We start from the raw sequence: 113,973 nt of genomic DNA on the forward strand, positions 1-113,973 counted from the left end.
GACTTCAAGACCTACATCTTCCCGCTGCTGTTCTTCAAGCGCATCTGCGACGTCTGGGACGAGGAGTACCAGGAGATCGTTGATGAGACCGGCGACGAGCAACTGGCCTGGTTCCCGGAATCGCACCGCTTCCAGATCCCGGAAGACTGCCACTGGAACGACGTTCGCACCAAGGCCAGCAATGTCGGGACGGCCCTTCAGCGCGCGATGCGCGAGATTGAGAAGGCCAACCCCGACACCCTTTACGGCGTGTTCGGCGATGCCCAGTGGTCGAACAAGGATCGGCTGTCTGATGCCTTGCTCAAGGACCTGATCGAGCACTTCTCCAAGCTGCCGTTTGGCAACAAGAACGTCAACTCGGATCTGCTTGGCGACGCCTATGAATACCTGATCAAGAAGTTCGCCGACGCCACCAACAAGAAGGCCGGCGAGTTCTACACCCCGCGCAGCGTCGTGCGGCTGATGATCGACATGCTCGATCCCAAAGAAGCCGAGACCATCTACGACCCGGCCTGCGGTACCGGCGGCATGTTGCTGGCCGCTGTGCAGCACGTGAAGGAACAGCATGGCGACGTGAAGCGGCTGTGGGGCAAGCTGTACGGACAAGAGAAGAACCTCACCACCTCATCCATCGCGCGGATGAACCTGTTCCTTCATGGCATCGAAGACTTCCAAGTGGTGCGCGGCGACACCCTGCGTAACCCGGCCTTCTTCGAGGTCGACCGACTGGCCACGTTCGACTGCGTGATCGCCAACCCCCCGTTCTCGCTGGAAAAGTGGGGCGAGGACCTGTGGCTGAACGATCCCTTCGGCCGCAACTTTGCTGGCCTGCCGCCCTCATCCAGCGGTGACTTTGCCTGGGTGCAGCACATGGTCAAGTCAATGGCTGACGTCAGCGGCCGGATGGCCGTGGTGCTGCCCCAGGGCGCCCTGTTCCGCAAAGGTGTGGAAGGCAGCATCCGCCAGAAACTGCTGGAGATGGATCTGGTCGAGGCCGTAATCGGGTTGGCGCCCAACCTGTTTTACGGCACCGGCCTGGCCGCGTGCATCCTGGTCTTGCGCAAGCGCAAACCGGTCAAGCACAAAAAAAAGGTGCTGATCGCCGATGCGTCACGCCTGTTCCGCCGGGGGCGCGCGCAAAACTATCTGGAACCCGAGCACGCCGCCGAGATCCTCGGCTGGTATCGCGGCTTTGCCGATGTGCAGGACGCGGTCCGCGTGGTCAGCCTCGACGAGATCAAAGTCGAGGACTGGACGCTGAACATCTCGCGCTATGTCCTGCCGCCATTGCAAGAAGACATCCCCCCGCTGCCGGTTGCCATCACGGCATTCAAGGACGCGCTCATCCGCTGCCGTGAAGCCGAAGAGCGGCTCGCGCAGGTCATTACTGAAGGGGGATGGCTGAAATGAGTCACCCAAGTAAACGCATCAGCCAACAAGAACTCGAAAGCTACCTGTGGGGTGCCGCCGTGCTGCTGCGCGGCCTCATCGACGCCGGCGACTACAAGCAGTTCATCTTCCCGCTGCTGTTCTACAAGCGCGTGTCGGATGTGTGGGAGGAGGAATACCAGGCGGCCCTGGCCAACTCGAAGGGCGACCTCTCCTACGCGCAGTTCGCGGAGAACCACCGCTTCCAGATTCCCCAAGGCGCTCACTGGAACGATGTTCGCCAGGCACCCAAGAACGTAGGCACCGCCATCCAGAAAGCCATGCGTGCTATCGAGACCGCCAACCCGGATCTGCTTGATGGCATCTTCGGCGATGCACCCTGGACCAACCGCGAGCGCCTGCCCGATGAAACGCTGAAAAACCTGATCGAGCACTTCTCGACGCAGACACTCTCGGTGGCCAACGTCCCCGAGGACGAGTTGGGCAACGCCTACGAGTACCTGATCAAGAAGTTCGCGGACGACTCAGGCCACACGGCGGCCGAGTTCTACACCAACCGCACCGTCGTCCACTTGATGACGCAACTTCTTGCACCTCAGGCGGGCGAGTCGATTTACGACCCCACGTGCGGTACCGGCGGCATGTTGATTTCAGCGCTGGACGAAGTGAAGCGCTCGGGCGGAGAGTACCGCACGCTCAAGCTCTACGGGCAGGAGCGCAACCTCATTACCTCATCCATCGCCCGCATGAATCTGTTCCTGCATGGCGTGGAGGACTTCGAGATCATCCGGGGTGACACCCTGGCTGAACCCAAGCACATCGAAGGCGACCGCCTGCGCCAGTTCGATGTGATCCTGGCCAACCCGCCGTACTCCATCAAGCAGTGGAATCGCGAGGCCTGGAGTAGTGACAAGTGGGGACGCAACTCGCTGGGTACGCCACCGCAGGGCCGCGCCGACTACGCCTTCCAACAGCACATCCTGACCAGCCTCACCACCAAGGGGCGTAGTGCCGTGCTCTGGCCCCACGGTGTGCTGTTCCGTAATGAAGAACAGGCCATGCGCGCCAAGATGGTCGAGCAGGACTGGGTCGAGGCCGTCATCGGCTTGGGCCCCAACCTGTTCTACAACTCTCCGATGGAGTCGTGCATCGTCATCTGCAACCGCAAGAAAGTCGCCGCTCGCAAGGGCAAGGTGATCTTCATCGACGCGGTGAGTGAGGTAACCCGCGAACGGGCGCAGAGCTTACTTAAGCCCGAGCACCAGCAGCGCATCCTGACCGCTTACAAAACGTTTGCCGATGTTCCCGGTTTCGCCAAGGTCGCCACCCTGGCCGAAATCGGCATCAATGCGGGCAACCTCTCGATCCCGCTGTACGTGAAGCGCATTGCCGCCGCCATCGCCACCGACAGCAATGGTGACGCGGTATCGCTGCGCTCAGCCTGGGATCAATGGCAAACCGATGGCCGTGCCTTCTGGCAACAGATGGACGCGCTGGTGGAAACGCTGGATGGAGTTATTACGGAGGACATCGAGCGTGTCTGATAACAAGAATTTGAAGCCAGGCTGGAAGGTCTGGCGCTTCGATCAGATGGCGACGAACGTCAATGTCCGTATCGACAACCCGTCCGAATCGGGCATGGAGCACTACGTTGGTCTCGAACACCTAGATGCCGACTCGCTGAAGATTCGTCGCTGGGGTACGCCGGACGACGTGGAAGCCACCAAGCTGATGTTCAAGAGGGGCGACATCATTTTTGGGCGCCGCAGGGCTTACCAGCGGAAGCTCGGTGTCGCTGAGTTCGACGGTATCTGCTCAGCACACGCGATGGTGCTGCGTGCCAAGCCCGAAGTCGTGCTGCCGGAGTTCCTGCCCTTCTTCATGCAGAGCGATCTGTTTATGAAGCGAGCAGTGGAAATATCTGTTGGCTCACTGTCGCCCACAATCAATTGGAAAACGATGGCCATTCAGGAGTTCGCGCTACCGCCAATTGATGAACAAGTAAGGCTTGTTGATCTGCTTCAAGCGATAGAGCGCACGACTGAGTCGCATCGGAAGATAGGCGGCTCCGCCGACAAGCTTGTTCGTTCATTGCTGTCCGACGTGCTGAATCGAGAATGGCCAGTTGTCGACCTTGGCTCAGTCGTTCAGGGGACCCAGTACGGCCTCTCAATCAACGCCGGATCGGACGGTCAATATCCGATGCTGCGAATGATGAATATCGAAGATGGGCTCTGCGTCGAAAATGACATCAAGTATGTAGACCTCAGCGAGAAAGACTTCGAAGCCTATCGGCTGGTCGACGGCGATGTGCTTTTCAACCGGACAAACAGCTATGAGCTGGTTGGCCGAACAGGGGTGTACGAGCTTGAGGGCGATCACGTCTTTGCTTCGTACCTTGTACGGATCAAGACTATCCCTGAAAAGCTGGAACCGAAGTTCCTCACGCTTTACCTGAACTCTGATTTCGGGCGTCGACAAGTTCTTGCATATGCAACGAAAGCGGTAAGTCAGGCGAACGTGAACGCCAGTAACTTACTCCGTGTTCGTCTGCCTTTGCCGCCCTTGGAGGTGCAGAAGCAGCTGCTGGAGGAGATTGCGTGCGCGAAGTCCGCGGAAAGAGCAGCGATGGTGCGCCGCTCTTCCGCAGAGGAGATGAAGAAGCAGTTGCTGGCAGAAATTGCGGGGGACGCAGAGTGAGCTCTTTCAACGAATCCAACACCGTCGAAGCCTACGTCCGCGATCTGCTCGCCGGCCCAGTCAAGGCTGTCCCGGCCAACACCGCCCAGGAACCTCAAGCCAGCTACGGTCCCAGCCCCAAAGGCATCGGCTGGCGCTACGCTGCTCCGTCTGAGGTGCCGCGCCAGATCCAGGAAGTGCTGGTCGAACCCTGGCTGCGCGATGCACTGATCCGCCTGAACCCCGAGATTGCCGCCCAGCCCGACCGCGCCGACGAGGTGCTCTACAAGCTGCGCGCCATCGTGCTGTCGGTGCGATCGGATGGCCTGATCCGCGCCAACGAGGAAATGACCGCCTGGATGCGCGGTGAGCGCTCGATGCCCTTCGGCCCCAACAACGAGCATGTGCCGGTGCGGCTGATCGACCTGGATGATCTGGCGCAGAACCAGTACATCGTCACCCAGCAGTTCATCTACCGCGCAGGCCCCACCGAGCGCCGCGCCGATCTGGTGTTGTTGGTCAACGGGCTGCCGCTGGTGCTGATCGAGGCCAAGACGCCAGTCAAGAAGTGCATCAGCTGGGTCGACGGGGCGGTGCAGGTGCACGACGACTACGAGAAGCTCGTACCGGAGCTGTTCGTCTGCAACGTGTTCTCGGTGGCGACCGAAGGCAAGGCTTACCACTACGGGTCCATCGGCCTGCCGGTCAAGGATTGGGGGCCGTGGCATCTGGATGGCAATGGCGAGGATGGTCAGCACCACCCGCTGAAGTCGCTCAAGCTGTCCGCTGAGAGCATGTTGCGCCCGCATGTGGTGCTGGACATTCTCGGCAGCTTCACCCTGTTCGCCACCAACAAGAAAAAGCAGCGCATCAAGGTCATCTGCCGCTACCAGCAGTTTGAAGCGGCCAACAAGATCGTCGAGCGCGTGCTGGCCGGTTACCCCAGGAAAGGGCTAATTTGGCACTTCCAGGGTTCGGGCAAGTCACTGCTGATGGTGTTTGCCGCGCAGAAGCTGCGCATGCATGCGGGCTTGAAGAACCCCACCGTGCTGATTGTGGTGGATCGGATCGATCTCGACAGCCAGATCACCGGAACCTTCACTGGGGCGGACATTCCCAATTTGGAAAAGGCGGATACCCGCGAGAAGCTGCAGCAGCTGCTGGCGCAGGATGTGCGCAAGATCATCATCACCACGATCTTTAAGTTTGGTGAGGCCGAGGGCGCGTTGAATGAGCGCAGCAACATCATTGCCCTGGTGGACGAAGCCCACCGCACGCAAGAAGGCGACCTGGGCCGCAAGATGCGCGAGGCCCTGCCCAACGCGTTTCTGTTCGGCCTGACCGGCACGCCGATCAACCGTGCCGACCGCAACACCTTCTACGCCTTTGGTGCCGACGAGGACGAGAAAGGCTACATGAGCCGGTACGGCTTCGAAGAGTCGATCCGCGACGGTGCCACGCTAAAACTGCACTTCGAACCGCGCTTAATCGACCTGCACATTGACAAGGCCGCCCTGGACGCCGCCTACAAAGACCTGACCGGCGGCCTGTCGGATCTGGACAAGGACAACCTCGCCAAGACCGCCGCCAAGATGGCCGTGCTGGTGAAGACGCCTGAGCGCATCCGCAAGATCTGCGAAGACATCGTCGAGCATTTCCAGACCAAGGTGGAGCCCAATGGTTTCAAGGGCCAGATCGTCACCTTCGACCGCGAGTCCTGCCTGCTGTTCAAGACCGAGCTGGACAAGCTGCTGCCGCCCGAGGCTACAGACATCGTGATGTCGGTGCAGGCGGCGGACAAGAAGGAACACCCGGAATACACCCAGTACGACCGCAGCCGAGATGAAGAAGAGCGACTGCTCGACCGCTTCCGCGATCCGGCCGACCCGCTGAAGCTGATCATCGTTACCTCCAAGTTGCTGACCGGTTTCGATGCGCCCATCCTGCAGGCAATGTATCTGGACAAGCCGCTGCGCGACCACACGCTGCTGCAGGCCATCTGCCGTGTAAACCGCACCTACTCGGAGCAGAAGACCCACGGCTTGATTGTTGATTACCTGGGTATCTTCGATGATGTGGCAGCAGCGCTGGAATTCGACGACCAGAGCGTCAAGCAGGTGGTCAGCAACATCCAGGAGCTGAAGGACAAGCTGCCCGAAGCCATGCAGAAGTGCCTGGCGTTCTTCGCCGGCTGCGACCGCAGCGTGCAGGGCTATGAGGGCCTGATCGCCGCGCAGCAGTGCCTGCCCAACAATGAGGTGCGGGACAACTTTGCTGCTGAGTACAGCGTGCTCAACAAGATCTGGGAGGCGCTGTCACCGGATACCGTTCTGGGCCCCTTCGAAAAGGACTACAAGTGGTTGTCGCAGGTGTACCAGTCGGTGCAGCCCTCCAGTGGCCACGGCAAGCTGATCTGGCACTCGCTGGGCGCCAAGACCATCGAGCTGATCCACCAGAACGTGCATGTGGACGCCGTGCGGGATGACCTCGACACCCTGGTGCTGGACGCTGATCTGCTGGAGGCCGTGCTGTCGAACCCCGACCCGAAGAAGGCCAAAGAGATCGAGATCAAGCTCAAGCGCCGGCTGCGCGGGCATGGCGGCAACCCCAAGTTCAAGAAACTGTCGGAGCGGCTTGATGCGCTGAAAGACCGGTTCGAGTCTGGCCAGATCAACAGCGTCGAATTTCTGAAGCAGCTACTGGAAATCGCCAAGGAGACGCTGCATGCCGAGAAGGAGGTCCCGCCTGAAGAGGACGAGGATCGCGGCAAGGCGGCGCTCACTGAACTATTCAACGAGGTCAAGACGGCCGAGACGCCCATCATGGTCGAACGCGTGGTCGCGGACATCGACGAAATTGTGCGACTGGTCCGTTTCCCGGGCTGGCAAGGCACGCAGGCCGGCGAGCGTGAGGTCAAGAAGGCCCTGCGCAAAGCCCTCTTCAAGTACAAGCTGCATGCGGATGAAGAATTGTTCGAGAAGGCCTACAGCTACATCCGGCAGTACTACTAACGGGCTTACGGGGTAGGCGTCGGGTAAGCGATTAGGAATATTCATCGGGGGTAGGGCAGGTCTGGTCTTGGCCAAGAGCGGACGCTAGGCCGTTAATTCCCAACCACTCTGAAGCCTGATGTTGGACTGTATCCGCGTGCCGTCAGGGAGGTAGGTATGGACGGTGGCAATCAGCCCTCCCTCTAATTCGAGCTTGGCGATCAGCAGCACTGCGAAGTTCGCGCCGACTTCCACGTCCTGGACGATCTGAAGCATTGACAGGTCATCTGTTCTACTTGGGTAAGGTGCAAATGATGGGTGCGAATGCCATTCGCCAAGATAATTGAACCGGGTGTAGTCATGTCCGGTCTGTTGGAAGAATGCGCGAAGCCGTACCATGGCGTCCTCGATTCTTCGCACGAATGAGGCGAATGCACCGCGACGATGCACGGTCATCTCCCGGACGATGAAGAGATTTGGTCCGACATGCTCGCCCATCAGGATTCCACCGACCTCGCGCCGGCCGGCTTTCCGGAGCGCCGCCAGCAGCAACTCGTGCTGCTCAGGCGGCAGGATCAGCGTCAGCACGCTTTTGTCCTTCGTACATCCTCAACAACGCTTCCACGACGGCATGCCTGTCTTCGCCAGTCCCGGCGTCCTCGCCGCGCTCCCAACCAAGGCCCTGCACGGCGACCGGGCGCGTGTCGAACGGTGCCTCGAAGATCCACTCGCGGCGCATGCCCAACAGGTACACCGAATAGGGAAACTCGCTTGAATCCTGGGACAACGCGGTATCGATGGCCAGCCGGGTCAGCGCGGTCGCTACGAAGCCGACGTCGCTGTCGTATGCGACCAACGGTTGTTCTTCGGTTCCGTCGTAGCCTGCCGTGTTCTTGAAAGGCGCGTCGGGAAGGGTCGCCAGGTAGGCGTGGTAGGCGTCGCGAACCGCCAACGGGTTCGGATCGCGTCCCGGGCGCGCCCGCGCGATCATCCCGCCGTAACCGCCGGCGAATATCTCGCCCCAACATAGCGGCGTTTCCTGCCGCGTCGCTAACGCTGCCAGCAGCAGGAAGACTTCCGGATTAGCGGTGGCATCGATCAGCAGGTCGCAGTTGGACAGATCCTTGAGCGCGGCTGCCGCGGTCACCGCTGACTCCTGACCGGCGAGACGAGTGGTTCGCGTATCCACCTGCACTCCAGCGGCAATCAGTGACAGTGCGTCACGCGCCGCTCGTGCCTTGTGCGTTCCCACGTAGGCCCAAGACAGCTCGTGGCGCACCATGTTGCCGGGCGCGAGGTAGTCGTCGTCCACCAACAGGAAGCGGCGGACACCGGATCGCGCCAATGAAACCGCGATCTTGCTGCCCATTGATCCGAGCCCGACGATGCCGACGCGGACATTGGACAGTCGTTGCGATTCCTCCGACAACCTGAAATCGGAAGGCGACGGCCACACGATCCTGTGCTCCAGCAACTCCGGCTGCTCGCCCGAGTCGATCAGGAACACCTGCAGCGACGACAACGCCGTGCCCAGCAGCACGATGGTTCTGGCCTTGTACTTGCCGGCCTCCTGCACCAGGACGTCGTCGGTGGCAAATCCCGCCTCTGCTAGCACTCGCACCAACGCCTCGGCGGATTCGACGGATTGGCGCTGGTCGAAGACTTCGCTATGAAAGATCCATCCATCGCCGGACAGAGAGAACAGCGGGAGCGATGTTGCGATACCTTCCGGAACGTCGGCCACGTCTTGCAGCACGTCCTGCGCGTCGGCGACTTTCGCCGCGAACATGACGACTGCACCCAGGTTGTACACGATCGCCGATTTCAGCCGGGTTCGGGACGGTAGCGGGAGCGCCGTCCACGTGGCCAGTAGCCCGGTGGTGGCCACGAAGCGCTGGCCCGCGCCGCGCATGTCCTGTCCCTCCGTCAGGCGGTGCGCCGAGGGCACCGTGTTCGGCAACTCGGGATGCTGTTCAGTGCTCAGCAGTTCGTGTGCGCTACGCACCATGTCTGCACCCGTCACGTCGGGATGCCAGTTGTCTGCCCGCCACTGCAGGCACAGCGGGCCGCCGGCCCCGTACTGGTGGCCGGACCATCGCTCGGATCTGTCTCGCGGACAGATGTAGGGCGGCGAGTCCGGAAACATGGCCGGATAGGTCATCCGCCCCGCAAAGACGCGGCCATGGATGGTCATGTCGAGATCGACCGCAATCGAGCCGTCATCGGACATGCGCCAGGCCGTGCTCAGCCAGCCGGCCTCGGCTTCGAGACGATCGAGTTCCGCACGCTCGCTCAGGAAGCGCGCGGGATCGTCCATGGCCCATTTCATCAGGCGAAGCCCGAGGACTTGTTCGGCACCACCGGGCGGCTGGGGAAAGTGAGGCCAGCGGCAGCGGCGGCGGCAGGCTGGAGCAGGGACTTGGCCGCAGCGGCGTCCTTGGCGATCTGGGCGCTGAAATAGTCCGTGTTGAACACCTTGTCCCAGGCGTCGCCCGCCTTCTTGCGCGTGCAGTCGTATTCGTCGAGAACTTTTAGTGTCTCCAGTGCCTCGCCCAGGCAATCGCGGAAGAAGATCACGCCCTCGTCGCCTTCCTCCGCGAGATTCTTGTCCGCATACACCGGATGGCCGATGCGCTGACTGAAAACCAGTTGCGCCTTGATCGCCTTCCAAGTGTCGCGCAGGGCGTCATCGTCCCGGCCGAGACGTGCCACGAAGTGGTCTACGACCAGTTTCGAAATGCAGATGCCGCTGCTGGTCTTTTTCTTCCAGGCAACGCGGCTGCGGGCCATCTTCTTGGTCAGCTTGGTGATCCGCCGCAGTTGGCTGGTATCGGACTGTCCCGCCTTCAGTTCCGAGCCGACCGCATCGTTGTACCAGCGCGTCACCTTGCGGGCATCCGACTTGACCCAGTCATCGCCGCTGGCCAGTTCGTACTCGACGACCTCGTTGCCCCAGAAATCCTTTGTGCAGATCGTGCGGTAGACGGGGATGTCGATGTGGTAGCCGTCCGGATACTGCTGGCGCACGCAATTGGTCTTGACCATCGCGTCGTAGGCCAACCGGTCGTCCTTCAGCGCGTTGCAGGCCCGGGTGCGGGCCTCGCGTGCGCCGAGGTAGTTGCCATTGGCGTCCTTCAGGTCTTCCTTGTCGAAATACACGCCATCGTCGATGTCGTAGTCGCAGGCATCATCCTGGACCATGGTGCGCATCGCATAGGAGCCCTGCGAGCTGAACTCCTTGGGCAAGGGATGGCCGGCCTTGGCCAACCCGTTCTTGAGGCGCGTGCGGCCGCTGTCGCGGCGGTTGCGCATCTCCGTCTGGTCGTCGTTCGAGAGATTCACCTCGTCCGCGTGATACCCCTTCATTTCTTTGTTGCAGTCAATGGTGGTCATGGGCTTGTGCCTCGGGCTGCTGGCGACTGGGATCGGACGCGCCCGCCAGTGCAGTGCGGAACGCGCTCATCCGATCGTCTGATTCAGTCGTCGCCCAGGCGAAATGGACGTCGGAGATGGCTTGCCGGGCGAGCGCGTTGAGTACCTTGGGACGCGCGTCGTCCATGTTTTCCAGATACCTGTGGAGCTCGCCGGACGGGCATTGCGCCGGCAGCCGGTAGGCGAAGCTGCCGTGCCCCCGCAGCTCCGCGATCTTCTGCGCGAGGTAGCCGTATGCGACCGCCTGTGCGTTTATGCTCGCGGCGATGGCCTTGAGGCCGCTGTCCCAACCCAGCGCCCCGCGGTGCAGTTTCTTGGCGCTCTTGAGTTCTTCGCCGCCCTGTACGGGAAGCGTGCCGAGCATGTACAGGTGGATCGGGCGATCGGCCTCGCCGCGCCGCTGAAGGATCTCGTGCGCTTCGATCATGCCCACCGCCCCCGGGTTGTTCGCCCACAAGCCACCGTCCACGTAGTCGACGGTGGCCTTGCCGCCACCGGGTTCGGTCAGGCGTGCGATCGATCGCAAGATGGGGGCAGCGCTGGTCGCCATGCAGGCGTCCACCAATAGCCGCTCGTTGTCGCGCCCGTTGAGACGGTCCATGTGCGGGGTCTTGAACACCACAGAGGCATGGCGGTTCAAATCCACCGTGGTGATCGCCAAGCCGATGCCGCGGCGCGCGTAGACCTGCCCCATGGTCTCGGTGCCGAAGGCATCGGTAAGCACGGCATGCAAGGCCCGGTCGCCGGCGGCAAGGCCGGAGAACAGGCCTCGGACGTATTTGCCCAGCTTCGGCACTGCCCGCAGCCGCTGCCGCGGGAAAATCTCCCTGCCATGAACTTGGTACAGCGCCAGCACCTTGCGGAGCGGGATGCCCGCTGCCAGGGCGCAGGCGACAATCCCGCCGGTACTGGTGCCCACCAGCAAGTCGAATGCCCGGCCCGGATCGATCTCTCCAGTACCTGAGACGCGGAGCCGCTGCGCGAATGTGTCGAGATACGTCGCCTGGTAAACGCCGCGCATCCCGCCGCCGTCCAGGCACAGGACTCGAAATGGCTCGGCAGTCCCCATATATGCACCCACGCTGGCTCTTTGACCACCAGATATGGGCCACGGCGCACGTTTTCAAGGGGTTCAGGATGGCGGACTTGCTGAAGGCCGCCAGCTAGATCCTGCACCGACTATGGCTGTATGGGCTGCTCCGGGTCGTAGTGGCCGGAGCGGAGGTCACTTCAGCAGGCGCGCTGCAGGATTTTCCTCGGCCGCGCCTACTTGAAAGTACCCAATCACGCTGGCCACTGAACGATGCTCGGTCATTGCCATCACCGCCGGCAGTGACACACCTTGCTTCCCGGCCTCGGTCACAAACCCCGATCGCAGGCTGTGTGCCCCAAAGTCCCCCTCCAAGCCCGCCAGGCGAGCCCGGCGCTTCACGATTTCGGCCACTGAGCCCGGGAGCAGGCCAGGGCCGACGCGATCTTTCCAGATCCGCCGGAAGATCGCCCCTTCGTGAATATCTGCCGCATCGAGCCAAGCCGCGAGCGCTTCGGCGCTGCGCCCCAGGATCGGTTTATCCGGCGTCGAATCCGCTTTTACCCCCGCCTGCTGGGTCTTCGAGTACTCCAGCCGGTAGATGTAGCCGTCCTCGCCGACCTTGCGCAGGTCGCGCATGTCCGCGGCGGCGATCTCGCTACGTCGCCGCCCGCCACTGGCAAACCCGAAGCAAAGCAGGGCACGGTCACGCAGGCCGTCCAGGCTGTCGTCGCAGGTGGCCAGCATGGCCTCCAGCTCGGTGCGGGTGATCGCGGTCTTTTTGGTGGGACGCTCGCCGCGTTTGACTGAGGCTCGACGGGCACGGCTCAACAGTGTTCTGACGCTGGGCAGTTCGCAGGGGTTCGCCAGCCGCTTGAGCTTATGTGCGGTCGAGAGCACCGCGACACGCTGAACTACGGTCGACAGCTTCAACGGCCCGACCTTGGCCTTGAGCCCGGCGGCCACCAAGGCCTGATCGAGTTCCGGCGGCAGCTCGCTAACTAGCCCGGTCTTGCCTTTGCGCTGGATGTGGTCGACCAGGAACTGGATCACCACGGCTTCGCTAACAGGCAGCGCCAATTCGACCCCGTAGCGGCCCTGGTGCCAGCCAGCCCAGTAGCGCAGGGCCGTCGCGTAGCTGCGGGTGGTGTTGGCGGCAGCGGCTTCGGCCAGCAGTTCACGAACCGCATTGGCGGCATTCTGGGCCAGTTGTTCTGGCAGGACCAGGCTGGTAGTCGTCGCAGCGCTGGCCGGAAGTGTGCTATTACGTTTCATACTATGTAATGGATGCTACGGAATAGGGCATCTACTAGCGATAATCATCACTTATCGTGAGTACGGAATCAACAGAGTAGGGCGGCCGCGTAGGAGGCGTTTCATGGCTCGAGGCATCACCGAAATCGACGTGCACACCGCCGCCGACGCGTTGGTCGCGGCTGGCGAACGCCCAACCGTCGAGAGGATCCGCGCACACCTCGGCACTGGCTCACCGAACACCGTGACGCGCTGGCTGGAGACCTGGTGGCAGGGACTCGGCCAGCGTCTGGACGGTCATCAGGCGCGCTTGGCCGTGCCAGAGGCCCCGGAAGCGGTCGCCCGGGCGGCGGGGCAGTGGTGGGGCCTCGCGCTGGAAGCGGCCAAAGCGAGTCTTGAGGAGAAGCTTTCGGTCGAGCGCGCGGCCCTCCAGGCCGACCGAGATGCCCTGCTGAAAGATCGCGAGGCGCTGGATGCCGAAGCGACAACACTGCGGAGCGAAAATGAAACTGCATCGACTGCGAAACGACTCGCCGAGGCGCAATCGACAGAACTTGCGAGGCTTGTCTCGCGTCTCGAGGCCCAGATTGAAGAAACTACCCTTCAGCGGGATGCCGCCATTGCGCGAGAGGCTGAGATCGTGGCTTCCCGGCAGGCGCTCGAACAACGGTTCCAGGCGCTTCAGACAAGCGCCGATGCGGAACGTGAGGGATTCCTACAACACATCCGCGCTGTCGAGGATCGGGCTAACGCTGAGGTCGATCGCACGCGCCAGGAAGTGAAGGAGCTGAAGATCCAGCAAATTGAACTGGTGAAGGCACACACTGCGGCCGACAAGGCCATGCAACTACTACTCGACCAGGCGAAAGCGGAATCCAAAGACGCCCAACAAGAACTGAGTCTTCAGCGCACGCGTACGGAGGCGGCGGAAAGTCGTCTTGGCCAGCTCCAGGAGGTGTCCGATGCTGTGGAGGCCGCTATACGTCGGGCGAGAGCGTCATCGGGATCCGCAGCTGGACGAAAGAAGACTTTCAGCCCATCACCAAAGAAACGATCTAAGATTGCCGGGAGTAAGTAGGGTATCGCCACATGACCCTTCAGCTTCCTCCAGACACACCCGCCTCAGCGGCACGGCGCCGTGCGATCTACGGCATTTGGCAGTCTGGGAAACCATTGCACGGAAGCAGCCAGACCTCGAATGGCTCTCTGGCGAGGATCAAATCTTGGCTGTTTGGGTTCACGAGGAAGCCAAACACCGGCACCCCGACTTCCAACGAAACAAATCCATCAGGCTGGCTAAAGGTGGAGTGGCTTTACGCGCGCCATGTACCGTTGGATGGTAGGTCGGCTGCGGAATGCTTTCAGGCGGAACCCACACGCATTGCGGCGCTCGCGAGGCAAGAATTCGCGCTAGATCACTTTGCGCAGCGACAGGATCAGGTACGGCAATATCTATGAGCAATCTCACGTCCGAAATGCGCCAACTGCTGCAGATCGTCCACGGCATGGTTAAAGCACAGGATCATGTGCCGCAGGATTTTGACGCGGAAGCATGGCTTTTCAGATGGGTTGAAAGACCTCAGCCTAGCCTTGGCGGCAAGACGCCTAAAGAGGTTCTCGGGACCTATGGTGGCCTGGAAGTGGTTCGCCGTCTTCTGGGTGCGGCTGCTAGTGGTGCCTATCAATAGAAGACGTAAGCGTCTATCGAAAATCACATGGATCAGGGGCGCAGCTGTTTGCGTTGCACCCGGATGCCCCATGAACGCGAGCGTTGGACTGTGGGGACAATTACGCACTTCATTGGGGGGTGTTTTCGCGGCTGCGGGCCTTGGTTGACCGCGTCCAACACCAGGACAATGAGGCGACCGCATGCGAGCAGAAGTCATTTGTCTGGCAAGCCTGAATCCCCTGAAGAACCGATCCAGGCACTCGCGTCAGCAAAGTTGTGACAATCGCGAGCGGCGCAGTGGAGTTGTGACAAGGCCGAGAACGGGCCGATAAATCACAGTTTTACCGAGCCCGGTTCCCGGTTGCCACGCCGTCATGGCGCCAATGAGCCTCATTCATAACTTCGCATAATGCATATTATGTAAAATACGGAATGGGCATGCATCGGTTACGCCCCATTTCGCGTATATAGCCGGTCCTCTTTGAAGCAGGCTCGATCCCCCGATGTCCACGGCCCTGGTGCTGTTCCGCCAAGACCTCCGCCTGAGCGACAACGCCGCGCTGACTGCCGCGTGCCTTGCCCATGAGCGCGTGCTGCCCGTCTACGTGCATGCGCCGGCCGAGTTGGCCCCCTGGGAACCCGGTGCGGCCAGTCGCTGGTGGTTGCATCATTCGATCGAGGCATTGCGCGGAGCTTTGGCGGCGCAAGGCGGTGACCTGCATGTGGGCGTCGGCGACACGCTCGGGCAGTTGCGCGCGCTGATCCGCGCCAGCGGCGCCACCGAGGTCCACTGGAACCGCCGCTACGAGCCCGCCGGGATTGCCGTTGACACCGCCCTGAAGGCGGCGCTGCGCGAGGACGGCATCACCGTGCACAGCCACGCCGGCGCGCTATGGAACGAGCCGTGGACGCTGGCCACCGATGCCGGCCAGCCGTATCGGGTGTTCACCCCGTTCTGGCGCAAGCTGCGCGCTGGCCTGCCTGATGCGGCACCGCTGCCATCGGCGAGCGCGCGGGAGTGGCTGCGACTGCCGGGCAGCCTGCCGACGGACGCTCTTGGCCTGTTGCCTGCGATCCGCTGGGACGCCGGCCTGCAGTCCAGCTGGACGCCGGGGGAAGCCGGTGCAAAGGAGCTGCTGGAGGTCTTCGCCGACGATGCCGTGTCGGATTATGCGAAAGGCCGCGACCTGCCGGCGCGCCACGGTACCTCGCGTCTCTCGCCGCACCTGCATTTCGGTGAAATCACCCCGGCGCAGATCCAGCGCGTGCTGCAGGACCGTGCCGCCTGCACAGACGCCCGTAAACGCCCCGACCTCGAACCCTATCTGCGCGAACTGGGGTGGCGCGAATTTGCCCACCACCTGCTCTATCACTTCCCGCACACCCCGGAAGCCAACTTCAACCCACACTTCGATACCTTCCCGTGGGCCGCTGCCGACGGCGCGCTGCTGGACCGCTGGCAGCGCGGCCGCACCGGCATTCCGCTGGTCGATGCCGGCATGCGCGAGCTGTGGCACACCGGCTGGATGCACAACCGCGTGCGCATGGTGGTGGCCAGCTTCCTGACCAAGAACCTGCGCCAGCACTGGCGGCATGGCGCGCACTGGTTCTGGGACACGCTGGTGGATGCCGACCTGGCCAGCAACACCTTGGGCTGGCAGTGGGTGGCCGGCTGCGGCGCCGATGCGGCGCCCTACTTCCGCGTGTTCAACCCGTACCTGCAGGCGGCGAAGTTCGACCCGGACGCCGCTTACCTCAAGCGCTGGCTGCCGGAGCTGGCGTCGCTGCCGGCGAAGGCACTGCACGAGGCATGGCGCCACCCGGCTGCGCTTGCCGCGAAGGGCTACCCTGCTCCGATGGTCGACCTCGGCGCCTCGCGCGATGCCGCGCTGGCGGCTTGGGGGGCGCTGACCGCCTGATCAGTCGGGATCCGCAGCCTCCACCCGGTTGCGGCCACCGCTCTTGGCGCGGTACATCGCCTCGTCCGCCCGCTGCAGCAGCGCGCCAGCGGTTTCCCCGGCTGCCAGCTGCGCGACCCCCAGCGACACCGTGACCGGACCGGCCGCCGGAATCCCGGCACGCGCCACGCCGGCGCGCAGGCGGCCGGCCAGCTCCATTGCCTGCGCGAGCGCGCATCCGGGCGCCAGCACCAGGAACTCCTCGCCGCCCCAGCGGATCGCCAGGTCATCGCCACGGATGCCCGCCTGCAGGACTCCGCCGACCGCGATCAGGGCATCGTCGCCCGCCTGATGACCGCGCGAATCGTTGATGTGCTTGAAATGATCCAGATCGGCCAGGATCACGCTGAAAGGCTTGCCTGCAGCCTGCGCATCGGCGATCAGTGCCTCAAGCATCCGCGTACCGGCCAGCCGGTTGTACAAGCCGGTCAGGGCGTCGCGGCTGGCGATTTCAAGCAGGTGGCGCTCGCGCTCGACCCGCTCGCTCACGTCCTTGCCGGTGCTGATGTAGTGGGTGATGCGCCTGGCACCATCGAGTACCGGCGAGATGCTCTGCTCGACATAGAACGGGCTGCCGTCCTTGCGACGGTAGGTGAACGTGGCGCGGAACGCCTTGCCTTCGCGCAGGGAGGTCCGCAGGTTGCGGTAGAACATCGGGTCGCGATGGGAGGGATACAGCATCCGCGCGGACTGACCCAGGATCTCGTCGGCGGCATAGCCGGTCAGGTGCCGGAATGCGTCGTTGACGAACACCACGCGGGTATCGCGGTCGGTGATCAGGATCGGGTCCAGCGATGCATGCAGGGCCTGCAGCAACAGCCGGCGCTCCTGCTCGCCGGCGATGCGCGCGGTGATGTCGTTCTGCACCGAGACGAAGTGCCGGACCGTGCCGTCTGCGTCGCGGACCGGGGCGATCGACCATTCCACCGTGTAGGCGCGGCCATCGGCCCTGTAGTTGACTGCGCTGGCCGAGAACGCCAGGCCCTGGCGCAGATGCTCCCGCAACGCAGCGAGCATCTTCCGGTCGGTGCGCGGGCCCTGCAGGATGCGCGGCGACTTCCCGACCAGCTCCTCCAGCCGGTAGCCGCTCATCCGGCAGAAAGCGGGGTTGGCGTGCACGATGAACGGCCCGCCTCCCGCAAGGTCGGCATCGGTGATGAGCACGGCGTTGGTGGCCTGCATGAAGGCCTGGCCGAACACGTTCGTCGGCTCGTATCCGGTCGCGGCGGCGCCTGTCATTCCGGCCATGGAATATCGCCGCCCGGCGTGACCGCCTCGAACAGCGGGCGGCCGAACCAGTAGCCCTGCATCAGCTCGATGCCGAGGTCGCGCAGGCAGCGCATCTCGTCTTCGGTTTCGATGCCCTCGGCGATCACCCGGATGCCCAGTTCCCGGCACATCGTGGACACCCCCGCGACGATCGCGCGGCGCGGTTTGTTGGCGTCGATCCCGCGCACCAGCGCCATGTCCAGCTTGACGATATCAGGCTGGAAGTCGGCCAGCAGGTTGAGCCCTGCGAAGCCGGCCCCGAAGTCGTCGATCGCGGTGAGGAAGCCGATGCGCTGGTATTCGCGCAGCACCTCCGACAGCCACATGCCGTCGTTGACCTGCTCGCCCTCCACCGTCTCGAAGATGATCCGGTCGATCGGGAAGCGGTGCGTACGCGCCGCCACCAGGGTGGAACGGATGCACAGCTCCGGGCGGTAGATGGCATTGGGCAGGAAATTGATCGACAGGAGGGACTGCATGCCCAGTCGCGAGGCGATCTCGATCGCCTTGCCGCGACAGGCCTGGTCGAACTGGTAGCGGTTGCCATCGGTGATCCGCGACAGCACCGTCGGCGCCGGCTCGCCGGCTGGCCCGCGCACCAGCGCCTCGTGGGCGAACACTTCGCGTGTCGCCACGTTGACGATCGGCTGGAACGCGTAGCTGAAGTCGAAGTCGAGGGGCGCCGCATCCCGGCACAGTCCGCAACCCTCGCGTAGTTCCTTTTCCTGCATGCGGCTTGCTCCCGTCGGGATGGTGGCTTCAAAGCATACCCGAGGGTGTATGCGGCCCTCTGCGGGCGCACGCACGTGATCAGCCCGATGCGCGGGCGGCGCGGGTGATGCCGGCGTTCTCGATCACCGCAGGTCGCCCGCGGTCGTCCAGGACCAGCCGCAACATGCACTCCCCGATGGCCCGCGTGCTGGTGAACACGCCCGCCAGGCAGCGCCCGGCCACGGCCAGTACCGGAGCAGCCAGCGCATACAGCCAGCGCCGCAGCCGATGCGGCGAGGCGATCCCGGACAGCGGCCGCACCACGCCGGGGCGGAGGCTGGTGTGGGCAAGACCCGAATGGGCCAGCGCCATCTCGGCTTCACCCTTGATCCGCAGCGGCATGAGCCGGCTGGCGGGATCCGCGCCCATGCCGGATATGTACGCGACGAAACCCCTCGGGTTGGCGGTGGCGTAGGCATCCACGACCCGCGCCAGCGTGGCCACGGTGGCCTCGCTGTAGGCGGCTTCGGTCATTCCCAGCGGCAGTGGCCCCGCGCAGTACAGGCAGGCGTCCAGGCCGGACAAGTCCAACGCCGCCAGCGCGGCGGCGGAAAACCCGGGCGCCCGCAGCACCCGCAGCTTCGGATGCGCAAAGGAGAATGGGCCCCGCACCAGCGCGGTGACCTCCGCGATATCGGAAGAGCCCAGCAGGACTTCCAGTACGCCCTGCCCCACCAGACCGGTCGCACCGACCAGCAGCACCTGTTTGCCCATCGCCCGGCTCCTCACCTGCGCCCCCGGCAACGCCGGGAACAGTAACGCACCGCATCCCAGTCGCGCGTCCATCTGCGCCGCCACTGGAACGACAGGCCGCAGGTTGCGCACGGCTTGCGTGGCAGTTCGTGCCTTCTTCGCATGCGCGGCATGGATGGCGACCTATTTGCCTGCCACCGCGCCGCGGCCACCATCGACCCCGAGCACCTGGCCGGTGATCCAGTCGGCCTGCGAAGACAGCAGGAACGCCGCCGTGGCGGCCGCATCCTCCGGCGTGCCCAGCCGGCCCATCGGATGCGCCTCCGCGATTGCCTCGCGCAGGCGCTGGCTGCCGAGGATGCGCTGCGCCAGGGGGGTGTCGGTCAGCGACAGCGCGATGGCATTGATGCGCACTGCGGGCGACAACACCGCCGCCAGCGAACGTACCAGCCCGTCCACGGCGGCTTTCGCCATGCCGATGGAGGTGTGCATGGGGAAGCCGCGCCCGGCCGCCACCGAAGAAAACAGCACGACCGCGGCGCGCTTGGGGGCTGCGCGCAGTGCCGGCAGCGCGGCCTGTACCGCCAGCGCCGCACCGGATGCATTCAGGCGGAAATCGCGATCGAAATCCGCGGCGCTCATGCGTTCGAACGGCTTCAGGTTGATGCTGCCGATGGCATACGCCAGGCCGGACAGCGCCGGCCCGGCGTCTTCTGCCACCTGGGCGAATGCGTCGGGCTGCAGCACGTCGACGGCGGTGAAGGTCGCACCCAGTTCGTCGGCCAAGGCTTGCAGGCGCGCCGCGTCGCGGGCAACCAGATGCAGGGCGCGACCCTCGCCGGCCAGCCGGCGGCACAATGCGCTGCCGATGCCGCCGGTGGCCCCGTACACCAAGTATTTCTCCGCCATCAGCTTCACCGGTCCCGCGTTCCGTAATGGGCTCCGATACGGACGCTGCCTGCGATCGGATGCACGCCGTGCAGGACGCCCTCCTGCATCCGGACGGCGCGGGCCTGCGTATAGGCGGCATCCCCTTCGATGTCGATCCTCCCATGCGCAGCCTCGCCACCTCCGCCCTGCCCCTGCTGCTGGCAACTTTGTTGAGCGGTTGCGCCGAAGCGGGCACGCCCATCCAGACCGTGCACAACGTTGACCTGCCGCGCTTCATGGGTCGCTGGTACGTGATCGGCATCATCCCGACCCATTTCGAGCGAGGCAGCCACAACCCGGTGGAAACCTACCGGCTCGATCGCAAGGGCAATGTCTGCACCTGGTACCGCTATCGCCCGGACCGCTTCGACGCCCCGGTGAAGCTGCTGAAATCCACTGGCCTGGTGGTGCCGGGCACCGGCAATGCCGAGTGGAAGGTGCGCTTCTTCGGGCTGTTCAAAGCGCAGTACAAGGTTGGCTGGCTGGCTCCGGACTACAACCAGGTACTGATCGTGCGCGACGCCCGCGACTACCTGTGGTACATGGCGCGCACGCCCACCGTGGCGGAAAGCGATTACCAAGCCATGCTGGCACGGGCCGGCACGCTGGGCTACGACGTAGGCCGCATCGAGCGCGTGCCGCAGCGCTGGCCCGAGACCGACGCCGGCCGCGACACCTTCGACGGGGACTGCGAATGAGGTTCCTGGTTCTCGCGCTGGCGCTGGCGATGCCGCTGGTCGGCTGGCTGTCGAACACCGGCCTGCTGGGGCCGACCAACGGCGAGATCTCCGACCGCTACCCCACGTTGATCGTCGCGGCCGGCTACGCCTTTGCCATCTGGGGGCCGATCTTCCTGCTCGACGTGGTGTTCGGCGTCGCCCAGGCCCGCGTGCGCGAGCCGGGCACGCGCCTGCTGCGCATCCGCGTGCTCACCGCGGTGGGCTTCGCGCTGACCTCGCTGTGGATGGTGGTGTTCACCCTGCAATGGTTCTGGCTGGCGCTGGCGATCATCTGGGGCAGCCTGTGGTGCCTGCTAGGCGCGGCGTGGCTGGCCTCGCAGACCCGGCATCATCGCCGCGGGCCGTGGTGGCAATGGCTGCCGCTGTCGCTGCACGCGGGCTGGGTTTCGCTGGCGGTGTTCCTCAACGTGGCGCAGGTGGTGGTTGCATTCCGGCTGCTGTCCGTCGAGCGGATGCTGCCGTGGACGCTGGTGCTGTTCGCGCTGGCCGGCGTGCTGTTGCTGGTCATGGTGGTGAAGCTGCGCGGCAATCCGTGGTACGCGCTGGCAGCCGTGTGGGGCCTGCTGGGCGTGCATGCCAAGCAGCAGGCGTCCGCGCTGCCGGGCGCCGACACGGCGGCCAGCGTGGCGATGGCGATGGCGGTGCTGGTGGCGCTGACCGCGCTCGCCGCAGGTGTCACGGGCTGGCGCACGCGCCGCACTCTACGCACGGGATGACCTGCCTGCGCCTAGTCCTGGGCGACCAGCTGGACCCTCGGCACCCCTGGTTCGACGCGGCGTCGCCGGATGTCCTGTACGTGCTGATGGAGGTGCGGCAGGAAACCGACTACGTGCTGCATCACGCGCAGAAGATCCTCGCCATCTTCGCCGCCATGCGCCGCTTCGCCGACCGGTTGCGCGCGGCGGGCCACCGCGTCGTCTACCTGCAGATCGACGATCCGGACAACCTGCCCTCGCTGACCGCCAACCTCGATCGGTTGATGGCGCAGCACGGCGCCACCGCGTTCGAGTACCAGGCGCCGGACGAATGGCGGCTGGATGAGCAGCTGCGCGACTACGCCGCGGACCTGGAAATCCCGGCGCGCTGCGTGGACAGCGCCCACTTCCTGACGGCGCGCGACGAAGTGGCGCGCTTCTTCGGCACGCGCAAGCGCTGGACCATGGAGCTGTTCTACCGGCACATGCGGCAGCAGCACGGCATCCTGCTGGAGCCGGACGGCGGTCCTCTGGGCGGGCGCTGGAACTTCGACGCCGAGAACCGAAAGCCCTGGCGCGGCGACCCGCCGGAACCGCCGGACCTGCGGCCGGTGCATGACCACCGCGCCCTGTGGGCGAGCATCGAAGCCGCCGGCGTCGCCAGCTTCGGTGACCCGTCGGCGGACGCCTTCCGCTGGCCGATCGGCCGCGAGGAAGCGCTGGGCCAGCTCGACGCCTTCGTCGAGCACGCGCTGCCGCACTTCGGCGACTACCAGGACGCGTTGAGCAGCCGCGCGGCGCGGCTGTTCCACTCGATGCTCTCGTTCGCGCTCAACGTGAAGATGCTGTCGCCGGCCGAGGTGATTGCCCGGGTGGAAGCCGAAGGCCGCGCCGGCCGCGCGCCGCTGGCGGCGGTGGAGGGCTACATCCGCCAGATTCTGGGCTGGCGCGAGTACGTGCGCGGCGTGTACTGGGCGGGCATGCCCGCCTACGAGGCCAGCAACGCCTTCGGGCACAACCGCCCGCTGCCGGAATGGTTCTGGACCGGGCGCACCCGGATGGCCTGCGTGCGCAGCGCGATTGGTCAGTCGTTGGCGCACGCGCACGCCCACCACATCCAGCGGTTGATGGTCATCGGCAACTTCGCGCTGCTGGCCGGGCTGGACCCGCAGGCGCTGCATCGCTGGTACCTCGGCATCTACATCGACGCCTTCGAATGGGTGGAACTGCCCAACACCGTGGGCATGAGCCAGTTCGCCGACGGCGGCCTGCTGGCGACCAAGCCCTACATCTCGTCGGCCGCCTACCTGTACCGCATGGGCGACCATTGTGGCCAGTGCCATTACCGCCGCGACGCCCACACCGGCCCGCGCGGCTGCCCATTCAACGCCCTCTACTGGGACTTCCTGGACCGCAACGGCGAGCGGCTGGCGGGCAACCCGCGGCTGGCGATGCCCTACCGGCAGCTGGCGCGCATGCCGGACGCGCGCCGCGAGGCGCTGGCGGAGCGTGCCATGCAGGTGTTGGCCGACCTAGACAGCCTCTGACCCCGCTGCATCCAAACCGGATCGCGCGGCGTAAGCACTGGCACGCGCTGCGCCCGGCAACGGCCCTGCGTCGCGTGCCCTCCCCCTGCCTTCGAGGCCGCCCCATGTCGCATCCCCTGCGGGAACCCGCCCCCATCCAGCGCCTCGCGTCGCTCACCGCATCGCAGCGCGTCCGCGAACGCCTGCGCAGCGCCGGCACCCGCTTCCACGCCAACGACAACATCGCCGACTACCTCGAGGACGGCGAGCTGGAGGCGATCGAAGGCGAGGTGGCCGCCAAGGCGCAGGAGATGCTGCGCGCGCTGGTCATCGACGTCGACAACGACCACAACACCCGCGACACCGGCCGCCGGCTGGCCAAGATGTTCGTGCGCGAACTGTTCGCCGGACGCTATCAGCACGCGCCCGCGGTCACCGAATTCCCCAACGCCGAGCGCCTGAACGAGCTGATGATCGTCGGCCCGCTGCGCGTGCGCAGCGCCTGCTCGCACCACCTGTGCCCGATCATGGGGCGGGTCTGGGTGGGCGTGCTGCCCGACGCCGACTCCAACCTGATCGGCCTGTCCAAGTACGCCCGCCTGATCGACTGGGTCATGAGCCGGCCGCAGATCCAGGAAGAGGCGGTGAGCCAGATCGCCGACCTGCTTGAGCAGCGGCTGAAGCCGGACGGAATCGCTGTGGTCATGGAAGCCGACCACTACTGTATGCACTGGCGAGGGGTGAAGGACGACGAGTCGAAGATGATCAACAGCGTGATGCGCGGCCGCTTCCTGGCCGACCCGTCGCTGCGCAAGGAATTCCTGTCGCTTCGCCACCGCGGCTGACCGGCGCCCACTTCGCCAAGACGGACGGCCCGCATCTCGCGATGCGGGCCGTTTCCTTTTGGGACAGGAGAGGCGTTCGGCGGTGGGCCGGGGTTACAGGCCCACCATCGGCTGCAGCTTGCGCGCCAGCCAGCCGCGGAATTGCAGCGGGCCGTCCAGCGCCGCCACGCAGATGCAGGGCACGCCCGGCGAGGTCACCGGCTGGTGCTCGATGTCGCTGTCCAGGTCGGCCATGTCGCCGGGGCCGAAATGGCCCAGTTCGTCGTCGTAGGCACCCTTGAGGATCTGGGTCAGCTCGCTGCCGCCATGGCTGTGCACCGGCATGCTCTTGCCCGGCGCGATCCTGAGCAGGATCAGGGTATCGCCGCTGCTCCGCGGCGCCCGGATCATGTGCACGCCCGGTGCCATCCAACGCCAGCGCAGCGCCTTCCAGCTCTTGCCGAAATACGGCTGCAGCGGGCGGGGCAGCGCGTCCAGCGAACGCGGGGCATTGGTGGTTTCGGACGGGTCATTTGCCGCCGCGGGCAGCGGCTGCTGCAAGCGGGCCAGCATGTCCTCGCGCAGGCGTGCGGCCTGCTGCGGCTCCGACGCCGCGGGTTGCTGCTGCGAGAGCAGCACGCCGCCGACACGCTCGGCCGCTGCCAGTTGCTGGCGGCAGTAGGCGCAGCCTTCCAGGTGGGTGTCGGCAACCGCCGCCATTTCCGGCGACAGCGCGCCGGCGGCATGGCTGACCAGGGTGGCCGGATCGAGGTGATGGCGCGGGGTCATGTGGCCTCCTGCACGCCCGACTGCAGGCGCAGGAAGGCACGGCGGATGGAGGATTTGACCGTGCCCAGCGGCATCCCGAGTTCATCGGCGATCTGCTGGTGGGACTTGGCTTCGAAATAGGACATGCGGATCAGGCGGGCTTGGGTCGCGGACAGGCGCTCGATGCGTTCGTTGAGGTCGGCGTGGGCGGCAAAGCTCTCCGCGGAGGAGAACGCGGGATTGTCGGTTTCCGCCTCGAACTCCAGCGGCTCCATGTCCACGGCGATCCACTGGTTCTCCCGGCGCAGCCGGTCGATGTGCAGGTTGCGGGCGATCCGGAACAGCCAGGTGGCCAGCGAGCTGCGGGCCGCGTCGTAGCTGTCGGCGCGTTGCCACAGCCGCAGCAGTGCTTCCTGCGCCAACTCCTCGGCAACTGCTTCGCGCGCGCCCAGGCCGCGCAGGTACAGCCGCACCCGCGGGGCGAAGTGGTCGTAGATCCGCATGAAGCAGGTCTGGTCGCGGCGGCGCGCGACCGCCTGCATCTGCCCGGACCAGTAGCCCGGGTCCCCGGGGCTTGCTTCGGCGATGGACATGGATCTGGCCGCCTCGAAGGGCGACAGGTTTCCGCGGTTGGGGTCGGAACGCATGGTAGGGCAAACACGGCCAGCTGGGACGGACACCAGCCTCTACGGTCGCCGCCGCCGATTGGATGCAGCGAAACCGGCAGGCCCGGCTGCATCCATTCCGCGTGCTGTCGCGTAAGGGCTGCTATCCGAAACGGAAGCCCGCGATGCCCCAGGACCCGGCACCCCTCCCCTCCCGAGCCGACAACGCCCCCGCGCGCGCGGCCCGGCGCAGCCTGCTGCAATGGTTCGACAGCGCCGCCGTGCCGGCTGCCGGCGGCGCCGACGCGGACCGGGTGGACTGGCTGCGGGTGCTGCCGTTCGTGTTGCTGCACCTGGGCTGCATCGGGGTGCTGTGGGTCGGTGTTTCGCCGATGGCGGTGCTGGTCGCCGCCCTGCTCTACGTCGTGCGGATGTTCGCCATCACCGGCTTCTACCACCGCTACTTCTCGCATCGCGCGTTCCGTACCTCGCGTCCGCTGCAGTTCGTGTTCGCACTGATCGGCGCCGCCAGCGTGCAGCGCGGGCCGCTGTGGTGGGCAGCACACCATCGCCACCACCACCGCCATTCCGATACTGCGGACGACCTGCATTCGCCCCGCCACGGGTTCTGGCGCAGCCACATGGGCTGGTTCCTGACCCGGCGTGCGTTCGCCACCGACCTCAGCCGGGTGCCGGACTTGGCGCGGTTCCCCGAACTGCGCTGGCTGGACCGCTATGACGTGGCGGTCCCAGCCGCGATGGCGGTGGGTCTGTATGCGCTGGGCGCACTGCTGGAGCGCTTCGCGCCGACGCTGGGCACCAGCGGGCTGCAGCTGCTGGTCTGGGGCTTCTTCGTGTCCACCGTGGTGCTGTTCCACGCGACGGTGACCATCAATTCGCTGTCGCACCGCTTCGGCCGCCGCCGCTTCCCGACCAGCGACGACAGCCGCAACAACCTGTGGCTGGCGCTGCTGACCTTCGGCGAGGGCTGGCACAACAACCACCACTTCTACTCCAGCAGTGCGCGGCAGGGATTCCGCTGGTGGGAGATCGACCTGACCTGGTACGGCCTGCGGCTGATGGCGCTGCTGGGGCTGGTGCGCGACCTCAAGCCGGTGCCCGAGTGGGTGCTGGCGAAGGCGGAGCGCTGAGATGCGCATCGCAGTCGTCGGTTCCGGCATCGCCGGCCTGGCCAGCGCCTGGCTGCTGTCGCAGGCGCACGAGGTGGTGCTGTTCGAGGCCAACGACTACCTCGGCGGGCACACCCACACCCACGCCGTCGAGCAGGCCGGGCGTTCGTATCAAGTGGATACCGGCTTCATCGTCCACAACCCGGCGCATTACCCGCTGCTGACCCGCCTGTTCGACACCTTGGGCGTGGCGACGCAGCCCACCACCATGAGTTTTTCGGTGCACAGTGCCCGCACCGGGCTGGAATACAACGCGACCACGCTGGATACGCTGTTCTGCCAGCGCCGCAACCTGCTGTCGCCGCGCTTCCTCGGCATGGTGCGCGACCTGTTCCGCTTCTACCGGCAGGCGCCGTCCCTGCTGGTGGGTGACGGCCCGGGCCCGGGCATCGGCGACTGGCTGGATGCCAATGGCTACGGCGCGGCCTTCCGCGACGACCATCTGGTGCCGATGGCCTCGGCGCTGTGGTCGTCGCCGCCGGAGCAGATCCTGCGGTTCCCGGCGCGCTACCTGGTGCAGTTCATGGCCAACCACCAGATGCTGCAGGTCAGCGGCCGCCCCGAGTGGCGGGTGGTGCGCGGCGGGTCTGCCAGCTATGTCGAAGCGCTGCGTGCGCGCTGGCAGGTGCAGGAACGCCTGCGCTGCCCCGTGCGCTCGGTAGTCCGCGATGGCCACGGCGTGGTGGTGGAGAGTGCAGCCTGCAGTGAACGCTTCGACCAGATCGTGCTGGCCTGCCACAGCGACCAGGCGCTGGCGCTGCTGGCCGACGCCAGCGTCAACGAACGCGACGTCCTCGGTGCGATCGCCTACCAGCCCAACGAGGTGGTGCTGCACACCGATGCCAGCCTGCTGCCGCGCAACCGCAAGGCGTGGGCGGCATGGAATGCCTTCCTGCCGGGCGACCCGGAGGCGCCCTGCACCGTCAGCTACTGCATGAACCTGCTGCAGGGCCTGCATTCGCCCGACCCGTTCGTGGTGACGCTGAACCGCAGCGAGGCTATCGCCCCGGACAAGGTGCTGCGCCGGCTGCGCTACCACCACCCGGTGTATGACGCGGCGTCGGTGGCGGCGCAGCAGCGAAAAGCCGCCATCCAGGGCCACAACCACACCTGGTTCGCCGGCGCTTACTGGGGCTGGGGCTTCCACGAGGACGGCATGCGCAGCGCCGTAGAAGTCGCGGCCGGGCTGGGCGTGGCGTGGCCGCAGGGTGCGGCAGCATGAGCGCGCGGCTGCACAGCGCGGTTTACGAAGGCGTGGTCCGGCATCGCCGCAGCGCGCCGCGCCCGCATGCGTTCCGTTACCGGATGGCCCAGCTCTACCTCGACCTCGACGAGATCGACGCCGTGTTCCGCGGCCGCTGGCTGTGGTCGGTCGGGCGCCGCAACCTGGCCGAATTCCGCCGCGCCGATTTCCTCGGCCCGGCGGAGCGACCGCTCAAGGAAGCGGTGAAGGACCGGGTGGAGGCCGCCATCGGCGAGCGCCCGGCCGGCCCGGTGCGCCTGCTGGCGCACCTGCGCTACGCCGGCATGGTGTTCAACCCGGTCAGCTTTTATTACTGCTTCGACGCCGACGGCGAAACCCTGCACAGCATCGTCGCCGAGATCACCAACACACCGTGGCTGGAGCGCCACGCCTACGTGCTGCCGGTGGACGCCGCCAGCGGCAACGGACGGATGCTGCGCTGGGACTTCGACAAGACCTTCCATGTTTCTCCGTTCCTTGGCATGCAGCGCCGCTACGACTGGCGCTTCACCGTGCCCGCCGACGCCCTGCACGTGAACATGGCGGTGCTGGGTGCGAACGGCCGCGAGTTCGACGCGCACCTGCAGCTGCGGCGCCGCCCGATCAGCGCCGACGCGCTGGCGCGCGTGTTGTGGCGCTATCCGCTGATGACCGCGCAGGTGGTCGGTGCCATCTACTGGCATGCCCTGCGGCTGTGGCTCAAGCGCACCCCCTTCCACGACCATCCACGACTTTCAGGAGGCCGTTCTTGAACGCCATCGTCCAGACCGCACCCGCCAGCGCATTCGGCGCCTTCGACAAGTTCCTGCGCCAGCGCGTGCTGCAGCGTCTGTCCGCGCTGGGCCACGGCCACCTGCTGGTCAACGACGCGCTGGGCAGCGCCGAGTTCGGTCGCGCCGGCGATGGCCCCGCGGTCGTCCTCGATGTGCTGGACCCGGGCTTCTACCGGGCTTTGGCCGGCAACGGCAGCGTCGGTGCTGGCGAGGCCTACATGGACGGTCAGTGGCGGTGCAGCGACCTGGTCGCACTGGTGCAGCTGCTGGTGCGCAACCGCGACCTGCTGGACGGTATGGAAACCGGCAGCGCCCGGCTGGGCGGGCTGGCGATGCAGGCACTGCACGCCCTGCGCCGCAACACCCGCGCCGGCAGCCGGCGCAACATCGCCGCGCACTACGACCTCGGCAACGACTTCTTCCGCCTGTTCCTGTCCGCGGACCTGATGTATTCCTCGGCGTACTGGGCGGGTGACGACGACACGCTGGAAGCGGCCTCCACCCGCAAGCTGGATGTGATCTGCCGCAAGCTGGCGCTGAACCCCGGCGACCATGTGGTGGAGATCGGCACCGGCTGGGGCGGCTTCGCCCTGCATGCCGCCCGGCACTACGGCTGCCGCGTCACCACCACCACCATCTCGCGCGAGCAGCACGACCTCGCCGCGGCGCGGATCCAGCAGGCCGGTCTGGGCGAACGCGTGACCCTGCTGCAGTCCGACTATCGCGACCTTGATGGCCAGTACGACAAGCTGGTGTCGATCGAGATGATCGAGGCGGTGGGCGCGGACTTCCAGGACAGCTACTTCTCTCAGATCGGCCGGCTGTTGAAGCCGGAGGGACTGGCGCTGGTGCAGGCCATCACCATCGAGGACCATCGCTACGAGCAGGCGTTGAAGTCAGTGGACTTCATCAAGCGCCACGTGTTCCCCGGCTGTTTCATTCCCTCGGTCAGCGCGATGCTGGCGTCGAAGACCCGCAGCAGTGACCTGGCGCTGGTCGCGCTGGAGGATTTCGGCCTGTCCTATGCGCGCACCCTGCATGCCTGGCGCGAACGCTTCCTCGCGCAGCTGGCGGCGGTGCGGGCGCAGGGCTTCGACGAGCGCTTCATCCGCATGTGGGAGTTCTACCTCGCCTATTGCGAAGGCGGCTTCCGCGAGCGTGCCATCGGCGTGTCGCACCTGCTGATGGCCAGGCCGGGCTGGCGTCCGCTGGAGCACGGCGCATGACCTTCTGGCTGACCCTGCTGGGCTATCAGGCCACCTGGTTCGCGGCGGTGATCGGCGCCGGCCAGGGCCTGTGGTGGCCGGGCGCCGCCGCCGCCGGGCTGTTCGCGCTGTGGCGACTGTCGGTGTCGCCGCACCGGTTGCTGGAGGCGCGGCTGGTGCTGGTGGCGCTGGCCGTCGGCCTGGTGCTGGAAAACCTGTGGGTGCGCAGCGGGTTGCTCGACTACGCCGCGGCCTGGCCGTGGGCGGGTTCGCCGGCGTGGATCCTGGCCCTGTGGTGGGCATTCGCGCTGGCCATCGTGCCGCTGCTGGGCTACCTGCACCGGCGCCTGCTGCTGGCGGCGCTGTTCGGTGCGATCGGCGGCCCGCTGGCCTACCTTGGCGCCGCGCGCGGCTGGGACGTGGTGCAGTTCGCCAGCCCGCAGTGGCACAGCCTGCTGGCGCTGGCCGCCGGCTGGGCGCTGGCGATGCCCCTGCTGGCGTGGCTGGCCCGGCGCGGCCTGCAACAGAGTCCCCAGGGAGGTGCCGCATGAGTCCCATCCAGCAACTGCCGTGGATCTGGCTGCTGGCCGCGTTGCTGATGGTGCTGGGCTGGCTGTGGCAGCGAAGGCGCGACAACGCCGGCATCGTCGACGTGCTGTGGTCCGCCGGTCTTGCCGGTGCGGCGCTACTGCTGGCGCTGTCCGGCACTGGCGCGACCGGCGCGCGCCTGCTGGTGGGCGTGCTGGCCACCGCGTGGGCGTTGCGGCTGGCCCTGCACCTGTGGGCGCGCGTGCGCAGCGAACCGGAGGACGGCCGCTACCGCGCACTGCGCGAACACTGGCAGGGAAGCCAGCTGAAATTCTTCGGCTTCTTCCAGTTCCAGGCGCTGCTGGTGGTGCTGTTCTCGCTGCCGCTGGCCGCGGTGGCCGGGCATCCTGCGCCCGCGCCCTGGCAGCTGGCCGTGGCTGCCGCGATCTGGCTGGTCTCGGTCGGCGGCGAATCGCTGGCGGACGCCCAGCTGGCGCGCTTCCGCGCCGACCCGGCCAACCGCGGCAAGACCTGTCGCAGCGGGCTGTGGCGGTATTCGCGCCATCCGAACTACTTCTTCGAATGGCTGCACTGGTGCGCGTACGCGGTCGCCGCCATCGGCGCGCCGCTGGCGTGGCTGGGCTGGCTGGGGCCGGTGGTGATGTACCTGTTCCTGCGCTACATCAGCGGCATCCCCTTCACCGAACAGCAGGCCCTGCGCAGCCGCGGCGACGACTACCGCGAGTACCAGCGCACCACCCCGATGCTGTTCCCGTGGTTCCCGAAATCCTGACCTAGCAACAAGGAGCGCGCGCATGACCACCGCCACCCTGGACGGCAACGAACTCTCCCGCGACCGAGCCGCGCCCGGCCTGCTGGGGCTGGCCGAGCGCGGCCTGCTGCCCGACGCCGCCATCCGCGCCGGCATCCGCCGGTTGTGCGCGCAGCGCCTCGAGGACGAGCGCGCTGGCGGCGTCGAGCTCCAGTCGCTGCGCCAGCAGGAGCTGCTGGAGCTGCTGCGGCAGAGCCCCGTCGCCATCGAGACGGACGCCGCCAACGCCCAGCACTACGAGCTGCCGCCGGCGTTCTTCTCCCATTGCCTGGGCCCGCGCCTGAAGTACTCCAGCTGCTACTACCCGCGCGGCAACGAGACCCTGGCCGAGGCGGAGGAAGCGATGCTGGCGCTGTACTGCGAGCGCGCCGGGCTGGCCGACGGCCAGGACATCCTGGAGCTGGGCTGCGGCTGGGGCTCGCTGACGCTGTGGATGGCGGAGCACTACCCGAACGCGCGCATCACCGCGGTGTCCAACTCCAACGGCCAGCGCGGTTTCATCGAAGCGCGCTGCCGCGAGCGCGGCCTGACCAACGTGCAGGTGCTGACCCGCGACGTGAACACCCTCGCCCTGCCCGCCGCCGGCTTCGATCGCTGCGTTTCGGTGGAGATGTTCGAGCACATGCGCAACTACGACAGCCTGCTGGGCCGTATCGGCAGCTGGCTGCGCCCGGGTGGCCGGCTGTTCGTGCACATCTTCGTCCACCGCACCCTGCTGTACCCGTTCGAGACGCAGGGCGAGGACAACTGGATGGGCCGGCATTTCTTCACCGGCGGCCTGATGCCGGCGGCCGACACCCTGCTGCATTTCCAAGGCGCGCTGGCGATCCGCCAGCAGTGGCTACTGGAGGGCAGCCACTACGAGAAGACCGCCAACCACTGGCTGCAACAGCAGGACGCGCATCGCGATAAGGTGATGGCGATCCTGCGCGAAGCTTATGGCGACGCCGCCGGCCTGTGGTTCCAGCGCTGGCGCATGTTCTGGATGGCCTGCGCCGAGCTGTTCGGCTACGCCGACGGCCAGGAGTGGATGGTGTCGCACTACCTGTTTGAGCGTCCCTGACCGGAGTACCACCATGCGCCTGCGACTGCCTGCACGACAGTGGTGGTTATCGGCCGCGCTGCTGTTCATCGGCAGCGTGGCCGCCAACCTGCCCGCCATCCGCCCGGTCGCGCACGTGGACCTGGCCCGCTTCATGGGTACCTGGTACCTGGTGGGCGGCATCCCCACCCGCTATGAACGCGATGCGTGGAATGCAGTGGAAACCTACACGCTGCGTCGCGACGGCAGCATCCGCACCACCCTGACCTTCAACCATGGCCGCGCCGACGGCCCGCGCAAGCACATCGAGGCGCCGGCACGGGTGCGCCCCGGCACCGGTAACGCGGTCTGGGACGTGCGCGTGTTCGGGCCGATGAAGGCGCAGTACGTGGTGGCCTGGCTGCGCGACGACTACAGCCTGATGGTGGTGGCCCGCGATGCCCGCGACTATGCGTGGGTGTTCGCGCGCTCGCCCGACGTGGCGGACGCGGAGCTGGAACGCGCGCGCCAGCGCCTGCGCGGACTGGGCTACGATCTGTCGAAGTGGCGGACGGTGCCGCATTCCGCCACCACTTTCGCGGACAACCGCTGACGGCGGCAGGCATCCCGCGCCAGCTCAGTAACCCCCGCAGACTGCGCGCACCTGTGTATCCAGTGCGCTGAGCTGGTGATAGCTGCGCTTCAGGCCGAGGCGCTGCAGCGATGCCTCGCGCTTGGCCTTGCCTGCCCGGCAGCGCTGGCTGGCGGTGGATGCGCTGCCCACGCGCAGGATGCGATTGCCGCCGCTGCCGTTCGCGTAGCGACGCGGCTGCCGTCGCGTTACCTCGGGGACTACCCCGGAACGCGCCACCACCGGTTCTGCCCGGTACTCCACCACCCGGTCCAGCCGCTGCCGTGCCGCGCAGGGTTGCGACTGGTAGCTCACCGCGCCGTCGCGGCCGAGGCAGCGGTACAGGCTCTCCGCATGCGCGTGCGGCAGCAGGACACAGAGCAGGCCGATCAGCAGCAGCGGTCGCATGGCGTGGCTCCACGGGGCGATGCGGGCAGCCTCCTGCAATCGCACTGACGGGCCAATCGCCGGAGGGCGCGCGCACGGGTCGGGGAATGCCGCATCCCGGCGACGGACTTCCCGCTTGCCTACGGCGGTCCGCGTCGCCGTGCCAGCGCCATCTGTCAGGACGCCAGATCGTCCAGGATCGGACAGGTCGGCCGGCCATCGCCGTGGCAGCGCCGCGCCAGGGTTTCCAGCGTGCGCTGCATCGCCTGCAGTTCGCGGATCTTCTCGCCCAGCTCGGCGGCGTGCGCGCGTGCCAGCTGCTTGACCTCGGCACTGGCGCGCTGCGGGTCGTCCCACAACGCCAGCAGCGCTTCGATCTGCTTGATCGCAAACCCCAGCGAGCGCGCGCGCTTGATGAAGCGCAGCCGGTGCAGGTCGGCTTCGTTGTACAGGCGGTAGTTGGCGAAGGTGCGCGCAGCCGGCGCGATCAGTCCGATGCTTTCGTAGTGGCGGATCATCTTCGCCGACACGCCGGTGAGCGCCGCGGCCTGGCCGATGTTGTGCAGGCCCGCCTCCAGCGCGTCGGCCAGTTCCGGGCGGATGGTCGTGGATGCCATGTCGTTCTCCTTGCGGATCAGTCGCGCGCCCGCGGCGACCAGCGCCGCAGCAGCAGGGCATTGCCCACCACACTGACGCTGGACAGCGCCATCGCAGCGCCGGCGATCACCGGGTCCAGCAGGCCCAACGCCGCAAGCGGGATGCCGATGACGTTGTAGATGAAGGCCCAGAACAGGTTCTGGTGGATCTTGCGCACGCTGCGGCGGGAGATGTCGATGGCGTCGGCCACCAGCCGTGGGTCCGGCCGCATCAGGGTGATGCCGGCGGCGTGCATCGCCACGTCGGTGCCGCTGCCCATCGCGAACCCCACCGTGGCCGCGGCCAGCGCCGGCGCATCGTTGAGCCCGTCGCCCACCATGCCCACCGGGCCCTGCGCCGCGAGTGCGCGGATCGCCTCCACCTTGTCGGCCGGCAGCAGTTCGGCGCGCACCTCGTCGTCGGCCAGCCCCAATTGGGCCCCCACCGCGCGGGCGGCGGCGCGGTTGTCGCCGGACAGCATCAGCGGGCGGATGCCCATCGCGTGCAGGGCCTTGATCGCTTCCGCCGACTGCGGCCGCACTGCGTCACCGAAGGCCAGCAGGCCCAGCAGGCGCCAGCCCGCATCGGTTTCCCGAGCCAGCCACGACTGCGTCTGCCCGGCGTTCGATGCCGCATCCGTCTGCGCCTGTGCGGGCGACAGGTCGATGCCCAGCTCGCCCATCCAGCGGGCATGCCCCAGCACCACGCGGAACCGCCCCGCCCTGCCTTCGACGCCGCGACCGGTGACCGCCGCAATGTCGGTGACTTCGGCCGTCGCGATGCCGCGTTCGCGTGCGGCCGCAAGCACAGCCTTTGCCAGCGGATGTTCGCTGCCCTGCTGCAGGCCCGCGGCCAGCGCCAGCAGCGCCTTCTCGTCACCATCCAGCGCGTGCAGCTGCATCAGCGCGGGCTTGCCCATGGTCAACGTACCGGTCTTGTCGAAGGCCACGCTGCGCAGCTGGCGCGTGGTTTCCAGCGCTTCCACGTCCTTCACCAGGATGCCGGCACGTGCGGCCACGCCGGTGCCGGCCATTACCGCGGCCGGCGTGGCCAGCCCCAGCGCGCACGGGCAGGCGATCACCAGCACCGCGACCGCGTTGAGCAGCGCCTGCGCCCAGTCGCCCTTGGCAAAGCCCCAGCCCAGCAAGGTGAGCAGCGCGATGGCGATGACCACCGGCACGAATACCGCGCTGACCCGGTCCACGATGCGCTGGATCGGCGCCTTCTTCGCCTGTGCGTCCTCCACCAGTCGCACGATATGCGCCAGCACCGATTCGGTACCCACCGCGGTGGTGCGCACCAGCAGCCGGCCCTCGCCGTTCACGGCGCCGCCGGTGACCGCATCGCCGGGTGCCTTCGGCACCGGCAGCGACTCGCCGGTGAGCAGGGATTCGTCGCCGTGGCTGCGACCTTCCATCACCACGCCGTCCACCGGCACGCGCTCGCCGGGACGGATCACCACCAAGTCGTCCACCACGACTTCGGCCAGCGCCAATTCCACCTCCGCGCCATCGCGCAGCACCCGCGCGGTGGCTGGCCGCAGCGCCTGCAGGGCGCGGATGGCGTCGCTGGCCTGGCGCTTGGCGCGCGCCTCCAGCCACTTGCCCAGCAGGATCAGGGTGATGACCACCGCCGAGGATTCGAAATACAGCGGCGGCGCGTGGTGGCCGGACGCGGGCGCCAGCAGGTGGAACACGCTCAGGCCGTAGGCCGCGCTGGTACCCAGCGCCACCAGCTGGTCCATGTTGCCGCTGCGCGCCCGCAGCGCGGCGAAGCCGGCGCGGTAGAAGCGCGCGCCCAGCCAGAACTGCACCGGCGTGGCCAGCAGCCACTGCACCCAGCCCGGCAACTGCCAGTGCACCCCCAGCGCCATCAGCAGCATCGGCAATACCAGCGGCAGCGACAGCGCCGCGGCCAGCAGCACATGCCGCAACTCTTTCGACATACCGGTTGCCGGCGCGGCCTGCGTCGCCTCCTCGCGCACCCGGTAGCCGGCCTTCACCACCGCGGCCTGCAACGCCGACACCGGGGTGCTGGCCAGGTGCCGCACCTGCGCGGTTTCGGTGGCGAGGTTCACGCTGGCGGACAGCACGCCCGGCACCTTGCCCAACGCCTTTTCCACCCGGCCCACGCAGGACGCGCAGGTCATGCCCTCGATGGCCAGGTGCGTCTCATCGGCGGCCACGCCGTAGCCGGCGCGCTCCACCGCCTGCACCAGCTGCGCCAGCGGCAGGCCTGGTGCGCTCACCGAGGCCACCTCGGTGGCCAGGTTCACCGACGCCTCTTCCACCCCGTCCAGCTTGCGCAGCGCCTTCTCCACCCGGCCCGCGCAGCTGGCGCAGGTCATCCCGGTGATGCCCAGCTGGATTGTGGAGTCGGTAGTCATGACGGCCTCGCTGCGATGATGTCCGCGGCCAGCTTCCACCTTCCCAACATGGGAAGGTCAAGCGCGCAGCCTAGGCTTGACCTTGCCACCGTGGCAAGGCCGACACTGCCCGCATCCACCACACCGGGAGACATCCATGCTGTTCAAGGTCGAAAACATGAGCTGCCAGCACTGCGTCAACGCCGTCACCCGCGCCCTGCAGGCGCTGGACCCCGCCGCGCAGGTGCGCGTGGACCTGGCCAGGGGCGAAGTGGAAGCCAGCGGCGCCTTCAGCGCCGACGCCGCCATCGCCGCGCTGGCGGAAGAGGACTACCCGGCGCAGCGCCTCGACGCCTGAGCCTTACGCGGGGCGCGGCCGGCAACGCCTCCCGCCCTCGCCCGCTTCATGGCCAGCACACAGTCCGCCGGCACATTGCCCGCCTGCAAAGGCAGGAGACACAGATGACACCGAAGACACTGAAAACGGCATCGCTGGCAGTGGCCGCGCTTGGCCTGGCGCTGCTGGTGATGATGGTCACCACCGAAGGCGAACCGGGGGCGTTGCCGCTGGGGCTGGTGTCGGCGGGAGTTGTTGGTTATGCAACCGCGTGGCTACGTGGGCGGCGCGCGGATCAATAAGTCGACGCGGCCCCATCTTTCCTCAGGCATCGCGATTGGAATGACGGAAGATCAACGGGCTTTGCCAGCGCGGCGGCTCTTCCCGGAACGGCGGGTGGCTCTCTCGTAGGACCACGCCACCAGCTCACGCAGGTAGTCCTCCGGTACCGAGGCCACGTCCACGATCGTGACCCAGTGGAACCGGGCCATGTAGCGGGCGGGCTTGATGCCGGGCACGTCCGTCAATTCCAGGAAGCGCTCCGGGGTGACCCGGACGCTGAAACGCCACTTCTCCGGCTCGCTGGTCTTGAAGTACGCGAACTTGCGGCCGCCGACGTAGTAAACCAGCACGTTGCTGGGCGGGTCGTACAGCTTCGACGAAACGCTTGCGTAGCTGCTGCAGAGGGCTTTTACCGCGGCGACGTCCATTGGATTTTCTTTGACCGATCTTGCGTTGAGGCAGGCCTCACCAAGGAGCACCTTCGATTTTGGTATATCCCCACCCTCGCCGTCTGGTCAAGCTGAACTCCAGCGCGGGTTTGGCCCCTTGCTCCGCCCATTCGGCGGCGTGGATGTCCTTTTCGAACAGGCTCGCCGACTGGGGCTGATCGCCATCCGCCGCTCTCCCGTGTCGAAAGGCACTCCCGCCCCCGCCCCCGCCTGCCGAGAATCCAGCGTTGGCAGCACGGTCGGCGCTGCGGGGAGAGACAGATGCAACGACGCGAATTCCTGGCACTGTCCGGCTTCGGCCTGGCCGGGCTTATGCTGCCGCACGCGCGGCTGATTGCCGCCGAGCAGCTGCTGATGCCGGCCGATGCGGCCAAAAACAAGGCGCTGGCGGATGCGGTGCTGGCGCAGGCGCGGGCGGGCGGCGCGAGTTATTGCGACGTACGGATCGGGCGCTATCTCAACCAGGCCATCCAGACTCGCGAAGACCGGGTGCTGAACGTGACCAACAGCGAGTCGTCGGGCGTCGGCATCCGGGTGATCGTGGATGGTGCCTGGGGCTTTGCCGCCACTCATCGGCAGACCGCCGACGGCATGCGTGAGGCCGTGGCGCGGGCGCTGGCGGTGGCACGCGCCAATGCGCGGCTGCGCGAACAGCCGGTACAGCTGGCGCCGCAGGCCGGCGTGGGCGAGGTGCGCTGGCAGACGCCGATCCGCAAGAACGCGATGGCGGTGCCGGTCAAGGACAAGACCGCGCTGCTGCTGGCGGTGAATGCCGCCGCGCGCAATGCCGGCGCCGACTTCATCAATTCGCAGCTGTTCCTGGTCAACGAGCAGAAATACTTCGCCTCCAGCGATGGATCGTGGATCGACCAGGACGTGCACCGCATCTGGTTGCCGTTCACCGTCACCGCCATCGACAAGGCCAGCGGCAAGTTCCGCACCCGCAACGGACTGTCCTCGCCGATGGGCATGGGCTGGGAGTTCCTGGATGGCGATGCCGCCGGCAGGTTCCAGCTGCCCGGCGGCGTGGTCGGCTACGGCCACTCCTACGATCCGGTGGAGGACGCCATCGCTGCCGCGAAACAGGCGCGCGCCAAGCTCAAGGCGCCGTCGGTGCAGCCTGGCAAGTACGACCTGGTGCTGGATCCGTCGAACCTGTTCCTGACCATCCACGAAAACGTGGGCCACCCGCTGGAGCTGGACCGCGTGCTGGGCTACGAGGCCAATTACGCCGGCACCAGCTTCGCCACTCTGGACAAGCGCGAGGCCGGTTTCCGCTGGGGCAGCGACATCGTCAACTTCACCGCCGACAAGACCGAGCCCTACAGCTTGGGCGCGGTGGGCTACGACGATGAAGGCGTGAAGACCCGCAAGTGGGATCTGGTGAAGGACGGCGTGCTGGTCAATTACCAGGCCACCCGCGACGAAGTGCACATCCTCGGCGAGGACGCTTCGCACGGCTGCAGCTATGCCGATTCGTGGAAGAGCGTGCAGTTCCAGCGCATGGCCAACGTGTCGCTGGCGCCGGGCAAGGCGCCGCTGACACCGGCGCAGATGGTCAAGGACGTGGAGGACGGCCTGTACATCCACGGCCGCGGCTCCTACTCCATCGACCAGCAGCGCTACAACGCGCAGTTCGGTGGGCAGCTCTACTACCGCATCCGCAACGGCGAGATCAAAGAGATGGTGGAGGACGCCGCCTACCAGATCCGCACGCCGGAGTTCTGGAACGCCTGCAACGCGATCTGCGATGCGCGCGACTTCCGCCTGGGAGGTTCGTTCTTCGACGGCAAGGGCCAGCCCAGCCAGGTCTCGGCGGTCTCGCACGGGTCCGCCACCGCCCGTTTCGACGGCATCAACATCATCAACACCGCACGCAGCCTGGGCTGAGCCGCGCGCCATGCCGAAAGTCATTTGCGCGGCCTGCGCCCGGCCCGCAAGAATCGGGATGGATCCACCCTGCCCCATCGCCGCACCGCCCATCCCGTTTCCACCAGGAGAGCCGCCTTGCAACGACGTGAATTCCTCGCCCTGACCGGGCTTGCCGCCGGCGGCCTGCTGCTGCCGTCGTTCTTCGGGAATGCCATTGCGGCGGAGCAGCTGCTGATCCCGCTGGACCCGGCGCTGAAGAAGCGCCTGGCCGACGAGGCGATGGGCGCCGCCCGCGCCGCCGGCGCCAGCTATTGCGACGTGCGCATCGGCCGCTACCTGCGGCAGGCGGTGATGACCCGCGAGAACAAGGTGCAGGGCGTGATGAACGGCGAGTCCACCGGCGTGGGCATCCGCGTCATCGCCAATGGCGCCTGGGGCTTTGCCGCCACCAACAACCTGACCCCCGACGGCGTGGCCAAGGCCGCGCGCCAGGCCACCGCGATTGCCAAGGCCAACGCGAAGATCCAGAGCGCGCCGGTGCAGCTGGCGAAGGCGCCTGGCTACGGCGAGGTCAGCTGGCGTACGCCGATCCTGAAGAACGCGATGGAAGTGCCGGTGAAGGACAAGGCCGACCTGCTGCTGGGCGTGAACGCCGCGGCGATGGCGGCCGGCGCCAGCTTCGTCAATTCCACCCTGTTCGCGATCAACGAGCAGAAGTACTTCGCCTCCACCGACGGTTCCTACATCGACCAGGACGTGCACCGGATCTGGGCGCCGATGAGCGTGACCGTGATCGACAAGGCCAGCGGCAAGTTCCGCAGCCGCTCCGGCCTGTCCTCCCCGATGGGCATGGGCTTCGAATACCTGGACGGCAACGCCGCCGACAAGACCGTGCTGCCGAATGGCGTGACCGTGTACGGCAAGAGCTACGACATGCGCGAGGACGCCATCGCCGCCGCCAAGCACGCGCAGGAAAAGCTCAAGGCCGCCTCGGTGAAGCCGGGCAAGTACGACCTGGTGCTGGACCCCTCGCACACCTGGCTGACCATCCACGAATCGGTGGGCCATCCGCTGGAGCTGGACCGCGTGCTGGGCTACGAGGCCAACTACGCCGGCACCAGTTTCGCCACGCTGGAGAAGCGCGAACAGCGCTTCCAGTACGGCAGCGAGCTGGTCGACATCTTCGCCGACAAGACCCAGCCCGGCAGCCTGGGCGCGGTCGGCTTCGACGACGAAGGCGTGAAGTGCAAGCGCTGGGATCTGATCCAGGCCGGCAAGCTGGTGGACTACCAGACCATCCGCGACCAGGCCCACATCCTCGGCAAGACCGAGTCCGATGGCTGCTGCTATGCCGATTCCTGGTCCAGCGTGCAGTTCCAGCGCATGGCCAACGTGTCGCTGGCGCCCGGCAAGCAGAAGCTGTCGGTGGATGACCTGGTGAAGGACGTGGAGAACGGCATCTACATCGTCGGCGACGGCTCGTTCTCGATCGACCAGCAGCGCTACAACGCGCAGTTCGGCGGCCAGCTGTTCTACGAGATCAAGGACGGCAAGGTGACGCGCCCGCTGGAGGACGTGGCCTACCAGATCCGCACGCCGGAGTTCTGGAACGCCTGCGCGGCCATCGCCGACGAGCGCGACTACCGCCTGGGTGGTTCGTTCTTCGACGGCAAGGGCCAGCCGGGCCAGGTGTCGGCGGTGTCGCACGGCTCGTCCACCGCCCGCTTCAACGGCATCAACGTCATCAACACCGCGCGCAACCTGGGTTGAACCCTGCAGGGCCGGGCCCGCCCGGCGGCATCGGATCGTCGATCCCACCCCATCACCAGAGCCGCGGAGCCCGCTCCGCGCTGCAAGGAGAAACACCTACATGAGCATCCTCACCGAAGCGCAGGCCAAGGCCATCCTCGACAAGGTCATCGCCCTCTCCAAGGCCGACGAATGCAGCGCCTCGCTGTCCGGGTCGGTCGAAGGCAACATCCGGTTCGCGCTCAACAACGTGTCCACCAGCGGTATCGTCGAAGACACCAGCCTGTCGGTGTCGGTGGCGTTCGGCAAGCGCGTGGGCATGGCCAGCATCAACGAGTTCGACGACGCCGCGCTGGAGCGGGTGGTGCGTCGCGCCGAGGACCTGGCGCGGCTGGCGCCGGAAAACCCGGAGTACATGCCGATCCTCGACAAGCAGAGCTACCGCGCCAGCCCGACCTTCAGCGAGTCCACCGCCGCCATCGACCCGGAGTTCCGCGCCCAGGTGGCCGCCGATTCCATCGCCCCGTGCAAGGCCGAAAAGCTGATCGCCGCGGGCTTCCTGGAGGACGGCCAGAGCTTCGTCGCCTTCGCCAACAGCAAGGGCAACTTCGGCTACCAGCGCGCCACCGGCTTCAACTACACCTGCACCGTGCGCACCGAGGACGGCCGCGGCTCCGGCTGGGTCGGCCGCAACCTCAAGGACGCCGCCGACTTCCGCGCCTCGCAGGACATCGAGATCGCCAAGCGCAAGGCGCTGGCTTCGGCCGACGCCAAGGCGCTGGAGCCGGGCAAGTACACGGTGATCCTGGAGCCGGCCGCTGCGGCCGGCCTGATCAGCTTCATGATGAATTTCTTCGACGCGCGCAGCGCCGACGAAGGCCGCAGCTTCCTGTCGAAGAAGGGGGGCGGCAACAAGCTGGGCGAGCTGGTCTACGACCCGCGCGTCAACCTGCATTCCGACCCCTGGCATCCGGAGGCGCCGGTGCTGCCGTGGGATGGCGAAGGCCTGCCGCGCGAGCGCATGGACATCATCAAGGACGGCCGCATCGCCAATCTCAACTACTCGCGCTACTGGGCGGACAAGCAGGGCAAGACCGCAAACGCGCGTCCCGGCAACCTGCTGATGGGCGGCGGCGACAAGTCCATCGCCGACCTGGTCAAGGGCACCCAGAAGGGCATCCTGGTGACCCGCACCTGGTACATCCGCATGGTCGATCCGCAGACCGTGCTGCTCACCGGCCTGACCCGCGACGGCACGTTCTACATCGAGAACGGGCAGATCAAGCACCCGGTGAAGAACTTCCGCTTCAACGAATCGCCGGTGATCATGCTCAACAACATCGACGAGCTGGGCAAGCCGGTGCGCGTGGCCGGCGACGAATCCAGCTTCGTGATGATGATCCCGCCGATGCGCCTGCGCGACTTCACCTTCTCCTCGCTGTCGGATGCGGTCTGAGCCGGGCCATGCCATGACCCGCGCCGGGTTCCTGCGGCTGCTGCTGGGCGCAGCCGCGGGGGCCCTGGTGCCGCCGGTGTTCGCCCAGTCCGGCCGCTACGATTTCTGGTTCACCCGCCTGAAGTACGACTCCGGCGACTGGGACGTGGATGCGCGGATGCCGTCCAACCTGATCACCTCGCTGATCGACTACACCTCGCTGCGGGTGGACACGAAGGAACACGTGGTCGAACTGGCCGACCCGAAGATGCTGCAGGCGCCTTTCTGCTACCTCGCCGGGCACAAGCTGGTGGAGTTCAACCCGGCCGAGCGGCGCAATTTCGAACGCTACCTGCGCAACGGCGGCTTCGTGTTCGTGGACGACTGCAACCACGACATCGACGGGCTGTTCGCCAAGTCGTTCGAGGCGCAGATGGCGGCGATCTTCGGCAAGGACGCGCTGAAGAAGCTGCCCAATACGCACCCGCTGTATTCGAGTTTCTTCAAGTTCCCGGAAGGCCCGCCGGCCACCGGCTTCGAGCTCAACGGCTGGGGCGACGACCTGGTCCACGACTACCTGCAGGGCATCGAGTTCAACGGCCGCCTGGGCCTGCTTTACAGCAACAAGGACTACGGCTGCGAGTGGGACTACGACTGGCGCAACAAGCGTTTCCTGGCCGAAGACAATACCCGCTTCGGCGTCAATATCGTGATGTATGCCCTGCTGTCCTGAACCGGAAAACGCCATGACCCTTGCCGCAAGCGAAGCCAGCCTCCAGCAGCAGTTCCACCGCCTCGACCGGCTGCGCGAGGCCATCGGCCAGGCCGTGGTGGGCCAGCAGGCGGTGGTGGAGCAACTGCTGATCGGCCTGCTGGCCTCCGGCCACTGCCTGCTGGAAGGCGTGCCCGGCCTCGGCAAGACCCTGCTGGTGCGCTCGCTGGGACAGGCGCTGGCGCTGCAGTTCCGGCGCGTGCAGTTCACTCCCGACCTGATGCCCAGCGACATCCTCGGCACCGAGCTGCTGGAGGAAGACCACGGCACCGGCCGGCGCGCGTTCCGCTTCCAGCAGGGCCCCGTGTTCACCAACCTGCTGCTGGCCGACGAACTCAACCGCACCCCGCCCAAGACCCAGGCCGCGCTGCTGGAGGCGATGGCCGAACGCACCGTCAGCTATGCCGGCACCACCTACCCGCTGCCGGCGCCGTTCTTCGTGCTGGCCACCCAGAACCCGCTGGAACAGGCCGGCACGTACCCGCTGCCGGAAGCGCAGCTGGACCGCTTCCTGCTGCACGTGAAGGTGGATTACCCGGACGCCGCCGAGGAGCGCGCGATCATCGCCCAGACCACCGGCAGCGCCAACGCGCAGGTGCCGATGGTGATGGACGGCAGCGAGGTGCTGGCACTGCAGGCGCTGGTGCGCGAGGTGCATCTGGGCGACGACCTGTTGGACTGGATCACCCGGCTGGTGCGCGCCAGCCGCCCACGCGATCCGGCCGCGCCGGAAGACGTGCGCAAGTACGTGCGTTGGGGTGCCGGCCCGCGTGCGGGGCAGTCGCTGGTGCTGGCCTCGAAGGCACGCGCCCTGCTGCACGGCCGCCTGGCCGCGACCCGCGACGACGTGATCGCGCTGGCCGCGCCGGTGATGCGCCACCGCCTGCTGCTGTCGTTCGTGGCCGAGGCGGAGCAGAAGACCGCCGACGACGTGGTCGCCCTGCTGCTGCGCGACGTGCCCTACGCCGCCTGATTCCCGCCGATGGTCGCGCCGCTGATCCCGCCTGACGTCCGCAGCCGGCTGCAGTTCCTGCGCCTGCAGGTGCGGCGTGCGCGCGGCGAACGCGGCATCGGCGCGCATCGCAGCCCCAGCCGCGGCGCCGGATTGGAGTTCGCGCAGTACCGCGGCTACGAGCCGGGCGACGAACCGCGCCAGATCGACTGGAAGCTGTACGCACGCGCCGACCGCTTCTTCGTCCGCGAGGCCGAACGCGAAAGCCCGCTGACCGTGTGGCTGCTGCTGGACGCCAGCGCCTCGATGGCGCAAGCCGACCAGGCCAACCCCGACTGGCGCCGGCTGGACGCGGCGAAATCGCTGGCTGCCTGCATCGCCGAGCTGGCATTGGCGCAGGGCGACCGCTTCGGCCTGGTGGTGCTGGCCGAAGACGGCCTGCAGCTGCTGCCGCCCGGCCACGGCCCGCGCGGACGCGACCGTTTGTGGCTGGCGCTGCACGCGGTGCAGGCGCGCGGCGGGTTCCCGCAGGGCGATCGCCTCGCCCCGCTGTGGGAACGGATCGGCGGCCATGACCTGGTGGTGCTGCTCAGCGACGGTTTCGACGAAGGCGCGGTTGCGCTGGCCGAGACGCTGGCCAAGGCCGGTCGCGAGGTGCTGTTCCTGCAGCTGCTGACGGCGGAGGAGCGCGACTTCCCGTTCACCGATGGCCACCTGTTCCGCGACCCCGAAACCGGTGAACAGCTGCCCGGCGACGGTCGCCTGCTGCGCGAGGATTACCTGCGCCGCTTCGCCGAGGCCCAGCGCCAGCTGGATGCGCGCCTCGACGCCGCCGGCGTCGTCCACGCCCGCCACGTGCTGGACGAGCCGCTGGACCAGCCGCTGCGGCAGCTGTTCGCGCCGGGGCGGTCTTGAGCCTGTCCCTGCTCCTGCCCGCCGCGCTGGCGGCACTGGCCAGCCTGCTGCTGCCACTGCTGCTGCACCTGGCGCGGCGCGACAGCGTGCGCCCGCTGGACTTCGCCGCACTGCGCTGGCTGCGCGCCCGCCCGCGTCCGCGCCGGCGGCTGCGCTTCGACGAATGGCCGCTGTTGCTGCTCCGCCTGCTGTTGCTCGCGCTGCTGGCGCTGTGGCTGGCACGGCCGGTGCTGCACGGCGCACCGGACCTGCGACCGATGGTGGTGGTGATGCCGGGCGTGCCGGCTTCCGCCCTGCCCGCGCAGAAGCTGCCGGAAAACGCGCATCGCCACTGGCTGGCGCAGGGACTGCCAGCGCTCGATGCGCCACCGCCCGCCACGCCGCAGCCCATCGCCAGCCTGCTGCGTGAACTGGATGCGGACCTGCCGGCCGGCGTGCCGCTGGTGGTGCTGGCCACGGTCCGTTTTGACGGCGCTGATGGGCGCGTTCCGCAGCTGTCGCGGGAACTGGATTGGCGGGTCATCGATTCGGTGCCGGCCGCATCGAAACCGGCCACCAAACCACCGCCGCCAGCGCTTTACCTGCATGCGGATGCCGGGCACGCAGCCGCCCTGCGCCCGCTGCGCGCGGCGGCGCATGCGTGGCAGGGAAAGGTTTTCGACCTTGGCGCCGGCGCCACACCCCCGGATACCCGCGCGGTCGCGGTCTGGCTGTCATCCACCTCGATGCCGACCGCACTGCGGGATTGGGTTGCGCGCGGTGGTAGCGCGCTGCTCGCGCACGATGCGCCGCTGCCCGCAGGCATCGCGCTGGCGCCCGTCCTGCGCGATGCCGCGGGTGCACCGCTGCTGGAAAGCGGTGGCCTCGGCCGCGGGCGCCTGCTGCGCTTCCGCCAGCCGCTGCGCCCGGCGGACATGCCGCTGCTGCTGGAAGCCGAATTCCCGCAGCGCCTGCGCGAGGCGCTGGCACCGGCGATGCAGCCGCCCGCCCGCGCCGATGCCCGCGCCTTCGCACCCACCACCGGCGCCCGCGCGCAGCCAACGGCGCCACGCGACCTGCAGCCGTGGCTGGGCGTGCTGATCGCGCTGCTGTTCGCCATCGAACGCTGGCTGGCTACCGCCCGCCGCCGCGGAGCCAGTGCATGAGTGCCGACGCGCTGCCGCATGCCGCCTGGCGCGCCGCTCGGCTTCGCGCGCTCGCCATGCTTGCCGCGTTCGCACTGCCGTGGCTGGCGGCGCTGGCCGCCATCGCGCAGCGCTTCGGCGGACGCACGCTGGCGATGCTTGTGGTCGGCATCGCCCTGTTGCTGCTCGCCTTCGTCGCCGGCCTGCAATGGCGGCGCCTGGACGTGCGCTGGCTGCTGCGCGCGCTCAATGCGCGAAGCGACATGGAGGACAGCGCCGACCTGCTCGCCGCACCGCCCGCGGCCGGTACGCTGCGACAGCTGCAGCGGCAGCGCCTGCAGCAGCGGCTGGCGGCAAAGCCTGCCGAGTTGCGCCCTGTGTGGCCGTGGCTGCGGCTGGCGGTATCGACGCTGGCGGCTGCACTGCTGCTGGCTGCTGCGTTGTTGTGGCCGCCGCGCCCAGCAGAATTGTCGGTCGGTGTCGTGCCAGCCGCTCCGGCCGCGACCTCACCCCTGCGCCTGACATCCAGCCAGCTGCAGATCACGCCCCCGCGCTATACCGGCCTGCCCCCGCGCCGCGTCAGCGCACTGTCTGCCTCCGCACCGCAGGGCACGCAGCTGCGCTGGGCGCTGGCATTCAACGGCACGCCGGATCGTGTCGCGCTGGTCTTCCTCGATGGCCGGCGCCTGCCGCTGCAACAACGCGACGGCGGCTGGCATGCCGGGCAGCGGCTCGATGCCTCGGCGCTGTACCGGATCGAGCTGGACGGCCGCCTGCTGGATGCCGGCAAGCCGCATCGTCTCGATGCCCTGCCCGACCGCCCGCCGCAGCTCAAGGTGCTGGCACCGGCGCGTATCCTGAGCCTCGCGCCACCGACGCAATCCGGCTGGGAGCTGGCCTTCGAGGTGGAGGACGACTACGGCGTCGCCACGCAGGCCACGCTGCAGCTCACGCTCGCGCAGGGCAGCGGCGAGAACATCACCTTCCGCGAAATCAGCCTGCCGCTGCAGGGCCAGGGCGCGTCGCTGCGCCGCCGCTTCAGCCATCGCGTGGCGCTGGGCGCTCTCGGCCTGCAGGCAGGCGACGACCTGATCGCCCGACTGGTGGCGCGGGACAACCGCAGCCCGCAGTCGCAGGTCGTGCGCAGCCCCGCGCTGATCCTGCGCCTGCAGGCCGCCGCCAGCGAGGAGCCCAGCGGCATCGAAGGCGTGGTCAAGCGCGTCCTGCCCGCGTACTTCCGCAGCCAGCGGCAGATCATCCTCGACGCCGAAGCGCTGCTGAAGCAGAAGCCCAAGCTTGCCGCCGAACGCTACCTGCAGAAATCCGATGCGCTCGGGGTGGACCAGCGCATCCTGCGCCTGCGCTACGGCCAGTTCCTTGGCGAGGAGGCCGAAGATGGCCCGGCGCTGCCTACCGCCGATGCGGGCGGACACGAAGCAGACACCGGCGACCATGCCGGCCACGACTACCCCGCGCCTGCGCCCGCCACCACCTTCGGCCAGGACGTCGATCTGCTGGAAGCCTACGGGCATACCCACGACCATGCCGAAGCCGCCACCCTGCTCGACCCGCAGACCCGCGCCACCCTGAAGCTGGCGCTGGACCAGATGTGGCAGTCCGAACTGCAGCTGCGCCAGGGCCATCCCGAGCGAGCGCTGCCGTTCGCTTACAAGGCGCTGGGCTACATCAAGCAGGTGCAGCAGGCCGAACGCATCTATCTGGCGCGGGTGGGCCCCCAGCTGCCGCCAATCGACGAGGGTCGCCGTCTTGGCGGCAAGCGCGAAGGACTGGCACCGCGCCCGGACCCGCTGCGCGCCGCGCCGCCAAGCGATGGCGATATCACCGCGCTGTGGCAGCAGCTGGACGCCGCGCCGGCGCGTGCGGTGCCCACGCAGTCCTTGGTCACGCTGCAGGCCTGGTTGCGCCGGCACGGCCAACGCGCCGCCGATCCACTGGCGCTGCAGGCCGCGCTTGATGAACTGCAGCGCGACCCTGCCTGCGCCGAGTGCCGCGAACGCCTGCGCGCCCAGCTGTGGCCGCTGCTGCCCACGCCGCCGGCAGCGGTCCGGCGCCGGCCGGCGCCGGACGCGCAGGGGCAGCGCTACCTCGACGCACTGGATGGGGAGGCGAAGCGATGACCGCGGCCATGCCCGAAGTGCTTGCCGCCAGCCTGCTGGCGCTGGCCGCGCTGCTGACCTGCGCACGGTTGCTGCGCGGCCACCTGCGCCGCGATCGCACGCAGCCCCCAACGCGCTGGAAGCTGCCGCTGCTGCTGATGGCGCAGCCGCTGCTGGCGGCGCTGCTGTTCTTCGGTCTGTTTCCGCCGGCGCGCCCGCTCGATGCCGGGGTGATGACCGTCTATACCGCCGGCGCGAATCCCGCTGCGGCCGATGCCGGCACGCTGCGCATTGCACTGCCGGAAGCGCCTGCAGGCACCGGCGCGGAGCTCGCGCCCGACCTAGCCACCGCCCTGCGCCGCCACCCCGGCATCCGCGGCCTTCGGATTGTCGGCAGCGGGCTGGACGTGCGCGACGTGGACGCGGCCCGCGGCCTCCCGCTGCGTTTCCATCCCGCACCGCGCCCGGCCGGCATCGTTGACCTGCAGGCGCCGGCGACGGTTGCGCCCGGCAATGCCTTCCGCGTGCATGGTCGGATTGGCGGTATCGAGGCCGGCACGCTGGAACTCCTGGACCCCGCGGTGCGTGTCATCGCACGCACGCCCGCCTCTGCAGACGGCGACTTCGCCCTGCAGGGCGTGGCGCGCAGCGTCGGTGCGTTCTCTTTCCAGCTACGCCTGCGCGATGCGAAAGGCCAGGTCCGCGACAGCCTTCCATTGCCGCTGCAGGTCATCGCGCCCGCCACGCCGCGCCTGCTGGTGCTGGCCGGCGCACCCGATCCCGAACTGAAATACCTGCGCCGCTGGGCGCTGGATGCCGGCGTCGGCCTGCATACGCGGGTGTGTGTCGGTGCCGGACTGGTGCTGGGCGATGCACCGGTGGCGCTGGAAGATGCCAGCCTGCGCCGGTTCGACGCCGTGCTGCTGGACACTCGCAGCCTGCAGGCACTGGGCGATGCCGAACTGCGCGCGCTCACCCGCGCCATCCGCGATGGCCTGGGCCTGCTGCTGCGGCTGGATGCGCCGCTGTCGCCGGTCGTGCGCTCCCGACTGCGGGGCTGGGGCTATGCGGTGGATGCAGACACCCGCAGCGCGCCGGTGCAGCTGGCGAACACGACCCTGCAATCGGCTGGCGAGCCCGCCCTGCCCGGCCTGAGCCGAACCGTGGCGGCCGTGCAGGCCGGTGATGCATTGCCGCTGCTGCGCGACGTGCAGGCGCAGCCGCTGGCATGGTGGCGTCCGCTGGGACGCGGCCGGGTCGGGCTGGTGGCACTGACCGACAGCTACCGGCTGCCACTGGCTGGCCACGCCGCCATCCATGCACGCGTGTGGAGCGAGATGCTGGCGGGCATCGCCCGCCCCGCCACTGCTGCCACGCCGACACCGCCTGCCGGTCCGATCTGGGCTGGCCAGCGTGCGGTGGTGTGCGGCGTCGATGGGAACGCCGCGGTGATCGCTCCCAACGGCAACCGCGTGACCTTGGCCATCGATCCGGCAAGCGGTGCGCGCAATTGCGCCGCGTTCTGGCCGCGCATCTCCGGCTGGCACCGGTTGCAGGCGCGCAACACGCAAACCGCATTCGTGGTTCTGCCGGCCGGCGTGGGACTGGCCTGGCAGGCGCAGCGGCGCTTCGATGCCACCGCGGCGCTGGCCGCGCAGTCGCCCACGGTGCAGGCAGCGCGCGCTACCGCGGTTCAACGCGGCGCGTCATGGCCATGGCTGGCCGCGTGGCTGGCGCTCGCAGCGCTGACGTGGTGGTTGGAGCGGCGGCGGACAACGCCGCAGGCGCAGTGATTCAGCGCTTCTTGCGGACGTACAGCACCAGCGCGTGATCGGCGATCTCGTAGCCGTGTTCGGCAGCGATCTTCTGCTGCAGCTGCTCGATTTCGTCGCTGTGGAACTCGATCACCTTGCCGCTATCGAGATCGACCATGTGGTCGTGGTGTTCGCCGCGATCCAGCTCGTAGACGGCGGTGCCGCCCTCGAAGTTGTGCTTGAGCACCAGGCCGGCGGATTCGAACTGGGTCAACACGCGATAGATGGTGGCAAGGCCGATCTCCTCGGACTCGGCCAGCAGCTGGCGGTAGATGTCCTCCGCGGTCATGTGGCGGGGCTTGGCGTGCTCCAGCAGCTCCAGGATGCGCAGCCGCGGATGGGTGACCTTGAGCCCGGCCTTGCGAAGATCCTGCGACATCGACATCTCTCCGTGAATCAATCCAGTGCCGCCTGCCGGCATGTGAACGCCGCCGCCGCGTCTCGCGGCAATACGGGTTGCGGCGGGTCGATGCGACGTGCCGGGAGTGTATCATCGGCACTTCCGCCACTGCCCCGCCCTGCCGATGCGCAAGCTGCTCGTACTCCTCCTTGCAACCCTGCTGGTCAGCGGCTGCGGCCTGCTGTACCGGCAACCGGTGTTCCAGGGCAACCTGCTCGACAAGACCGCGGTGGACCAGCTGCAGGCGGGCATGGACCGGCAACAGGTGATGGTGCTGCTGGGCACGCCGTCGATCCGCGACCCCTTCCACCACGACCGCTGGGATTACGTCGCCAGCCAGCGCATCGGCCGCACCGGCAAGCCGGAGGTGAAGGCCATGACGCTGTGGTTCGAGAACGGCCAGTTGTCGCGCTGGGAAGGCGAATATTTCCCCGAACAGGATTCCGAGCTGTCGCGCGACGCGATCCGCTACTTCGGCCCGAACCTGGCCAAGGACAAGAACAAGCGCCGCCGCTGAGACGGCGTCAACTGCGCTGGCGCCCGCGTGGCGCCGCGCTCCCGGCGCGCTGCCTGCGCGCCTGCTTGGGGTCGCACTGCAGGGCGCGCAGCAATTCGATCCGGTCGCCTGCATGCAGGCGCGTCTGCAACGTCGCCGCCTGCCCGAATACCGCCAGCGCGACGAACTCGCCCTCCAGCCGCCAGCCGGCCACATCCAGCGCATCGCCGACACAGGCGCCCGCGTCCAGTTCCAGGTCGATGTGCTCGGCGTGATGCGGCCTCGCGCGCGCCAGTTGCACGCGCATCAGTCTTCCCTCTTGTCCGCCTCGCGCACGAAGTCGTCCACCATGCGGTCGGCCAGTCCCTGCATGCCCAGCTGCAGCGCGGGCGCCAGCAGGCGGTTCTGCGGCTCGAAATCCAGCCGCAGCGACACCTTGCAGGCCGACTCGTCCAGCGCATGGAACTCCCAGCGCCCCTGCAGGCGCCGGAACGGCCCGTCGCGCAGCGCCATGTCGATGTGGTGCGGCGGGCTGAGCTGGTTCTCGGTAGTGAACCAGGTGTAGAAGCCGCCGACGCCCAGATCCAGCCGCGCTACCAGACGCCCTTCCCCCTCCTCCAGCAACTGCGCCTGCCGGCACCAGTCGAACCGGCGCGGGTAAGCGGCGACATCGTTGACAAGGGTGAACATCCGGGAGGCTGAATGTTCCACGAGGGCACTGCGCAGAATGACGGGCATCGAAAGATCCGGGCCGCGTGGACGCACCGCGGCGCGTCCGGATCGGCGAGAATGGCGGGATGAGCAAGAAGAACGGCAAGGATAAGCCAAACGGCGGCGGCACCATCGCCCTCAACAAGCGCGCGCGCCACGAATACAGCTTCGAACAGAAGTTCGAGGCCGGGTTGTCGCTGCAGGGCTGGGAGCTGAAGGCGATCCGCGCCGGGCGCGCCAACATCGGCGATGCCTACGCGGTGGTGCTGCAGGGCGAACTGTTCCTGATCGGCGCACAGATCACCCCGCTGATCCAGGCATCCACCCACGTCATCGCCAACGACCGCCGCACCCGCAAGCTGCTGTTGCACCGGCACGAGATCGACACGCTGATGGGCCGCATCCAGCGTGACGGCTACACCTTGGTGCCGACCGCGCTCTATTGGAAAGGCAACAAGGTGAAGGTCGAGCTGGCGCTGGCGAAGGGCAAGCAGACCCACGACAAGCGTGAAGCCAGCAAGGAGCGCGACTGGAACCGCGAGAAGCAGCGGCTAATGCGCCGACACAACAAGGACGCCTGAGCTGCGCGCCACGAGGCGCGCCTTGTGGCGCGCCAATGCATGCGAAGGAAGCGCACAAACGAAAACGGCCGCCACTGGGGCGACCGCTTGCGTGTGTTGCGACGTCTACCGATTCCGAAGGTGGCGTCCCCACGGGGATTCGAACCCCGGTCGCTACCGTGAAAGGGTAATGTCCTAGGCCTCTAGACGATGGGGACAGAACCGGAAACGCTTTGAAAAATGGTGGAGCCAGGCGGGATCGAACCGCCGACCTCCTGCATGCCATGCAGGCGCTCTCCCAGCTGAGCTATGGCCCCACGGGGCTGGAAAGACGCGCATTCTGGGGGTGAAATCAGGAACCGTCAAGCGTTTTTTCAATAATTTTTCAGCGCGTCTTCATCGGCATGCAGCGTGGCCACGCCATGCCCGCGTTCTGCGAGGTATTGCAGCCACTTGCCGAGGAAGGTGTTCATGCGCAGGCGGTGGTCGAGGATGCGCTGCGGAGGCGGATACATGCCGATCACGTCCTGCCAGCGGCTGCCGGCATAGCAGTGCGTGGCTTCCACCTGGCGCGCGTCGCGGTACAGGCGCAGGCTCGCCGACGGATCAGCCATGCCGGTCTGCGGATCGATCAGGCCGTAGCTCATGCGCAGCTCGCTGGTGTAGGCGTGCCGCTCCACCACCTCCAGTCGCACGTCGAGGCCGTCGCCGATCGAGGAGACATACGTACCGCAACCGAGATCGGACACTTCGAACAGCCGCTGCAGCTGCGCATGGTTTTCCGAATACAGGCCCATCAGCCAGCCGAAGCGGCTGATGGAAGGAAGGCGGGCGCGGCGTGCGAGTGCAGTGGTCATGGATCGATCGTACACGCGCACCGATGCCCGCGGCAGGATTGACGCCGGCATCGCGCAGGCACAGGCTGGTGGGGTTTTCCGTGGCGCGGAAATCGCTCAGTACATCTCGCGGTTGATGCCCAGGTGTTTCATCACCCGGCTGGAGATTTCCTCGATCGAGGCATTGGTGGTGCTGAGCAGTTCGATGCCCTCGCGGCGCAGCATCGTCTCGGCCTGCGCGACTTCGCGCCGGCAGGTGTCCAGTTGCGCATAGCGCGAATCCGGCCGCCGCTCCTGGCGGATCTGGTGCAGGCGCAGCGGATCGATGGTCAGGCCGAACAGCTTGCCGCGGTACTGGCGCAGCCTGGCCGGCAGGCGTTCGCTTTCCAGGTCCTCCGGGGTCAACGGGTAGTTGGCCGCCTTCACCCCGTGCTGCAGGGCGAGGTACACGCAGGTCGGTGTCTTGCCGGCGCGCGAGACCGCCACCAGGATCACGTCGGCATCCGAGTAGTCCGGCTTGACCCCATCGTCGTGGGTCAGCGCGTAGTTCATCGCGTTGATGCGCTGGTGGTAGATGTCGAAGTCCACGATGCCGTGCGCACGGCCGATCTGGGCCTCGCGGCTGCGCCCGAGCTCCTCCTCCAGGGGGGCAATGAACGGTGCGAACACATCCAGCATCAACGCCCCGCTCTCGGCGAGCAGGTAGTTGAGGTTGGGGTCGACGCAGGAATTGACCACGATCGGTCGCAGCCCCCGCGCCACGCCGGCGGCGCGGATGCGCTCGGCGGCCTCCATGGCCTTCTCCGGCGTATCCACGAACGGCAGCCGGTCGCTGGAGAAACGCAGGCCGCTGAACTGGGTCAGCAGGCTGTGGCCGATGGTTTCGGCGGTGATGCCGGTGCCGTCGGAGACGTAGAACACGGGTCGAGCGGATTCCATCGGGATTCCTCGCGGGCGCTCGGGGTAAAATAGCGGACTTCCGCGCGCCTGCGCCGACCACGCCCTCACGGAGCCCGCCTTGACCACCCCCGCCTCGACCAGCAACGTCCTCTGGTTGCACGACCTGCGCCTGTCCGACCTCGCCCAGGTGGGCGGCAAGAACTCCTCGCTGGGCGAAATGATCGGCCAGCTGGCCGACCTGGGCGTCTCGGTGCCGGGCGGCTTCGCCACCACGGCCGATGCGTTCAAGGACTTCATCGCCCACAACGACCTGCATGCGCGCATCTACGACAAGTTGGCGACGGTCGACGTGGAGGACGTGCCGGCACTGACGAAGGCCGGCGCCGAGATCCGCGGCTGGGTGATCGATGCCCCGCTGCAGCCGCAGTTGGACGCCGACATCCGCGCCGCCTACGCACAGCTGTGCGCGGAGGCGGGCAGCGCGGACATCGCGGTCGCGGTGCGCTCCTCCGCCACCGCCGAGGACCTGCCCGACGCCAGCTTCGCCGGCCAGCAGGAAACCTTCCTCAACGTGACCGGCGCCGACGACGTGGTGCGCAAGGTCAAGGAAGTCTTCGCCAGCCTGTACAACGACCGCGCGATCGCCTACCGCGTGCACCACGGTTTCGCCCATGAGGACGTGTTCCTGTCCGCCGGCATCCAGCTGATGGTGCGCTCCGACGTCGGCGCGTCCGGCGTGCTGTTCACCCTCGACACCGAATCCGGCTTCCGCGACGTGGTGTTCGTCACCGCCAGCTATGGCCTGGGCGAGATGGTCGTGCAGGGCGCGGTCAACCCGGACGAGTTCTACGTCTACAAGCCCACCCTGCAGGCCGGCAAGCCGGCGATCCTGCGCCGCTCGCTGGGCAGCAAGCAGCTGCGCATGGTCTATTCCGATGCGCCGGGCGAGCGCGTGCGCACCGAGGACACGCCAGCCGAACTGCGCGGAAGGTTCTCGATCACCGACGCCGACGTGCAGGAACTGGCCAAGCAGGCGCTGGTCATCGAGCAGCACTACGGCCGGCCGATGGACATCGAGTGGGGCAAGGACGGCCACACCGGCAAGCTGTACATCCTGCAGGCGCGCCCGGAGACGGTGAAGTCGCGCGCGCACGCCACCCAGATCGAGCGCTACACCCTGGGCGGCCGCGGCAAGGTGCTGTCCGAGGGCCGCGCCATTGGCCACAAGATCGGCAGCGGCACCGCGCGCGTGGTGCGCTCGCTTGAGGACATGAACCGGGTGCAGCCCGGCGACGTGCTGATCGCCGACATGACCGACCCCGACTGGGAACCGGTGATGAAGCGCAGCGCCGCCATCGTCACCAACCGCGGCGGCCGCACCTGCCACGCGGCGATCATCGCCCGCGAGCTGGGCGTGCCGGCGGTGGTTGGCACCGGCGACGCGCTGGATTCGATCCAGGATGGCGACACCGTCACCGTCAGCTGCGCCGAGGGTGACACTGGTTTCATCTACCAGGGTGCCCTGCCCTTCGAGCGCACCACCACCGACCTCGGCAACATGCCGCCGGCGCCGCTGAAGATCATGATGAACGTGGCCAACCCGGACCGCGCCTTCGACTTCGGCCAGCTGCCGAACGCCGGCATCGGCCTGGCCCGCCTGGAGATGATCATCGCCAGCCACATCGGCGTGCACCCGAAGGCGCTGCTGGAGTACGGCAAGCAGGATGCCGACACCAAGGCCAGGATCGACGCCCGCATCGCCGGCTACGAAAGCCCGGTGGAGTTCTACGTCGAGCGCCTGAAGGAAGGCATCGCGACGATCGCCGCGTCGGTGTATCCGAAGCCGGTGATCGTGCGCCTGTCGGACTTCAAGTCCAACGAATACGCCAACCTGCTCGGCGGCTCGAAGTACGAGCCGCACGAGGAAAACCCGATGATCGGGTTCCGTGGCGCCTCGCGCTACATCGACCCCAGTTTCAAGGACGCGTTCGCGCTGGAATGCGTCGCGGTCAAGCGCGTGCGCGAAGCGATGGGCCTGAACAATGTCTGGGTGATGATCCCGTTCGTTCGCACCCTGGATGAAGGCCGCAGGGTGGTCGAGGAGCTGCGCGAGAACGGCCTGGTGCAGGGCGAGAACGACCTCAAGATCATCATGATGTGCGAGGTGCCCTCGAACGCGCTGCTGGCCGACGAGTTCCTGGAGATCTTCGACGGGTTCAGCATCGGCTCCAACGACATGACCCAGCTCACGCTGGGCTTGGACCGCGACAGCGCCATCGTGGCCGGACTGTTCGACGAGCGCGATCCGGCGGTCAAGAAGATGCTGTCGATGGCAATCCAGTCGGCGCGCGCCAAGGGCAAGTACGTCGGCATCTGCGGCCAAGGACCCAGCGACCATCCGGACCTCGCCCAGTGGCTGATGGAACAGGGGATCGAGTCGGTGTCGCTGAACCCGGACACCGTGGTCGATACCTGGCTGGCGCTGGCGAAGGCCAAGCACTGACGCGTCGCAGCGCGACCTTGCCCTTGGGGCAAGGTCGACGCTGGATGCGCTTCTCGTCGACAACGAATGCAGCGGCCTTGGCGTGCCTGCGCGCAGCACGCAGGCCGCCGGGGTCGTGACCTCGAGCCTGCGCTGGAAGACATCAAGGCGCACCGCGCGGTGGAAGGCCGGCGACTTCCGCCTTCTACCTGCACCACCGTCATCACCGGCGCCGTGGAGCGCGTCCGGCCGAAAGGGATGACGTTGGTGGCGATCATGTATAGAAATGGCACCAGCCTGAAATCAGGCGTCGGATCGCCGCACCGATGGTGGGTGGCATGGTCCCCTCCGCGCTGATGACGCTGGTGGTGATCCCGATGATCCATGCACTGGTGAAGCAGCCCTGCCCGGCGCCCACCGACTGATCATGCCGGCAAGCCGCGGGGCACGCTGATCGTGCCTTTGCGGCCTGCACGTTATCCTGAAGGCGCCTGCTGCGATCACATCGCTGCCACACCGCACACACAGGAGCCGAGATGCAGCCCAGCGTTCCCGCCATCACCCCGCAACATGACCAGGCCGCCCGGCTGGCGAACGAGCTGCGTGGCATCGACTGGCTGCAGCTGCTCGAAGCCTGGGGCCTGCGGCTGCTGGCGGCGCTGGCGATCTTCATGGTCGGCCGCTGGTTGGCACGGCGGATGAGCACCGGTCTCGGACGCGTGCTCGGGCGCGCCAACGTGGACGGAACGCTGAGCGGCTTCCTCGGCAACATCGCCTACGCGGTGATGCTCGTGCTGGTGATCATGACCGCGCTGGCCGCCATCGGCATCCCCACTACCTCGATGTTCGCGGTGCTGGGCGCGGCTGGCCTGGCGGTGGGCCTGGCGCTGAAGGACTCGCTGTCCAACATCGCCTCGGGGGTGATGCTGATCGTGCTGCGGCCGTTCCGCGCCGGCGACCACGTGGTGATTGCCGGTCAGGAAGGCACGGTGCTGGAGATCCGGGTGTTCCAGACCAGGCTGCGCGCGTTCGATCACCGCGTGGTGATCCTGCCCAACAGCGAGATCACCACCGCTCCGATCATCAACCATTCGCAGCTGCCGCAGCGCCGCTTCGATGTCACCGTCGGCGTGGGCTACGACGACGACCTGCACAAGGCCCGCACGCTGCTGCTGCAGATCGCCACCAGCGACCCGAAGGTCCTCAAGGACCCGGCGCCGGTGGTGCAGGTGGTCAACCTCGGCGAGAGCAGCGTGGACCTGACCCTGTTCGCCTTCGCCCGCAACGAGGACTTCGGCGATGCGCGCAGCCGGGTCATCGAGGCGATCCGCAACGAGCTGATCGGCAACGGCCTGAACATCCCCTACCCCCAGCGCGACCTGCACGTCTACCATCGCGACGCCGACGGCCGCCCGATCGCCGACATCCTGCTGCGCGGCGTGGCCGATGACGGCGACCTGCCTGCCAGGCGCGAACGCTGAGGCTTCCCGGCGTCGGCTCAGCCAGCGATGCGGTTGCGACCGCCCCGCTTCGCTTCGTAAAGCAGGGCATCTGCACGCGCAACCAGATCCTCGATGCGCAGCGTGCCGGCGCGGTCGGCGATGCCGGCGCTGACCGACAGCCGCCAGTCCGGGGCGTAGGCGCTGCAATCGATCCGTTCCACCGCCTGGCGCATCGCCTCGCAGATGTCGCGGGCGCGTTCCAGCGGCACCCGCTCGAACAGCACGGCGAACTCCTCGCCGCCCCACCGTGCCAGCATTCCCGCCCCGTCCAGCGCATCACGCAGCGCATGCGCGACGGCGATCAGCGCCTGATCGCCCGCGGCGTGCGAATAGCGGTCGTTGATCTGCTTGAAATTGTCGATGTCGAACAGCGCGAAACACAGCGGCCGGCGATTGCGCAGTGCTCTTCCGAACGCCAGCTGCAGCTCCGCGTCCAGGCTGCGGCGATTGCCCACGCCTGTCAGCGCGTCTTCCAGCGCCATCCGCGCGAACGCTTCCGACTGCTGGCCCAGCCTGTCCAGCAGCACCGATTTCTCGAGATCGGATTCGCGCAGACGTTCCGCATGCAGGCGGAGGTCGCGCGTGCGCTCCGCCACCGTATCTTCCAGCAGCGCTGCACGCCTCCGCAGGCTGCCCACCCGCCAGAGGTAGATGGCGTACACGCAGGCCAGCCCCAGCAGGATCGCGGCGACAATGAAGCCGCGCCGCTGCCAGGGCTGCGGTGCGATCTCGATGGCAACCGAGGTCACTTCGCTGCTCCAGCCCTGGTCCAGGCCGGGGGCGGACACGTTGACGTGGAAGCGGTAGCTGCCCGGGTCGAGGTTGGTGTACTGCGCGCTGCGCAGGTTGCCGCGCTCCACCCAGCCAGGATCGAAGCCCTCCAGCTGGTAGCGGTAACGCAGGAACCGCGGCATCTGGAAGCTCAGCGCGGCGAAACGGAACTCCAGCTTGCGCGTACCCGCCGGCAGCCGCAGCACCTCGTCCAGGTGCACGGGCTTGCCGTCGGCCAGCACCTGTTCAACCACCACCCGTGGCAGGCCGTGCCGGTAGCTCTGCAGTGAGCCCGGGTCCACAGCCGCGGCGCCGCGGGCGGTGGCGATCCAGAGGTTGCCGCGCCCGTCCCGCATTGCCGCTGGCCCGGAGCCGCCGTTGCACTGCGAACTGACCAGTCCGTCCGCTTCGCCGAAGTGGTCGACGGTCAACTGCGCCCGGCGACCGGCCAGCACGGCCTCCGCCTCGGCGCGCGCGATCCGCAGCACGCCACGGTTGGACGTCAGCCACAGGTAACCCCGCCGGTCGTCGAGGATCGAGAACAACGTATCCACGGGCAGTCCGTGTTCAAGACCCAGGCCGCGCAGGCGACCCTGGCTGTAGCGCAGCAGCCCACGGTCCGTGGCCAACCACATCGTGCCATCGGCATCCTCGTGGAAGTCGAAGACATCCTGTGCGCCGCGGACCAGATCCGCATCCAGTGGCACCACCTCGTCATTCACGATCCGCGCCACGCCGTTGCTGGTCCCCACCCAGAGCGTGCCGTCGCGGGCCACATGCAGGGCGATGATGAACTCGCGTGGCAGCCCCTGCGCCACGCCGAACTCGCGGAACTGCCCGCCGCGAAGCCGCGCCAGTCCGCGCGTGGTGCCGATCCAGACGGTGCCATCGTCGCCTTCCGCCAACGCACGGATCTGGTTGCTGCCCGGCATGCCGTCGGCGGAGTCGTAGCGCGCCACCACCTTGCCGTCGCGCAGCCGCAGCACGCCATCGGTGTAGGTGCCGACCAACAGGCTGCCGTCGCGTGCCTGCAACAGGCTGAGGATGGAATCGCCGGGCAGGCCTTCGGCCTTGGTGTAGCCGGCAACGATGGCATTGTCGCGCCACAGGTTGAGGCCGCGCCCGGTGCCGATCCAGATGCCCCCATCCGGCGCCGGCGCCACCGCGCGCACGTAGTCGTCGGTCAGCCCCTGCTCGCTGTTCCAGGTAGTGAACGGCGCATCGCTCAGGCGCATCAGGCCGGCATTCGTCCCCACCCAGACGCTGCCTTCGCGGTCGGCCAGCAGGGACGCCACCCGGTTGTTCGGCAGCTCGCGTCGGCTGGTGAAGTGCTCCACGCCCGAGCCGGACAGCCGGAACAGGCCGTTGTTGATGGTGCCGATCCACAGATGCCCGGCACCGTCCTCGGTGAGGCTGGGCACGCCATCCTCGGGCAGTCTGGGGGACAGCCGCTCGAAGCGCCCGCTGCTGGCATCCCGCCGGTACACCCCGCGTTCGGTGCCCACCAGCAGGACGCCAGCCCGCGTCTGCAGCAGGCGGAACACCGGCGCCTGCGGCAGGCCCGACAATGTGCCCACCCGGATCGCACGGTCGCCCACAACGTGGACCAGGCCAGCCGCGGTGGCGGCCCACATGCTGCCGTCACGGTCTTCCAGCAGGCTGAACACCACGTCGCTGGGCAAGCGTCCGTTCGCCACGTTGAACTGCAGGGCGCGGCCGCCCTCCAGCATGCTCATGCCCATGCTTTCGGTCGCCGCCCACAGGCGGCCGCGGCGATCCAGCACGGCGTCGAGGATCTCGTCCTGCGCCAGGCCATCGGCGCGGGTCCAGGTGCGCCAGCGGTCACCCTGCTTGACCGCCACCCCGCCCCGCGAGGTGCCGATGACCACTGCACCGTCCGCGGCTGCGCGCACCGAGCGCACGCCGTTGTCCTTCAGGGCGGGCGTGTTGCTGCGGTCGAACTGATGGAACTCCAGTCCGTTGTAGCGCACCAAGCCTTCCCAGGTGCCGAGCCACAGGTAGCCGTCAGGCGTCTGGGCGATGGCGTTGATCTGGTTGTGGGGAAGCCCTTGGCGGGTGGTCCAAGTTTCCCGGTAGAAGGCTGAAATCGGTTTCTCCGGACGCGCCGGTGCTGGCGCCTGCACTTGCGTGGCCTGCGTGGCCGCGGTCGCGGGCCGGGGCACCACCGACCACGCACACGACAGGGCCAGCAGCCCGAAGGCCACCAGCCCCATTGCCCTCCGTACGCCCCCCGCGGACATCAGGCAGCCGTCCGGGTCAGCCCACGGCCGATCCGGCCATGGTGCCCATGTGTTTGCGATAGTGGCGCAGCTCCTCGATCGAATCGTGCACATCACTCAGTGCAGTGTGCGCGGACGTCTTCTTCACGCCCTCGAGCACCGCCGGCGACCAGCGACGCGCCAATTCCTTGAGCGTGCTGACGTCGAGGTTGCGGTAGTGGAAATGCCGCTCCAGCGCGGGCATCAGTCGATGCATGAAACGCCGGTCCTGGCAGATCGAATTGCCGCACATCGGGGAGGCGTTGGCCGGGACCCATTCCTGCAGGAATGCCAGCGTGCGCGCCTCGGCCTCGGCCAGCGGCACGCCCTCTTCCAGCACCCGGCGCCACAGCCCTGACCCACCGTGCTGGGTGCGGTTCCACTCGTCCATCGCCTCCAGTGTGGCCAACGGATGGGCAACGGCCAGTTCGGGCCCTTCCGCCAGCACGTTGAGCTGGCCGTCCGTCACCACGGTGGCGATCTCGAGGATGCCATCGCGCTCGGTATCCAGCCCGGTCATTTCCAGGTCGATCCAGATCAGGCGGTCTTGGGTGGGATCGGCAGCCATGGGCTCGCACACGCATTGGGGTGAGGGCATGATAGCCGCTCGCCGACGGGACGCCGCATGCTGCAGACCACCGCCAACGCCATCGGCCACCACGCGATCCTGACCGCGATGCTGGCCCCGGCCTTCTTCCTCACCGCCACCGCCGGCCTGCTGGCCTCTGCCAATACCCGGCTGGCGCGGGTCGTGGACAGACTGCGCGTGCTGATCGCCAGCTGGGAGCACGATGCAACCGACGCCGGCGAGCGCGAGGAGCAGATCCGCCGCCACCGCCAGCGCGCGCACCTGGTGCTGCGGGCCTGCCGTCTGCTGTACGGCGCCCTGGCCAGCTTCGTCGGCACCAGCCTGGCGCTGGCCACCGATGCGCTGGTGGGATTCCGGATGGGGGCACTGCCCACCGCGATGGCGGTACTGGGCGTGTTGTTCCTGCTGGCCGCCAGCATCGCCATGTGGCGCGAGGTCAGCCTGGCGGTGAAAAGCTTCGATCTCGAGCTGGACCACAGCATGGCTGCACCGCGACGCCCGACCGCACCAGAAGACCCCGCGGGCCGCTGACGCGGCGGCGATCGGCTCAGGCGCCGCCCTTGCCCCGGCGAGCGCGGAAATAGGCGGTCAGCATCGGGCCGGCGATATCGGCCAGTACGCCGCCGGCCACCTCGACGCGATGGTTGTGGCGCGGATCGGCCAGCAGGTCGAACACGCTGCCGGCCGCACCCGTCTTGGGATCGAACGCACCAAACACGACCCGCGCCACGCGGGCGTGCACCATCGCCATCGCGCACATCGCGCAGGGCTCCAGAGTCACGTACAGCGTGCAGCCGATCAAACGATGATTGCCGAGGGCCGCGCCGGCGCGTCGCATCGCCACGATCTCGGCATGCGCGCTCGGATCGCATTCCGCGATGTTGCGGTTCCAGCCCTCGCCGACGACGTTGCCGTCGGCATCCACAACCACCGCACCGACCGGGATCTCGTCGTCCTCGTCGCGCGCTCGCTCGGCCAGCGCCAGCGCACGGCGCATCCAGCGTTCGTCGGTGGACTGGAGGTCGGTCATCGCCGGGTCGATGGAGTCGATGCGGATGGAGGGGAGAAGCGTGCGTGGCGGCAATGCGCCCCGGCCCCGTCTATTCGACGGGGCAATGAAGCGGCCGCGCGCCGGTGGCACGCAAACGGCCGCTTCATTCCCACTCGATCGTCGCCGGCGGCTTGCCGGAGATGTCGTAGACCACGCGCGAGACGCCGCGCAGCTCGTTGATGATGCGGTTGCTGACCGTGCCGAGGAAGTCATACGGCAGGTGCGCCCAGTGCGCGGTCATGAAGTCGATGGTCTCGACCGCGCGCAGCGCGATCACCCATTCGTAGGCACGGGCATCGCCGACCACGCCCACCGACTTCACCGGCAGGAACACCGCGAAGGCCTGCGAGGTCTTGTCGTACAGGCCGGCCTTGCGCAGTTCGTCGATGAAGATCGCATCCGCCTGCGCCAGCAGCTCGGCGTACTCCGGTTTCACTTCGCCGAGGATGCGCACGCCCAGGCCGGGACCCGGGAACGGGTGCCGGTAGACCATCTCGCGCGGCAGGCCGAGTTCGACTCCCAGCCTGCGCACTTCGTCCTTGAACAGCTCGCGCAACGGCTCCACCAGCCCGAGCTTCATGTGCTCGGGCAGGCCACCGACGTTGTGGTGGCTCTTGATGACATGGGCCTTGCCGGTCTTGCTGCCGGCCGACTCGATCACGTCGGGGTAGATCGTGCCCTGCGCCAGCCACTTGGCGTTCTTCAGCTTGTTCGACTCCTCATCGAAGATCTCGACGAACAGGCCGCCGATGATCTTGCGCTTGGCCTCCGGGTCGCTGACACCGGCCAGCGCCTTGAAATAGCGGTCGGCGGCGTTGACGCGGATCACTTTGACGCCCATGTGCTCGGCGAACATCGCCATCACCGCATCGCCCTCCTGCCAGCGCAGCAGGCCGGTATCTACGAACACGCAGGTCAGCTGGTCGCCGATCGCCCGGTGCAACAGCGCCGCGACCACCGAAGAATCCACGCCGCCGGACAGGCCGAGGATCACCTCGTCGGAACCGACCTGCTCGCGCACGCGGGCGATCTGGTCTTCGATGATGTTGGCCGCCGTCCACAGGGTGGCGCAGCCGCAGATGTCCACCGCGAAGCGGCGCAGCAGCGCCTCGCCGGCGGCGGTGTGGGTCACTTCCGGATGGAACTGAACGCCATAGATCTTCTTCGCGTCATTGGCGAGGGCGGCAATGCCGAGGCGATCGGTCTGCGCCGTCACCACAAAGCCTTCCGGCGCGCGGGCGACGTGGTCGCCGTGGCTCATCCACACGTTGCGCAGCGCGTCGGTCGTGGCCACCTTCGAGAGCAACGCGTCCTCGGCGATGATCTCCAGCGCGGCATGGCCGAATTCGCGCTGGTTGCCGGCCTCGGTGGCGCCGCCCAGCTGCACCGCCAGCGTCTGCATCCCGTAGCAGATGCCGAGGATCGGCACCCCTGCATCGAACACCTGCGGTGGCGCCGCGGGGCAGCCGGCTTCGGTGGTCGACTCCGGGCCACCCGACAGGATGATGCCCTTGGCGCCGAAGGCCGCGATCTCGGCCGGATCGTGGTCCCACGCCCAGATCTCGCAGTACACCCCGAACTCGCGGATGCGGCGGGCGATCAGCTGGGTGTACTGCGCGCCGAAGTCGAGAATCAGGATCTTGTCGGTGTGGATGTTGGTCATGTGCTGGCAGTTTTTCGGCATTGGATACAACAAAGGGAGTCTTGCGGCTCCCTTTGCGTGGATGGATCACCCGGCCCGGTAGTTCGGCGGTTCCTTGGTGATCTGCACGTCGTGGACGTGGCTCTCGCGCTGGCCCGCGCCGGTCACCTTGACGAATTGCGGCTGGCTGCGCATCTGCTCGACGGTCGCGCAGCCCACGTAGCCCATGGTCGCGCGCAGGCCGCCCATCAGCTGGTGCACCACCCCGGACAGCGGGCCGCGCACGGGGACGCGGCCCTCGATGCCCTCCGGCACCAGCTTGTCGGCGTCGGACGCGTCCTGGAAGTAACGGTCCTTCGAGCCCTTCTCCATCGCGCCCAGACTGCCCATGCCGCGGTAGCTCTTGTAGCTGCGCCCCTGGAACAGCTCGATCTCGCCCGGCGACTCCTCGGTACCGGCGAACAGGCCGCCGATCATCACGCTGGACGCACCCGCGGCCAACGCCTTGCCGATGTCGCCGGAGTAGCGGATGCCGCCGTCTGCGATCAGCGGGATGCGGTCCTGCAGCGCGCTGGCCACGATGTCGATGGCGGTGATCTGCGGCACGCCGACGCCGGCCACGATGCGGGTGGTGCAGATCGATCCGGGGCCGACGCCCACCTTGACCGCATCCGCGCCCGCGTCCATCAGCGCCAGCGCGGCATCGCCGGTGACGATGTTGCCGCCCACCACCTGCACCTGCGGGAAGCGCTTCTTGACCCAGGCCACGCGTTCGATCACGCCTTGCGAATGGCCATGCGCGGTGTCCACCACCACCACGTCCACGCCAGCCGCCACCAGCGCTTCCACGCGCTGCTCGGTGTCGCCGCCCACGCCGACCGCGGCGCCGACCAGCAGCCGCTCGCTGGCGTCGTAGGCGGCGTTGGGGTTGTCGGACTTCTTCTGGATGTCCTTGACGGTGATGAGGCCGCGCAGCTCGAAGTCGTCGTTGACCACCAGCACCTTCTCGATGCGGTGCTTGTGCAGCAGACCCATCACCTCGTCGTCGCTGGCGCCTTCCTTCACCGTGACCAGTTTTTCCTTCTTGGTCATGATGTGGCGGATCGGATCGTCCAGCTTCTTCTCGAAGCGCATGTCACGGCCGGTGACGATGCCGACCAGGTGACCGGACTCGTCGACCACCGGAACTCCGGAAATGTTGCGCGCGCGGGTGAGCTTGAGCACCTCGCCAATGCTAGTGTCGGGCCCCACGGTGAACGGGTCGCGGATCACCCCGGCTTCGAAATTCTTCACCCACGCCACCTGCGAGGCCTGCGCCTGCGCGGTCATGTTCTTGTGGATGATGGAAATGCCACCCAGCTGCGCCATTGCGACGGCAAGGCGCGCTTCACTCACGGTGTCCATTGCCGCCGAAGCGATCGGCAGACGGATGCGGAGGTCGCGGGTGAGGCGCGTTTCCAGCGAAACGTCCTTGGGCAGGACGACGGAATGCGCGGGGACGAGGGAAACGTCGTCGTACGTCAGTGCTTCAGCCAGGATGCGGAGCATCGGCAGACCCATGAGAAGTGGGGAAGCGCGTCATTGTAACCCTTTTTTCGTTTTCACTCCCGAAAACCGGGCCGGCGCCTCTCGCTGGATCGGCCACGGCCGGCCTCGCAAGCCGCTCCCCGATAGGCCGCCCCGTGGCCGATCCTCCGCACCAGGAGCGCGCATGCAGGAAGAACCTTCAGCCCTTCGCGTCCGCCAGCTCCGCGGCCTCGAGCGTGTTCTGCATCAGCGTGGCGACCGTCATCGGCCCTACCCCGCCCGGCACGGGCGTGATCCAGCTGGCGCGCTTGGCCGCCTCTTCATAGCCTACGTCGCCAACCAGCCGGCCATCGTCCAGACGGTTGATGCCGACGTCGATGACCACCGCGCCTTCTTTCACCCACTCGCCGGGGATCAAGCCGGGCTTGCCGGCGGCCACCACCAGGATGTCGGCGTCGCCGACATGGCGCTTGAGCACGTCCATCGGGGTGAACTTGTGGCAGCTGGTCACCGTGCAGCCGGCGATCAGCAGCTCCTGCCCCATCGGACGGCCGACGTGGTTGGACACGCCGACGATGGTCGCGCTCTGTCCGCGCACCGGCCGGTCGGTCCAAGCCAGGAGGGTGGTGATGCCGCGCGGCGTGCACGGGCGCAGGCCGAACTGGCGCAGCGCCAGATGGCCGACGTTCTGCGGGTGGAAGCCATCCACGTCCTTGTCGGGGTGGATGCGTTCGATCAGCGCGCTGGCGTCGCGGATGCCCGGCAGCGGCAGCTGGATCAGGATGCCGTGCACCCGCGGGTCGGCGTTGAGCCGGTCGATCAGCGCCACCAGCTCGGCTTCGCCGGTGCCCGCGGGCAAGTCGTAGTCGAAGGCCTGGATGCCCACTTTTTCGGCGGCGCGCTTCTTGTTGCGCACGTACACCGATGACGCCGGATCGCTGCCCACCAGCACCACCGCAAGGCCGGGCCGCGACTTGCCGGCGGCCAGGCGCGCGTCCACCTGCGCCTTCAGGCTGTCGAGGAGCGCGTCGGCGATGCGTTTTCCATCAAGGATTCTTGCGGTCATTCGGCGGGGCTGGGTAACGGGCGGATGCGCATTATCGCGCAGCGCGCCCGCCCGGCCTATTCCGAACCCTGCAGCGGCGCGTCCGGCTGTGCCACCTGCGGCACTACCTGGCCAGCGGCGGGGCAGCGCGGCACGCCCGAGCCCACCACGCAGTTCACGCAGCAGGTCGGCGCCACCGGTGCGCTGGGCAGGAAGCTGGGCGGCTCCACCGGGCCGATCTTCGCCAGCTCCACCTGAGGCTTGAGCTTGAGCACCGCCGCCCAGTCCTGTCGGTTGAAGCTGCAGGCGAGCAGCGTCTCCGGCGAGCATTCCACATCGCCATCCGAGCGGCGCGGCAAACCCCACAGCTGGCCCTGCGCATTGAGGTTGAAGATGCGCATGGTCACCGCCTGCTGCACGTTGCCGCCCACCGCATAGGCCTTGCCGTCGACGGTCGCGACGATCAGGTCGCAATGCATCGGCAGGCTGGTGGTGCTGCCGTCGATCGCCTTCAGCAGACCATCGTGGCCATACACGCGGCCGGTGCGCACGTAGCAGAGCATGTCGCCGGCTTCCAGCTTCGCCGACATCGGTTCCAGAAAGCGGTACGGACTGCCGGCGTCATCCTTGCGCGCCGCGCGCACGTAATCGAAATGGCTGGCCGAGCTGCGGAACCCCGGCACGCCGGCACGCTGCATCACCCAGCTGATGAAGGCGGCGGACCACGGGTTGTCGATGACGAAGCCGCGGCAGCCCAGGCCCGGGTACGCAAGGTTGAGCGCGGCGTAACCGCAATCGCTGGCCCCAGGCTTGAACCCCATCGGCGACAACAGGCCGCTGGCCTGCCAGTAGAACGCCACCCGCCGCCACGGCGAGCCACCATCCTTCAGCCCGTTGGCTTCAGCCTCGTAGGCATTGAGGCTGGCCAGCCTTCCGTCGGCGTCAATGAACGGCCGGTTCCAGCGCAGGTGTTCGTCGCAAGCGATGGCGGCGATACGGGTGGCCACCTGCGGGTCGGACTGGCGCTGCGCCAGCGTCGGGCACTGGTCGGTGGCAAACGCCTGCCCGGCGAACAACAGCAGGCCCGAGGCCAGCAGGCGACGCATCCATGCGAAATCGATCATCAGTCAGCTCCGGCGCACAGCGCCATGTAGTCGGGATAGCCAGTAAAAGCGCGATCCGGCGCGCAAACCGGACACTGCGGGTCGGGCTCCACGCGGAATTCCCGGAAACGCATCGCCAGCGCATCGAACTGCAGCAGCCGGCCCGCCAGCGATTCGCCGATGCCCAGCACCAGCTTGATCGCCTCGGTGGCCTGCAACAGGCCGATCACGCCGGGCAGCACGCCAAGCACGCCGGCTTCGGCACAGTTCGGCGCGGCCTCGGCCGGTGGCGGCTCCGGGAACAGGCAGCGGTAGCACGGTGCCTGCCCGCGTCGCCGCCCGGCATCGAACACGCTGACCTGCCCCTCGAAGCGATGCACCGCGCCATGCACCAGCGGCTTGCCAAGATGCACGCAGGCGTCGTTGAGCAGGTAGCGCACCGGGAAGTTGTCGCCACCGTCGAGCACCACGTCCACGCCTTCGAGCAGGAGTTCGACATTGCCTGCTGCAACCCGTTCGCGCACCGGTTCGATGCGGGTGCGCGGGTTGAGCGCGGACAGCGCGATGGCCGCGGACTCCACCTTCGGCATGCCGATGCGGGCGTCGGCGTGGAGGATCTGCCGTTGCAGGTTGCTGCGGTCCACCACGTCGTCGTCGGCGATGCGCAGGTGGCCGATGCCGGCGGCGGCCAGATAAAACGCCGCCGGCGCGCCCAAGCCGCCTGCGCCCACCAACAGCACGCGCGCGGCTTCGAGCTTTTTCTGCCCGTCCAGCCCGACTTCCGGCAGGCGCAGGTGGCGCGAATAGCGTTCGCCGAAATCGGCGTCGATGTCGGGCTTGCGCATTGGCAGCGCGCCGGCCTCCCAGGCGCGCGTGCCGCCTTCCACCGACGCGAGGTTGCGATAGCCCAGCGCCTGCAGCGCCTGCACGCAGGCCAGCGAACGCGTTCCGGCCTGGCACAACAGCAGGATTTCCGCGTCATGGTCCGGCAGGTGTGCGGCCGGATCCTTCAGCAGATCTTCGCGGACGATGCCCAGCGCGCCCTCGGCCATGCCCAGCGCCTGCTCGTGGGCGGCGCGCACGTCAATCAGCAGCGCACCTGCCTGCTGGCGGGCGTAGGCGGCGGCGGGGGAAAGACTGCGAACGCTCATGCGTGGATTATCGCCCGGGACCACGCGGCCCGTCGTCGCGCCGCATTCACTCCGGCGCGCAGCCGGCCGCAACGAGATCGTCGGGGGTATTGAGATTGCCGAAGCGCCGGCCCTCGCAGGCGACCACAGGCAACGCCAGCGCCGCCTGCATCGCCCGCACCGAATGCTCGCCTCCCGCCAGTGCGGAAGCCAGCGCAGCGCGCAGCGCATCCACGCGATACAGCGCCACCAGCGGCTGCAACCCATCGTCGTCGGCCGCCACCGCGCCCTGCCCGCCCGCGTTCGCCAGCAGTCGCAGCAGATCGGCATCGGTATCCACGATGTCCACCGGCAGGGTGAACAGCCACGGCGTGGTGCAAGCTGCAGCCAGCGCCTCCAGCCCGGCCAGCGGGCCAACATCGGGCCGGCGGTCCGGCACCGCTTCCAGTCCGTGTCGGGCATAGCGCGGCAGATCGCGGTTGGCGCTCACCAGCACGGCCCCGCATTCACCGCCGAACCTGCGCGCGATGCGCAGCACCTGTGGCAGGCCGTCGCGTTCGATCCAGGCCTTGTCGCGCCCGCCCAACCGGCTTGCGCGGCCACCTGCCAGGATGCCCAGGCTCAGCTCCGTCGCCAGCATCAGCCGCCGCGCTTGACGTGTCGCATCAAGCGCCGCTTCTTCTCGATCTGGCGCTCGGTCAGCACGTTCTTCTTGCCTTCGTAGGGATTGCTGTTCTCCCGGAACACGAAGCGGATCGGCGTTCCCACCAGCTTGAAGCGCTTGCGGAAGAAGTTCTCCAGATAGCGCTGGTAGGTGGAGCTGAGCGTCTTCAGGCGGGTGCCATGCACGACGAAGGTGGGCGGCGTGTCGCCACCCGGATGGGCGAAGCGCAGCTTGGCGACATGCCCGCGCACCACCGGCGGCGGGTTGGCGGTGTAGGCCGCCTCGATCGCACGGGTCACGTCGGCGGTGCTGAAGACATGCGTCGCCGACGCGTGGGCGCGGTGGATGGCCTTGAACAGCTCGCGCAGGCCGGAACCGTGCAGCGCGGAAATGCGCACGCGCTCGGCCCAGTCGACGAAGCTCAGTTTGCGCGCCACCAGCGCCTCCGCCTGCTGGCGCTCGTAATCGGTGCGGCCGTCCCATTTATTGAGCACGATCACCAGTGCGCGTCCCGCATCCAGCACGGCACCCAGCACGGTCGCGTCCTGGTCGGTGACGCCTTCGCTGGCGTCCAGCATCAGCACTGCCACCTGGCACTGCTCGATCGCCTGCAGGGTCTTGAACGCGGAGAATTTCTCCACCGCCTCTTCCACCCGCGCGCGCCGGCGCAGGCCGGCGGTATCGATCAGGCGGTACTTGCGGCCATCACGCTCCAGGTCCACCGCGATCGAGTCGCGAGTGGTGCCGGGCACTTCCGAGGCGATCATCCGCTCCTCGCCGAGGATGCGGTTCACCAATGTGGACTTGCCCACGTTCGGGCGGCCGACGAAGGCGATCCGGACGCGGGTCGGGTCGTCGTCCAGCGTCTCGGCGCTGCCAACCTCCGGGAGCAGCGCCGCCGTCCGTGCCAGCAACTGGTCGATGCCGGTGCGGTGCGCGCTGGAGACCGGCAGCACATCGGCAAAGCCGTAGCGCGAAAATTCGGCCTGCGCCGCGCGCTGGTCGATGCCGTCGGTCTTGTTGACGATCAGCAGGGTCGGCTTCGACAGCTTGCGCAGCCAGCGCAGGATGTCGTCATCCAGCGACGACGCGCCTTCGCGACCATCGACCACGAACAGGATCAGGTCGGCCTCTTCGGCGGCGGCGCGCGACTGCTTGGCGGTGGCGCCCGCCAGCCCTTCGTCCTGCCCGGCGATGCCGCCGGTGTCGACCAGCACGAATGGCCGCCCTTCAAGCAGCCGGCACACGCCGTAGTTGCGGTCGCGGGTCACGCCCGGCTCGTCGTGCACCAGCGCGTCGCGGGTGCGCGTCAACGCATTGAAGAGCGTGGACTTTCCGACATTGGGGCGCCCGACCAGGGCTACGAGGGGAAGCATGGATCAGACCTTTGGCGGCGGATGTCCGTCGCATCATTCGATAGGCCCGGCGGGGTCCGGGCGAAACAACAGCGGCCCCGGCAGGGTAGCCGGGGCCGCTCTTATGTGCCAGCCGGAACCGGCTGGCCGGGGTGACTCACTGCAGCGCGAACGCAGCCAGCTTGCCGTCCCTGCTTTGCACCACCAGGATGCCATCGGCGACCACCGGCCTGCCGACAATCGCGTCGCCCATCTTGCTGCGCGCTGCGAACGCACCATCATTGAGCCGCAGCCAGTGCAGCACGCCGTCGAGGTCGCCGACCACCGCATAATCGCCCTGCACCGCCGGTGCGGACACATTGCGGTTGGCCAACCCAGACTGCTGCCACAGGGCGCCGCCGCTGTTCTTGTCCAGGCCGACCACCATGCCGCCCTTGTCGGTCACGACCACCGCCGAGTTACTGACAGCTGCGCCGCGCGCGCCACCGTGGTCGCTGGTCCACATCACCTGCCCGCTGGGACCATCGATGGCGACGGTACGGCCCTTGTAGCTGCTGGCGAAAAGCGTGGTGCCTTCAAGCACCGGCGCCGCATCCACGTCGGCCATGCGCTCGAGCTCGGTCCGGCCGTCAGCCTCGGCGACCGGCGTCGACCACAGCACGTTGCCGTCGTTCATGTTCAGGGCGGTCAGGGTGCCATTGTCGCCACCGACGAACAGGATGCCCGGGCCAAGGGTGATGCCGGCGGTGCCGCGCACGGTCAGCGCCGGTGATTCGACGCTATGGAACCAGCGGCGTGCGCCGGTTCCGGCGTCGAAGGCGGTGACCCGGCCGTCGTTGGAATGCACGAACACCATGCCGCCAGCGATCGCCGGCGCGGACAGGACTTCGTTGCCGACCTTGGCCGTCCACTTCTCCTGGCCATCGGCGGCATTCAGCGCCACGACCTCGCCTTCCAGGCCACCAACCACGACCAGTCCGTCGCCTGCACCGGGGCCGCCCCCCAGGCGCGCCTTCTTGGATTCGTAGTGCCACAGCTGGGCGCCGGTGGAAAGCGCATAGGCGCTGACACCACCGTCAACCGCCGCAGCGTAGACGTGGCCGTCCAGGACCGCCGGCTGCTGGCCGATGCCGAGGAGGTCCTCGCCCTTCCCGACTGACGTCGACCACAGCTTGTTGACGCTGGCGGAAGGGGTGAAGTCGACCAGCTTGGCGGGCTCGCCAGTCTTGTCCTTGTTGCGCCCGCCGAACATGTTCTTGACCGAACTGCAGCCGGAAAGCATCGCCATCGCCAGCGCGGCGACGACCAGAGTGCGCAGGAAACCTCGCTTGTCCATCAACCGTTGCTCCCTGCGTGCGGCGGAGTACCGCCCGCCTCGATCAGTTTCATCGCGATCAACCGGTGCTGCGGATCAGCCACGTCGACCAGCGCCAGCGCCTTGCGATAGGCATCCTGCGCTTTCGCCTTGTCACCCAACGCAAACTGGGCATCGCCGCGCACATCCAGCATTGCCGCGTTGCGTTCGTCCTCCAGCAGCGCCAACGCGTCCTTGGCCTTGCCGGCATCGATCAGCAGGCGCGCCAGCCGCTGCTGCACCACCGGACGCAGGTCGGCATCGACCTTGTCCAGACCGCGCAGCGTCGCAATGGCGTCGTCGCGCTTGCCCGCATCGACCTGCGCCTTGGCCAGCTGCAGCGCCGCCAGGGTGGCGAGCGTCGGATTGCTCTTCTCCAGCCCGGCGACCACGCTCTTGCCCTTGTCGGCCGGGATCTTGCCCGCCTCGAACGCCTCGCTGGCCTGCGCGTAGCTCGCGCTGGCCTGCATGCCGCTCTGCAGCTGCTGGCCCTGCCACCATTGCCAGCCGGCGATCACCGCCAGGCCGAGCCCCACGCCGCCAACCAGTCCAAGCGCGTTGCTGCGCAGCCAGTTGCGTACTTTTTCGCTCTGTTCGTGCTCGTTGAGCAGTTCGTCGATCGCCATGCTGCCTCTCGCCCGTCGTCCTGACGGGGCGTTGTGTTCTTACTGGTTCGGAAGCCCGCGCGGCGAAGCGTTCAGTTCGACGCGACAAGCGAGCCGTCGGAGGATACCTCAAAGCGGGCGACGTTCGCGCGGGCATTGGCCAGCGCATCGACCGGGCGACCACGGCTTTCCAGCGCCACCGCGGAGGCGTTGCCGATGGTCATGCGGCGGACCTGCGACGCGGCATAACGGCGTTCCGCACCCGCCGGCAGCAGCTCCTTGGCCAGCGTGCTGCCGTCAATGGCGACCACTTCCAGCCAAGTCTTGCCGCTGGTCCGCAGCACGATCTCCGCGCCGGGGACAGTGGATACGGCGGCAGCGGGTTGCCCGCTGGCAGCCACGGGAGCCATCGAAGCAACCACGGTGCGCGGAGTACGATCGATCTCCCGCTCGGCGGGTGCCGCCGGATCCGCCGGTGTATCCAGCGCGGCCACGCCTTCGGCGGTACCGGCCAGATGCTGGCGGGTGGCAACCCAGACAGGAATCACCAGCGAAAGCGTCAGCACGATATAGACCAGCCGCCGGCCGATCTGTTCTGCCCACCACTGCGCTTGGGGGATATGGGTGCGACTGACCAGCTTGGTCGGCTCGATCTGGCCTACCGTCAACGCATCCATCAGCGGCGCGGTGGTGAGGCCGAGCAGCCGCGAATAGCTGCGGACCTGGCCGCGCACGAACACCGGTGCACCGAGTCGCGACCAGTCCTCGTTCTCTAGCGACCGAACCACCCGCGCCGGCATATGCAGGCGGGCCGCGACGTCATCGATGCTCAGCCCGGCCGCCTCGCGCGCAGCGCGCAGGCGTGCGCCGCATCCAGCAAGCGCCTCGTGGGTCAGGTCTGGTTGTTGATTCGCGGTCATTGCGTGCGCGGTGCCGTGGTAGGACCCGGAGAAATCGCCTGCAAACGTGAACGATAACGCGAAGCGGCCACGTTGTCGCCTGTTTTTTCTTCGACCTGCATCGCAAGTTGCAACGCAGCCACATCGTCCGGCGCCACCGCCAGCCAGCGCTCGACGAAAGCTCGCGCTTCGAGGTAATCGCCCTGCGTGAATGCCAGGGATGCCATTCCCGCCAGCGCCTGCATATCGACCGCATCCAGCGCCAGAGCTGCGCGCCAGCTGGCTTCGGCGCGCACGGGCTGCCCCGCCTTGCGGGCGCATTCGCCGGCATTGGCCAGCGCACGCACCGGCGTGGGATAGGCCGGATCCGCCAGTGCGCGGTCGAACCAGTCAAGCGACTCCGCCGCGCGCCCGTTGGCACACAACCAGGTGCCGTAGTTGTTGGCATAGACGCCGTTGCCCGGCGCGGACGCCGCTGCGGCCTGGAAATGCCTGCCGGCAGCCGCGGTGTCGCCACGCGCATCGGCGACCAGTCCAAGCAGGGTGCCGGCATCGCCGGAGCCCGGCTGCAGCTTCTGCGCCTTGCGGGCCATTGCCTCCGCGTCCGCCAGCTCGCCGCGCTGGTACAGCAGCGAAGCCGACGCCAACAGCATGGCCGCATCGCCGCTGTCCTGGCCGTGCTTGCCGCTGACGTCGTAGCGGGGCGCGATCTGGGTGTAACCGCGATGCTGCGCGCTTGGACGGATGAGTGTCAGGCGTTCAAGCTGGCTGCACCCGGCCAGCAACAGGCTGCCAAGGACCACCAGAGCGGCGAACTCACGCCGCATCGCCTGCTCCCGCTGCCTGCAGCCGCTTGCGGTGTTCGGCCGAACGGCGGGTGCGGTCCATCACTTGGCCCTTGAGCTGGCCGCAGGCGGCATCGATGTCGTCGCCGCGGGTGCGTCGCACCGGCGCGATCATGCCGGCGTTGTTCAGCAGCTTCTGGAACGAACGAATGGCCTCATCGCTGGGGCGCTGGAAGCCGGTGCCGGGGAACGGGTTGAAGGGGATCAGGTTGATCTTGGCCGCGCCCTTCATCTGCACGCGGCGGTCGAAATCGCGCAACAGGCCGATCAGCGCGCGCGCGTGCTCGGGCTGGTCGTTGACGTCCCGCATCAAGGTGTATTCAAAGGTGACGGATTCGCCCTTTTTGCGCAGCGCATAGCGCACGCAGGCGTCCAGGAGTTCGGCCAACGGATATTTCTTGTTGATCGGCATCAACTGCGTGCGCAGCTCGTCGAACGGGGCATGCAGCGACACCGCCAGCGATACGTCCGATTCCTGCGCCAGCCGGTCGATCTGCGGCACCATGCCCGCGGTCGAAAGCGTCACGCGCTTGTTGGCCAAGCCGTAGCCGAGGTCGTCGCGCATGATGCTCATTGCGCGCACGACGTTGTCGAAATTGGCCAGCGGCTCGCCCATGCCCATCATCACCACGTTGGTGAGCCGGCGCTGCTGGTGCGGCACGTTGCCGAGGTGGCGCGCGGCGACCCACACCTGACCGATGATCTCGGCGGTGGACAGGTTGCGGTTGAAGCCCTGGGTAGCGGTGGAGCAGAACCCGCAGTTCAGCGCGCAGCCCACCTGCGAGGACACGCACAGGGTGCCGCGCCCCTTGTCGGGGATGTAGACGGTTTCGATGGCGTTCCGGGCGTCCATGCCGAGCAGCCACTTGTGGGTGCCGTCGGTGGAGGCCTTGTCGAACACGACCTGCGGCGCACGCACCACCGCGCGCTCCTCCAGCTTGGCGCGCAGCGCCTTGCCGAGGTCGGTCATGTCCGCGAATTCAGTGGCATAGCGGTGATGGATCCACTTCATCACCTGGTGGGCGCGGAATTTCTTCTCGCCCAGTTCTTCCTCGAAGAAACGCTCCAGGCGGGCGCGATCGAAGTCGAAGATATTGGTGCGAACGTCCACGCCGGTATCCACCGGCGTGGAGGCAGGCGCTACCCCGTCGTCGCCCAGCAGGGCGATCTCGATGGCGGGGATGCGCGCTTCAGTCATGGCGTTCGCTCAGCGCGCGTAGACGTCGGTCGCCGGGAAGAAGTAGGCGATCTCGATCGCGGCATTCTCCAGCGAATCGGAGCCGTGCACGGCATTGGCGTCGATGCTGTCGGCGAAGTCGGCGCGGATGGTGCCGGCAGCCGCTTCCTTCGGGTTGGTGGCGCCCATCAGGTCGCGGTTCTTCAGCACCGCGGCCTCGCCTTCCAGCACCTGCACCATCACCGGGCCGGAGATCATGAACTCGACCAGCGCGCCGAAGAACGGACGCTCGCGGTGGACAGCGTAGAAGCCTTCGGCCTCGGCCTTGGACAGCTGCTTCATCTTCGCGGCGACGACCTTCAGGCCGGCCTTTTCGAAGCGGGAATAGATTTCGCCGATGACGTTCTTGGCGACGGCATCGGGCTTGATGATCGAAAGGGTGCGCTCCAGCGCCATGGGAAAGCTCTCCGGTTGGCGGGCGTCCATGCCGGAATCGCCCGAGGATAACAGAAAAACCCGCGTACTGGCGCGGGTTTGGCCGATATGGCTGCGGACGATTCTACCTGATCGGCGCGCGCTTTTCGCGCTTCCGACGCGTCAGGCAAAGGCGGCGCACACACGATTGACGTACGCCAGCGTACGGCGTACGCTCAAACAAGCGTTTGACTCGAGGGTATCGCATGGGGCTCCAGCACTTCTCGACCAAGGACCGCATCCTCTACGCGGCGGAGGAACTGTTCGCCCAGCAGGGCTTCGCCTCGACCTCGCTGCGCCAGGTCACCAGCCGCGCGGACGTCAACATCGCCGCGGTCAACTACCATTTCGGCAGCAAGGACAACCTGGTCAACGAGGTGTTCCGGCGGCGCATGGACGTGATGAGTTCGCAGCGGCTCGACGCCCTGGCCAAGGCGGTGGCCGCTGCGCCCGGCCAGCTGGAACCGATCTTGGCCGCCTTCGTGGAACCCGCGTTGGCGATGGCCCAGGACCGCCACGGCGGCGGCGCCTTCATCCGGGTGATCGCCCGCGCTTATGCCGAGAGCAACGACAGCCTGCGCAAGTTCCTGTCCGACCAGTACGGCCATGTCCTGCGCGAGTTCGCCAAAGCCATCGCGCCCTGCGTGCCCGCGCTGGGCAAGGAAGACCTGTACTGGCGTCTGGACTTCCTGTCCGGCGCGCTGACTTACGCGATGGCCGATTTCGGCCTGATCAAGCGCCCGGCCGGCGTGACCGAATCCACCCACCGCCAGCGCGCCGCCAAGGCCCTGATCCGATTCGCATCGGCCGGTTTCCACGCCGACGCCACCTGAATTTTCAAGGAGATAGGAAACATGTCTCATAAACTGCTTGTACGTCGTGCCGCGGTTCTGGGCGCTGGCGTGATGGGAGCACAGATCGCCGCCCATCTGACCAATGCCGGCGTCGATACGGTGCTGTTCGATCTCGCCGCCAAGGAGGGTCATCCCGATGGCGTGGTGCTGAAGGCGATTGCCAACGTCGGCAAGCTCAGCCCCGCCCCGCTGGCCAGCAAGACATTGGCCGAGGCGATCACGCCCGCCAACTACGACAGCGGCCTGGACCAGCTCAGGGACTGCGACCTGATCATCGAGGCGATCGCCGAGCGGATGGACTGGAAGCAGGACCTGTACCGGAAGATCGCGCCGTTCGTGCCGGCGCACGCCGTGCTGGCCTCCAACACCTCCGGCCTGGGCATCAATGCGCTGGCCTCGGTGCTGCCGGAGGAAATGCGCCACCGCTTCTGCGGCGTGCACTTCTTCAACCCCCCGCGCTATATGCATCTGGCCGAGCTGATCCCGGCCAACACCACTGACGCAGCCGTGCTGGAAGGCCTGGAAACCTTCCTGGTCACCCAGCTCGGCAAGGGCGTGGTGTATGCAAAGGACACCCCGAACTTCATTGGCAACCGCATCGGCGTGTTCTCGATCCTGTCGGTGATCCACCACACCGCCGCGTTCAAGCTCGGTTTCGACGAAGTGGACGCGCTGACCGGGCCCCTGCTGGGCCGGCCGAAGTCGGCCACCTACCGCACTTCCGACGTGGTCGGTCTGGACACGATGGCCCACGTCATCAAGACCATGGCCGACACCCTGCCCGATGACCCGTGGCACGGCTTCTTCCAGTCGCCGGCGTGGCTGTCCGCGCTGATCGGCAAGGGCGCGCTGGGCCAGAAGACCGGCGCCGGCATCTTCCGCAAGGTCGGCAAGGACATCGTCGTCCTCGACCCGGAGAAGCAGGACTACCGCGCCGCCGACCGCGCCGCTGCGCCGGAGGTGGTGGAAATCCTCAAGCTGAAGAACCCGGTGGAGAAGTTCGCCCGGCTGCGCGCCAGCGAGCATCCGCAGGCGCAGTTCCTCTGGGCCTGCTTCCGCGACCTGTTCCATTACAGCGCCTACCACCTGGCCGATATCGCCAATACCGCGCGCGACGTCGACCTGGCCATCCGCTGGGGTTACGGCTGGGCGCAGGGGCCGTTCGAAACCTGGCAGTCGGCCGACTGGCAGCAGGTGGCGGCATGGATCGTTGATGACATCGCGGCCGGCAAGAGCATGAGCACTGCCGCGCTGCCGGCGTGGGTGCTCGATGGCCGCAGCGGCGTGCACGCGGCGGAAGGCAGCTACAGCCCGTCGCAGGGCGCAATGCAGCCGCGCTCCACCCTGCCCGTCTACCAGCGCCAGCGATTCCCCGATCCGCTGCTGGGCGAGAAGTTCGCGCCCGGCACCACCGTGTTCGAGAACGACGGCCTGCGGATGTGGCACGACGGCGACGACGTGGCCGTGGTCAGCTTCAAGACCAAGATGCACACCGTCTCCGACGCGGTGCTGGATGGCCTGCAGGAAGCGGTGTCGCGCGCCGAGCGCGATTTCGCCGGCATGGTGATCTGGCAGCCGAAGGAACCGTTCTCCGCAGGCGCCGACCTCGCCGGCGCGCTGGGCGCCCTGCAGGCCGGCAAGCTGGCCGAGTTCGAAGCGATGGTGGCCAACTTCCAGGCCACCAGCCAGCGCATCAAGTATTCGCTGGTGCCGGTGGTGGCCGCGGTGCGCGGGCTTGCGCTGGGCGGCGGCTGCGAGTTCCAGATGCACAGCGCCAGGACCGTGGCGCACCTGGAGAGCTACATCGGCCTGGTCGAAGCCGGCGTCGGCCTGCTGCCGGCGGGCGGCGGGCTGAAGGAGTTCGCGGTGCGCGCCTCGGATGCCGCCGGCCCCGGCGGCGACGTGTTCGCCGAGCTGAAGAAGATCTTCGAGACCGTGGCGATGGCCAAGGTGTCGAACTCCGCCGTCAACGCCAAGGAACTGGGCCTGCTGCGCGCGGGGGACAAGGTCGCCTTCAACGCCTTCGAACTGCTGCACATCGCCAGGGCCGAGGCGCGCGGGCTGGCCGAAGGCGGCTACCGCCCGCCGCTGCCGGCGCGGCGCATCCAGGTGGCCGGCGACGTCGGCATCGCCACCTTCAAGATGCTGCTGGTCAACATGCTGGAGGGCCGCTTCGTCAGCCCCTACGACTACGAGATCGCCGAACGCATCGCCACCGTGCTGTGCGGCGGCAAGGTCGATCGCGGCGCGCTGGTGGACGAGGAATGGCTGCTCAAGCTCGAGCGCCAGCACTTCGTCGAGCTGGCCCAGCAGGAGAAGACCCAGGCCCGCATCGGCCACATGCTGAAGACCGGCAAGCCGCTGCGGAACTGAGCCCCTAGCCCGCCTTCGGCACCTTCTCCCCGCGAAGCCGGGAGGAAGGAAAACCAAATTTCCGGAGTCATTCGAATGAGCAAGCAGATCCAGGACGCCTACATCGTCGCCGCCACCCGCACCCCGGTCGGCAAGGCGCCCAAGGGCATGTTCCGCAACACCCGACCCGACGACATGCTGGCGCACGTGCTGCGCAGCGTGGTGGCGCAGGCGCCGGGCATCGACGTCAACCGCATCGACGACGCCATCATCGGCTGCGCCATGCCCGAGGGCGAGCAAGGCATGAACGTGGCGCGCATCGGCGTGCTGCTGGCCGGCCTGCCCAATACCATCGCCGCGCAGACCATCAACCGTTTCTGTTCCTCCGGCTTGCAGGCGGTGGCGCTGGCGGCCGACCAGATCCGGCTGGGCCATGCCGACCTGATGCTGGCCGGCGGCACCGAGTCGATGAGCATGGTGCCGATGATGGGCCACAAGGTGGCGATGGCGCCGTCGGTGTTCGACAACGACCACGTCAACATCGCCTACGGCATGGGCATCACCGCCGAGAAGGTGGCCGAGGAGTGGAAGATCTCGCGCGAGGCGCAGGACGCCTTCGCGCTGGCCTCGCACCAGAAGGCGCTGGCGGCGCAGGCGGCCGGCGAGTTCAGGGACGAGATCAGCCCGTACGAGATCGTCAGCCACCAGCCGGACCTGGCCGATGGCAGCCGCATTCTGACCCGCAACAAGCTGGCCGAGCACGATGAGGGCCCGCGCCCGGACACGTCGCTGGAAGGGCTGGCCAAGCTGCGCCCGGTGTTCCGCAACGGCCAGTTCGGTGGCAGCGTGACCGCCGGCAACTCCTCGCAGATGAGCGACGGCGCCGGCGCCGTGCTGCTGGCGTCGGCACAGGCGATCAAGGACTACGGCCTGACCCCGCTGGCGCGCTTCGTCAGCTTCAGCGTGGCCGGTGTGCGCCCGGAAGTGATGGGCATCGGCCCGATCGCGGCGATCCCGAAGGCGCTCAAGCAGGCCGGGCTGAACCAGGACCAGCTGGACTGGATCGAGCTCAACGAAGCCTTTGCCGCGCAGTCGCTGGCGGTGATCAACGACTGCGGGCTGGACCCGGCCAAGGTCAACCCGCTGGGTGGCGCGATCGCTCTGGGACACCCGCTGGGCGCGACCGGCGCGGTGCGCACCGCCACGATTGTCCATGGCCTGCGTCGCCGCCAGCAGAAGTACGGGATGGTGACGATGTGCATCGGCACCGGCATGGGCGCAGCGGGGATTTTCGAAGCGCTCTGACCGCTGTCTGGAAACGGAGAGCGGCGCCGCAAGGCGCCGTTCTCACATTGGGCTCCGGCGCACCCGCCGGTAATCAGGTCTCGAACACGCCCATCTCGCCCAAGGCGTTCTGCATGAGGTCGCGCGCCGCATCGCTGAGCTTCTCGTTGTCCAGCGCATAGCGGATGGTCGCCTCGATCAGTCCGATATGGGTGCCGCAGTCGAAGCGGGTGCCGCGGAAGCGGAAGGCATCAACACGCTCCACCTCCAGCAGCGCGGCGATCGCATCAGTCAGCTGGATTTCGCCGCCGGTACCCTTCTGGGTGGTTTCCAGCAGGTCAAAGATGGCCGGGGTGAGGATGTAGCGCCCGACCACGGCCAGGTTGCTGGGCGCATGTGCCGGATCGGGCTTCTCCACGATCTGGCGGATGCGGCCGCTCTGGCCATCGAAGGCGTCGGTGGCCACGATGCCGTAGCTGCCGGTCTGCTCGCGGGGAACATCCTGCACCGCCACCGCACTGCCGCCGCTGGCTTGGGCGTGGTCGGCCATCTGCTTGAGCGCACCATCGCCCTTGCTCCAGATCAGGTCATCCGGCAGCAATACGGCAAACGGCTCGTTACCGACCACCGGGCGGGCGCACAGCACCGCATGTCCCAGCCCCAGCGCTTCGGCCTGGGTGACGAACACTGCGCGCACGCCTTCCGGAAGGACGTTGCGGATCAGCGCCAGCTGGTCCTGCTTGCCGGCCTTTTCCAGCTTCTGTTCAAGCTCGTAGGCCTTGTCGAAGTAGTCGGCTACCGCATGCTTGTAGCGGTTGGTGACGAAAACGAGGGTGTCGCAACCGGCGGCAATGGCCTCGTCGACCGCGTACTGGATCAGCGGCCGGTCGACGATCGGCAGCATCTCCTTGGGAACGGTCTTGGTGGCGGGAAGGAAGCGGGTGCCCAGGCCTGCGACCGGGAACACCGCCTTGCGGATGCGCCGCACTGCATTCGGATTTGGCATCCGCCGATTCTACCGCGCGCGTGTTACCGGGCCTTCGCGCGCCGGCCCGGAAACACCACAACGGTCGCCGGCCGGTTACCGGTCTCATCCTCGACTGGAGTGAATTCGGGCACCGCCTCGCGCAGGGCGTGGGCCAGTGCCTCGAGGTCGTAGGCGCGGACGCCGGCCCACAACCGCTCCAGCGCCTGGGTGACCCGTTCCGGCATCACCGCACGCGGCTCGGCCTGCAGGATTTCGGGATAGATAGTGCTGCTGTAGCGCTCGTCGGCGTGGAACAGCGTCTCGTGGAGTCGCTCACCGGGGCGCAGGCCGATGTATTCGATGGCCACGTCCTTGCCCGGCTGCTTGCCGGCCAGCCGGATCATCTGCTCGGCCAGTACCCGGATGGGCACCGGTTCACCCATGTCCAGGGTGTAGACCGCCTGCTGCGCGCCGATCGACGCCGCCTGCAGGATCAGCAGACAGGCTTCGGGAATGGTCATGAAGTAGCGCGTCACGTCCGGGTCGGTGACCGTTACCGGACCACCGCGGCGGATCTGTTCGCGGAACAGCGGGACCACGCTGCCAGCGGAATCCAGCACGTTGCCGAAGCGTACCGTCACCATGCGGGTGGAGCGTGCATCCACCAGCGCCTGGCAGGCCATCTCGGCCAGGCGCTTGCTGGCACCCAGCACGTTCACCGGGTCCACCGCCTTGTCCGTCGACACCAGCACGAAGGTGCCGACGTTCGCTTCGCGGCTTGCCTTCGCCACCACATGGGTGGCCAGCGCATTGTTGCGCACCGCTTCGCGCAACTGCCCCTGCAACAGCGGCACCTGCTTGTAGGCAGCGGCATGGAATACCGACTCCGGCTCCACCAGCTTCAATGCGTGCGCGATGACCGCCTGGTCGCCACAGTCGCCGAGCACCGGCACGCAATCAATGCCGGGGAAGTCACGGCGAAGCTCCGCAGTGGTGGTCAACAGGGCCAGTTCGTCGATCTCGACCAGAGCGATGCGCTTGGCGCCGTGGCGGGCGCACTGGCGGCACAGCTCGGAACCGATCGATCCGCCCGCACCTGTCACGAGTACCGAACGTCCACCCAGCCAGCCGCGGATCGCCTTCCAGTCCGGACTGCGCGGCTGCCGGCCGAGCAGGTCCTCGATCGCAACTTCCTTCAGTTGCCCGGGCAACGAGCGGCCCTCCAGGACGTCAGTGAGCCGCGGCACCGTGCGGAACGGCAGATGGCTTTCCTCGCACAGCTCGATCACCCGCCGCATGACCGTGGCGTCGACCGAGGGCATCGCGATCACCAGCAGCTGGGCGCCCGTCTCCTTGGCGATACGCGCAACCTCCGCGATCCTGCCCAGCACCGGCAGACCCTGCAGCCGGGTGCCGCGCAGCGACGCCGCGTCGTCCAGAAAGCCGATGGGGTCGTAGCGCCCGAGCCGTCGGAGATCGCGCACAAGCGCCTCGCCGGCCTGGCCGGCACCGAGGATCAGCACCCGCTCGGCGCCCTCGACGGCCTGCTGCAGACTGTGGTCTTTCCAGGCCCGGAAAATCAGGCGTGGCGCGCCCAGCAGGACTGTGAGCACGAACGGATACAGCAGCAGCGCCGCGCGCGACACCAGGTCGAGGCGGCTGTAGAAGAACAGCCCCGCCACTACCGCCAGCAATCCCACCACGCTGGCCTTGAAGATATTGAGCAGGTCAGGAACGCTGGCGAAGCGCCACAGACCCCTGTACAGCCCGACCCGCCAGGACACCAGGCCCTGGGCGACCAGCACGATGGCAACGGTGCTGGAAAACGGCGCCAGATCGAGCGGGGTCGGCTGCAGCGCGTAGCGCAGGTAGTGCAGTCCCTGCCAACAGACCCACACCATCGCAAGATCGTGCACCACTACTGCCATGCGCGGCAGCCGGTGCCTGAGCCGATCCTTCCATGCGCCCATCAACCAATTCCTTCGTTTCCGTTTCCGAGCCTGCGCTGCAGGTGGAGCCATGCGGCCATCGACAGTCCAATAAACGCGGCGGTGCCGACCCAGGCCCCGACTTCCGGCGCCCGGTAAAGCCCTAGCATGATCCCGATCGCCAGCGTCGTCCATCCCGCGTAGGCGAGCGCAACCCGCGCATGCCCATGGCGGCGAGCGAGACGCTGGTAAAGATGCTGCACGTGCGGTTGCCACCACGGCTCGCCGCGGAGGATCCGTCGCGCCAGGGTGAACCCCGCATCGACCACGCAACTGGCCAGCGGCAGCAGCAGGAGCGGCCACTCCGCAACCGGATGACTGGACAACCCGATGACCACGATCGCCGCCAGCAGATAGCCCAGTGCCCCGCTGCCCACGTCACCGAGGAAGATCCGCGCCTTCGGCAGGTTGAATGGCAGGAAACCGCAGCAGGCGGCGGCCACCACCAGCGCCAGCAGCCGGCCGGACCCATTCAGGGTCAAGGCGCCCGCCAGCGCAGCCAGCAGCGCCTGGCTGGTCGCCAGCCCATCGATGCCGTCGATGAAATTCCACACGTTCACCAGCACCGGCACCAGCAGCAGCGCGATCAGCATTGCTGCTGCCGGCGCCCCCGACTGCTGCATGCCAGCGGCAAGGCAGGCGCCTGCCACGACGTGCGCAAGCAGACGCGGCCACGCCGCCAGCGGGCGATGGTCATCCCACCAGCCGGCGCCGGCCACCAGCACAAGGCCGGCAGCAACCCAGCCCCAACCTCCGTCATCCACCCAGGCCAGCCAAGCGCAGGCGCACAGCGCTGCCACGGCAATGCCGATCCCCCCACCACGCGGGGTGGGCTGATCGTGGCTTCGACGTTCGCCGGGCAGGTCCAGCATGCCGCGGCGGCGCGCATGCGCGCGCGCCCAGGCGGTGGCAAAACAGGAAAGCGCGAACGCCGCCGCGGACAGCAGCGCCAGCTCAGACCACCGCATAGTTCAGCAGCGGCTTCACCGTGCCCCACTCCTTGCAGCTGGGACACTGCCAGTGATGGCTGCGCGCGCCGAAGCCACACCGGTTGCAGCGGTAACTAGGATTGCGCACCAGCAACTGGTCGGTGACCAGCTTGAGGTCGTGCAGGGTCGCCTCGGCATCGGCCCGGTCGGCCAGACTGAGGTCGATCAGCGCTGCCTCACCGCGCACCGATGGCCGATCCTTGAGCTGCTCGGCGAGGAAGCGACGGGCGGCGCTCACCCCCTCTTCCGTCTCAACCATCCGGGTGAGCGCCAGCACCGGCGCGATGCCGCGATAGTGCTCACTCATCTCGCTCAGGAAGGCGCGCGCGCCGGTGCGCTCGCCAGCCCTGGTGTAATTTTCCAGCAGCATCGGCAGGATCACCGGCAGGTATTCCGGGTCGTGTCGCGCGGCCCGCTCCAGCGCACGGATCGCGCCCTGCGGATTGCCGGCCTCGGCCTCGATGCGGCCCTCGGCGATCCCTGCGCGCACCGAGGTTGGATCCGCGGCGTAGGCACGCGCCAGCGCCGCGCGCGCCGCCTCGATCTCGCCGTTGGCACGGTGGCGATCGGCCAGTTCGCATTCGAACTGCCCGATCAGCTTGCCCATCGGCTCGCCCGAAACCTCCTCGAAGCGGGTGGCGTTGCCGATCGCCTTCTCCCAGTCCCGCTCCGACTGGTAGATGCCGATCAGGTGCCGCAATGCCTGCGGCGCGCGCTGGTCCAGCTGGGCGAGATCGTTGAACACGGTCTCGGCCCGGTCCAGCAGCCCCGCACGCATGTAGTCCTCGCCGAGCGCCGACAGCGCCTGGATCTTCTGCAGGTCGCTCAGGTCCGGCCGCTGCGCCAAGGCCTGGTGCAGGCGGATCGCACGATCGACCTCGCCGCGCCGGCGAAACAGATGGCCCAGCGCGACCTGAGTCTCGAAGGTGTCCCTGTCCAGTTCGGCGACGTGCAGGAACAACTCGATCGCCTTGTCTGGCTGCTCGTTGAGCAGGTAGTTCAGACCGCGGAAATAGGTGGTCGACAGCTTGCTGACCTGGTTGCCGCTGTGCTGCTCGCCGCCACGGCGGCCGACCACCCAGCCCAGCAGGGCGGCCAGCGGCACGAAGATGACGAACCACATCCACTGGTTGAGAAAATCCACGATCAGCTCCCTGGTTCCGTTGCCGGTCCGCCCGCGCTCTCCGCACGGCGCAGCCGTTGCCGCAGCGGCGCCACCACGCCAACCGTCACCAGCAACCCGCCCGCCAGTACGCCCAGCAGGAGCGCGACGAGGACACCCAGCCCGAGGCTGGTGTGCAACGTGGCGAAGCCGAGGTCCAGCGCGATCGGCTGGGGGTTGAGCGCGCCGACGACTCCGCCGGCCAACAGGCAGGCGACGGCGGCAACAAATCGAATGAATGACGCCACGATCTGGAATCCGGTTGCGGCAACCCCGCAAGCTTAACGGACTGGACCGCTGATCCGCGTCCCCGGTGCCGCGTCAGTCCTGAACAGGCAGCGGCAATACGCCGGTGACCCGCTCGCGCAGTTCCTTGCCCGGCTTGAAGTGCGGCACATGCTTGCCCGGCAGGGCGACGGCATCGCCGGTCTTCGGATTGCGGCCGGTGCGTGGCGGCCGGTAATGCAGCGAAAAACTGCCGAACCCGCGGATCTCGATCCGCTCGCCGGCGGCCAGCGCCGCTCCCATCATCTGCAGCAGCGTCTTCACCGCCATGTCGACGTCGTCGGCTTTGAGATGCGGCTGGCGGCGAGCGAGCAGTTCGATGAGTTCGGACTTGGTCATTGCGATGTTGGTTCGGGCGCCGAGAAAACGGCGGCCCGGCCGAAGCCGGGCCGCCGCATGTCAAACGGCCGGATGGATCAGTCGGCCTTGCTGTTCAGCTGCTCGCGCAGCAGCGCGCCCAGCTTGGTGGTGCCGCTGGCGGCGTCGGCGTGGGCCTTGTTGTACTCGGCCAGTGCTTCGGCGGTCTCGGCGGCGTCCTTGTCCTTGATCGATAGCTGCAGGCTGCGGCCCTTGCGGTCCATGCCCACGAACTTGGCCTCGACTTCCTGGCCGACCTTCAGCACCTGGCTGGCGTCTTCGGTGCGCTCGTGGCTGATGTCGCGCACGGACACGTAGCCTTCCACGCCCTCGCCCAGATCGATGACCGCACCCTTGGCGTCCACTTCCTTGACAGTGCCCTTGACCTTGGTGCCCTTCGGGTTGGCAGCCATGAACTGGCCAAGCGGATCCTGTTCCATCTGCTTGACGCCCAGCGAAATGCGCTCGCGCTCCGGGTCCACCGCCAGCACCACCGCCTCGAGCGTGTCGCCCTTCTTGTAGTTGCGGGCGATTTCCTCGCCGGTGGAGTTCCAGCTGATGTCGGACAGGTGGATCAGGCCGTCGATGCCGCCGTCCAGGCCGATGAAGATGCCGAAGTCGGTGATCGACTTGATCTGGCCGGACACCTTGTCGCCCTTCTTGTGGATGGCGGCGAAGGTTTCCCACGGGTTGCTGGTGACCTGCTTGATGCCCAGCGAGATGCGGCGACGCTCTTCGTCCACGTCCAGCACCATGACCTCGAGCTCGTCACCGACCTGCACCACCTTGGCCGGGTTGACGTTCTTGTTGGTCCAGTCCATCTCGGACACGTGCACCAGGCCTTCCACGCCCGGCTCGATCTCGACGAACGCGCCGTAATCGGTGACGTTGGAGACCTTGCCGAACACGCGGCAGTTGGACGGGTAGCGGCGGGCGATGTTGTCCCACGGATCCTCGCCCAGCTGCTTCAGGCCCAGCGACACGCGGTTGCGCTCGCGGTCGTACTTGAGCACGCGGACGTCCAGCTCCTGGCCCACTTCGACCACTTCGGACGGATGGCGCACGCGCTTCCACGCCATGTCGGTGATGTGCAGCAGGCCATCGATGCCGCCGAGGTCGACGAACGCGCCGTAGTCGGTCAGGTTCTTGACCACGCCCTTCAGCACGGCGCCCTCGACCAGCTTCTCCATCAGCTGCTCGCGCTCTTCCGAATGCTCGGTCTCGACCACCGCGCGGCGGGAGACGACCACGTTGTTGCGCTTGCGGTCCAGCTTGATGAGCTTGAACTCCAGCTCCTTGCCTTCCAGGTACACCGGGTCGCGGACCGGGCGCACGTCGACCAGCGAGCCCGGCAGGAACGCGCGGACGTCCTTGATGTCGACGGTGAAGCCGCCCTTCACCTTGCCGCTGATGCGACCGACGATGGTGGCGTTGGCTTCCAGCGCCTCTTCCAGCTCGTCCCACACCATGGCGCGCTTGGCCTTCTCGCGCGACAGCACGGTTTCGCCAAAGCCGTTCTCGAGGGAGTCGAGGGCGACCTTGACCTCGTCGCCAATGCCGACGTCGATTTCACCGGCGTCGTTGCGGAACTGTTCGATCGGAACGATGCCTTCGGACTTCAGGCCGGCGTTGATGACCACGACGTCGTTGCGGACATCGACCACGATGCCCTTGACGATGGCGCCGGGCTTGATCTTGGCCCAATTGGCCTGGCTGGCTTCGAACAGTTCGGCGAAGGATTCGGTAGCTACGGAGTTCATGAAAAATCTCGGGTGGATACACAGGCGGCCCACAGCAACGGGGCGGCCCACCTTGGGTTGGTTGGCGTTCGCGCAGGAGGCGCTTGGCCATGTGTGGACGGAGGAAAACCGCAAGCACGGATGTGCTCGCGGAACTGTGTCTGCAGCGCTGGAACCGGAGCCGTCAGGCCGTGTGGCGGGTGACGACGTCCAATACCCGGGCGACAACTGCATCGATGGCCAGGCCGGTGGTGTCGATGAGGACGGCATCGGTTGCCGGACGCAGCGGCGCCACCGCGCGATTGGCATCGCGGGCATCGCGGGCGAGGATCTCGCGCAGCAGACCGTCGATTGTGACCGAAACCCCTTTGTCTTTCAACTGCTTATAGCGCCTTTCCGCGCGCTCCTCGGCGCTGGCGGTCAAAAACACCTTGTGACCGGCGTCGGGAAAGATCACCGTCCCCATGTCGCGACCGTCAGCCACCAGCCCCGGCGGCTGGCGGAAGGCCCGCTGGCGCTCCTTCAGGGCCGAGCGGACCTCGGGGATGGCGGCGATGGCGGAGGCCGCCGCGCCGGCGGTTTCGGTGCGCAGCTCCAGGGTGGCATCGACGCCGTTGACGATGACCCGCGGCTCGCCGTCGCCGTCATCGCGGAAACCGACCTCGGTATCGAAGGTGCAGCGCACCAGCGCCGAGGCGTCGGACAGGTCCAGGTCGGACCAGCCCGCGGCAATGCCGACCGCGCGGTACAACGCGCCGGAATCGAGGTAGTGCCAGCCCAGCCGGGCGGCGACGAGGCGGCTGATGGTGCCCTTGCCGGAGCCGGAAGGGCCGTCGATGGTGAGAACCGGAACGGAGGAGTTCATGGCCGGCATTATGGAACCAACCCGCCGGCGGCGCAGGCCGCGCGAAGGAAACATCCCAACCTGTTGAAAAGGCAGCCGAATACCCGTTAGAATGCGCGGCTTCGCGTTTTATCCCATTCCATTTGCCGAGGTTTCATCATGAAGGTCCTGTCCTCCCTGAAGTCGGCGAAGGCCCGTCACCGCGACTGCAAGGTGGTTCGCCGTCGTGGCAAGGTCTTCGTGATCTGCAAGTCCAACCCGCGTTTCAAGGCGCGCCAGCGCTGAGACCGGCGTGAAGGTGCCGCGCCCTGCGCGCGGCCCGACCCCGTGAAGGCCGCCGCAAGGCGGCCTTTTGCGTATCGGCATAGAATCCGGCCTCCAACCCATCGGGAGCTCCGCCATGCGCCGCACGTCCCGCACCCTCGTCCTCGCCCTGCTTGCCACCGCCTCCGGAATCGCCTGCGCCGGCGACACGCTGCTGATCCAGCGCGTCCAGGAGGAGCCGGGCAGCCTGCCCGCGCGCGGCCTGCGCATGGCCCAGGTGGAAGCCCGTTACGGTGCACCGGCCGAGCGTCTGGACCGTCGCGGTGGCCAGAAGCGGGCGTGGCCGGTCATCGACCGCTGGGTCTATCCCGCCTTCACCGTCTATTTCGAGAAAGGCCGGGTGATCGACGCCGTGGCCAACAAATCCGGCGCGGACGAGATCGGCCCCAAGCCGGCCACCCGCTGACGCCCCCTCCCTGCCTGCGCCGCGGCGCCGGACTTTCCTGCAGAACCGATGACCGAATCTTCCGTGCGCTTCCCCGCCGAGTGGGAACCCCAGTCGGCGATCCTGATCGCGTGGCCGCATGCCGGCACCGACTGGGCCGACCGGCTTGGCGATGTCGAGGACACCTACATCGCGCTGGTGCAGGCGATCACCCGCTTCCAGCCGGTACTGATCTGCGTGGCCGACGACGATGTCGAAACCTATGCCGACATCCGCCTGCGCTCCAACCGGGTGGACATGGCGCAGGTGCGGTTCGTGACCGTCGCCTACGACGACACCTGGCTGCGCGATTCCGGTCCGATCTCGCTGCGTGACGGCGACCGCCTGCGCCTGCTCGATTTCCGCTTCACCGCCTGGGGTGGCAAGTTCGAAGCCGGTCGCGACGACCTGCTGGTGGAAACGCTGGCCGCGCAGGGCGTGTTCGGCGATGCCGCGCGCCAACGCATCGATTTCGCGCTAGAGGGCGGCGGCATCGAGACCGACGGCAACGGCACACTGCTCACCACCTGGCGCTGCCTGCACGAGCGCCATCCCGACGCCAGCCGCGAGGAGCTGACCGCGCAACTGTCGGCGTGGCTGCACCAGGACCGCGTGCTGTGGCTGGACCACGGTGCGCTGGAGGGCGATGACACCGACGCCCATATCGACACCCTGGCCCGCTTCGCGCCAGGCGATGCGATCGTCTTCCAGGCCTGCGACGACGAGGCGGACTCGCATTACGCCGACCTCAAGGCGATGGCCGACGAGATCGCCGCGCTGCGCACCCGCGACGGCAAGCCGTATCGCCTGTTCCCGCTGCCGTGGGCCCGTCCCGTCCTCGACGAAGGCCGCCGGCTGGCGGCTAGCTATGCCAACTTCCTGATCGTCAACGGCGCGGTTTTGATGCCGGCTTACGGCGATGCGGCCGACAATGCCGCGGCCGCCGTGCTGGCGCAGGCGTTCCCCGGACGCGAAATCGTGCAGGTGCCCTGCCGCCCGCTGATCTGGCAGAACGGCAGCCTGCACTGCATCACCATGCAATTGCCGGAGGGTCTGCTCTGATGTCCAGGTACAGCAAGCTTCCTGTCGCCCTCGTGCAGGAGCGCAACCACGGCGACGCCGAGGCCAACCTCGCGGTGATCGAAACCCGCGTGACCGAGGCTGCAAAATCGGGGGCGAAACTCGTCCTGCTGCAGGAACTGCACAACGGCGCGTACTTCTGCCAGCACGAATCCGTCTGCGAATTCGACCTGGCCGAGCCCATTCCCGGTCCTTCGACCGCGCGTCTGGCGGCGCTGGCGAAGCAGCACGGCGTGGTGCTGGTCAGCTCGCTGTTCGAGAAGCGCGCTGCCGGGCTGTACCACAACACCGCGGTGGTGTTCGATGCCGACGGCTCGATCGCCGGCAAGTACCGCAAGATGCACATCCCGGACGATCCGGGGTTCTACGAGAAGTTCTACTTCACGCCGGGCGATCTGGGTTTCACGCCCATCGACACGTCGGTGGGCCGCTTGGGCGTGCTGGTGTGCTGGGACCAGTGGTATCCGGAGGGCGCGCGACTGATGGCGCTGGCCGGCGCCGAGCTGCTGCTGTATCCGACCGCGATCGGCTGGGACCCGGACGATGCGCAGGACGAGAAGACCCGCCAGCGCGATGCCTGGGTGCTCAGCCACCGCGGCCATGCCGTGGCCAACGGCCTGCCGGTGCTGTCGTGCAACCGCGTGGGCCATGAGACGTCGCCGCTGGGCGCTTCCGGCATCGACTTCTGGGGCAACAGCCACGTGCTGGGGCCGCAGGGCGAGTTCATCGCCGAAGCCGGCACCGAGCCGACCCTGTTGCTGGCCGAGGTGGACATGCAGCGCAGCGAACACGTGCGCCGGATCTGGCCGTTCCTGCGCGACCGCCGCATCGACGCCTACGGCGACCTGACGAAGCGCTACCGTGACTGAGGCCGCCACGCAGGACAGCGCCAGCTACGCTGGCCAGCCCGTCGTCGAGCTCGAGCGCGACGGCGTCCGCTACACCCTCCTCGGCACTGCCCACGTGTCCAAGGCCAGCATCGACGCGGTCAACGCTGCCATCGACAGCGGCCGCTTCGACGCGGTGGCAGTGGAGCTGGACGAGCAGCGCCACAAGGCGCTGACCCAGCCCGACGCGTTGGCGCAGCTGGACCTGGTCAAGGTCATCCGCGAGAAGAAGGTGGCGCCATTCGCCGCCAACCTGGCGCTGGCGGCCTACCAGCGTCGGCTGGCCGAACAGCTGGGCATCGAGCCGGGTGCGGAACTGAAGGCCGCGGCCACCGAGGCGGTGGCACGCGGGCTGTCGCTGCAGCTCATCGACCGTGACGTGGGCATCACTTTCCGCCGCATCCTGCAGGGCCTGAGCTGGTGGGACCGCGCCAAGCTGATCGGCAGCGTCGTCGCCGGCCTGTTCGACCGCGAGGACGTCTCCGAAGCCGACATCGAGCGGCTGAAGGAAGGCGACATGCTGGAGTCCAGCTTCGGTGAGTTCGCCCGCGAAACGCCGACGCTGTACGCCAGCCTGATCGACGAGCGCGACCGCTACATGGCGGCGAAGCTGCGCGAGCGCGGCGACGGTGCGAAGCACGTCCTCGCCGTGGTCGGAGCCGGCCACCTCAAGGGCATGGCGAAATACCTCGCCGAAGAGCAGCGTGCGCCGCAGGCGCTGACCGAGGAACTGGTGCAGGTCCGGCAGAAGCGCAACATCCCTTGGATCACCCTCACCCTGATGGTACTGATCTGTGGCGGCATCGCCTGGGGGTATTTCCACGGCGGCCGCGACCTGGGCCGCGACCTGCTATTGCAGTGGGTAGCCTGGACCGGCGGGCTGGCGGCGCTGGGTGCGCTGCTGGCGCGCGGGCACGTGCTGAGCATCCTGGCCGCCGCCATCGCCGCACCGCTGAAGCCGTTCCGCCCCGGCCTGCCTCCGGGGATGTTCAGCGCACTGGCGGAAGTGCATCTGCGCAAGCCGGCCTACCCCGACTTCCTTGCCCTGCGCGACGACGCGCAGACGCTGGCGGGCTGGTACCGCAACCGGGTGTGCCGGGTGGTGCTGGTGTTCCTGCTGAGCAACATCGGGAGCGCGGTGGGCGTGTGGATTTCCGGCGCCAGCATCCTCGGCCGGCTGATCCACTGACCTGCCTCAGACCTGCGCGCTGGCCACGTCCAGCGCCACGTCCATCAGCATCATGTCGTCCGGGTCCACGCTGACCCGGAAACCCAGCTGCCGGCACATCCGCAGCATCGTCGCGTTCTCGCGCAGCACCTGTCCTTCCACCGTCTTCAGGCCCACGCTGCGCGCGTACTCGACCATCATCCGCATCAGCTGCCAGCCGATGCCGTAGCCCTTCAGGTCCGAGCGCACCAGGATGCTGTACTCGCCCTTCTCGAAGTTGGCGTCGGCCAGCAGGTGGACCACGCCCAGCAGCTGGCCGGTATCGGTGCCCAGCGCCACCAGCGCGATCGCCCGCGCGTAGTCGAGCTGGGTCAGCCGGGCGATGAATTCGTGGTTGAAGTGGCGCACGGTGGAGAAGAATCGCAATCGCAGGTCTTCGTCGCTGATGCGGCCGAAGAACTCGCGGAACAGCGCTTCGTCCTCGGGCCGCACCGGGCGCACGAACATGCGCTCATCGTGGGCAAGGTCGACTTCGCGCTCCCATTCCGACGGATACGGGCGGATCACCATCCGCGAATGCCAGGGCCCGCGGTTCGGGCCATCGTCGGCGGGCGCGATGGCCACGCGCGCATCCACCGCCACCACGCCGTCGCGATCGGCCAGCAGCGGATTGATGTCCAGCTCGCGCACCTGCGGGATGTCGGCGGCCAGCTGCGCCAGCTTCACCAGCACCAGTGCCACCGCGCGTTCATCGGCAGCGGGCACGTCGCGGTAGGCCTTGAGGATGCGCGAGACGCGGGTGCGCCCGATCAGCTCGTGCGCCAATCGCAGATCCAGCGGCGGCAGCGCCAGCGCCTTGTCGTCGATGACCTCCACCGCGGTGCCACCGCGGCCGAACACCACCACCGGGCCGAAGGTCGGGTCGTCGGCCAGGCCGACGATCAGTTCGCGCGCCTTCGGCTTGAGCACCATCGGCTGCACGGTCACGCCGTCGATACGCGCCTCCGGACGCAACGTCCTTGCGCGCGCCAGGATCGCTTCGGCAGCTTCGCGCACCGCCGCGCCGCTGGTCAGGTTCAGGCACACGCCGTCCACGTCCGATTTGTGGATGATGTCCGGCGACAGGATCTTCAGTGCGACCGGCTTGCCGGCGGCCAGCAGCGGCGCGGCCACCTGCTCGGCCTGCGCGGGGTCGGTGGCCAGTGCGACCGGCGTGGCCGGGATGGCATAGGCGCGCAGCAGCGCGGCGACCTCCAGCGGGTCCAACCAGCGCCGACCTGCCCCCAACGCACCCTCCACTACCGCTCGCGCCGCGGCAGTGTCCACTTCGAAATCCTCCGGCAGACTTGGTGGCGTCTCCATCAGCGCCCTCTGCGCCTCGTGATGGCGCACCAGGTACATGTAGCCGCGCACTGCGTCCGCCTCGCTGGAATAAGTCGGCACCCCCGCTGCGTCCAGTCGCGCGATGGCGTCCTGGCCGGCACCTACCCATACGCCCAGCACCGGCTTGCCATTGGAGTTCCGTGGGCGGCCTGCGAGCACGCCTGCCACCGCCGCGGCCGTGTCATGCGATGACGACAGCGCGGTGGGCACGTGCATGGCCAGCACCGCATCGTTCTCCGGACTGGCCAGCAGCGCCTCCAGCGAAGCGGCGTAGCGTGCGGCGTCGGCGTCGCCGATCACGTCGATCGGATTGGCGCGCGACCAGGTTGGTGGCAGCAGCGCCTCCAGTCGCTCGCGTGTGGGATCGTCGATCGCCGCCAGCGTGCCGCCCATGTCCACCAGCCGGTCCACCGCCAGCACGCCGATGCCGCCGCCGTTGGTGAGGATGGCCAGCCGTCGCCCCGGCGCGCTGCGCAGGTGGCCCAGCGTTTCCGCTGCAGCGAACAGCTCGTCCAATGCCATCACCCGCAACAGCCCGGCACGCCGGAAGGCCGCGTCGTACACGCTATCGGAACCCGCCAGCGCGCCGGTATGGGTGGCGGCGGCGCGCGCACCCTGCGCGTGCCGGCCGGACTTGACCACCACCACCGGCTTGGCACGCGCGGCAGCTCGGGCAGCCGACATGAACTTGCGCGCGTCCTGAAGGGACTCGATGTAGAGGAGGATCGCGCGCGTCTTCGGATCCTGCGCGAACCAGTCGAGCAGGTCGCCGCCGTCCACGTCCAGCGCATCGCCCAGCGACACCACCGCCGAGAACCCGACACCGCGCGCCTTGCCCCATTCCACCAGCCCCGAGGCGATCGCGCCGGACTGCGATACCAGCGCAAGATCGCCGGCCAAGGGGGCGCCAGCGGCAAAACTGGCGTTGAGGCGCGCATGCGGCGCCATCACCCCCAGGCAATTCGGGCCGACGATGCGCAGGCCGCGTGCGCGTGCCGCGGCCTGGGCCTCCTCCAGCAGCGAGCCGGGACCGTGTCCCAGCCCGGCGGTGACGATGATGGCCGCACGCGCGCCAACCGCTGCAGCCTCGGCGATCACCCGCGGCACCGTGGCCGCCGGCGACGACACCACCACCAGCTCGGGCACGAATCCCAGGTCGGCAAGCCGCGCTACCGCCGCCACCCCGTCGATCTGCGGATAACGCGGGTTGACCACGCCCAGCGGCCCGGCGAAGCCGCCATCGCGCAGGTTGCGCAGGATGGCGCGACCGACCGAGCGCTCGCGCGGACTGGCACCCACCAGTGCCAGCGAGCGCGGCCGGAACACCGCGTCCAGTGCGTAGGTACTCATCCCGGAACCATCTCCCGCGCCGTGTTGCCACACACGATAGCGCGTCCGGCGCCCACGCCGGTCCCCTCGCATGCCGCGGGGAGGCGATCCCCGCGGCGGCGATCAGGCCGCTGCCGCAGCGCGTCGCTGTGACCGGGTCATGCGCGCCCGCTGCAGCAGCCGCGACGTACCGGTGCGCAGGTCGTCCAGCAGCGCGTAGATGGTGGGCAGGAACAGCAGGCTGACCACGGTGGAGAACGCCAGGCCGCCGGCGATCGCACGCGCCATCGGGTAGTACGGCGGCATGCCGTCGGCGGTCTTGGTGGACAGCGCGATCGGGATCATCGCCAGGATCGCGGTGCCCATCGTCATCATGATCGGGCGCAGGCGCTCGCGGCTGCCCTCGACCAGCGCGTCGATGCGCGGCACGCCGCGGCGGCGCAGATTGTTGATGTGCTCGATCATCACGATGCCGTTGTTCACCACCACGCCCATCAGCACCAGGATGCCGATCACCGCCATGATGTTCATCTCGGTGCCGGTGAGCCAGAACAGCCAGTACACGCCGAAGATCGAGAACAGCACGCAACTCATGATCGCCAGCGGGAACAGCAGCGATTCGAACACCGCCGCCATGATCACCAGCATCAGCACCAGCGCGATCCCGATCGCGCGCACCATCTGGTTCATGCCGTCGAAGTTGATGTTGAAGCCGGCGCCGTCGAAGGTATAGCTGTAGCCCGGCGGGAACTGGACGTTCTTCAGGGTGTCCTCGATCGACTTGCGGGCGTCCTGCATGGAAGCACCCTGCGCCAGCCCGGCCTGCACCTGCAGCATGGTCTGCCGGCTCTGTCGCTGGATCTGGGTGGCGGCAGGCGTGGTGTCCACGTCCACCATCGCCAGCAGCGGCACTTCGGTGCCGTTCGGCGCGCGCACCAGGAAGGTGGACAGGTCCTCCACGCTGTAGCTGTCGGAGCCGGCGAAGCGCACGTTGACGGGGATCTCCACGTCCTCGCGGTGGAAATCACGCAGAGACGAACCGCGCAATGCCATGCCGACGAACTGGGCCACCTGCTGCGCGCTGAAGCCATAGGCCGCCGCACGCTCGCGGTTGACCTGCACCTTCAGCTCGGTGTTGGCGTCGCCGGTGTCCACGCGCACGTCGCGTAGCTTCGGGTTGCGCCCCAGGATCGGCACGATGTCGTCCGCCAGCTCCTTCAACGTCTGGGTGGAGTCGCCGATCAGGCTGAAGGTGATTCCCTGCCCGTCGCCGCTGCCCATGCCGCCCGGCCAGCCGATGCCGAGGTTTGCCCGCGCGGACTTGGGCAGCCCCTTGCGCACCTCCTCGGAAATCTTCTTGTTCTGCTCGGCGTCGTCGATGGTCAGGAACAGGCGCGTCTGTGCCCAGCCCTGTTCGCTGTAGCGGCTGTAGACGCGGTCGATCTTGAAATCGTCGCGGTGCGCATTGACGAACTGCTCGACCCGCGCGACCTCCTTGCCCATCTCCTCCTTGGAATAGGCCCCCTTCCACTGGTAGAAGATGTTGATCTCGGTGGGGTCGCTGTCGTCACCGCTACCGGTGGTGTTCATCATCGGATACACGCTGACCAGCGAAATCGCCAGGATCCCGGCCACGCTCCAGCCACGATGCAGCAGGGTCCAGCGCAGCAGGCGGGCGTAGCGCGCCTGCAGGCCGGTGATGAACGGGGACTTCAACGCCGGCGGCGTCTTCATCCGTGCCGAGAGCATCGGGATCAGGCTGATGGCCACCAGCCACGAGGCCAGCAGCGACACCGAAATGGTCACCGCCAGCTGGCTCAGATAGATGGTGATGATGTTCTTCTCGCCGAACAGCATCGGCAGGAACACCACGCAGTGGCACAGGGTGCCGGCCGACAGCGCGATGGCCACGTGGCGCGTGCCGATGATCGACGCCAGCCACGGCTTGCCGGGGTATTTCTCGCGCTCCTGGTAGATGCTCTCGACCACCACCACGGCGTTGTCCACCAGCATGCCCACCGCCAGCAGCAGGCCCATCATCGAGATGATGTTGAGGGTGATGCCGGCGAAGTACATGAATCCCAGCGTCATCGTGAAGCAGATCGGGATCGCCGTGGACACCATCAGGGTGGACGGCCAGTGGCGCAGGAAGGCATACAGCACCACAACCGACAACAGCAGGCCGATGCCGCCGGCTTCCGCCAGCGCCAGCAGCGAGCTGGTCACGGCCTGGCCCTGGTCGTCGGTGACTTCGATCTTCACCCCGCGCATGGCCGGATCCTGCTCGAGCAGCGTGATCTCCTTGCGCACCATCCGCGACAGGTCGACCAGGTTCGCCGCACGCTCCTTGTAGATGTCCACGCCCACGCTGGGCTTGCCGTCCATCCGTCGCACGTAGTTCATGCGCTGCGGCTGCAGGTTGACGTCGGCGATGTCGGACAGGCGGGTGCCCTTCTTGTCGATGCGCAGGTCGCGCAACTGCTGCAGCTGCTGCAGCTCGCCCAGCGGCTGCACGCGCAGGCGCTGGCCGGCTTCGGTGATCTCGCCGGCGGACACCGCGAAGTTCGCGGCCTGCAGCTTCTGCACCAGCTCGTTCAGCACCACCCCGTGCGCGGTCAGGCGGTCCTTGTCCAGCGCCACCAGCACTTCCTGCTTGGCCACGCCCTCCACTTCCACCCGGGCCACGCCGGGCAGGCGCTCGAGCCGCTGCTTGATGCTGCGCTCGATCAGGTCGGCGCGGGTGGTCAGGTCGACGCTGCTGGTCAGGCGCAGGCTCAGCGCCTCGCGGTCCGAGGTGCTCCAGCGCTGAACGAAGTAGCGGCGGAAATCATCCGGCAACTGGTCGCGGATCGCGTCGATGCGCTCGCGCGCCTCGGAGGCGGCGATGGCGATGTCCCGGCTCCAGTCGCTGAAGCGCACCTGGATCGAGCCGCCGTCCGCGTTGGCGCGCGAGTTCATCGACTCGATGCCGGGCATCGTCGCCAGCGCTTCCTCGACCGGGCGCACCAGGTTGCGCTCCACCTCTTCCGGGGTGGAGCCGGGGTACGGCAGCGACACGAAGAAGAACGGGATGGTGGCTTCCGGCTCGGCCTCGAGCGGCAGGCGGAAGGAAGCGATCAGGCCGATTGCCACCATCGACACGAACAGCATGATCGTGGTGATGGGGCGGCGGATGGAGAGCTCGGTGATGTTCATCCGGTCAGGCCTTCGCGCCGCCATTCAGCGGGTCGTGTTCGTGCGAGATCATCTCTGCCGCCTGCGCCGCCACGGCGCGCGCGCGCCGCCCGCGCTCCGCGTAGAACTCGTCCGGCTTGCGGTCCAGCAGGTCGTAGACCACCGGGATCACCAGCAGGGTCAGCAGGGTCGATACCAGCAGGCCGCCGATCACCGTGATCGCCATCGGGCTGCGCACTTCCGCACCATCGCCGAAGGCCAGGGCCAGCGGCAGGAAGCCGAACACCGCGCACAGCGTGGTCATCATGATCGGGCGCAGGCGCGAACGCGCACCCTCCACCAGCGCGGTGCGCTTGGCCACACCCTCCTCGCGCAGCTGGTTCACCTTGTCGATCAGGATGATCGCGTTCTTCACCACCAGCCCCACCAGCAGGATCAGGCCGATGAACACCACCACCGAGGCCGGCGAGCCGGTCATCAGCAGGGCGGCCACGGCGCCCACCAGCGCCAGCGGGATGGTGAACAGGATGACGAACGGGTGCAGCAGGGACTCGAACTGCGAGGCCATCACCAGATAGACCAGGAAGATCGCCAGCGCGAACGCGAACAGCAGCGACCGGATGGATTCGCCCAGCTCCTGGCCCTGGCCGCCGATGCGCATGTCGATGTCGGTGCCAAGGGGAGACTTCGCGACCATGTCGTTCACCTCGCGGATCGCGCCGCCAAGGTCGATGTCGCGCAGGTTCGCGGAGACGATCGCGACGCGGCGCTGGTCGGCGCGATGGATCTCGCTGGGCCCGGTCGTCGCCACCACATCGGCGACGGACGCGAGCTCGACGGGGGTGCCGCTGCCCGGATTGACGATCAACCGGCGCAGATCGTCCACCGAGTTGCGGTCGGATTCCTGCGCGCGCACCAGCACGTCGATCTTGCGGTCGCGGAAGCTGTAGCGCGTTGCCACGTTGCCCTTGACCTTGTTCACCACCACGTCGGCGATCTGGCGCGTGGTGAGGCCGAGCGCGGCGGCACGGTCCTGGTCGAAGCGGATCTGGATTTCCGGAAAGCCCTGCTCCACGGTCGACTTCACGTCGGCGTAGTGCGGATTTGCGCGGAGCATCCCGGCGAGCCGGTTGCCGGCCTTGCGGATGGTCTCCAGATCCGCGCCCTCCACTTCGATCTCCAATGGCGGCGACAGGCTGAACAGCTCGGGTCGGCTGAAGTCCACCTGCACGCCCGGGAAATCCTTCATCGTCTTGCGCAGCGCTTCGGTGAGCGGGACTTCCGCATCGTTGCTTTCCATCACCACTGACAGCTTGCCGATGTTCTCGCCGCTTTCGGTGGGGCTGGCATCCAGCCGGGTGCCCGTGCCCGACACGCCATACAGCACACGCACGCCGGCATCCTTCGCATGCGCGGCCTGCACGTCGCGGACCAGCGCATCGGTCCTGGCCAGCGGCGTGCCAGGCGGGAGCTTGGCGGTCATGTCGAAGCGGTCCTGCGCGAACTGCGGGATCAGGTCGGTGCCCAGCAGCGGCACCGCCGCCATCGTCAGCGCGAACGCCAGCGAAGCCACCAGCAGCACCGGCGCGGGCCGCTGCAACGCCTTGGGCAACACCCGCATGTAGGCATGCTCGGCGCGGCCATACGGCGCCATCGCCAGGTCGCTCAGCTTGCGCATCACCGGTCCGACCACCGCGCCCAGGCCGCGCCACGCACGCACCACCACCCACGCCAGGCTGAAGAGGCCGTAGCGGAACAGCGCACCGACGCTGCGTCCGGCATAGGCGGCCGGCTTCTGCCAGCGCTTCTGCGGTTGCCAGTGCGCGGGCGCCGCTTCTTCCGGGAAGCCCAGCGGCGGACGGCCCTTCAGCGCACTCAGCATCGGGATCAGGGTCATCGCCACCACCAGCGAGACGCCGATGGCGATCGCCACGGTCAGGGCCTGGTCGCGGAACAGCTGGCCGGCGATGCCCTGCACGAACACCAGCGGCAGGAACACCGCGATCGTGGTCAGGGTGGACGCGACCACCGCCATGCTCACCTCGCGGGTGCCGGCAATCGCCGCCTCGAGAATGCCGAGGCCGCGTTCGCGCGCCTTGGCGATCGATTCCAGCACCACGATGGAGTCATCCACCACCAGGCCGGTGGCGAGCGCCAGACCACCCAGCGACATCACGTTCAGCGACAGGCCGAGCTGGCCCATGAAGAAGAAGGTGGCGATGATCGACACCGGCAACGACAGACTGATGACGAAGGTGCTCCAGCCGTCGCGCAGGAACAGGAAGATGATCAGCACCGACAGCAGGCCGCCGATCACGCCGTCCACCTTGACGTCGCGGATCGCGTTGCGGATGAAGATCGACTGGTCCTCGATGGTGGTCAGCTCGATGTCGGCGGGAAGCTTGTCGCGGATGGCCTTGAGCCTCGTTTCCAGCGCATCGGCGGTGGACACGGTGTTGGCATCGCCTTCCTTGTAGATCGCCAGCTCCACCGCCTCGCGACCGTTGAGGCGGATGATCGCCTCGCGTTCCTTGTAGCCCTGGCGCACCGAGGCCACGTCCCTCAGGCGCAACGGCGAGGTCCCCGCCTGCGTGTTGCCGCCCTGCGACAGCGCGGCCATCACCCGCGCATCGCCACTGGCCGCCGCCAGGCGCATTGCCTGTTCGTTGCCGGTATTGCCGGTCGACGCGCTGCGCGTGGTCAGCAGCATGTTCGCCATCTCCTCGACGGTGGCGAACTGGTTGACGGTGCGCACGAGGTAGCGCTGCGAACCCTCCTCCAGGCGTCCGCCGGAGACATTCACGTTCTCTTGCGCCAGCCGGTTGATCACGCTCTCCAGCGACAGGCCATACTGCGCCAGCTTGCGCTGGTCGATGTCCACCTGCACCTCGTCCTCGAGGCCACCGCCCACCTTCACCGCGGCCACGCCTTCGACCGGCTCGAGCTTGCGCTTGAGGTCATCGTCGGCGAAGCGGCGCAGCTCCATCAGCTGGCGGATACCCTCGGCAGCATCGCCATCCTGCCGTTTCGGCGACAGCGCCAGCCGCATGATCGGCTGGGTGGAGGGATTGAAGCGCAGCAGCACCGGCGGCTTGGCGTCCTGCGGAAACTGCAGCGCCTCCATCTTGTCGCGCACGTCCAGGCTTGCCTGGTCCATGTCGGTGCCCCAGGCGAACTCCATCACCACGTCGGACTGGCCGGTGCGCGACACCGACTTCAGCTTGCGCAGGCCCTTCACCACACCCAGCGCCTCTTCCGCCGGCTGTGAGATCAGGGTCTCGATCTCCGCCGGCGCCGCACCTTCGTAATCGGTGCGCACGGTCAGGGTGGGATAGCTGAGGTCGGGCAGCAGGTTGACCTTGAGGCTGCCCAGCGCGATCAGCCCGAACAGCACCAGTGTCAGCGTCATCATCGCGATGGTGACGCGCCGCCGGGTGGCGAACTCCACCAGGTTGAAGCCGGCCGCGGGCGCATGGTGCGGGTCCTGCGCGTGCTCCGGCCGAGGGGTCGAAGGCGAACTCATTTGGCGACCACCTTCGCAGGCGCCGGGGCGGGCGCAGCCTTGTCATTGATCACCTGGACCGCGCTGCCTTCGCGCAGGGCGGACTTGCCGGCCACCACCACCGGGTCGCCTGCGCGCAGGCCATCACGAACCTCTACCCATTCGCCATCGACGTAACCCAGCTTGAGCTCGGAGCGCACGGCTTTGCCGCCCTTGACCGTGAACACCGCTGGCGTACCGCCGTCTTCCAGCAGCGCGGTGCGGGGGATCACCAGTGCATCGGCGCGCTGGTCGTAGTTGATGCGGATGCGTCCGAACATGCCAGGCTGCAGCAGTCCGCCCCCGTCGAAGGCACAGATCACCCGGAAAGTGCCGCTGCCGGAGTCCACCACCGGCGACACCCGGTCGATGCGGCCGTCGAAGGTCTTGCCCGGCAGTGCGTCCACGGTGAGTTGCACTGCCTGCCCGGCCTTCAGGGTTTCGATTTCGCGCTCCGGCACGTTGAGCGTGGCTTCCAGCCGCGAGATGTCGACGATGGTGAAGATCGGCGTATTGATCTGCACCAGGTTGCCCTGCTTGATGCTGCGCGAAGCCACCACGCCGGAGATCGGCGCGCTGACCGTGCCGTAGGACAGTTCCAGCTTGGCCATGCGCAGCTGTGCGCGCGCGTTTTCGAGGTTGTAGCGCAGCTGGTCGACGTCGTTGACGCTGACCATCTTCTGATCCAGCAGCTGCGCGGAACGCCGGTAGTTGGCCTCCAGCTTGCGCACCTCCGCATCAGCCTGCGCGACCTGCAAGGTGGCGCGGTCGCGATCGATGCGGACCAACGCCTGGCCGGCGCTGACCTGCTGGCCGATGTCGGCATACACCTGCAGCGCAATGCCTGAGGTCTTCGCCACCACCTGCGATTCCGCGCGCGCTTCCAGCGGCGCGGTGCCGGCGTAGCTGGCGGAGATCGAGCGGGTGGACGCCTTGGCCACCTCCACCGGAATGGCCTCCGGCCCCTTGCTGGCCTGGTCCTTGCCATCCGGGCCCTTGCCGCCCTCGGCGCCACCACCCTTACAGGCGGCAAGCCCCAGGGCGACGGCCAACAGGCTGAGCCGGGCGAGCGGAAGCACGCGACGGAAGCGGGAAACGGGGGCCGGGATCAATGGGCGCATGGGGGAAATCGTCATGGGTTAGTGTTGTAGTCAAGTATGTCACCAGCGCCAGAAACCGCGCTATCCGCCGAAGGTCATGCATGCCTATGGCATGGCTGTCGGCCCGTCGGCGGACGGCGATCCGCCGATGCGGATGAGTCGCATGTGAAGTCCGGGCCTTTCGCCGCTATACTCGAATGAACGGGCGCCCAACACCAGCGCCCGACTTCCTTTACCGATACACAGTCCGGAACAGCCAGATGATGCGACCGCTGCCGATTGCCGCAAGCCTTGCCCTGCTCCTGGCGGCCTTTGCCGTCACTGCGCAGGATCCGTCCGCACCCGCTGCGGCCGATGCCCCCGCTCCCGCCACGGAAGCCGCGCCGGTTGCGGCCGCTCCCGCCCCGGCGGCGCCCGCCGCTCCCGCGGCCGGCGATGCCACCCGTGGCAAGGGCCTGACCTATACCTGCCGCGGTTGCCACGGCCTCACCGGCTACAAGAACGCCTATCCCAGCTACCACGTGCCCAAGATTGGCGGCCAGTCGGAAACCTACCTGCGCAATGCCCTGACCGAGTACGGCACCGGCAAGCGCAAGCACCCGACGATGCAGGCGCAGGCGGAGAGCTTCTCCCAGCAGGATATCGCCGACATCGCCGCCTACCTGTCCAGCCTGAAGTGAGCCGCGCCATGACCAAGACCTCCATGACCCTGCTCACCCTCGCCTGCGCGCTGGCCCTGTCCGCCTGCGGCGGCAAGTCCGAAGGCGGCCACGCTGCGGCGGGCGAAACCAAGTCCAGTTCCGCCGGCCTGCCCGACGGCAACATCGAAGCCGGCCGCGAATTCGCCGCCAAGGGTGGCGAAGGCATCGCCCCCTGCGCCTCCTGCCACGGCGCCGACGGCAATGCCCCGATCGACGGCATGTATCCCAAGCTGGGCGGCCAGTACGCCGACTACCTCGCGCAGGCGCTGCAGGGTTATCGCGGCGGTACCCGCGCAGGTGCCACCGCCGATGTGATGGCCGCACAGGCCAAGAACCTGAGCGACCAGCAGATCGCCGATCTCGCCGCGTACTACGCCAGCGTGCCTGGCAGCCTGCGGGACCTGCAGAACGCCAACTGAGCGCCCGCTCCGTCGCGCTTGACGAAAGGGGCCGCAAGGCCCCTTTCGTTTGCCTGCCGGTTGACCCCGGTCATGGCGCGGGGCACGCACAAACGGCGGAATGGACCGGTTACCGAACGGCAATACGCCATGGGCAAATCCATTCCGCTCGACCTCAACCCGGCGTTCGAAATCGAGATCGATGCAGCGCCGATCGCTGCCGCACTGGGTCTGCAACAGGACGCATTCCTGCGCCTGCTGGAGCAACGCAAGATCGACCGGCTGTGCGAGCGCGGCACCGGCGAGGACGCCGGCCTGTATCGCGCCACCTTCTATCACGGCACAAAGCGCGCGCGCGTGGTGGTGGACCGCCAGGGGCGCTTCGTCGGCGACGTGGAGCAACGCATGCGCTGACCGGTGTACGGGCACGTGCACGCGCAGGACATTGATCCCCGCACAAAGCAAAAGCCCGCCGGATGGCGGGCTTTTGCGTTTCACCGCATGGCGTCGCTGCGACGCCGGCGGCTACTGCATCAGGCGAAAGCCGCCTGGCACCAAGCCATCAGCGGATTCCAGAACACGCCCAGCACCAGCAGGCCGAGGGCGTTGACGCCGAATACCAGGCGCAGCATGCGGTCATCGCGCGGCACAACCGGTTCGCCGACCGGCTCGTCGAAATACATGACCTTGATGACGCGCAGGTAGTAGAACGCGCCGATCACCGCGAACAACACGCCGACGATGGCCAACCACAGCATGCCGCCGTTGATCGCCGCGCGCAGCACCGCCAGCTTGGCCCAGAACCCGAGGAACGGCGGGATGCCCGCCAGCGAGGCCATCACGCACAGCACCATGCCGGCGCTCCACGGGTCGCGTGCGTTCAGGCCCTTGAAGTCGTCGATGTTGTCGGCCTCGAAACCGCGACGCGCAAGCAGCACGATCGCACCGAAGGCCGCGGTGGCCATCAGCGCGTAGCTGATCGCATAGAACATCGCCGCCGCGTAGCCTTCCGCGCCGCCACCGGCCAAGCCGAGGAACAGGAAACCGACGTGCGAGATGGTCGAATACGCCAGCATGCGCTTGAGGTTGGTCTGCATCAGCGCGATGACGTTGCCCACCACAAGCGACAGCGCAGCCAGTACCGCCAGCATCGGCTGCCAGTGCTCGGCCAGCGGCGCGGCACCGAAGCCCAGCAGGCGCACCACCATAGCGAACGCGGCCAGCTTCGGCGCGGAGCCGATGAACAGGGTGATCGGGGTCGGTGCACCGTGGTAGACGTCGGGCAGCCACATGTGGAACGGCGCGGCACCGAACTTGAACGAGATGCCCGCGACCATGAACACCACGCCGGTCAGCAGCAGCATCGGCTGCGCCACGCCCGTGGCGGCTTCGCGGATCGCTGCCAGGTCCAGGCTGCCGGTGGCGCCGTACACCAGCGACATGCCGTACAGCAGCAGGCCCGAGGCCAGCGCGCCCAGCACGAAGTATTTCATCGCTGCTTCCGAAGCCAGGCGGCTGTCGCGGTCGATCGCGACCAGCGCATAGGAGCTCAGTGCCAGCAGCTCCAGGCCCAGGTAGACCATGATCAGGCTGCCGGCCGAGGTCAGCAGCATCATGCCGAGCACCGCGAACAGCATCAGCACCGACACTTCGCCCTTGTACAGCCCGCGCTCGCGCAGGTAGGGCCAGACGAACAGCAGTGCGATCGCCGACACCACGCAGGTGACGACCTTCAGCACGTCCGCCATGGTGTCGCGCACGAACATGCCGTTGAGCACCGCGGTGTCTTCGCCGACGCCAACGCCGACGCCGGCCGCGATCAGCCCACCCACCAACGCCAAGGTGGCGATGGAGAGCACGTGGGTGACAACGCGCTGGCTGTCCTTGAGGAACAGGTCCAGCATCAGCAGCGCGAACGCGGCGCCCACCAGCACCAGTTCGGGAATCAGCGGCAGCAGTTCGGTGGCTGCCGGCATGGCGAGAGTGGCCTGCATCGTCGTCATGTCCTCAAAGCTTGGTCGCGGCGAGCTGGGCCGCCAGTTGCGCGATGGACGGTTCCATCAGGTCGGTCAGCGGCTTGGGATTGATGCCCAGCGCCAGGGTGAAGGCGGCGAACACGCCCAGCACGATCCACTCGCGCGCGTTGATGTCCTTCAGTCCGGCGACGTGGGCGTTGCCCACCTCGCCCCAGATGATCCGCTTGGTCAGCCACAGCGAGTAGCCGGCGCCAATGATCAGGGTGAGCGCGGCAGCCAGGCCGATCAGCGGGTTGTGCTGGAACGCGGCCAGGATGACCACGAACTCGCCGACGAAACCGCTGGTGCCCGGCAGGCCCGAATTGGCCATCGCGAACAGCACCCAGAACAGCGCGAACCACGGCATCACCTTCGCCACGCCGCCGTAGTCCTTGATCATGCGGGTGTGCATGCGGTCGTACAGCACGCCGACGCTGGAGAACATCGCCGCGGAAATGAAGCCGTGCGAGATCATCTGGACCATCGCGCCCTGCAGGCCGAAGCGGGCGGTGTCGCCCAGGCCCTGGTCGCGCACCAGCGAGAACGCGATGAAGGTGCCGAGGATGACGAAACCCATGTGCGCGATCGACGAATAGGCGATCAGCTTCTTCATGTCCTCCTGCACCAGCGCCACCAGGCCGACATAGACGATGGCCACCAGGCTGAAGGCGATCATCAGCCAGGCGAACTCGTGGCCGGCATCCGGCACGATCGGCAGGGTGAAGCGCAGGAAGCCGTAGCCGCCGATCTTCAGCATGATCGCGGCAAGGATGACCGAGCCGCCGGTCGGCGCCTCCACGTGCGCGTCCGGCAGCCAGGTATGCACCGGGAACATCGGCACCTTGATCGCGAACGCACCGAAGAAGGCGAAGAACAGCCAGGTCTGCTCGGTCATGGTCAGCGGCAGCGCGGCCATGTCGGCGATCTGCCAGCTGCCGCCCTTCAGGTACAGGTACACCAGCCCGATCAGCATGAACACCGAGCCGAGGAAGGTGTACAGGAAGAACTTCAGCGAGGCGTAGATGCGGCGCGGGCCGCCCCACACGCCGATCACGATGAACATCGGGATCAGCATCGCCTCGAAGAACACATAGAACAGCATGGAATCGAGCGCGCAGAACACGCCGATCATCAGGCCTTCCAGGAACATCAGGCAGGCGAAGTACTGCGCCACGCGCTTGTCGACCGACCCCCACGCGCCAACGAGCACCAGTACGCCGACCAGCGTGGTCAGGCCGATCAGCGGCACCGACAGCCCGTCCGCGCCGAGGTGGTACTGGATGTCGTAGGCGGGGATCCAGGCGCGCTGCTCGACGAACTGCATCGCGGCGCTGCTGGCATCGAAGCCGGTGAACAGCGGGATGCTCAGCGCCAGGGAAACCAGCGCGAAGCCCAGCGCGATCCAGCGCGCAAGCTCGGGCCGCCGGTTGCCGGCAAGCAGGGAGAACACGCCGCCGAGAATCGGCAGCCAGATCAGAAGACTAAGCAGGGGCCAGTGGGTCACGCTTGCGGTTTCCATCTCGTCGGTTGCCGGCTTACTGCCAGTAGTACCGGGCCATCGCCAGCAGCGCGACCAGGCCCAGGATCATTGCGAATGCGTAGTGGTAGAGGTAGCCGGTCTGCACCTTGCGCAGCGCCGCGGCCACCGTGCCCACCAGGCTGACGGCGCCATTCACCGCGCCATCCACCACCCTGTTGTCGATCAGGCTGGACAGCCTGCCCAGCTTGACGCTACCGCCGGCCAGGCCGCCGATCCACAGGTCGTCCATGTAGTACTTGCGTTCCAGCAGCCGGATCGGCGCGGCGAGCGCGCGGGTGATGCCCGTGCGCAGCTCCGGCTTGACCAGGTACAGCAGCGTGGCCAGCGCGAAGCCCGCCAGCGCCAGCAAGAACGCCGGGGTCATGAAGCCGTGCAGCGCGAACGCCACCGGGCCGTGCCAGTCGGCCGCGGCAATCTTCGCCATCACGTCGCGCGCCGGCTCGACGAAGATCGCGCCGTCGAAGAAGCCCGCACCCTTCTCGTGGCCCGCCCAGTCGGTGCCGAACAGCATCGGACCGGCGGTGAAGAAGCCGATCACCACCGACGGGATCGCCAGCAGCACCAGCGGCAGGGTTACCACCCAGGGCGACTCGTGCGGCTCGTGCGCGCCGTGGTGGCCGTGGCCGTCGTCATGGTGGGCGTCGTGGTGCGCGTCATGGCCATGTCCATGGGCATCCCTGAAGCGCTCCTCGCCGAAGAAGGTCAGGTACAGCAGGCGGAAGCTGTAGAAGCTGGTCACGAAGGCCCCGAGAAGCACGGCCCAATACGCGTACTGCGCGATGAAGCCACCCTCGCCCGCGTGCTCGCCGGCAGCGACGATGATGGCGTCCTTCGAGTAGTAGCCGCTGAAGAACGGCGTGGCCACCAGCGCCAGCGTGCCCAGCCACATGGTGATGTGGGTCACCGGCATGTACTTGCGCAGGCCGCCCATCTTGCGCATGTCCTGCTCGTGGTGCATGCCGATGATGACCGAGCCGGCGCCGAGGAACAGCAGCGCCTTGAAGAATGCGTGGGTCATCAGGTGGTAGACCGCCGCCGAGTACGCGGACACGCCCAGCGCCACCGTCATGTAGCCCAGCTGCGACAGCGTGGAGTACGCCACCACGCGCTTGATGTCGTTCTGCACCATGCCGATCAGGCCGGTCCAGAACGCGGTGGTCGCACCGATGAACAGGACGAAATTGAGTGCGGTCTCGGACAGCTCGAACAGCGGCGACATGCGCGCCACCATGAAGATACCGGCGGTCACCATGGTCGCGGCGTGGATCAGCGCCGAGATCGGGGTCGGACCTTCCATCGAATCCGGCAGCCACACGTGCAGCGGCACCTGCGCCGACTTGCCCATGGCGCCGATGAACAGGCAGATGCAGATCACGGTAGCGATCGACCACGCCTGGCCCGGCAGGATCTCCACGCTCATGCCGCGGATGGCATCGGCGTTGGCGAACGCCTGCGCATAGTCGAGCGAACCGATCCAGTACAACACGCCGGCGATGCCCAGCAGGAAGCCGAAGTCGCCGACGCGGTTGACCAGGAACGCCTTGAGGTTGGCGAAGATCGCCGTCGGCTTCTTGTACCAGAAGCCGATCAGCAGGTAGGACACCAGGCCCACCGCTTCCCAGCCGAAGAACAGCTGCATGAAGTTGTTGCTCATCACCAGCATCAGCATGCTGAAGGTGAACAGCGAAATGTAGCTGAAGAAGCGCTGGTAGCCGTCGTCCTCGGCCATGTAGCCGATGGTGTAGATGTGCACCAGCAGCGAGACGAAGGTGACCACCACCATCATCATCGCGGTCAGCTTGTCCACCATGAAGCCGACGTTGACCGAGATATCGCCCACCTGCATCCAGGTGTAGAGGTTCTCGTTGAAGGTCGCCGCGCCCTGCATCAACTGCCACAGCACGTGCACGGACAGCGCGCAGCTGCCCGCCACGCCGAGGATGGTGGCGGTATGCGCGCCGGCGCGGCCGATCCGGCGGCCGAACAGGCCGGCGAGGATGCTGCCGATCAGCGGCAGCAGCACGACCAGCACCAGCTGGGTCTTGGAGATGAGGATTGCCGAATCCATCAGGTCAGCCCTTCAACGTATCGATGTCCGCCACGTCGATGCTGCGGCGGTTGCGGAACAGGGTCACCAGGATCGCCAGGCCGATCGCGGCCTCGGCAGCGGCAACGGTGAGGATGAAGAACACGAACACCTGCCCGGCGGCATCGCCCAGCGAACGCGAGAAGGCGACGAAGTTGATGTTCACCGAGAGCAGCATCAGCTCCAGCGAGATCAGCAGCATGATCACGTTCTTGCGGTTCAGGAAGATGCCGGCGACGCTGATGCAGAAGATCACCGCGCCCAGCGTCAGGTAGTGGCCCAGGGTCAGGGCGGACATCAGGTTGCTCATTGCGCGCCCTCCTCCGGCTTGGCATGCGCGGCCGGCACTTCCGCCTGCATCTTCACCATCCGCACGCGGTCGGCGACGCGCACGCGCACCTGCTCGGACGGGTTCTGGTGGCGGGCGCCGGGGCGCCTGCGCAGGGTCAGCATCACCGCCGCCACGACGGCCACGGTCAGGATCACCGCCGCCACTTCGAACGGCAGCATGAACTCGGTGAAAAGCGCACGCGCCAGCCACGTGGTGTTCGGCACGTCAGCGGCGACCGCGGCGTTTTCCGCCAGCGGCGCCTCGGCGGCGCTGCGCACCCCGATCAGGGCCAGCATCTGCACCAGCATCACCACCGCCACGACCAGGCCCACCGGCAGGTAGCGCACGTAACCCTGTCGGGCCGGCGCCTTGTCCATGTCCAGCATCATCACAACGAACAGGAACAGCACCATCACGGCACCGACGTACACCAGCACCAGCGCGATGCCGAGGAACTCGGCGCCGCCGATGATCCAGGTGCAGGCCACGGAGAAGAAGGTAAGCACCAGCCACAGCACGGCGTGGACCGGGTTGCGCGCGGTGATCGCCGCCAGCGCTGCGGCCGCGGCGACAGCCGCGAAACCGAGGAAGGCAAGGGTTTGCAGATCGAAGTCCATGCTCGGGTCGGCCTCAACGGTACGGGGCATCGGCGCCACGGCGCTCGGCGATCTCCGCCTCCAGGCGGTCGCCGATGGCCAGCAGCTTGGGCTTGGTCAGGATGTTCTGGCCGCGCTGGTCGAAGTGGTACTCGTGCACATGCGTCTCGACGATGGAGTCGGTCGGGCAGGACTCCTCGCAGAAACCGCAGAAGATGCACTTGAACAGGTCGATCTCGTAGCGGGTGGTACGGCGGGTGCCGTCGTCCGCACGCGGTCCGGCCTCGATGGTGATCGCCAGCGCCGGGCACACCGCCTCGCACAGCTTGCAGGCGATGCAGCGCTCTTCGCCGTTGGCGTAACGGCGCAGCGCATGCACACCGCGGAAGCGCGGCGACTGCGGGGTCTTTTCCATCGGGTACATCAGTGTGTACTTGGGACGGAACAGATATTTCAGCGTCAGCCACATGCCGCTGACCAGTTCCAGCAGCAGCAGGCTCTTGAAGTAGGAAACCACTTTGCTCATGCCGCCGCTCCCATCATGCCGTCGCCGATCACGCCGAAGTACACCAGCAGCGCGGTCACGAAGATCCAGCCGATGGTGATCGGGATGAACACCTTCCAGCCCAGACGCATGATCTGGTCATAGCGGTAGCGCGGGAACGTGGCACGGAACCAGATGAAGCAGCTGGCGAAGAAGAACACCTTGGCCAGCAGCCACCACCAGCCGTCGACCGACAGCAGCGGAATGCCCCAGCCGCCGAACGGGCTCAGCCAACCGCCGAGGAAGAAGATCGAGGTCAGGAAGCTGATCAGGATCATGTTCGCGTATTCGGCGAGGAAGAACAGCGCGAACTGCGAACCGGAATATTCCACCATGTGGCCGGCGACGATCTCCGATTCGCCTTCCACCACGTCGAACGGCGAGCGGTTGGTCTCGGCCACGCCGGAAACGAAATACACCACGAACAGCGGCGCCAGCGGAATCCAGAACCAGCCCAGGAAGCCCTTGCCGGCCTGCGCCATCACGATGTCGGACAGATTCAGGCTGCCGGCCGCGATCAGCACGCCGACCAGCGAGAAGCCCATCGCGATCTCATAGCTGATCATCTGCGCCGAGGCACGCATGGCGCCGAGGAAGGCGTACTTCGAGTTCGAGGCCCAGCCGGCGATGATCACGCCGTAGATGCCCAGCGAGGTCATCGCCAGCAGGTACAGCAGGCCGGCATTGGCATTGGACAGCACCACTTGGGCGTCGAACGGCACCACCGCCCAGGCCGCGCAGGCCGGCACCAGCGCCAGAAGAGGCGCCAACCGGTACAGCACCGGGTGGGCCACCGTGGGCTGCACCACTTCCTTGAACAGCAGCTTGAATACGTCGGCGAACGCCTGCAGCACGCCCCAACCCACGTACATGGGTCCGTGGCGGACATGCATCCAGCCGATCAGCTTGCGCTCCCACACCACGTAGAAGGCGACCGCGATGATCACCGGCATCAGGATGGCGAGGATCTTCAGCACGATCCACGCCAGCATGCCGACGGTGCCGAAGGACAGCAGCAACTCGCGCAGGGGGTCGATGGCGTATTGCATCAGGGGATTGCTCGCGATGTTCATGCGCGCGCGACCTCCAGCTTGGCGGCGGCCAACAGCGGCGCGGTGGCGCCGTAACCGGATTCCACCCACACACTGCCCGGCGCGACGCGCGGATCGATCGCTACCTGCAGCGTTGCCGTGCCGGCGGCGGTGGCGCACTTCGCCATGACGCCTTCGGCCAACCCCAACGCGGAGGCATCGGCCGGGTTCAGCGCGGCACGCGGGCCGCCATTGAGCGGATGTGCCTGCAGCGCGTCGCAGCGGCGGATCACGGCGTCGACGCGGTAGATCGCGGCCGAGCCCGCCACTTCCAGGCCATTGCCGACCACGGACGCGGACGCACCCCTGGCCACCTGCACCGCCTTCGGCGCAAGCCCTGCACGCAGGCCGGCCAGATCGGTGAATTCGAAGCCCGGCAGCGCCAGATCACCACCCAGCGCACGCAGCACGCGCCAGCCGGAATGCGCCAGCCCGGGCAGCTTGCCGGCGGCGACCGCCTGCTGCTCGATGCCGTCGAGGTTGGTTAGGGTGGCGTCGACTTCCGGCAGCGCGCCGATCGGCAGGATCACGTCGGCGACGGCGCGGGTCGACTGGCAGGCGAACTGGCTGAACGCCACCACCTGCGCGCCACCCAGGGCCTTCAGCGCGAGCTGCTGGTCGGCGAAGTCCAGGCCCGGCTCGATGCCGTAGATCACATAGGCCTTGCGCGGCTCACGCAGCATCGACTGCGCATCGCACGCGGTCGGCAGCACGCCGAGGCGGGACAGCCCCAGCGCGTTGGCGCCCTGCGGAATGCGGCACAGCCTGGCGTTCCTGGCCGCCGCGAAGTCGGCGGCGGCCTTGCGGATGGCGGCGGCATGCGGACCGTTCTCGGCCACGCCGCCCACGATCACCGCGATGTTGCCGGCATCGCCGACATCCACGGCGGCCAGCGCCGCAGCCAGCTGCGACGGCGGCACGATGGCCTTGGACGCGATGCTGAAGGTGAAATCGAAATCCACCGGGTTGACCACGTGGATCTTCGCGCCCTTCTTGAAGGCCTTGCGGATGCGCTGGTGCAGCAGCGGCACTTCATGGCGGACGTTGGAGCCGACGATGACGATGGCGTCGGCCGATTCGATCTCCGCCACCGGCATGCCGAACGCTTCCGCGGCGGCGCCATCGGACAGGTCGAGCTGAGCGATGCGATGATCGATGTTGCCGCTGCCCAGCCCAGAGGCGAGGCGAGCCA

General features: G+C 67.5%; 103 protein-coding genes and 2 tRNA genes (2 of these 105 running past the window's edge). 46 read left to right on the forward strand and 59 right to left on the reverse strand.

The window, feature by feature from the left end:
* The 4 genes in view from ICG51_RS00275 to ICG51_RS00290 are tightly spaced (each overlapping or abutting the next) and all read left to right on the forward strand, a layout consistent with a single transcriptional unit that may run on beyond the window.
* Window positions 1-1,410: the 3' portion of a class I SAM-dependent DNA methyltransferase gene (locus ICG51_RS00275; protein ID WP_190281012.1), read on the forward strand. 81 nt of this gene lie to the left of the window's left edge; the window shows 1,410 of its 1,491 coding nt (coding positions 82-1,491); its start codon lies off the left edge, out of view; the stop codon is at window positions 1,408-1,410.
* Window positions 1,398-2,933 carry a class I SAM-dependent DNA methyltransferase gene (locus ICG51_RS00280; RefSeq protein WP_223809479.1) on the forward strand — a complete coding sequence of 512 codons (1,536 nt, stop codon included), beginning with the start codon at window positions 1,398-1,400 and terminating at the stop codon, window positions 2,931-2,933. Before ICG51_RS00275 ends, ICG51_RS00280 begins: the two co-directional genes overlap by 13 nt.
* Window positions 2,926-4,089 (forward strand): restriction endonuclease subunit S, encoded by a 1,164-nt coding sequence (locus tag ICG51_RS00285; protein WP_190281013.1) that lies wholly within the window; start codon window positions 2,926-2,928, stop codon window positions 4,087-4,089. Before ICG51_RS00280 ends, ICG51_RS00285 begins: the two co-directional genes overlap by 8 nt.
* Window positions 4,086-7,079: a type I restriction endonuclease subunit R gene (locus tag ICG51_RS00290; RefSeq protein ID WP_190281014.1), complete on the forward strand. Its 2,994-nt coding sequence runs from the start codon at window positions 4,086-4,088 to the stop codon at window positions 7,077-7,079. The genes ICG51_RS00285 and ICG51_RS00290 overlap by 4 nt, the downstream gene beginning before the upstream one ends.
* An 84-nt stretch (window positions 7,080-7,163) precedes the next feature.
* On the opposite strand, the gene ICG51_RS00295 is transcribed toward ICG51_RS00290, so the two are convergent.
* The 5 genes from ICG51_RS00295 to ICG51_RS00315 all read right to left on the reverse strand — a co-directional run bounded on the left by ICG51_RS00295 (window position 7,164) and on the right by ICG51_RS00315 (window position 12,795).
* Window positions 7,164-7,646, reverse strand: a complete 483-nt coding sequence (locus ICG51_RS00295; protein WP_190281015.1) for a Mov34/MPN/PAD-1 family protein — start codon at window positions 7,644-7,646, stop codon at window positions 7,164-7,166.
* The gene (locus ICG51_RS00300; RefSeq protein ID WP_190281016.1) at window positions 7,621-9,375 is read right to left on the reverse strand and encodes a ThiF family adenylyltransferase; all 1,755 of its coding nucleotides are present in this window, start codon (window positions 9,373-9,375) and stop codon (window positions 7,621-7,623) included. The genes ICG51_RS00295 and ICG51_RS00300 overlap by 26 nt, the downstream gene beginning before the upstream one ends.
* Window positions 9,376-9,386: 11 nt before the next feature.
* The gene (locus tag ICG51_RS00305) at window positions 9,387-10,451 is read right to left on the reverse strand and encodes a cyclic GMP-AMP synthase DncV-like nucleotidyltransferase (RefSeq protein WP_190281017.1); all 1,065 of its coding nucleotides are present in this window, start codon (window positions 10,449-10,451) and stop codon (window positions 9,387-9,389) included.
* Entirely contained in the window at window positions 10,438-11,559 is a 1,122-nt protein-coding gene (locus ICG51_RS00310; protein WP_190281018.1) for a patatin-like phospholipase family protein, read from the reverse strand. The genes ICG51_RS00305 and ICG51_RS00310 overlap by 14 nt, the downstream gene beginning before the upstream one ends.
* A 156-nt stretch (window positions 11,560-11,715) precedes the next feature.
* Window positions 11,716-12,795 carry a site-specific integrase gene (locus ICG51_RS00315; protein ID WP_190281019.1) on the reverse strand — a complete coding sequence of 360 codons (1,080 nt, stop codon included), beginning with the start codon at window positions 12,793-12,795 and terminating at the stop codon, window positions 11,716-11,718.
* A 103-nt stretch (window positions 12,796-12,898) separates the two neighbouring features.
* Here ICG51_RS00315 and ICG51_RS00320 point away from each other — a divergent pair, with 103 nt between their 5' ends.
* From ICG51_RS00320 to ICG51_RS00330, 3 genes are all read left to right on the forward strand, one after another.
* Entirely contained in the window at window positions 12,899-13,852 is a 954-nt protein-coding gene (locus ICG51_RS00320) for a DNA-binding protein (protein WP_190281020.1), read from the forward strand.
* A 376-nt stretch (window positions 13,853-14,228) separates the two neighbouring features.
* Entirely contained in the window at window positions 14,229-14,462 is a 234-nt protein-coding gene (locus tag ICG51_RS00325) for an MbcA/ParS/Xre antitoxin family protein (RefSeq protein WP_190281021.1), read from the forward strand.
* A 484-nt stretch (window positions 14,463-14,946) separates the two neighbouring features.
* Window positions 14,947-16,362 (forward strand): deoxyribodipyrimidine photo-lyase, encoded by a 1,416-nt coding sequence (locus ICG51_RS00330; protein WP_190281022.1) that lies wholly within the window; start codon window positions 14,947-14,949, stop codon window positions 16,360-16,362.
* Here ICG51_RS00330 and ICG51_RS00335 read toward each other — a convergent pair whose 3' ends face one another.
* The 5 genes from ICG51_RS00335 to ICG51_RS00355 form a co-directional block, all read right to left on the reverse strand.
* Entirely contained in the window at window positions 16,363-17,649 is a 1,287-nt protein-coding gene (locus tag ICG51_RS00335) for a sensor domain-containing diguanylate cyclase (RefSeq protein WP_223809480.1), read from the reverse strand.
* On the reverse strand, window positions 17,637-18,401 hold the full coding sequence (locus ICG51_RS00340; RefSeq protein ID WP_190281023.1) for an EAL domain-containing protein: 765 nt from the start codon (window positions 18,399-18,401) through the stop codon (window positions 17,637-17,639). The genes ICG51_RS00335 and ICG51_RS00340 overlap by 13 nt, the downstream gene beginning before the upstream one ends.
* A gap of 79 nt (window positions 18,402-18,480) precedes the next feature.
* Entirely contained in the window at window positions 18,481-19,155 is a 675-nt protein-coding gene (locus ICG51_RS00345; protein WP_190281024.1) for an NAD(P)H-binding protein, read from the reverse strand.
* Window positions 19,156-19,166: 11 nt separating this feature from the next.
* Window positions 19,167-19,421, reverse strand: a complete 255-nt coding sequence (locus tag ICG51_RS14455) for a DUF2256 domain-containing protein (protein WP_345776104.1) — start codon at window positions 19,419-19,421, stop codon at window positions 19,167-19,169.
* Complete coding sequence (locus tag ICG51_RS00355; RefSeq protein ID WP_190282291.1) at window positions 19,318-20,043, reverse strand: SDR family oxidoreductase; 726 nt, start codon at window positions 20,041-20,043, stop codon at window positions 19,318-19,320. The genes ICG51_RS14455 and ICG51_RS00355 overlap by 104 nt, the downstream gene beginning before the upstream one ends.
* 68 nt (window positions 20,044-20,111) lie before the next feature.
* Here ICG51_RS00355 and ICG51_RS00360 point away from each other — a divergent pair, with 68 nt between their 5' ends.
* The 4 genes from ICG51_RS00360 (at window position 20,112) to folE (ending at window position 23,870) form a co-directional block, all read left to right on the forward strand.
* A complete protein-coding gene (locus tag ICG51_RS00360; RefSeq protein ID WP_190281026.1) occupies window positions 20,112-20,762 on the forward strand; it encodes a lipocalin family protein in 651 nt (216 codons plus the stop codon).
* Window positions 20,759-21,520, forward strand: a complete 762-nt coding sequence (locus ICG51_RS00365) for a hypothetical protein (RefSeq protein WP_190281027.1) — start codon at window positions 20,759-20,761, stop codon at window positions 21,518-21,520. The genes ICG51_RS00360 and ICG51_RS00365 overlap by 4 nt, the downstream gene beginning before the upstream one ends.
* Window positions 21,517-23,046 (forward strand): cryptochrome/photolyase family protein, encoded by a 1,530-nt coding sequence (locus tag ICG51_RS00370; RefSeq protein WP_190281028.1) that lies wholly within the window; start codon window positions 21,517-21,519, stop codon window positions 23,044-23,046. The genes ICG51_RS00365 and ICG51_RS00370 overlap by 4 nt, the downstream gene beginning before the upstream one ends.
* A 104-nt stretch (window positions 23,047-23,150) precedes the next feature.
* Window positions 23,151-23,870, forward strand: coding sequence for a GTP cyclohydrolase I (gene folE / locus ICG51_RS00375; RefSeq protein WP_190281029.1), 720 nt, complete (start codon window positions 23,151-23,153; stop codon window positions 23,868-23,870).
* Between the two features lie 93 nt (window positions 23,871-23,963).
* Here folE and ICG51_RS00380 read toward each other — a convergent pair whose 3' ends face one another.
* Both ICG51_RS00380 and ICG51_RS00385 read right to left on the reverse strand, forming a co-directional pair.
* Window positions 23,964-24,638: a ChrR family anti-sigma-E factor gene (locus tag ICG51_RS00380; RefSeq protein ID WP_190281030.1), complete on the reverse strand. Its 675-nt coding sequence runs from the start codon at window positions 24,636-24,638 to the stop codon at window positions 23,964-23,966.
* Window positions 24,635-25,210: a sigma-70 family RNA polymerase sigma factor gene (locus ICG51_RS00385; protein ID WP_223628095.1), complete on the reverse strand. Its 576-nt coding sequence runs from the start codon at window positions 25,208-25,210 to the stop codon at window positions 24,635-24,637. Before ICG51_RS00385 ends, ICG51_RS00380 begins: the two co-directional genes overlap by 4 nt.
* Before the next feature lie 197 nt (window positions 25,211-25,407).
* Here ICG51_RS00385 and ICG51_RS00390 point away from each other — a divergent pair, with 197 nt between their 5' ends.
* The 8 genes from ICG51_RS00390 to ICG51_RS00425 are packed head-to-tail and all read left to right on the forward strand — an operon-like array spanning window position 25,408 to window position 32,627.
* Window positions 25,408-26,373 (forward strand): acyl-CoA desaturase, encoded by a 966-nt coding sequence (locus tag ICG51_RS00390; RefSeq protein ID WP_190281031.1) that lies wholly within the window; start codon window positions 25,408-25,410, stop codon window positions 26,371-26,373.
* A gap of 1 nt (window position 26,374) precedes the next feature.
* Window positions 26,375-27,634, forward strand: coding sequence for an FAD-dependent oxidoreductase (locus ICG51_RS00395; protein WP_190281032.1), 1,260 nt, complete (start codon window positions 26,375-26,377; stop codon window positions 27,632-27,634).
* The gene (locus ICG51_RS00400; RefSeq protein WP_190281033.1) at window positions 27,631-28,407 is read left to right on the forward strand and encodes a DUF1365 domain-containing protein; all 777 of its coding nucleotides are present in this window, start codon (window positions 27,631-27,633) and stop codon (window positions 28,405-28,407) included. Before ICG51_RS00395 ends, ICG51_RS00400 begins: the two co-directional genes overlap by 4 nt.
* Window positions 28,404-29,654, forward strand: coding sequence for a cyclopropane-fatty-acyl-phospholipid synthase family protein (locus ICG51_RS00405; protein WP_190281034.1), 1,251 nt, complete (start codon window positions 28,404-28,406; stop codon window positions 29,652-29,654). Before ICG51_RS00400 ends, ICG51_RS00405 begins: the two co-directional genes overlap by 4 nt.
* Window positions 29,651-30,184 (forward strand): DUF2878 domain-containing protein, encoded by a 534-nt coding sequence (locus ICG51_RS00410; RefSeq protein WP_190281035.1) that lies wholly within the window; start codon window positions 29,651-29,653, stop codon window positions 30,182-30,184. The genes ICG51_RS00405 and ICG51_RS00410 overlap by 4 nt, the downstream gene beginning before the upstream one ends.
* A 5-nt stretch (window positions 30,185-30,189) precedes the next feature.
* Complete coding sequence (locus ICG51_RS00415; protein WP_190282292.1) at window positions 30,190-30,954, forward strand: DUF1295 domain-containing protein; 765 nt, start codon at window positions 30,190-30,192, stop codon at window positions 30,952-30,954.
* Window positions 30,955-30,976: 22 nt separating this feature from the next.
* Window positions 30,977-32,056, forward strand: a complete 1,080-nt coding sequence (locus tag ICG51_RS00420) for a cyclopropane-fatty-acyl-phospholipid synthase family protein (RefSeq protein ID WP_190281036.1) — start codon at window positions 30,977-30,979, stop codon at window positions 32,054-32,056.
* 13 nt (window positions 32,057-32,069) lie between these two features.
* A complete protein-coding gene (locus ICG51_RS00425) occupies window positions 32,070-32,627 on the forward strand; it encodes a lipocalin family protein (protein WP_190281037.1) in 558 nt (185 codons plus the stop codon).
* 24 nt (window positions 32,628-32,651) lie between these two features.
* Here the strand turns inward: ICG51_RS00425 and ICG51_RS00430 are convergent, their stop codons facing one another.
* The 3 genes from ICG51_RS00430 to ICG51_RS00440 all read right to left on the reverse strand — a co-directional run bounded on the left by ICG51_RS00430 (window position 32,652) and on the right by ICG51_RS00440 (window position 36,054).
* Window positions 32,652-33,053, reverse strand: a complete 402-nt coding sequence (locus ICG51_RS00430; RefSeq protein ID WP_190281038.1) for a DUF4124 domain-containing protein — start codon at window positions 33,051-33,053, stop codon at window positions 32,652-32,654.
* Between the two features lie 155 nt (window positions 33,054-33,208).
* A complete protein-coding gene (cueR, locus tag ICG51_RS00435) occupies window positions 33,209-33,649 on the reverse strand; it encodes a Cu(I)-responsive transcriptional regulator (protein ID WP_190281039.1) in 441 nt (146 codons plus the stop codon).
* A 17-nt stretch (window positions 33,650-33,666) separates the two neighbouring features.
* A complete protein-coding gene (locus ICG51_RS00440; protein WP_190281040.1) occupies window positions 33,667-36,054 on the reverse strand; it encodes a heavy metal translocating P-type ATPase in 2,388 nt (795 codons plus the stop codon).
* 136 nt (window positions 36,055-36,190) lie between these two features.
* Between ICG51_RS00440 and ICG51_RS00445 the strand changes: the two genes are divergently transcribed.
* Together ICG51_RS00445 and ICG51_RS00450 are read left to right on the forward strand one after the other, a co-directional pair.
* Window positions 36,191-36,391 (forward strand): heavy-metal-associated domain-containing protein, encoded by a 201-nt coding sequence (locus ICG51_RS00445; RefSeq protein ID WP_028839668.1) that lies wholly within the window; start codon window positions 36,191-36,193, stop codon window positions 36,389-36,391.
* Between the two features lie 104 nt (window positions 36,392-36,495).
* Window positions 36,496-36,672, forward strand: coding sequence for a hypothetical protein (locus ICG51_RS00450; protein ID WP_190281041.1), 177 nt, complete (start codon window positions 36,496-36,498; stop codon window positions 36,670-36,672).
* A gap of 51 nt (window positions 36,673-36,723) precedes the next feature.
* Here ICG51_RS00450 and ICG51_RS00455 read toward each other — a convergent pair whose 3' ends face one another.
* Entirely contained in the window at window positions 36,724-37,080 is a 357-nt protein-coding gene (locus tag ICG51_RS00455; RefSeq protein WP_190281042.1) for an MmcQ/YjbR family DNA-binding protein, read from the reverse strand.
* A gap of 282 nt (window positions 37,081-37,362) precedes the next feature.
* Between ICG51_RS00455 and ICG51_RS00460 the strand changes: the two genes are divergently transcribed.
* The 9 genes from ICG51_RS00460 (at window position 37,363) to ICG51_RS00500 (ending at window position 49,830) form a co-directional block, all read left to right on the forward strand.
* Window positions 37,363-38,991: a TldD/PmbA family protein gene (locus ICG51_RS00460; protein ID WP_190281043.1), complete on the forward strand. Its 1,629-nt coding sequence runs from the start codon at window positions 37,363-37,365 to the stop codon at window positions 38,989-38,991.
* Window positions 38,992-39,108: 117 nt separating this feature from the next.
* Window positions 39,109-40,743 carry a TldD/PmbA family protein gene (locus ICG51_RS00465; protein WP_190281044.1) on the forward strand — a complete coding sequence of 545 codons (1,635 nt, stop codon included), beginning with the start codon at window positions 39,109-39,111 and terminating at the stop codon, window positions 40,741-40,743.
* Window positions 40,744-40,843: 100 nt separating this feature from the next.
* Window positions 40,844-42,178 carry a TldD/PmbA family protein gene (locus tag ICG51_RS00470; protein WP_190281045.1) on the forward strand — a complete coding sequence of 445 codons (1,335 nt, stop codon included), beginning with the start codon at window positions 40,844-40,846 and terminating at the stop codon, window positions 42,176-42,178.
* A gap of 13 nt (window positions 42,179-42,191) precedes the next feature.
* The gene (locus tag ICG51_RS00475; RefSeq protein ID WP_190281046.1) at window positions 42,192-42,890 is read left to right on the forward strand and encodes a DUF4159 domain-containing protein; all 699 of its coding nucleotides are present in this window, start codon (window positions 42,192-42,194) and stop codon (window positions 42,888-42,890) included.
* Window positions 42,891-42,903: 13 nt separating this feature from the next.
* Window positions 42,904-43,902 (forward strand): MoxR family ATPase, encoded by a 999-nt coding sequence (locus tag ICG51_RS00480; protein ID WP_190281047.1) that lies wholly within the window; start codon window positions 42,904-42,906, stop codon window positions 43,900-43,902.
* Between the two features lie 9 nt (window positions 43,903-43,911).
* Window positions 43,912-44,796 (forward strand): DUF58 domain-containing protein, encoded by an 885-nt coding sequence (locus tag ICG51_RS00485; protein WP_190281048.1) that lies wholly within the window; start codon window positions 43,912-43,914, stop codon window positions 44,794-44,796.
* Window positions 44,793-45,941 carry a BatA domain-containing protein gene (locus tag ICG51_RS00490; RefSeq protein WP_190281049.1) on the forward strand — a complete coding sequence of 383 codons (1,149 nt, stop codon included), beginning with the start codon at window positions 44,793-44,795 and terminating at the stop codon, window positions 45,939-45,941. The genes ICG51_RS00485 and ICG51_RS00490 overlap by 4 nt, the downstream gene beginning before the upstream one ends.
* Window positions 45,938-48,058 carry a hypothetical protein gene (locus tag ICG51_RS00495; protein WP_190281050.1) on the forward strand — a complete coding sequence of 707 codons (2,121 nt, stop codon included), beginning with the start codon at window positions 45,938-45,940 and terminating at the stop codon, window positions 48,056-48,058. Before ICG51_RS00490 ends, ICG51_RS00495 begins: the two co-directional genes overlap by 4 nt.
* Window positions 48,059-48,066: 8 nt before the next feature.
* Window positions 48,067-49,830 (forward strand): carboxypeptidase regulatory-like domain-containing protein, encoded by a 1,764-nt coding sequence (locus ICG51_RS00500; RefSeq protein ID WP_190281051.1) that lies wholly within the window; start codon window positions 48,067-48,069, stop codon window positions 49,828-49,830.
* 1 nt (window position 49,831) lies between these two features.
* Here the strand turns inward: ICG51_RS00500 and fur are convergent, their stop codons facing one another.
* On the reverse strand, window positions 49,832-50,230 hold the full coding sequence (gene fur / locus ICG51_RS00505; protein ID WP_190281052.1) for a ferric iron uptake transcriptional regulator: 399 nt from the start codon (window positions 50,228-50,230) through the stop codon (window positions 49,832-49,834).
* 145 nt (window positions 50,231-50,375) lie between these two features.
* On the opposite strand from fur, the gene bamE reads away from it, so the two are divergent.
* A complete protein-coding gene (bamE, locus tag ICG51_RS00510; protein ID WP_190281053.1) occupies window positions 50,376-50,768 on the forward strand; it encodes an outer membrane protein assembly factor BamE in 393 nt (130 codons plus the stop codon).
* 7 nt (window positions 50,769-50,775) lie between these two features.
* On the opposite strand, the gene ICG51_RS00515 is transcribed toward bamE, so the two are convergent.
* Window positions 50,776-51,054 (reverse strand): RnfH family protein, encoded by a 279-nt coding sequence (locus tag ICG51_RS00515; protein WP_190281054.1) that lies wholly within the window; start codon window positions 51,052-51,054, stop codon window positions 50,776-50,778.
* Window positions 51,054-51,485, reverse strand: coding sequence for a type II toxin-antitoxin system RatA family toxin (locus ICG51_RS00520; RefSeq protein WP_190281055.1), 432 nt, complete (start codon window positions 51,483-51,485; stop codon window positions 51,054-51,056). The genes ICG51_RS00515 and ICG51_RS00520 overlap by 1 nt, the downstream gene beginning before the upstream one ends.
* A gap of 59 nt (window positions 51,486-51,544) precedes the next feature.
* Here ICG51_RS00520 and smpB point away from each other — a divergent pair, with 59 nt between their 5' ends.
* Complete coding sequence (smpB, locus tag ICG51_RS00525) at window positions 51,545-52,039, forward strand: SsrA-binding protein SmpB (protein ID WP_190281056.1); 495 nt, start codon at window positions 51,545-51,547, stop codon at window positions 52,037-52,039.
* Window positions 52,040-52,160: 121 nt separating this feature from the next.
* Here smpB and ICG51_RS00530 read toward each other — a convergent pair.
* From ICG51_RS00530 to ICG51_RS00545, 4 genes are all read right to left on the reverse strand, one after another.
* Window positions 52,161-52,236 (reverse strand) — tRNA-Glu (locus ICG51_RS00530).
* Between the two features lie 23 nt (window positions 52,237-52,259).
* Window positions 52,260-52,335 (reverse strand) — tRNA-Ala (locus tag ICG51_RS00535).
* 57 nt (window positions 52,336-52,392) lie between these two features.
* Window positions 52,393-52,875 carry a DUF1249 domain-containing protein gene (locus ICG51_RS00540; protein ID WP_190281057.1) on the reverse strand — a complete coding sequence of 161 codons (483 nt, stop codon included), beginning with the start codon at window positions 52,873-52,875 and terminating at the stop codon, window positions 52,393-52,395.
* 96 nt (window positions 52,876-52,971) lie between these two features.
* The gene (locus tag ICG51_RS00545) at window positions 52,972-53,793 is read right to left on the reverse strand and encodes a pyruvate, water dikinase regulatory protein (RefSeq protein ID WP_190281058.1); all 822 of its coding nucleotides are present in this window, start codon (window positions 53,791-53,793) and stop codon (window positions 52,972-52,974) included.
* A 79-nt stretch (window positions 53,794-53,872) separates the two neighbouring features.
* On the opposite strand from ICG51_RS00545, the gene ppsA reads away from it, so the two are divergent.
* Window positions 53,873-56,257: a phosphoenolpyruvate synthase gene (gene ppsA, locus ICG51_RS00550; protein ID WP_190281059.1), complete on the forward strand. Its 2,385-nt coding sequence runs from the start codon at window positions 53,873-53,875 to the stop codon at window positions 56,255-56,257.
* Between the two features lie 515 nt (window positions 56,258-56,772).
* Window positions 56,773-57,717, forward strand: coding sequence for a mechanosensitive ion channel domain-containing protein (locus ICG51_RS00560; RefSeq protein ID WP_190281060.1), 945 nt, complete (start codon window positions 56,773-56,775; stop codon window positions 57,715-57,717).
* 17 nt (window positions 57,718-57,734) lie between these two features.
* Here ICG51_RS00560 and ICG51_RS00565 read toward each other — a convergent pair whose 3' ends face one another.
* A complete protein-coding gene (locus tag ICG51_RS00565; RefSeq protein WP_190281061.1) occupies window positions 57,735-60,743 on the reverse strand; it encodes a ligand-binding sensor domain-containing diguanylate cyclase in 3,009 nt (1,002 codons plus the stop codon).
* Window positions 60,744-60,786: 43 nt separating this feature from the next.
* Window positions 60,787-61,356 carry an oligoribonuclease gene (gene orn, locus ICG51_RS00570; protein ID WP_190281062.1) on the reverse strand — a complete coding sequence of 190 codons (570 nt, stop codon included), beginning with the start codon at window positions 61,354-61,356 and terminating at the stop codon, window positions 60,787-60,789.
* Between the two features lie 57 nt (window positions 61,357-61,413).
* On the opposite strand from orn, the gene ICG51_RS00575 reads away from it, so the two are divergent.
* Complete coding sequence (locus tag ICG51_RS00575) at window positions 61,414-61,908, forward strand: DUF2721 domain-containing protein (protein WP_190281063.1); 495 nt, start codon at window positions 61,414-61,416, stop codon at window positions 61,906-61,908.
* 16 nt (window positions 61,909-61,924) lie between these two features.
* Here ICG51_RS00575 and tadA read toward each other — a convergent pair whose 3' ends face one another.
* The 14 genes from tadA to ndk all read right to left on the reverse strand — a co-directional run bounded on the left by tadA (window position 61,925) and on the right by ndk (window position 76,230).
* Entirely contained in the window at window positions 61,925-62,407 is a 483-nt protein-coding gene (tadA, locus tag ICG51_RS00580; RefSeq protein WP_190281064.1) for a tRNA adenosine(34) deaminase TadA, read from the reverse strand.
* Window positions 62,408-62,531: 124 nt separating this feature from the next.
* Entirely contained in the window at window positions 62,532-64,091 is a 1,560-nt protein-coding gene (guaA, locus tag ICG51_RS00585) for a glutamine-hydrolyzing GMP synthase (protein WP_190281065.1), read from the reverse strand.
* Window positions 64,092-64,157: 66 nt separating this feature from the next.
* Window positions 64,158-65,618 (reverse strand): IMP dehydrogenase, encoded by a 1,461-nt coding sequence (guaB, locus tag ICG51_RS00590; protein WP_028838260.1) that lies wholly within the window; start codon window positions 65,616-65,618, stop codon window positions 64,158-64,160.
* Between the two features lie 178 nt (window positions 65,619-65,796).
* Entirely contained in the window at window positions 65,797-66,663 is an 867-nt protein-coding gene (gene folD / locus ICG51_RS00595) for a bifunctional methylenetetrahydrofolate dehydrogenase/methenyltetrahydrofolate cyclohydrolase FolD (RefSeq protein ID WP_051246398.1), read from the reverse strand.
* Window positions 66,664-66,719: 56 nt separating this feature from the next.
* Window positions 66,720-67,766, reverse strand: coding sequence for a DUF2272 domain-containing protein (locus ICG51_RS00600; protein ID WP_190281066.1), 1,047 nt, complete (start codon window positions 67,764-67,766; stop codon window positions 66,720-66,722).
* A complete protein-coding gene (gene moeB / locus ICG51_RS00605; RefSeq protein ID WP_190281067.1) occupies window positions 67,766-68,896 on the reverse strand; it encodes a molybdopterin-synthase adenylyltransferase MoeB in 1,131 nt (376 codons plus the stop codon). The genes ICG51_RS00600 and moeB overlap by 1 nt, the downstream gene beginning before the upstream one ends.
* A 46-nt stretch (window positions 68,897-68,942) precedes the next feature.
* A complete protein-coding gene (locus tag ICG51_RS00610; protein ID WP_038052361.1) occupies window positions 68,943-69,515 on the reverse strand; it encodes a molybdenum cofactor guanylyltransferase in 573 nt (190 codons plus the stop codon).
* A complete protein-coding gene (der, locus tag ICG51_RS00615; protein WP_190281068.1) occupies window positions 69,515-70,915 on the reverse strand; it encodes a ribosome biogenesis GTPase Der in 1,401 nt (466 codons plus the stop codon). Before der ends, ICG51_RS00610 begins: the two co-directional genes overlap by 1 nt.
* A 136-nt stretch (window positions 70,916-71,051) precedes the next feature.
* A complete protein-coding gene (gene bamB, locus ICG51_RS00620; RefSeq protein ID WP_190281069.1) occupies window positions 71,052-72,230 on the reverse strand; it encodes an outer membrane protein assembly factor BamB in 1,179 nt (392 codons plus the stop codon).
* The gene (locus ICG51_RS00625; protein ID WP_190281070.1) at window positions 72,230-72,874 is read right to left on the reverse strand and encodes a tetratricopeptide repeat protein; all 645 of its coding nucleotides are present in this window, start codon (window positions 72,872-72,874) and stop codon (window positions 72,230-72,232) included. Before ICG51_RS00625 ends, bamB begins: the two co-directional genes overlap by 1 nt.
* Before the next feature lie 71 nt (window positions 72,875-72,945).
* Window positions 72,946-73,773, reverse strand: a complete 828-nt coding sequence (locus ICG51_RS00630) for a RodZ domain-containing protein (protein WP_190281071.1) — start codon at window positions 73,771-73,773, stop codon at window positions 72,946-72,948.
* Window positions 73,770-74,579, reverse strand: a complete 810-nt coding sequence (locus tag ICG51_RS00635; RefSeq protein ID WP_190281072.1) for a tetratricopeptide repeat protein — start codon at window positions 74,577-74,579, stop codon at window positions 73,770-73,772. The genes ICG51_RS00630 and ICG51_RS00635 overlap by 4 nt, the downstream gene beginning before the upstream one ends.
* Complete coding sequence (gene rlmN, locus ICG51_RS00640) at window positions 74,569-75,795, reverse strand: 23S rRNA (adenine(2503)-C(2))-methyltransferase RlmN (RefSeq protein ID WP_190281073.1); 1,227 nt, start codon at window positions 75,793-75,795, stop codon at window positions 74,569-74,571. The genes ICG51_RS00635 and rlmN overlap by 11 nt, the downstream gene beginning before the upstream one ends.
* 9 nt (window positions 75,796-75,804) lie before the next feature.
* Window positions 75,805-76,230 (reverse strand): nucleoside-diphosphate kinase, encoded by a 426-nt coding sequence (gene ndk, locus ICG51_RS00645; protein WP_190282293.1) that lies wholly within the window; start codon window positions 76,228-76,230, stop codon window positions 75,805-75,807.
* A 224-nt stretch (window positions 76,231-76,454) separates the two neighbouring features.
* On the opposite strand from ndk, the gene ICG51_RS00650 reads away from it, so the two are divergent.
* From ICG51_RS00650 to ICG51_RS00660, 3 genes are all read left to right on the forward strand, one after another.
* Window positions 76,455-77,081, forward strand: a complete 627-nt coding sequence (locus ICG51_RS00650; RefSeq protein ID WP_190281074.1) for a TetR/AcrR family transcriptional regulator — start codon at window positions 76,455-76,457, stop codon at window positions 77,079-77,081.
* A gap of 21 nt (window positions 77,082-77,102) precedes the next feature.
* Window positions 77,103-79,475, forward strand: coding sequence for a 3-hydroxyacyl-CoA dehydrogenase/enoyl-CoA hydratase family protein (locus ICG51_RS00655; RefSeq protein ID WP_190281075.1), 2,373 nt, complete (start codon window positions 77,103-77,105; stop codon window positions 79,473-79,475).
* Between the two features lie 75 nt (window positions 79,476-79,550).
* The gene (locus ICG51_RS00660; RefSeq protein WP_190281076.1) at window positions 79,551-80,759 is read left to right on the forward strand and encodes an acetyl-CoA C-acyltransferase; all 1,209 of its coding nucleotides are present in this window, start codon (window positions 79,551-79,553) and stop codon (window positions 80,757-80,759) included.
* Window positions 80,760-80,832: 73 nt separating this feature from the next.
* Here ICG51_RS00660 and galU read toward each other — a convergent pair whose 3' ends face one another.
* From galU to cmk, 8 genes are all read right to left on the reverse strand, one after another.
* Entirely contained in the window at window positions 80,833-81,744 is a 912-nt protein-coding gene (galU, locus tag ICG51_RS00665; RefSeq protein ID WP_190281077.1) for a UTP--glucose-1-phosphate uridylyltransferase GalU, read from the reverse strand.
* A gap of 23 nt (window positions 81,745-81,767) precedes the next feature.
* A complete protein-coding gene (locus ICG51_RS00670; protein WP_190281078.1) occupies window positions 81,768-83,675 on the reverse strand; it encodes a nucleoside-diphosphate sugar epimerase/dehydratase in 1,908 nt (635 codons plus the stop codon).
* Window positions 83,675-84,565, reverse strand: a complete 891-nt coding sequence (locus ICG51_RS00675) for a hypothetical protein (RefSeq protein ID WP_190281079.1) — start codon at window positions 84,563-84,565, stop codon at window positions 83,675-83,677. The genes ICG51_RS00670 and ICG51_RS00675 overlap by 1 nt, the downstream gene beginning before the upstream one ends.
* A gap of 82 nt (window positions 84,566-84,647) precedes the next feature.
* Entirely contained in the window at window positions 84,648-85,826 is a 1,179-nt protein-coding gene (gene lapB, locus ICG51_RS00680; protein WP_190281080.1) for a lipopolysaccharide assembly protein LapB, read from the reverse strand.
* Window positions 85,827-85,828: 2 nt separating this feature from the next.
* The gene (locus ICG51_RS00685; protein ID WP_190281081.1) at window positions 85,829-86,092 is read right to left on the reverse strand and encodes a lipopolysaccharide assembly protein LapA domain-containing protein; all 264 of its coding nucleotides are present in this window, start codon (window positions 86,090-86,092) and stop codon (window positions 85,829-85,831) included.
* A 73-nt stretch (window positions 86,093-86,165) separates the two neighbouring features.
* Window positions 86,166-86,468, reverse strand: coding sequence for an integration host factor subunit beta (locus ICG51_RS00690; RefSeq protein WP_190281082.1), 303 nt, complete (start codon window positions 86,466-86,468; stop codon window positions 86,166-86,168).
* Window positions 86,469-86,545: 77 nt separating this feature from the next.
* On the reverse strand, window positions 86,546-88,246 hold the full coding sequence (gene rpsA, locus ICG51_RS00695; RefSeq protein WP_190281083.1) for a 30S ribosomal protein S1: 1,701 nt from the start codon (window positions 88,244-88,246) through the stop codon (window positions 86,546-86,548).
* A 163-nt stretch (window positions 88,247-88,409) separates the two neighbouring features.
* On the reverse strand, window positions 88,410-89,090 hold the full coding sequence (gene cmk, locus ICG51_RS00700; RefSeq protein ID WP_190282294.1) for a (d)CMP kinase: 681 nt from the start codon (window positions 89,088-89,090) through the stop codon (window positions 88,410-88,412).
* Between the two features lie 138 nt (window positions 89,091-89,228).
* On the opposite strand from cmk, the gene ykgO reads away from it, so the two are divergent.
* The 5 genes from ykgO to ICG51_RS00725 all read left to right on the forward strand — a co-directional run bounded on the left by ykgO (window position 89,229) and on the right by ICG51_RS00725 (window position 92,973).
* Window positions 89,229-89,354 (forward strand): type B 50S ribosomal protein L36, encoded by a 126-nt coding sequence (ykgO, locus tag ICG51_RS00705; RefSeq protein ID WP_010342887.1) that lies wholly within the window; start codon window positions 89,229-89,231, stop codon window positions 89,352-89,354.
* 115 nt (window positions 89,355-89,469) lie between these two features.
* Window positions 89,470-89,799, forward strand: coding sequence for a hypothetical protein (locus ICG51_RS00710; protein WP_190281084.1), 330 nt, complete (start codon window positions 89,470-89,472; stop codon window positions 89,797-89,799).
* A gap of 48 nt (window positions 89,800-89,847) precedes the next feature.
* The gene (locus ICG51_RS00715; protein WP_190281085.1) at window positions 89,848-90,879 is read left to right on the forward strand and encodes an agmatine deiminase family protein; all 1,032 of its coding nucleotides are present in this window, start codon (window positions 89,848-89,850) and stop codon (window positions 90,877-90,879) included.
* A complete protein-coding gene (locus tag ICG51_RS00720; protein ID WP_190281086.1) occupies window positions 90,879-91,766 on the forward strand; it encodes a carbon-nitrogen hydrolase in 888 nt (295 codons plus the stop codon). The genes ICG51_RS00715 and ICG51_RS00720 overlap by 1 nt, the downstream gene beginning before the upstream one ends.
* Entirely contained in the window at window positions 91,759-92,973 is a 1,215-nt protein-coding gene (locus tag ICG51_RS00725) for a TraB/GumN family protein (protein WP_190281087.1), read from the forward strand. Before ICG51_RS00720 ends, ICG51_RS00725 begins: the two co-directional genes overlap by 8 nt.
* 6 nt (window positions 92,974-92,979) lie before the next feature.
* On the opposite strand, the gene ICG51_RS00730 is transcribed toward ICG51_RS00725, so the two are convergent.
* The 4 genes from ICG51_RS00730 to ICG51_RS00745 form a co-directional block, all read right to left on the reverse strand.
* Window positions 92,980-95,685 carry a bifunctional acetate--CoA ligase family protein/GNAT family N-acetyltransferase gene (locus tag ICG51_RS00730; RefSeq protein ID WP_190281088.1) on the reverse strand — a complete coding sequence of 902 codons (2,706 nt, stop codon included), beginning with the start codon at window positions 95,683-95,685 and terminating at the stop codon, window positions 92,980-92,982.
* A gap of 102 nt (window positions 95,686-95,787) precedes the next feature.
* Entirely contained in the window at window positions 95,788-98,859 is a 3,072-nt protein-coding gene (locus ICG51_RS00735; protein ID WP_190281089.1) for an efflux RND transporter permease subunit, read from the reverse strand.
* A gap of 4 nt (window positions 98,860-98,863) precedes the next feature.
* On the reverse strand, window positions 98,864-102,361 hold the full coding sequence (locus ICG51_RS00740) for an efflux RND transporter permease subunit (RefSeq protein WP_190281090.1): 3,498 nt from the start codon (window positions 102,359-102,361) through the stop codon (window positions 98,864-98,866).
* Window positions 102,358-103,500 carry an efflux RND transporter periplasmic adaptor subunit gene (locus tag ICG51_RS00745; protein WP_190281091.1) on the reverse strand — a complete coding sequence of 381 codons (1,143 nt, stop codon included), beginning with the start codon at window positions 103,498-103,500 and terminating at the stop codon, window positions 102,358-102,360. The genes ICG51_RS00740 and ICG51_RS00745 overlap by 4 nt, the downstream gene beginning before the upstream one ends.
* Window positions 103,501-103,742: 242 nt before the next feature.
* Between ICG51_RS00745 and ICG51_RS00750 the strand changes: the two genes are divergently transcribed.
* The 3 genes from ICG51_RS00750 to ICG51_RS00760 all read left to right on the forward strand — a co-directional run bounded on the left by ICG51_RS00750 (window position 103,743) and on the right by ICG51_RS00760 (window position 104,992).
* Window positions 103,743-104,159 (forward strand): cytochrome c, encoded by a 417-nt coding sequence (locus tag ICG51_RS00750; protein WP_190282295.1) that lies wholly within the window; start codon window positions 103,743-103,745, stop codon window positions 104,157-104,159.
* A gap of 8 nt (window positions 104,160-104,167) precedes the next feature.
* Complete coding sequence (locus tag ICG51_RS00755; protein WP_190281092.1) at window positions 104,168-104,599, forward strand: c-type cytochrome; 432 nt, start codon at window positions 104,168-104,170, stop codon at window positions 104,597-104,599.
* A 129-nt stretch (window positions 104,600-104,728) separates the two neighbouring features.
* Window positions 104,729-104,992, forward strand: a complete 264-nt coding sequence (locus ICG51_RS00760; protein ID WP_190281093.1) for a DUF6522 family protein — start codon at window positions 104,729-104,731, stop codon at window positions 104,990-104,992.
* A gap of 119 nt (window positions 104,993-105,111) precedes the next feature.
* Here ICG51_RS00760 and nuoN read toward each other — a convergent pair whose 3' ends face one another.
* The 8 genes in view from nuoN to nuoG are tightly spaced (at most 31 nt apart) and all read right to left on the reverse strand, a layout consistent with a single transcriptional unit that may run on beyond the window.
* Window positions 105,112-106,581 carry an NADH-quinone oxidoreductase subunit NuoN gene (gene nuoN / locus ICG51_RS00765; RefSeq protein WP_190281094.1) on the reverse strand — a complete coding sequence of 490 codons (1,470 nt, stop codon included), beginning with the start codon at window positions 106,579-106,581 and terminating at the stop codon, window positions 105,112-105,114.
* A 4-nt stretch (window positions 106,582-106,585) separates the two neighbouring features.
* Window positions 106,586-108,097, reverse strand: a complete 1,512-nt coding sequence (locus ICG51_RS00770; protein ID WP_190281095.1) for an NADH-quinone oxidoreductase subunit M — start codon at window positions 108,095-108,097, stop codon at window positions 106,586-106,588.
* 31 nt (window positions 108,098-108,128) lie between these two features.
* The gene (gene nuoL / locus ICG51_RS00775; RefSeq protein ID WP_190281096.1) at window positions 108,129-110,201 is read right to left on the reverse strand and encodes an NADH-quinone oxidoreductase subunit L; all 2,073 of its coding nucleotides are present in this window, start codon (window positions 110,199-110,201) and stop codon (window positions 108,129-108,131) included.
* 4 nt (window positions 110,202-110,205) lie between these two features.
* The gene (gene nuoK / locus ICG51_RS00780) at window positions 110,206-110,517 is read right to left on the reverse strand and encodes an NADH-quinone oxidoreductase subunit NuoK (RefSeq protein WP_028838294.1); all 312 of its coding nucleotides are present in this window, start codon (window positions 110,515-110,517) and stop codon (window positions 110,206-110,208) included.
* An 8-nt stretch (window positions 110,518-110,525) separates the two neighbouring features.
* A complete protein-coding gene (locus tag ICG51_RS00785; RefSeq protein WP_190281097.1) occupies window positions 110,526-111,197 on the reverse strand; it encodes an NADH-quinone oxidoreductase subunit J in 672 nt (223 codons plus the stop codon).
* Window positions 111,181-111,672 carry an NADH-quinone oxidoreductase subunit NuoI gene (nuoI, locus tag ICG51_RS00790; protein ID WP_190281098.1) on the reverse strand — a complete coding sequence of 164 codons (492 nt, stop codon included), beginning with the start codon at window positions 111,670-111,672 and terminating at the stop codon, window positions 111,181-111,183. Before nuoI ends, ICG51_RS00785 begins: the two co-directional genes overlap by 17 nt.
* Window positions 111,669-112,739, reverse strand: a complete 1,071-nt coding sequence (gene nuoH / locus ICG51_RS00795) for an NADH-quinone oxidoreductase subunit NuoH (protein WP_190282296.1) — start codon at window positions 112,737-112,739, stop codon at window positions 111,669-111,671. The genes nuoI and nuoH overlap by 4 nt, the downstream gene beginning before the upstream one ends.
* A 20-nt stretch (window positions 112,740-112,759) precedes the next feature.
* Window positions 112,760-113,973: the 3' portion of an NADH-quinone oxidoreductase subunit NuoG gene (gene nuoG, locus ICG51_RS00800; RefSeq protein WP_190281099.1), read on the reverse strand. The gene runs 1,021 nt beyond the window's last position; 1,214 of the gene's 2,235 nt are visible here — the last part of the coding sequence; its start codon lies beyond the right edge, outside the window; the stop codon is at window positions 112,760-112,762.

Source organism: Thermomonas sp. XSG (genome assembly GCF_014678725.1).
In the GTDB taxonomy this organism is placed as follows: Bacteria; Pseudomonadota; Gammaproteobacteria; order Xanthomonadales; family Xanthomonadaceae; genus Thermomonas.

Coding starts and splice junctions, on each gene's coding strand:
- ICG51_RS00755 (WP_190281092.1), top strand. CDS start 104,168: ATGACCAAGACCTCCATGACCCTGCTCACCCTCGCCTGCGCGCTGGCC.
- ICG51_RS00300 (WP_190281016.1), bottom strand. CDS start 9,375: ATGGACGATCCCGCGCGCTTCCTGAGCGAGCGTGCGGAACTCGATCGT.
- ICG51_RS00745 (WP_190281091.1), bottom strand. CDS start 103,500: ATGCGCCCATTGATCCCGGCCCCCGTTTCCCGCTTCCGTCGCGTGCTT.
- nuoL (WP_190281096.1), bottom strand. CDS start 110,201: ATGGATTCGGCAATCCTCATCTCCAAGACCCAGCTGGTGCTGGTCGTG.
- ICG51_RS00730 (WP_190281088.1), bottom strand. CDS start 95,685: ATGAGTACCTACGCACTGGACGCGGTGTTCCGGCCGCGCTCGCTGGCA.
- ICG51_RS00380 (WP_190281030.1), bottom strand. CDS start 24,638: ATGACCCCGCGCCATCACCTCGATCCGGCCACCCTGGTCAGCCATGCC.
- ICG51_RS00690 (WP_190281082.1), bottom strand. CDS start 86,468: ATGACCAAGTCCGAACTCATCGAACTGCTCGCTCGCCGCCAGCCGCAT.
- cmk (WP_190282294.1), bottom strand. CDS start 89,090: ATGAACTCCTCCGTTCCGGTTCTCACCATCGACGGCCCTTCCGGCTCC.
- folD (WP_051246398.1), bottom strand. CDS start 66,663: ATGACCGCAAGAATCCTTGATGGAAAACGCATCGCCGACGCGCTCCTC.
- ICG51_RS00675 (WP_190281079.1), bottom strand. CDS start 84,565: ATGCTGGACCTGCCCGGCGAACGTCGAAGCCACGATCAGCCCACCCCG.
- orn (WP_190281062.1), bottom strand. CDS start 61,356: ATGGCTGCCGATCCCACCCAAGACCGCCTGATCTGGATCGACCTGGAA.
- ICG51_RS00575 (WP_190281063.1), top strand. CDS start 61,414: ATGCTGCAGACCACCGCCAACGCCATCGGCCACCACGCGATCCTGACC.
- ICG51_RS00565 (WP_190281061.1), bottom strand. CDS start 60,743: ATGGGGCTGGTGGCCTTCGGGCTGCTGGCCCTGTCGTGTGCGTGGTCG.
- rlmN (WP_190281073.1), bottom strand. CDS start 75,795: ATGACTGAAGCGCGCATCCCCGCCATCGAGATCGCCCTGCTGGGCGAC.
- ICG51_RS00450 (WP_190281041.1), top strand. CDS start 36,496: ATGACACCGAAGACACTGAAAACGGCATCGCTGGCAGTGGCCGCGCTT.
- ICG51_RS00520 (WP_190281055.1), bottom strand. CDS start 51,485: ATGCCCGTCATTCTGCGCAGTGCCCTCGTGGAACATTCAGCCTCCCGG.
- bamE (WP_190281053.1), top strand. CDS start 50,376: ATGCGCAAGCTGCTCGTACTCCTCCTTGCAACCCTGCTGGTCAGCGGC.
- ICG51_RS00390 (WP_190281031.1), top strand. CDS start 25,408: ATGCCCCAGGACCCGGCACCCCTCCCCTCCCGAGCCGACAACGCCCCC.
- ICG51_RS00600 (WP_190281066.1), bottom strand. CDS start 67,766: ATGATCGATTTCGCATGGATGCGTCGCCTGCTGGCCTCGGGCCTGCTG.
- galU (WP_190281077.1), bottom strand. CDS start 81,744: ATGCCAAATCCGAATGCAGTGCGGCGCATCCGCAAGGCGGTGTTCCCG.
- nuoN (WP_190281094.1), bottom strand. CDS start 106,581: ATGACGACGATGCAGGCCACTCTCGCCATGCCGGCAGCCACCGAACTG.
- ICG51_RS00480 (WP_190281047.1), top strand. CDS start 42,904: ATGACCCTTGCCGCAAGCGAAGCCAGCCTCCAGCAGCAGTTCCACCGC.
- ICG51_RS00280 (WP_223809479.1), top strand. CDS start 1,398: ATGGCTGAAATGAGTCACCCAAGTAAACGCATCAGCCAACAAGAACTC.
- folE (WP_190281029.1), top strand. CDS start 23,151: ATGTCGCATCCCCTGCGGGAACCCGCCCCCATCCAGCGCCTCGCGTCG.
- ICG51_RS00355 (WP_190282291.1), bottom strand. CDS start 20,043: ATGGCGGAGAAATACTTGGTGTACGGGGCCACCGGCGGCATCGGCAGC.
- ICG51_RS00500 (WP_190281051.1), top strand. CDS start 48,067: ATGCCCGAAGTGCTTGCCGCCAGCCTGCTGGCGCTGGCCGCGCTGCTG.
- ICG51_RS00320 (WP_190281020.1), top strand. CDS start 12,899: ATGGCTCGAGGCATCACCGAAATCGACGTGCACACCGCCGCCGACGCG.
- ICG51_RS00720 (WP_190281086.1), top strand. CDS start 90,879: ATGTCCAGGTACAGCAAGCTTCCTGTCGCCCTCGTGCAGGAGCGCAAC.
- fur (WP_190281052.1), bottom strand. CDS start 50,230: ATGTCGCAGGATCTTCGCAAGGCCGGGCTCAAGGTCACCCATCCGCGG.
- ICG51_RS00445 (WP_028839668.1), top strand. CDS start 36,191: ATGCTGTTCAAGGTCGAAAACATGAGCTGCCAGCACTGCGTCAACGCC.
- ICG51_RS00310 (WP_190281018.1), bottom strand. CDS start 11,559: ATGGGGACTGCCGAGCCATTTCGAGTCCTGTGCCTGGACGGCGGCGGG.
- ICG51_RS00315 (WP_190281019.1), bottom strand. CDS start 12,795: ATGAAACGTAATAGCACACTTCCGGCCAGCGCTGCGACGACTACCAGC.
- ICG51_RS00345 (WP_190281024.1), bottom strand. CDS start 19,155: ATGGGCAAACAGGTGCTGCTGGTCGGTGCGACCGGTCTGGTGGGGCAG.
- guaB (WP_028838260.1), bottom strand. CDS start 65,618: ATGCTCCGCATCCTGGCTGAAGCACTGACGTACGACGACGTTTCCCTC.
- ICG51_RS00650 (WP_190281074.1), top strand. CDS start 76,455: ATGGGGCTCCAGCACTTCTCGACCAAGGACCGCATCCTCTACGCGGCG.
- ICG51_RS00515 (WP_190281054.1), bottom strand. CDS start 51,054: ATGCGCGTGCAACTGGCGCGCGCGAGGCCGCATCACGCCGAGCACATC.
- ICG51_RS00750 (WP_190282295.1), top strand. CDS start 103,743: ATGCGACCGCTGCCGATTGCCGCAAGCCTTGCCCTGCTCCTGGCGGCC.
- ICG51_RS00735 (WP_190281089.1), bottom strand. CDS start 98,859: ATGAACATCACCGAGCTCTCCATCCGCCGCCCCATCACCACGATCATG.
- ICG51_RS00545 (WP_190281058.1), bottom strand. CDS start 53,793: ATGGAATCCGCTCGACCCGTGTTCTACGTCTCCGACGGCACCGGCATC.
- ICG51_RS00400 (WP_190281033.1), top strand. CDS start 27,631: ATGAGCGCGCGGCTGCACAGCGCGGTTTACGAAGGCGTGGTCCGGCAT.
- rpsA (WP_190281083.1), bottom strand. CDS start 88,246: ATGAACTCCGTAGCTACCGAATCCTTCGCCGAACTGTTCGAAGCCAGC.
- ICG51_RS00670 (WP_190281078.1), bottom strand. CDS start 83,675: ATGGGCGCATGGAAGGATCGGCTCAGGCACCGGCTGCCGCGCATGGCA.
- ICG51_RS00410 (WP_190281035.1), top strand. CDS start 29,651: ATGACCTTCTGGCTGACCCTGCTGGGCTATCAGGCCACCTGGTTCGCG.
- ICG51_RS00325 (WP_190281021.1), top strand. CDS start 14,229: ATGAGCAATCTCACGTCCGAAATGCGCCAACTGCTGCAGATCGTCCAC.
- ICG51_RS00485 (WP_190281048.1), top strand. CDS start 43,912: ATGGTCGCGCCGCTGATCCCGCCTGACGTCCGCAGCCGGCTGCAGTTC.
- ICG51_RS00440 (WP_190281040.1), bottom strand. CDS start 36,054: ATGACTACCGACTCCACAATCCAGCTGGGCATCACCGGGATGACCTGC.
- ICG51_RS00425 (WP_190281037.1), top strand. CDS start 32,070: ATGCGCCTGCGACTGCCTGCACGACAGTGGTGGTTATCGGCCGCGCTG.
- ICG51_RS00460 (WP_190281043.1), top strand. CDS start 37,363: ATGCAACGACGCGAATTCCTGGCACTGTCCGGCTTCGGCCTGGCCGGG.
- ICG51_RS00370 (WP_190281028.1), top strand. CDS start 21,517: ATGACCTGCCTGCGCCTAGTCCTGGGCGACCAGCTGGACCCTCGGCAC.
- ICG51_RS14455 (WP_345776104.1), bottom strand. CDS start 19,421: ATGCGGCCGCCACGGCGGCGTTCCTGCTGTCTTCGCAGGCCGACTGGA.
- ICG51_RS00635 (WP_190281072.1), bottom strand. CDS start 74,579: ATGCGGCGTGAGTTCGCCGCTCTGGTGGTCCTTGGCAGCCTGTTGCTG.
- ICG51_RS00305 (WP_190281017.1), bottom strand. CDS start 10,451: ATGACCACCATTGACTGCAACAAAGAAATGAAGGGGTATCACGCGGAC.
- smpB (WP_190281056.1), top strand. CDS start 51,545: ATGAGCAAGAAGAACGGCAAGGATAAGCCAAACGGCGGCGGCACCATC.
- tadA (WP_190281064.1), bottom strand. CDS start 62,407: ATGACCGACCTCCAGTCCACCGACGAACGCTGGATGCGCCGTGCGCTG.
- ICG51_RS00495 (WP_190281050.1), top strand. CDS start 45,938: ATGAGTGCCGACGCGCTGCCGCATGCCGCCTGGCGCGCCGCTCGGCTT.
- nuoI (WP_190281098.1), bottom strand. CDS start 111,672: ATGAGCAAAGTGGTTTCCTACTTCAAGAGCCTGCTGCTGCTGGAACTG.
- ICG51_RS00630 (WP_190281071.1), bottom strand. CDS start 73,773: ATGACCGCGAATCAACAACCAGACCTGACCCACGAGGCGCTTGCTGGA.
- ICG51_RS00430 (WP_190281038.1), bottom strand. CDS start 33,053: ATGCGACCGCTGCTGCTGATCGGCCTGCTCTGTGTCCTGCTGCCGCAC.
- ICG51_RS00420 (WP_190281036.1), top strand. CDS start 30,977: ATGACCACCGCCACCCTGGACGGCAACGAACTCTCCCGCGACCGAGCC.
- ICG51_RS00475 (WP_190281046.1), top strand. CDS start 42,192: ATGACCCGCGCCGGGTTCCTGCGGCTGCTGCTGGGCGCAGCCGCGGGG.
- ICG51_RS00660 (WP_190281076.1), top strand. CDS start 79,551: ATGAGCAAGCAGATCCAGGACGCCTACATCGTCGCCGCCACCCGCACC.
- ICG51_RS00625 (WP_190281070.1), bottom strand. CDS start 72,874: ATGGCGATCGACGAACTGCTCAACGAGCACGAACAGAGCGAAAAAGTA.
- ICG51_RS00365 (WP_190281027.1), top strand. CDS start 20,759: ATGAGGTTCCTGGTTCTCGCGCTGGCGCTGGCGATGCCGCTGGTCGGC.
- moeB (WP_190281067.1), bottom strand. CDS start 68,896: ATGAGCGTTCGCAGTCTTTCCCCCGCCGCCGCCTACGCCCGCCAGCAG.
- ICG51_RS00395 (WP_190281032.1), top strand. CDS start 26,375: ATGCGCATCGCAGTCGTCGGTTCCGGCATCGCCGGCCTGGCCAGCGCC.
- ICG51_RS00385 (WP_223628095.1), bottom strand. CDS start 25,210: ATGTCCATCGCCGAAGCAAGCCCCGGGGACCCGGGCTACTGGTCCGGG.
- guaA (WP_190281065.1), bottom strand. CDS start 64,091: ATGACCAACATCCACACCGACAAGATCCTGATTCTCGACTTCGGCGCG.
- ICG51_RS00715 (WP_190281085.1), top strand. CDS start 89,848: ATGACCGAATCTTCCGTGCGCTTCCCCGCCGAGTGGGAACCCCAGTCG.
- ICG51_RS00340 (WP_190281023.1), bottom strand. CDS start 18,401: ATGCAGGAAAAGGAACTACGCGAGGGTTGCGGACTGTGCCGGGATGCG.
- ICG51_RS00785 (WP_190281097.1), bottom strand. CDS start 111,197: ATGCCCCGTACCGTTGAGGCCGACCCGAGCATGGACTTCGATCTGCAA.
- ICG51_RS00330 (WP_190281022.1), top strand. CDS start 14,947: ATGTCCACGGCCCTGGTGCTGTTCCGCCAAGACCTCCGCCTGAGCGAC.
- ICG51_RS00655 (WP_190281075.1), top strand. CDS start 77,103: ATGTCTCATAAACTGCTTGTACGTCGTGCCGCGGTTCTGGGCGCTGGC.
- ndk (WP_190282293.1), bottom strand. CDS start 76,230: ATGGCGCTGGAGCGCACCCTTTCGATCATCAAGCCCGATGCCGTCGCC.
- ICG51_RS00610 (WP_038052361.1), bottom strand. CDS start 69,515: ATGCTGGCGACGGAGCTGAGCCTGGGCATCCTGGCAGGTGGCCGCGCA.
- bamB (WP_190281069.1), bottom strand. CDS start 72,230: ATGGACAAGCGAGGTTTCCTGCGCACTCTGGTCGTCGCCGCGCTGGCG.
- ICG51_RS00470 (WP_190281045.1), top strand. CDS start 40,844: ATGAGCATCCTCACCGAAGCGCAGGCCAAGGCCATCCTCGACAAGGTC.
- cueR (WP_190281039.1), bottom strand. CDS start 33,649: ATGGCATCCACGACCATCCGCCCGGAACTGGCCGACGCGCTGGAGGCG.
- ICG51_RS00740 (WP_190281090.1), bottom strand. CDS start 102,361: ATGAGTTCGCCTTCGACCCCTCGGCCGGAGCACGCGCAGGACCCGCAC.
- nuoK (WP_028838294.1), bottom strand. CDS start 110,517: ATGTCCGCCCTGACCCTGGGCCACTACCTGACGCTGGGCGCGGTGATC.
- ICG51_RS00760 (WP_190281093.1), top strand. CDS start 104,729: ATGGGCAAATCCATTCCGCTCGACCTCAACCCGGCGTTCGAAATCGAG.
- ICG51_RS00540 (WP_190281057.1), bottom strand. CDS start 52,875: ATGACCACTGCACTCGCACGCCGCGCCCGCCTTCCTTCCATCAGCCGC.
- ykgO (WP_010342887.1), top strand. CDS start 89,229: ATGAAGGTCCTGTCCTCCCTGAAGTCGGCGAAGGCCCGTCACCGCGAC.
- ICG51_RS00710 (WP_190281084.1), top strand. CDS start 89,470: ATGCGCCGCACGTCCCGCACCCTCGTCCTCGCCCTGCTTGCCACCGCC.
- ICG51_RS00455 (WP_190281042.1), bottom strand. CDS start 37,080: ATGGACGTCGCCGCGGTAAAAGCCCTCTGCAGCAGCTACGCAAGCGTT.
- der (WP_190281068.1), bottom strand. CDS start 70,915: ATGCTTCCCCTCGTAGCCCTGGTCGGGCGCCCCAATGTCGGAAAGTCC.
- nuoH (WP_190282296.1), bottom strand. CDS start 112,739: ATGCAATACGCCATCGACCCCCTGCGCGAGTTGCTGCTGTCCTTCGGC.
- ICG51_RS00335 (WP_223809480.1), bottom strand. CDS start 17,649: ATGGCCGGAATGACAGGCGCCGCCGCGACCGGATACGAGCCGACGAAC.
- ICG51_RS00560 (WP_190281060.1), top strand. CDS start 56,773: ATGCAGCCCAGCGTTCCCGCCATCACCCCGCAACATGACCAGGCCGCC.